This window comes from Vibrio sp. 5S239 (genome assembly GCF_041439575.1).
In the GTDB taxonomy this organism is placed as follows: Bacteria; Pseudomonadota; Gammaproteobacteria; order Enterobacterales; family Vibrionaceae; genus Vibrio; species Vibrio kanaloae.
On record NZ_JBGOOM010000002.1, the window covers coordinates 143,655 to 258,997 of the forward strand.

The 115,343-nt window shown below is 44.0% G+C and carries 80 protein-coding genes, 1 pseudogene and 1 riboswitch; of the genes and pseudogenes, 40 read left to right on the top strand and 41 right to left on the bottom strand.

Annotation, left to right across the window (positions count from 1 at the left end; translation table 11 throughout):
* The coding region (locus tag ACED48_RS02835; RefSeq protein ID WP_371726448.1) for an Ig-like domain-containing protein at window positions 1–3,179 on the bottom strand (3,179 nt) is incomplete at its 3' end.
* A gap of 445 nt (window positions 3,180–3,624) precedes the next feature.
* Here ACED48_RS02835 and ACED48_RS02840 point away from each other — a divergent pair.
* From ACED48_RS02840 to ACED48_RS02855, 4 genes are all read left to right on the top strand, one after another.
* Window positions 3,625–4,890 (top strand): TolC family outer membrane protein, encoded by a 1,266-nt coding sequence (locus ACED48_RS02840; RefSeq protein ID WP_029626811.1) that lies wholly within the window; start codon window positions 3,625–3,627, stop codon window positions 4,888–4,890.
* Complete coding sequence (locus tag ACED48_RS02845; RefSeq protein WP_017055261.1) at window positions 4,890–5,507, top strand: OmpA family protein; 618 nt, start codon at window positions 4,890–4,892, stop codon at window positions 5,505–5,507. Before ACED48_RS02840 ends, ACED48_RS02845 begins: the two co-directional genes overlap by 1 nt.
* A 133-nt stretch (window positions 5,508–5,640) precedes the next feature.
* Window positions 5,641–5,991 (top strand): DUF2750 domain-containing protein, encoded by a 351-nt coding sequence (locus ACED48_RS02850; protein WP_017055260.1) that lies wholly within the window; start codon window positions 5,641–5,643, stop codon window positions 5,989–5,991.
* 163 nt (window positions 5,992–6,154) lie between these two features.
* Entirely contained in the window at window positions 6,155–8,182 is a 2,028-nt protein-coding gene (locus ACED48_RS02855) for a tetratricopeptide repeat-containing diguanylate cyclase (protein ID WP_029626810.1), read from the top strand.
* Here the strand turns inward: ACED48_RS02855 and queC are convergent.
* On the bottom strand, window positions 8,142–8,837 hold the full coding sequence (queC, locus tag ACED48_RS02860) for a 7-cyano-7-deazaguanine synthase QueC (protein ID WP_017055258.1): 696 nt from the start codon (window positions 8,835–8,837) through the stop codon (window positions 8,142–8,144). The two genes, ACED48_RS02855 and queC, sit on opposite strands and share 41 nt — an antisense overlap.
* Before the next feature lie 58 nt (window positions 8,838–8,895).
* Window positions 8,896–9,564 (bottom strand): 7-carboxy-7-deazaguanine synthase QueE, encoded by a 669-nt coding sequence (gene queE, locus ACED48_RS02865; RefSeq protein WP_315897559.1) that lies wholly within the window; start codon window positions 9,562–9,564, stop codon window positions 8,896–8,898.
* 184 nt (window positions 9,565–9,748) lie between these two features.
* Between queE and ACED48_RS02870 the strand changes: the two genes are divergently transcribed.
* On the top strand, window positions 9,749–10,558 hold the full coding sequence (locus ACED48_RS02870; protein ID WP_017055256.1) for a Cof-type HAD-IIB family hydrolase: 810 nt from the start codon (window positions 9,749–9,751) through the stop codon (window positions 10,556–10,558).
* A 105-nt stretch (window positions 10,559–10,663) separates the two neighbouring features.
* On the opposite strand, the gene ACED48_RS02875 is transcribed toward ACED48_RS02870, so the two are convergent.
* The 8 genes from ACED48_RS02875 to ACED48_RS02910 form a co-directional block, all read right to left on the bottom strand.
* Complete coding sequence (locus tag ACED48_RS02875) at window positions 10,664–12,076, bottom strand: NUDIX domain-containing protein (RefSeq protein WP_017055255.1); 1,413 nt, start codon at window positions 12,074–12,076, stop codon at window positions 10,664–10,666.
* Window positions 12,077–12,148: 72 nt separating this feature from the next.
* Window positions 12,149–12,628: a GNAT family N-acetyltransferase gene (locus tag ACED48_RS02880; RefSeq protein ID WP_017055254.1), complete on the bottom strand. Its 480-nt coding sequence runs from the start codon at window positions 12,626–12,628 to the stop codon at window positions 12,149–12,151.
* A gap of 162 nt (window positions 12,629–12,790) precedes the next feature.
* The gene (locus ACED48_RS02885) at window positions 12,791–14,695 is read right to left on the bottom strand and encodes a propionyl-CoA synthetase (RefSeq protein ID WP_017055253.1); all 1,905 of its coding nucleotides are present in this window, start codon (window positions 14,693–14,695) and stop codon (window positions 12,791–12,793) included.
* Window positions 14,696–14,811: 116 nt separating this feature from the next.
* Complete coding sequence (prpF, locus tag ACED48_RS02890) at window positions 14,812–15,984, bottom strand: 2-methylaconitate cis-trans isomerase PrpF (protein ID WP_017055252.1); 1,173 nt, start codon at window positions 15,982–15,984, stop codon at window positions 14,812–14,814.
* A gap of 9 nt (window positions 15,985–15,993) precedes the next feature.
* Window positions 15,994–18,630, bottom strand: coding sequence for a Fe/S-dependent 2-methylisocitrate dehydratase AcnD (acnD, locus tag ACED48_RS02895; protein ID WP_017055251.1), 2,637 nt, complete (start codon window positions 18,628–18,630; stop codon window positions 15,994–15,996).
* A gap of 100 nt (window positions 18,631–18,730) precedes the next feature.
* The gene (gene prpC / locus ACED48_RS02900; protein WP_017055250.1) at window positions 18,731–19,945 is read right to left on the bottom strand and encodes a 2-methylcitrate synthase; all 1,215 of its coding nucleotides are present in this window, start codon (window positions 19,943–19,945) and stop codon (window positions 18,731–18,733) included.
* Between the two features lie 146 nt (window positions 19,946–20,091).
* Window positions 20,092–20,988, bottom strand: a complete 897-nt coding sequence (prpB, locus tag ACED48_RS02905; protein WP_017055249.1) for a methylisocitrate lyase — start codon at window positions 20,986–20,988, stop codon at window positions 20,092–20,094.
* A 37-nt stretch (window positions 20,989–21,025) separates the two neighbouring features.
* On the bottom strand, window positions 21,026–21,745 hold the full coding sequence (locus ACED48_RS02910) for a GntR family transcriptional regulator (RefSeq protein ID WP_029626809.1): 720 nt from the start codon (window positions 21,743–21,745) through the stop codon (window positions 21,026–21,028).
* 553 nt (window positions 21,746–22,298) lie between these two features.
* Between ACED48_RS02910 and ACED48_RS02915 the strand changes: the two genes are divergently transcribed.
* The 5 genes from ACED48_RS02915 to ACED48_RS02935 all read left to right on the top strand — a co-directional run bounded on the left by ACED48_RS02915 (window position 22,299) and on the right by ACED48_RS02935 (window position 26,910).
* Entirely contained in the window at window positions 22,299–23,270 is a 972-nt protein-coding gene (locus tag ACED48_RS02915) for a tripartite tricarboxylate transporter substrate binding protein (protein ID WP_017055247.1), read from the top strand.
* A 245-nt stretch (window positions 23,271–23,515) separates the two neighbouring features.
* Entirely contained in the window at window positions 23,516–24,016 is a 501-nt protein-coding gene (locus tag ACED48_RS02920; protein ID WP_017055246.1) for a tripartite tricarboxylate transporter TctB family protein, read from the top strand.
* A 10-nt stretch (window positions 24,017–24,026) separates the two neighbouring features.
* Window positions 24,027–25,547 carry a tripartite tricarboxylate transporter permease gene (locus tag ACED48_RS02925; RefSeq protein ID WP_017055245.1) on the top strand — a complete coding sequence of 507 codons (1,521 nt, stop codon included), beginning with the start codon at window positions 24,027–24,029 and terminating at the stop codon, window positions 25,545–25,547.
* A gap of 191 nt (window positions 25,548–25,738) precedes the next feature.
* Complete coding sequence (locus tag ACED48_RS02930) at window positions 25,739–26,497, top strand: sulfite exporter TauE/SafE family protein (protein WP_017055244.1); 759 nt, start codon at window positions 25,739–25,741, stop codon at window positions 26,495–26,497.
* 221 nt (window positions 26,498–26,718) lie between these two features.
* Complete coding sequence (locus ACED48_RS02935) at window positions 26,719–26,910, top strand: hypothetical protein (protein ID WP_017055243.1); 192 nt, start codon at window positions 26,719–26,721, stop codon at window positions 26,908–26,910.
* Between the two features lie 95 nt (window positions 26,911–27,005).
* Here ACED48_RS02935 and ACED48_RS02940 read toward each other — a convergent pair whose 3' ends face one another.
* The 6 genes from ACED48_RS02940 to ACED48_RS02965 all read right to left on the bottom strand — a co-directional run bounded on the left by ACED48_RS02940 (window position 27,006) and on the right by ACED48_RS02965 (window position 34,343).
* Window positions 27,006–27,419: a VF530 family DNA-binding protein gene (locus ACED48_RS02940; protein WP_017055242.1), complete on the bottom strand. Its 414-nt coding sequence runs from the start codon at window positions 27,417–27,419 to the stop codon at window positions 27,006–27,008.
* Window positions 27,420–27,779: 360 nt separating this feature from the next.
* The gene (gnd, locus tag ACED48_RS02945; RefSeq protein ID WP_017055241.1) at window positions 27,780–29,228 is read right to left on the bottom strand and encodes a decarboxylating NADP(+)-dependent phosphogluconate dehydrogenase; all 1,449 of its coding nucleotides are present in this window, start codon (window positions 29,226–29,228) and stop codon (window positions 27,780–27,782) included.
* Between the two features lie 28 nt (window positions 29,229–29,256).
* Window positions 29,257–29,973, bottom strand: a complete 717-nt coding sequence (pgl, locus tag ACED48_RS02950; RefSeq protein WP_017055240.1) for a 6-phosphogluconolactonase — start codon at window positions 29,971–29,973, stop codon at window positions 29,257–29,259.
* Window positions 29,970–31,472, bottom strand: a complete 1,503-nt coding sequence (zwf, locus tag ACED48_RS02955) for a glucose-6-phosphate dehydrogenase (protein WP_017055239.1) — start codon at window positions 31,470–31,472, stop codon at window positions 29,970–29,972. Before zwf ends, pgl begins: the two co-directional genes overlap by 4 nt.
* Before the next feature lie 501 nt (window positions 31,473–31,973).
* The gene (locus ACED48_RS02960) at window positions 31,974–32,669 is read right to left on the bottom strand and encodes a response regulator (protein WP_017055238.1); all 696 of its coding nucleotides are present in this window, start codon (window positions 32,667–32,669) and stop codon (window positions 31,974–31,976) included.
* Between the two features lie 69 nt (window positions 32,670–32,738).
* The gene (locus ACED48_RS02965; RefSeq protein ID WP_017055237.1) at window positions 32,739–34,343 is read right to left on the bottom strand and encodes a sensor histidine kinase; all 1,605 of its coding nucleotides are present in this window, start codon (window positions 34,341–34,343) and stop codon (window positions 32,739–32,741) included.
* A gap of 673 nt (window positions 34,344–35,016) precedes the next feature.
* Between ACED48_RS02965 and ACED48_RS02970 the strand changes: the two genes are divergently transcribed.
* From ACED48_RS02970 to ACED48_RS02995, 6 genes are all read left to right on the top strand, one after another.
* Window positions 35,017–35,244, top strand: a complete 228-nt coding sequence (locus tag ACED48_RS02970; RefSeq protein WP_017055236.1) for a hypothetical protein — start codon at window positions 35,017–35,019, stop codon at window positions 35,242–35,244.
* A gap of 237 nt (window positions 35,245–35,481) precedes the next feature.
* On the top strand, window positions 35,482–36,924 hold the full coding sequence (locus ACED48_RS02975; protein WP_017055235.1) for a TolC family protein: 1,443 nt from the start codon (window positions 35,482–35,484) through the stop codon (window positions 36,922–36,924).
* A 3-nt stretch (window positions 36,925–36,927) separates the two neighbouring features.
* Complete coding sequence (locus tag ACED48_RS02980) at window positions 36,928–37,902, top strand: HlyD family secretion protein (protein WP_017055234.1); 975 nt, start codon at window positions 36,928–36,930, stop codon at window positions 37,900–37,902.
* 7 nt (window positions 37,903–37,909) lie between these two features.
* Window positions 37,910–39,199 carry an ABC transporter permease gene (locus ACED48_RS02985; protein WP_017055233.1) on the top strand — a complete coding sequence of 430 codons (1,290 nt, stop codon included), beginning with the start codon at window positions 37,910–37,912 and terminating at the stop codon, window positions 39,197–39,199.
* On the top strand, window positions 39,196–40,368 hold the full coding sequence (locus ACED48_RS02990; RefSeq protein WP_017055232.1) for an ABC transporter permease: 1,173 nt from the start codon (window positions 39,196–39,198) through the stop codon (window positions 40,366–40,368). Before ACED48_RS02985 ends, ACED48_RS02990 begins: the two co-directional genes overlap by 4 nt.
* Before the next feature lie 560 nt (window positions 40,369–40,928).
* Complete coding sequence (locus tag ACED48_RS02995; RefSeq protein WP_017055231.1) at window positions 40,929–42,470, top strand: sodium:alanine symporter family protein; 1,542 nt, start codon at window positions 40,929–40,931, stop codon at window positions 42,468–42,470.
* Between the two features lie 144 nt (window positions 42,471–42,614).
* Here ACED48_RS02995 and ACED48_RS03000 read toward each other — a convergent pair whose 3' ends face one another.
* A complete protein-coding gene (locus tag ACED48_RS03000; protein ID WP_017055230.1) occupies window positions 42,615–42,830 on the bottom strand; it encodes a hypothetical protein in 216 nt (71 codons plus the stop codon).
* Between the two features lie 323 nt (window positions 42,831–43,153).
* Window positions 43,154–43,888, bottom strand: coding sequence for a chromosome segregation ATPase (locus ACED48_RS03005; protein ID WP_017055229.1), 735 nt, complete (start codon window positions 43,886–43,888; stop codon window positions 43,154–43,156).
* A gap of 623 nt (window positions 43,889–44,511) precedes the next feature.
* Window positions 44,512–44,645, top strand: a riboswitch (glycine riboswitch).
* A gap of 129 nt (window positions 44,646–44,774) precedes the next feature.
* Between ACED48_RS03005 and ACED48_RS03010 the strand changes: the two genes are divergently transcribed.
* The 4 genes from ACED48_RS03010 to ACED48_RS03025 all read left to right on the top strand — a co-directional run bounded on the left by ACED48_RS03010 (window position 44,775) and on the right by ACED48_RS03025 (window position 49,727).
* Entirely contained in the window at window positions 44,775–46,145 is a 1,371-nt protein-coding gene (locus ACED48_RS03010) for a sodium:alanine symporter family protein (RefSeq protein ID WP_017055228.1), read from the top strand.
* Window positions 46,146–46,541: 396 nt separating this feature from the next.
* On the top strand, window positions 46,542–47,348 hold the full coding sequence (locus tag ACED48_RS03015) for a winged helix-turn-helix domain-containing protein (protein ID WP_017055227.1): 807 nt from the start codon (window positions 46,542–46,544) through the stop codon (window positions 47,346–47,348).
* Window positions 47,345–47,806 carry a hypothetical protein gene (locus ACED48_RS03020; protein ID WP_017055226.1) on the top strand — a complete coding sequence of 154 codons (462 nt, stop codon included), beginning with the start codon at window positions 47,345–47,347 and terminating at the stop codon, window positions 47,804–47,806. Before ACED48_RS03015 ends, ACED48_RS03020 begins: the two co-directional genes overlap by 4 nt.
* 445 nt (window positions 47,807–48,251) lie before the next feature.
* Entirely contained in the window at window positions 48,252–49,727 is a 1,476-nt protein-coding gene (locus ACED48_RS03025; RefSeq protein ID WP_017055225.1) for an aerolysin family beta-barrel pore-forming toxin, read from the top strand.
* 102 nt (window positions 49,728–49,829) lie between these two features.
* Here ACED48_RS03025 and ACED48_RS03030 read toward each other — a convergent pair whose 3' ends face one another.
* Window positions 49,830–50,465, bottom strand: coding sequence for a LysE family translocator (locus ACED48_RS03030; RefSeq protein WP_029626806.1), 636 nt, complete (start codon window positions 50,463–50,465; stop codon window positions 49,830–49,832).
* A 324-nt stretch (window positions 50,466–50,789) separates the two neighbouring features.
* Here ACED48_RS03030 and ACED48_RS03035 point away from each other — a divergent pair, with 324 nt between their 5' ends.
* The 4 genes from ACED48_RS03035 (at window position 50,790) to ACED48_RS03050 (ending at window position 54,522) form a co-directional block, all read left to right on the top strand.
* Entirely contained in the window at window positions 50,790–52,262 is a 1,473-nt protein-coding gene (locus ACED48_RS03035) for a carboxypeptidase M32 (protein WP_017055223.1), read from the top strand.
* Between the two features lie 308 nt (window positions 52,263–52,570).
* Window positions 52,571–53,122, top strand: coding sequence for a DUF3455 domain-containing protein (locus tag ACED48_RS03040; RefSeq protein ID WP_017055222.1), 552 nt, complete (start codon window positions 52,571–52,573; stop codon window positions 53,120–53,122).
* 138 nt (window positions 53,123–53,260) lie between these two features.
* Complete coding sequence (locus tag ACED48_RS03045) at window positions 53,261–53,794, top strand: sigma-70 family RNA polymerase sigma factor (protein ID WP_017055221.1); 534 nt, start codon at window positions 53,261–53,263, stop codon at window positions 53,792–53,794.
* Entirely contained in the window at window positions 53,791–54,522 is a 732-nt protein-coding gene (locus tag ACED48_RS03050) for an anti-sigma factor domain-containing protein (RefSeq protein ID WP_017055220.1), read from the top strand. Before ACED48_RS03045 ends, ACED48_RS03050 begins: the two co-directional genes overlap by 4 nt.
* 129 nt (window positions 54,523–54,651) lie before the next feature.
* Here ACED48_RS03050 and ACED48_RS03055 read toward each other — a convergent pair whose 3' ends face one another.
* Window positions 54,652–55,653 carry a metal-dependent hydrolase gene (locus tag ACED48_RS03055; RefSeq protein ID WP_017055219.1) on the bottom strand — a complete coding sequence of 334 codons (1,002 nt, stop codon included), beginning with the start codon at window positions 55,651–55,653 and terminating at the stop codon, window positions 54,652–54,654.
* A 219-nt stretch (window positions 55,654–55,872) separates the two neighbouring features.
* Window positions 55,873–56,682, bottom strand: coding sequence for a sulfite exporter TauE/SafE family protein (locus tag ACED48_RS03060; RefSeq protein WP_029626802.1), 810 nt, complete (start codon window positions 56,680–56,682; stop codon window positions 55,873–55,875).
* 343 nt (window positions 56,683–57,025) lie between these two features.
* Between ACED48_RS03060 and ACED48_RS03065 the strand changes: the two genes are divergently transcribed.
* Window positions 57,026–58,003 (top strand): DUF1852 domain-containing protein, encoded by a 978-nt coding sequence (locus ACED48_RS03065; RefSeq protein ID WP_017055217.1) that lies wholly within the window; start codon window positions 57,026–57,028, stop codon window positions 58,001–58,003.
* A 69-nt stretch (window positions 58,004–58,072) separates the two neighbouring features.
* Entirely contained in the window at window positions 58,073–59,101 is a 1,029-nt protein-coding gene (locus ACED48_RS03070) for a methionine synthase (protein ID WP_017055216.1), read from the top strand.
* A gap of 208 nt (window positions 59,102–59,309) precedes the next feature.
* Here ACED48_RS03070 and ACED48_RS03075 read toward each other — a convergent pair whose 3' ends face one another.
* The 4 genes from ACED48_RS03075 to ACED48_RS03090 all read right to left on the bottom strand — a co-directional run bounded on the left by ACED48_RS03075 (window position 59,310) and on the right by ACED48_RS03090 (window position 61,528).
* Window positions 59,310–59,714 carry a DUF1801 domain-containing protein gene (locus tag ACED48_RS03075; RefSeq protein ID WP_017055215.1) on the bottom strand — a complete coding sequence of 135 codons (405 nt, stop codon included), beginning with the start codon at window positions 59,712–59,714 and terminating at the stop codon, window positions 59,310–59,312.
* Window positions 59,715–59,747: 33 nt separating this feature from the next.
* Window positions 59,748–60,011: a YrhK family protein gene (locus ACED48_RS03080; RefSeq protein WP_017055214.1), complete on the bottom strand. Its 264-nt coding sequence runs from the start codon at window positions 60,009–60,011 to the stop codon at window positions 59,748–59,750.
* A gap of 290 nt (window positions 60,012–60,301) precedes the next feature.
* A complete protein-coding gene (locus ACED48_RS03085; RefSeq protein WP_017055212.1) occupies window positions 60,302–60,715 on the bottom strand; it encodes a hypothetical protein in 414 nt (137 codons plus the stop codon).
* 195 nt (window positions 60,716–60,910) lie between these two features.
* Window positions 60,911–61,528 (bottom strand): HAD family phosphatase, encoded by a 618-nt coding sequence (locus ACED48_RS03090; RefSeq protein ID WP_017055211.1) that lies wholly within the window; start codon window positions 61,526–61,528, stop codon window positions 60,911–60,913.
* A 507-nt stretch (window positions 61,529–62,035) separates the two neighbouring features.
* Here ACED48_RS03090 and ACED48_RS03095 point away from each other — a divergent pair.
* Both ACED48_RS03095 and ACED48_RS03100 read left to right on the top strand, forming a co-directional pair.
* On the top strand, window positions 62,036–63,859 hold the full coding sequence (locus ACED48_RS03095; protein ID WP_017055210.1) for a M4 family metallopeptidase: 1,824 nt from the start codon (window positions 62,036–62,038) through the stop codon (window positions 63,857–63,859).
* A gap of 488 nt (window positions 63,860–64,347) precedes the next feature.
* A complete protein-coding gene (locus ACED48_RS03100) occupies window positions 64,348–65,583 on the top strand; it encodes a DUF3103 domain-containing protein (protein WP_017055209.1) in 1,236 nt (411 codons plus the stop codon).
* Window positions 65,584–65,762: 179 nt separating this feature from the next.
* Here the strand turns inward: ACED48_RS03100 and tnaA are convergent, their stop codons facing one another.
* The 3 genes and pseudogenes from tnaA to ACED48_RS03115 form a co-directional block, all read right to left on the bottom strand.
* Window positions 65,763–67,235 (bottom strand): tryptophanase, encoded by a 1,473-nt coding sequence (gene tnaA, locus ACED48_RS03105; RefSeq protein ID WP_017055208.1) that lies wholly within the window; start codon window positions 67,233–67,235, stop codon window positions 65,763–65,765.
* A 730-nt stretch (window positions 67,236–67,965) separates the two neighbouring features.
* Window positions 67,966–69,651 (bottom strand): GTPase family protein, encoded by a 1,686-nt coding sequence (locus tag ACED48_RS03110; RefSeq protein ID WP_017055207.1) that lies wholly within the window; start codon window positions 69,649–69,651, stop codon window positions 67,966–67,968.
* Window positions 69,638–70,750, bottom strand: a pseudogene (locus ACED48_RS03115) (YcjF family protein). The gene ACED48_RS03110 and the pseudogene ACED48_RS03115 overlap by 14 nt, the downstream one beginning before the upstream one ends.
* A 325-nt stretch (window positions 70,751–71,075) precedes the next feature.
* Between ACED48_RS03115 and ACED48_RS03120 the strand changes: the two are divergent.
* Window positions 71,076–71,585, top strand: a complete 510-nt coding sequence (locus ACED48_RS03120; protein WP_017055205.1) for a peptide-methionine (S)-S-oxide reductase — start codon at window positions 71,076–71,078, stop codon at window positions 71,583–71,585.
* A 268-nt stretch (window positions 71,586–71,853) separates the two neighbouring features.
* On the opposite strand, the gene ACED48_RS03125 is transcribed toward ACED48_RS03120, so the two are convergent.
* The 3 genes from ACED48_RS03125 to speA all read right to left on the bottom strand — a co-directional run bounded on the left by ACED48_RS03125 (window position 71,854) and on the right by speA (window position 92,935).
* Window positions 71,854–89,436, bottom strand: a complete 17,583-nt coding sequence (locus tag ACED48_RS03125; RefSeq protein ID WP_371692176.1) for a retention module-containing protein — start codon at window positions 89,434–89,436, stop codon at window positions 71,854–71,856.
* Between the two features lie 662 nt (window positions 89,437–90,098).
* On the bottom strand, window positions 90,099–91,028 hold the full coding sequence (speB, locus tag ACED48_RS03130; RefSeq protein WP_017055202.1) for an agmatinase: 930 nt from the start codon (window positions 91,026–91,028) through the stop codon (window positions 90,099–90,101).
* Window positions 91,028–92,935, bottom strand: coding sequence for a biosynthetic arginine decarboxylase (gene speA, locus ACED48_RS03135; protein WP_032547855.1), 1,908 nt, complete (start codon window positions 92,933–92,935; stop codon window positions 91,028–91,030). The genes speB and speA overlap by 1 nt, the downstream gene beginning before the upstream one ends.
* Before the next feature lie 561 nt (window positions 92,936–93,496).
* Between speA and ACED48_RS03140 the strand changes: the two genes are divergently transcribed.
* The 4 genes from ACED48_RS03140 to ACED48_RS03155 all read left to right on the top strand — a co-directional run bounded on the left by ACED48_RS03140 (window position 93,497) and on the right by ACED48_RS03155 (window position 98,944).
* Entirely contained in the window at window positions 93,497–94,933 is a 1,437-nt protein-coding gene (locus ACED48_RS03140; protein ID WP_017055200.1) for a coniferyl aldehyde dehydrogenase, read from the top strand.
* Window positions 94,930–95,508: a TetR/AcrR family transcriptional regulator gene (locus ACED48_RS03145; RefSeq protein WP_017055199.1), complete on the top strand. Its 579-nt coding sequence runs from the start codon at window positions 94,930–94,932 to the stop codon at window positions 95,506–95,508. Before ACED48_RS03140 ends, ACED48_RS03145 begins: the two co-directional genes overlap by 4 nt.
* A 508-nt stretch (window positions 95,509–96,016) precedes the next feature.
* Window positions 96,017–97,591 carry an ATP-binding cassette domain-containing protein gene (locus tag ACED48_RS03150; protein ID WP_017055198.1) on the top strand — a complete coding sequence of 525 codons (1,575 nt, stop codon included), beginning with the start codon at window positions 96,017–96,019 and terminating at the stop codon, window positions 97,589–97,591.
* A gap of 114 nt (window positions 97,592–97,705) precedes the next feature.
* The gene (locus ACED48_RS03155; protein ID WP_017055197.1) at window positions 97,706–98,944 is read left to right on the top strand and encodes a leucine-rich repeat-containing protein kinase family protein; all 1,239 of its coding nucleotides are present in this window, start codon (window positions 97,706–97,708) and stop codon (window positions 98,942–98,944) included.
* Window positions 98,945–99,047: 103 nt separating this feature from the next.
* Here ACED48_RS03155 and ACED48_RS03160 read toward each other — a convergent pair whose 3' ends face one another.
* The 6 genes from ACED48_RS03160 to thrS form a co-directional block, all read right to left on the bottom strand.
* On the bottom strand, window positions 99,048–99,500 hold the full coding sequence (locus ACED48_RS03160) for a hypothetical protein (protein WP_017055196.1): 453 nt from the start codon (window positions 99,498–99,500) through the stop codon (window positions 99,048–99,050).
* 49 nt (window positions 99,501–99,549) lie between these two features.
* A complete protein-coding gene (gene yqfB / locus ACED48_RS03165; protein ID WP_017055195.1) occupies window positions 99,550–99,864 on the bottom strand; it encodes a N(4)-acetylcytidine aminohydrolase in 315 nt (104 codons plus the stop codon).
* A 212-nt stretch (window positions 99,865–100,076) separates the two neighbouring features.
* Window positions 100,077–100,430, bottom strand: coding sequence for a 50S ribosomal protein L20 (gene rplT, locus ACED48_RS03170; RefSeq protein ID WP_004733517.1), 354 nt, complete (start codon window positions 100,428–100,430; stop codon window positions 100,077–100,079).
* Between the two features lie 42 nt (window positions 100,431–100,472).
* The gene (gene rpmI, locus ACED48_RS03175; RefSeq protein ID WP_004738430.1) at window positions 100,473–100,667 is read right to left on the bottom strand and encodes a 50S ribosomal protein L35; all 195 of its coding nucleotides are present in this window, start codon (window positions 100,665–100,667) and stop codon (window positions 100,473–100,475) included.
* A gap of 104 nt (window positions 100,668–100,771) precedes the next feature.
* Entirely contained in the window at window positions 100,772–101,323 is a 552-nt protein-coding gene (gene infC, locus ACED48_RS03180) for a translation initiation factor IF-3 (RefSeq protein WP_077680304.1), read from the bottom strand.
* Between the two features lie 2 nt (window positions 101,324–101,325).
* Window positions 101,326–103,254: a threonine--tRNA ligase gene (thrS, locus tag ACED48_RS03185; RefSeq protein ID WP_017055194.1), complete on the bottom strand. Its 1,929-nt coding sequence runs from the start codon at window positions 103,252–103,254 to the stop codon at window positions 101,326–101,328.
* Window positions 103,255–103,615: 361 nt separating this feature from the next.
* Between thrS and ACED48_RS03190 the strand changes: the two genes are divergently transcribed.
* Window positions 103,616–104,602 carry a DUF3187 family protein gene (locus ACED48_RS03190; RefSeq protein WP_017055193.1) on the top strand — a complete coding sequence of 329 codons (987 nt, stop codon included), beginning with the start codon at window positions 103,616–103,618 and terminating at the stop codon, window positions 104,600–104,602.
* 79 nt (window positions 104,603–104,681) lie between these two features.
* On the opposite strand, the gene ACED48_RS03195 is transcribed toward ACED48_RS03190, so the two are convergent.
* Entirely contained in the window at window positions 104,682–105,425 is a 744-nt protein-coding gene (locus tag ACED48_RS03195; RefSeq protein ID WP_017055192.1) for a sporulation protein, read from the bottom strand.
* A 180-nt stretch (window positions 105,426–105,605) separates the two neighbouring features.
* Here ACED48_RS03195 and hutC point away from each other — a divergent pair, with 180 nt between their 5' ends.
* From hutC to ACED48_RS03225, 6 genes are all read left to right on the top strand, one after another.
* Window positions 105,606–106,319 carry a histidine utilization repressor gene (hutC, locus tag ACED48_RS03200; RefSeq protein WP_017055191.1) on the top strand — a complete coding sequence of 238 codons (714 nt, stop codon included), beginning with the start codon at window positions 105,606–105,608 and terminating at the stop codon, window positions 106,317–106,319.
* A gap of 113 nt (window positions 106,320–106,432) precedes the next feature.
* Window positions 106,433–107,683, top strand: a complete 1,251-nt coding sequence (gene hutI / locus ACED48_RS03205) for an imidazolonepropionase (protein WP_017055190.1) — start codon at window positions 106,433–106,435, stop codon at window positions 107,681–107,683.
* Window positions 107,670–108,716 (top strand): formimidoylglutamase, encoded by a 1,047-nt coding sequence (gene hutG, locus ACED48_RS03210; protein ID WP_017055189.1) that lies wholly within the window; start codon window positions 107,670–107,672, stop codon window positions 108,714–108,716. The genes hutI and hutG overlap by 14 nt, the downstream gene beginning before the upstream one ends.
* Window positions 108,717–108,764: 48 nt before the next feature.
* Window positions 108,765–110,456 (top strand): urocanate hydratase, encoded by a 1,692-nt coding sequence (gene hutU / locus ACED48_RS03215; RefSeq protein WP_017055188.1) that lies wholly within the window; start codon window positions 108,765–108,767, stop codon window positions 110,454–110,456.
* Window positions 110,457–110,470: 14 nt separating this feature from the next.
* Window positions 110,471–112,003, top strand: coding sequence for a histidine ammonia-lyase (gene hutH, locus ACED48_RS03220; RefSeq protein WP_017055187.1), 1,533 nt, complete (start codon window positions 110,471–110,473; stop codon window positions 112,001–112,003).
* A 217-nt stretch (window positions 112,004–112,220) separates the two neighbouring features.
* On the top strand, window positions 112,221–112,946 hold the full coding sequence (locus ACED48_RS03225; RefSeq protein ID WP_017055186.1) for a DUF3581 domain-containing protein: 726 nt from the start codon (window positions 112,221–112,223) through the stop codon (window positions 112,944–112,946).
* Between the two features lie 123 nt (window positions 112,947–113,069).
* Here the strand turns inward: ACED48_RS03225 and ACED48_RS03230 are convergent, their stop codons facing one another.
* Both ACED48_RS03230 and ACED48_RS03235 read right to left on the bottom strand, forming a co-directional pair.
* The gene (locus ACED48_RS03230; RefSeq protein ID WP_029626799.1) at window positions 113,070–114,698 is read right to left on the bottom strand and encodes a trypsin-like serine protease; all 1,629 of its coding nucleotides are present in this window, start codon (window positions 114,696–114,698) and stop codon (window positions 113,070–113,072) included.
* 151 nt (window positions 114,699–114,849) lie between these two features.
* Window positions 114,850–115,311 carry an isoprenylcysteine carboxylmethyltransferase family protein gene (locus ACED48_RS03235; protein WP_017055184.1) on the bottom strand — a complete coding sequence of 154 codons (462 nt, stop codon included), beginning with the start codon at window positions 115,309–115,311 and terminating at the stop codon, window positions 114,850–114,852.
* Between the last annotated feature and the right edge of the window lie 32 nt (window positions 115,312–115,343).

Genomic DNA, 115,343 nt, shown 5'->3' on the forward strand with positions numbered 1-115,343 from the left:
TCGCTCGACGCAACCAGATCGATGGTCGGTTTGCTGATACCCGTATCAACCTCGTAACCACCGTCTTTGTTGTCTCCGCTGGTTTCGGTCGTCGCCGTGAACGGGTTGCCCGCTTCATCGGTGCCACTCACGCTCGCCACGATGGTGCTGTCCGCATCCGCAACTAACTCGCTGCCCGGTACATTGATGCTGTAAGTGCCATCCGCTTTCACCGTGCCTGTGTAATCGGTTGAGTTGCCGTTCACCGTCAACGTCACCGTATCACCTTCTTTCGCGTCGCCACCCACGGTACCCGTAATGGTCACGTCACCAGCCGCTTCCGCTGCGTTCACGATGTCGTCGCCTGCGATATCATCATCGATTGTGATGGTCGCCGCCGCGTCGGTATCGATGGTCACTGCGAGTGCGTCTGATGTGTCGCTATTACCCGCATCGTCCGTCGCTTTCACCGTGATGCTGTTCGCACCTTCTGTCAGCTGACCGTCTGTCGCCGTGAAGGTCCACACGCCCTCAACTTTAACCGCTTCACCCAGCAAGGTCGTGCCGTTGAACACTTCCACTTTCTCAACATCATCATCGATGTTGCCGAACGTGAAGGTTGGCGTCGTATCGTTGGTCAGGTTGTCTGTGTCGCTGCCGTGAGCGTCTTCTTTGCCGCTGTCGCTCGACGCAACCAGATCGATGGTCGGTTTGCTGATACCCGTATCAACCTCGTGAGTAGATATCACTTTACTTTGTACTGAATTGCCTACGCTATCGGTTGATGTGACCACAACTTCAAATTCGGCATCTTGCGTCAGATCGCTGCCCGCCACATCCACTGTCCAGTTGCCATCGCCATCCACGGTGGTGGTGTACTCGGTACCATTGATGGTCATGGTCACAACATCGCCTTCGCTGATGTCACCACCTTTCGCCGTACCGCTAACCGTGATGGTTTGTCCGCTTTCGGCTTTGTTAATCACGTCATCGGCTGTGATGTCATCAACCGTCACGCTGCCTTTGTCGGCTTCAAGATCGACCGTATGCGTTGAAACAGTCGTGGCCGTATATGGGTTTCCTGCGTCATCAATACCAGAAACCGATGCATTAAATTGGGTATCGTTGGCAAGATCTTGACCTGAAACCTCTACAAACCAAGTTTTGTCGGCTAGAACAGTGGTTGTGTACGTATTTCCATTGATATCGAGAGTAACTGTATCTCCCGGTCCAGCATCAAAGCCAACTCGGCCAGATACGAACACATTCCCTTGGCTTTCTTCCGCGTTAATCGTGTCATCCGCGGTGATGCGATCAACTCGGATCACTGCGGTGGCAGATGTATCAGTGAAATATTTCTCGGTAGATTCAGCATCACCCACTTGGCCAATGTCGTTTACGACGGATACAGAGGCATCAATAATCGTATCGCTATCTGCAACTAAGTCTGAGCCATTAACCTCGATCTCAAATAAACCTGTATCCGGATTGACAACTCCTGTGTATTGGTTGCCATTGATAACCAAGCTTACAGTACCCAATGAGAATTCATCACCGGTCACAGAGCCAGTGATAGTGATAGCCGCCTGAGATTCACTTGAATTAATTATTGAATCATCGGTAACTGGATCGACATTGAGGTTGACGATTAGCGGAGTATCATTATAGCTATGCTCAGAGATCCCCGTAGAGTTACTGCTGTTACCCGCAATGTCTGTTGATTCGACAGTGACATTAAAATATGTATCTAAAGCAAGATCTTCGCCGCTCACATCAAGTTGCCAACCGCCATCTTCATTGACCGTCGTTGTGTACTCGTTACCATTGATTGTCGCAGTGACACTGTCACCAGACTCAATATCACCACCAGTAGCACGGCCCGTCACAGCAATAGTTTGACCTTGTTCGGTGACCGTAACGACATCATCGGCTGTGATGTTATCAACTGTGACGGTTCCTTGGTCTGCTTGAGTATCGAGTGTGAACGTCAACTCACTTGAGCCAGAGGTGTTACCGGCTGCATCGGTTTGACGTACCGTGATGGTGTTGGCCCCTTCGTTTGGCGTGGGCGCTTGCGTGGTCCATTCCCCGTCAACCAAGTATTCAACGATGGCGCCATCTTCAGTGCCAGAAACAGTAAAGCTGCCATCGTTGGTCAGGAAGTCATCTGCCAACGTGCCACTGTCGGTATCAAGGGCAATTTGCGGCGCGTCTGGCGCTGTGGAATCGAGAGTGAACGTCAGCTCGCTGCTGCCTGATGTATTACCCGCTGCGTCGGTTTGACGAACGGTGATCGTGTTGTCACCTTCCGTTGGTACTGGTGCGGTTGTCGTCCAGTTTCCGTCAACGAGGTATTCTACTGTCGCACCCTCTTCTGTGTCGCCGACTGTGAAGCTGCCGTCGTTGGTTAAGAAGTCATCCGCCGCTGAGCCAGAGTCCGTATCAAGTGTCAGTGTTGGCGCAGCGGGTGCTGTGGTATCAAGAGTGAACGTCAGCTCGCTGCTGCCTGATGTATTACCCGCTGCGTCGGTTTGACGAACGGTGATCGTGTTGTCACCTTCAGTTGGTACTGGTGCGGTTGTCGTCCAGTTTCCGTCAACGAGGTATTCTGCTGTCGCACCCTCTTCTGTGCCGCCGACTGTGAAGCTGCCGTCATTGGTTAAGAGGTCATCCGCCGCTGAGCCAGAGTCCGTATCAAGTGTCAGTGTTGGCGCATCTGGAGCTGTTGTATCACCGATGGTCTCGTTGTCTGTGCCTAGGCGTTGGTCAATCGAACGAAAGGCATCTAGCAGACTCAAGCTTTGAGTACGAGACATACCCAACGCTTCAAAGCCCGTTGTTACAAATTCGGTACCTGGGGTAGTTTCTTGACCATTTCGCTCAATGGTTGCACTGATACTTATACTCGAACCATTTTGACCAGCTTCAGTCGCAAACTCTTCGCCTAATTCGGTCGGGTCTTGACCTTCCTCTAAAGCCGCAAAGATATTTGCGATGTCTTGTTCAAGTTCAACTTCGCTGCCGTCTTCAGGTGAAAATCGTTTTATTGATATCTGAGATTCATTTGGGGACTCAAGAATTACGTCCCCTGGTTGCAGAGACTCACCATCTTGTAGGACTCGAATCGTACCATCGAGTGAGATAACAATGCGCTGACCAAGTGCAAGTAAACTAACCAAATTCAATACTGTCACGTCCATATAATCCCCTAAAACCCACTTTTCATTAGCAACGTCAAACTTATGACATCTTATTTATAATATTAGTTAAAATATAACACTTAACAACGTATAATTCCTAGTTATGAATCTAGTATTTATCAAGCTAAGTGACAAGGTAATGACAGTGGTCACATCACACAATAATCAAAGTGCTCATATCAACGATATAAGCTATTGTGTTTACGCTAAATAATAGGTTTAAATACATAAGATTAATGCTCTCGATAACACCATAAAATGCGCATTAATCTGTTAACATTTTTACAACTATTTACGTTCACTAGGTTAGCGAGCGTGGTTTTTTTGGCGGTTCACCTAAAATTCATATATAACGACAGAAATTGAAGATTTAGGTGTTGGCTTAATTGTGGGGAGATGTAAATTGAATTGGGTTCAAAAAACAACATTGGGGTTAGCTATAAGTTTGAGCTTACCTGCGGCGGCGCAAACCTTAGAACAAGCCGTTGCGTTTACTCTAGAAGGTAATCCTGAAATTAAAAGTGCGTATAACGAATACGTGAGTAAACGTTACCTAAATGATGCTTCCGGTGGTGCTTACCGGCCGAGCATAGATTTGGATGGTGGAATTGGCTATGAGCATACGGATCTCGTCACTAACCAGAACACGACAGATCTGACTCGAAAGGAAGCGACGATTACTTTGACTCAGTTAATTTGGGATGGCGCAAATACTTCCAACGATATTGATCGTACCGCGGCTGATGCAGAATCTGTTCGTTACCAATTACTCTCTAACGCCCAAGATATCGCTCTAGAGGTAACAAAAATATACCTTGATGCTGTGAAAGCTTATGAAGTACTCACCCTTTCTGAAAACAACCTAGCAACACACAAGGATATCTACAGCGATATTAAAAAACGTGTCGAATCAGGTATTGGTTCTACAGCAGATATGTCCCAAGTAGAAGCTCGTATTGCTAAAGCTCATGGTAATTTACTCGCAGCGCAAAACAATTTGTTTGATACACATACTCAATTTAAGCGTATTGTTGGACAGTCACCTTTAGGTTTAGTGTTTCCGCGAGCGGACGCTGGAGCAATTCCTTACACCGTAGATGGCGCTCTTGCGAAAGCTTTTAACCAACACCCTGTAATCAAAATTGCACAAGCCGATGTGGACTCAGCTAAGTTCCAATATAAACAGTCTAAAAGCTCAAATTACCCGACCGTTTCTTTTGAAGCAGCTCAAACCTGGCGTGACGATGCTGGCGGTAATGAAGGTAGCAGCGATGAGTTTTCTGCTATGGTTCGTTTAAGGTACAACCTGTATAACGGTGGTTCAGACCAAGACCGTGCAGAAAGTGCAGCTTACCAACTCAACAAGGCCAAAGACCTTCGCGAGAGCACTTACCGTAATGTAGAAGAGAGTTTACGCCTCTCGTGGAGCGCTCTGGATTTAACCGTACAACAAAAAGAGTTCTTATCAGACCACGTAGACTCAGCATCAGATACGGTTATCTCTTACGAGAAGCAATACCGCATCGGTAAACGAACACTTCTGGATTTACTTAACACTGAGAATGAACTCTTTGAAGCTCGTAAAGGTTATTTAGATGCCAAGTATGATGAACAATATGCTAAATATCGGGTCATGAACGCGACCGGTAATTTGCTGACAGGTTTACGTGTCGATATCCCTCAAGAATGGAATGAAAAGGTAGAATATTAATGAAGCTACTAAAAGCTGTATTTCCGCTCTGTCTATTTGTTGCTTCTGCCAACATTTTAGCTGACACAAACGATGAAGAATTCGAATATCGAACGCTCCCAGAGAGCGTGCAAAGTTACGATCTAGAAGACGATGACAACGATGGTGTTATCAACGCCCGTGATTTATGTATTGATACACAAATTGGCGCAGAGATAGATAATGATGGCTGTGGCTCTTATTTCGAGTCTACGGAGGAGAAAGAACTTCATATATTATTTGCCAACAACTCAACAGAAATTAATCCTGTTTTTCTTGGCCAAATCCGTCAAATGGCAGCGTTTTTAAAACGCTATGAAAGTACCACTATTCGCCTTCAAGGTTACGCCAGCAAAGTCGGAAATTCGGCTCATAACTTAGATCTATCTAAAAAACGAGCATCAAACGTAAGACGAGCTCTAATTAGCAACGGTATTCAACCATCTAGAGTGACTATTATTGGTTATGGGGATACCGTTTTCGATAGCGAGGGGACCAAAATCAGCCACGCATTAAACCGAAAAGTAGTTGCTTCCGTTGCTGGATTTAAAGGTAATATTAAAGAAGAATGGCATATCTTCACAAAACTTGGAAGGTAGTCACAACCCGCGGTATCTAAGCTGAAACGTTATATAAGTAACGTTTCAGCTTTCTTATAATTCCTTGAACAGCATGTACCTAAGCCTTCTATAATGTTAATCTTGCCACGTTATCAACATAGAGAATTAATCCATGAGCAAACTAACAGCTGATACTCAAGCAAACCTAGAACTTTTCGTTTCAGAAACACAAGAGACAAAACTTGTATGGGGCCTTCGCAATGAAGAAGGTTGGCTAGCATGTGACTCAACTGAATTCGAAACTAGCGAAGTTATGCCATTTTGGTCATCAAAAGAAGATGCCCTCGCTCATAACGTAGAAGAGTGGGCCGACTTTGAAGTACTAGAAATTCCACTTGATATTTTTGTGGAAGATTGGTTACTGACTCTTGCTGAAGATGGTGTTCTTGTTGGTACTAACTGGAATGCAAGCTTAGAAGGTAAAGAACTAGAGCCTTCGGACCTAGCGAAATTATACATCTAATTTTCATTATAGGCCGTACGAGTGCGTACGGCCTATTTATCTTCAATAGATATCAACAAGTTAGAGACTTACCTCGCATAGTCCCTCACCGACACCCCTTAAAAATTGAAGCAACATCAAACTAATTATAGAATATCGTTCTTTATTTGATTGATAGTTCATTGTGATACACTCCACTTTCATTGCCTTGCTGCTTTTCATTAGCTTTTATTCTTATAGCCAAATATCAACAGCAGATGAACTACATGATTCATCAATCCCCTCCTCCAATCTACATGAGACTCCCAATGCCGATTGGAATGCGCTTTATCTATCGACTCTGAAACACTCACCCGCACGTGCATTGAATATGCTCCAAACGCGCTACACTAACCTAAGTCATTTTGGAGATAAGCTCTACATATCATCCCTGTTATATCAATATATGATGCACAGAGGTCAGCCATTTTATGGTATGGACAACAAAGATAAGGAATATCAAGCCATTGAAGAAGCGTTTATTTTGGCTCTTACAAAGGATGCTCAAGGAGAAAATGAGCAAGCTCAAAAGATTTTTTTAACCTTACTGACGAAAATGCAGTCATGGAACGACCAAACTGGCCGTGCGCTATTGAAGTATCAGTTATGTCGTTCGTTAAACGAGCAAGCTAAGTATCATCAAGCAAACTACTATTGCTCAGCACTTAAAAATGCTTTGGAGCAGATAGAAGACCCTGTACTCCCTAAGTTCACTACTTATCGCGTAATCGCCAATAATCACCATTTCCGTAGTGATTATCAAGCTGCGTTAAATACCTACCTATCTTTGATCAATGTGTTTCCACAAGGGCATGATATTTCAGGAATCTATAACGATGTTGGTAATTTACTTAAAGAGCTAAAGCAATACGAAAAGTCGGCGCAGTACTTAGAGGAAGCGTTGACTCTCAGAGCTAATGCTTCTGATTTGATGAGAGCTCAAGTTCATCACAGCCTAGCTGACCTATACCTAAACCAAAGAAAAAACAGTTTAGCAATCGACCATTTTATAAAAGCAAAAACACTATTGGTTGCATCTTCTCATAACTACGGCATCGCTATGGCAAACTTAGGTTTAGGAAAAGCCTATACCCAAGCAAAAGAATATGATTTAGCCCAAAGCTACCTAGTCGAGTCTCTTTCAGCATCCAATGAACTCAATAATGATGTCATTCGAATTAATGCTTACCTTACAATAAGTGACATGTTCGAAGAACAACAACTAACAACAGAAGCACTTAATTATGCTCAACAAGCGCTAGAATTAGCCGAACAAGTCACAAGGCCCAAATATATTGCTCAAGCACTTCTTCAACTATCTGATATTGAGCAAACCCTCGAAGATTACAAACAGGCTTTCTATTTGTACCAACGATACACGGCTATAGAAATGGAAGCGCGAAACACAGACATCAGGTTAGCTTTTGAAGCGCTCGATCTTACTCACGCCAGATACGATCAAGAATTAAAACACTCACTCTTAACAAATCAAACAAGACAAGACCGACTTTATATTGAAAAAATGGAACATCAACGGCGAGTGTACAATATCATTGTAATGGTGTTGCTATGCACAACAATCTTAACCATGTTAGTAAATAGAGCAATTCGAGCGAAGGCTACTATTGATGGCATGACAAAATCATACAACCGCACCGAGATAATACGCAGAATTAAGCAAATTAAACGTTGCCAAAGAACAAATAGGCAACATGTTCTTATTTTGCTCGACCTAGATAAGTTTAAGCAGATTAATGATGAATATGGTCACCCAACAGGTGACAGAGCACTCGTTTATGTGGGTAATCAAATAAGAAAGCATTTAGTAAAAGGTGAGTTATTTGGCCGCTTGGGCGGCGAAGAATTTCTTGTCATGCTGACCGACATCAAGCCTTCTGAGGTGCGTGAACGTGTAGAAGAACTGCATTATGCAATATCAAACAGTATCTTTCTGTCAGAAAGCAAAAAGCCACTTAATGTAACCGCGAGTTTTGCGTATCTAGCAACCTCAAACGCACTAAGTGACTTTGATGAGCTCTACTCTGTTCTTGACCAAGCGTTGTATCAAGCAAAGAGTAATGGTCGAAACTGTATCATTGATGCTTATAGCGAACCGATTGATCTACCTGAAGCTATTTATACTCCGTCTGTTTACGAACCAACTCAACCATAATGCTTTCACGGTCAGCTAAGTAGTCGTTAAGGCCAACTTTACGCAGTTCACACGCAGGACAATCGCCACAGCCATCACCGATAATACCGTTGTAGCAAGTCAGGGTTTTGTTACGAACAAGATCAAGTGCAGAATACTGGTCGGCCATCGCCCATGTTTCAGCTTTATTCAGCCACATTAATGGAGTTTTGATATCAAGCTTCTTGTCCATACCTTGTACAAGTGCCGAGTTCATCGCCTTCACAAAGTCATTACGGCAATCAGGGTAACCAGAAAAGTCTGTTTCACACACACCTGTAATCACGGTTTCAGCACCGATTTGGTAAGCGTAAATGCCCGCTAGAGTTAGGAATAGAATATTACGACCAGGAACGAATGAATTCGGCAGCCCATTCTCTTGCAGCTCATGAGACACAGGAATATCGTCACGAGTCAGAGAGCTGATAGCCAGTTCATTCAACAAAGTCACATCCATCACTTTGTGCGCTTTTACACCAAGCTCTTTCGACAATGACTCAGCAACTTCAATCTCGAGTCTATGACGCTGACCATAATCAAACGTAATAGCATGAACTTCATCATACTCTTTTAATGCCTGAACAAGACACGTTGTTGAGTCTTGACCACCACTGAATACTACCACTGCTTTTTTCATCTTAAATCCTTACGAGAACCTTCTACTAGCGACTTATCTTGCCCAGTAAAAATACAACCTACGCGATGCTCAAATATTTGTGAGTTTGTATTGATAAGCGCCAATTGCGCTCAATGCAGGTATCAATACAAAGCTGAGTAGCGCGGTCTTTTTGACTGATTGGTTGCAGAGCGATAACAGTGTCGCTAGCAACCGCAGCTCGATCCAATAAACCGTCAAGTTGTTCGATGTCTTTGCTTGTGCCTACTGGATGCTTAATTTCGTTAGCGCGTTGTAAAGCGCTATCTAAAATTTCCAGTTTCGCCTTCATTGCCACTTTTGGTGACACCGTAACCCAAGTGTCCGATGTAGCTTTAACTTCTGATGTTCCGCTAGTCTCAATCTGACAGCGACAACCGTGCTGCTCAAATGCTTCAGTAAGAGGAACAAGATCATAAATGCATGGCTCACCACCAGTAATCACAATGTGCTTAGCAGTGTAACCTTGCTTGATATATTCATTCACAATTCCTTGAGCATCAATTGCTGACCAAGTTGGTGAATCCTCTGTTTTAACCATGATGTTACCAAGACTAGTTTCATCTTTAGGTAATGCGTCCCAAGTCTGTTTGGTATCGCACCAAGAACAGCCTACAGGACAAACTTGCAGACGAACAAAAACAGCGGGAACGCCAGTAAACATGCCCTCACCCTGGATGGTTTCAAACATTTCATTAATCTTGTACAACTTTCCCTCTGCTTTATTATTTGATGAAATTAATCAACCGCAGACCTTAAAGCACTTACTCGTTTTGGTCAAACAAATGAATAGCGATAAATGAGTTGCTCAAACCCCTAGCCTGAAGTTTCAAGTTCCCTTATCCTTTCGTTCATTAGGTTTCGTTAAGCTTTAATTTTTAGTAAGGAACAACATGTACAAACTAATTGCTCTTGATATGGATGGGACACTACTCAACAGTAAAAAAGTAATTTCTCAAGAGAACAAAGACGCGATTGCCAAAGCTCGTGCTACCGGTGTGAAAGTCGTTCTGGCTTCTGGTCGCCCTTTAGAAGGCATGCAGAGTAAGTTAGATGAACTTTCAATCAATGGCGACGATGACTTTGTGCTCTTCTACAATGGCTGTATGGTTCAGAACGTTTCGACAAAAGAGCTCATCCATAGCGAGATCAGTAATGGTAAAGCAGCGAAAGAGGTCGCGGTATTGGCTGAACAACTTGGTGGCTATGTTCATGCTTTCAGCAAGGTTCATGGTTTGATTACTCCAGAGAATAATGAGTACACAAGTATTGAAGCGCGTATTAACGGCTTAGACATAACCGAACTCGACTTCTCTCAACTGGAAGACGATCATGAAATTATAAAAACTATGATTGTAGCTGAACCAACGAAATTGACTGAAATCATAAGCAATTTACCTCAGCAGCTTAAGAATCAGTTCACTATCGTGCAAAGTGCCCCCTTCTTCTTAGAATTTCTTAACCCGAACTCAAACAAAGGTGTCGGTATCGAAGCCATTGCTAAGCACTTGGGTATTGCAGCAGAAGAAGTGATCTGTATGGGTGATGCAGAGAACGATCATCACATGCTTAATTTTGCTGGCCTTGGCATTGCAATGGACAACGCAATGGAGGAGACCAAGAAGTTAGCTGACTACATAACATCAAGCAATGACGACCACGGTGTAGCCGTCGCGATTGAAAAATTTATCTTCAACTCGTAAACGTTAGATAAACCCTTAGGCTTTATCTATCTCGCCCTAAAATATCTTGAGATAAAGAAGGCTGTGCAGTGCACAGCCTTCTTTTATTTAACAAGAGTGGTTTAACTATTTCCGAGCCCAAGGCAGACGAAACGCGACTACACCAAATAAAATCAAGATTGGAAAACGTAACGTCTCAACAATAAAAGAAGCGATACCACTAAAAGAGACAAAGCTCCCCGCCCAACTGATCAGCAAATTACCAGCAAGTAGCATCACAATGACCCCAATCACGACCTTAAATGAGAACTGACCGACCAAAGGTTTTGAGTCTATTAATGTTACAAGGCAAGCAATTGTCATCAAAATCGCCACCCAGAATGAGAATGTTGGTAATGGCCAGATAACCGTAAGTACGATTGATAACAGGCACAAGCCCCACCAAACACCTTTAGAGCTCAATAACACACTAATATCAACATCAGGTTTCGCGTCTAATCTCACAATATGCCACGTTGTTAAGGCTCCCAATACGCCGCCAATCAAAACATCACTAAAGAAAGCACTGCCTGAATAAGACTTAAACAGCATTATCCAAAGTAGACCAACGACCACAATCACTATCGACTTTTGTTCAAACAAACACTTTAGTTTCCAAAATACTAATAAGCTTAAACTGACCCATAGGGCAGCTAACAAACTTGGAAAACTATACCCACTGCTCAGCACCAGTTTCAATGTTGGTAAATAGGCGTGCGGAGGTGGAAAACCAAAGCCTTGGTGCGCAATTAAAGTAAGCAGTGTTACTGATATCAACGTGAAACCAAACTTCAACGCAAAATTACGGCCAAAATACCAAGCTATCAACGGCAGGATAATGATGAAAACCCAGGGCTTTGCGAGTAAGTCAGTCAAAAGTGCCGTACTAGAAAACACACTCGGCAAATTATCGAACATGTTTTGAAGTGAAACAATCCAGTTCAGTTCAACTTGGTGAACTTTCGGCGCAGCGCCCACTAGCTCAGTCACATAAGTCACTGGCTGCTCCTTCGCGGAAAGAAACAGCTCGTTAATCTCAGACCACTGTTCTGGGTAACGGTATTGGTTTGCTTCCAACTCATTAGGAGGAAGCAACATCGCTCTGCTAACCTCGACTCCATAGTGAGGAGCAAACCAGACAGGAAGTTCAAAGCCACCTAGCTCATTTTGAGCTCGATAACTGACCACTTCAGAATCAGAGACGCAGTCAAACACAACGGCGCTATCGGTGTAACCCAGCACATCACCAACAGTAACGGACAAACCGGCCTCTTCCCAAGTTTCACGTTGCGCTGCGATAGCTGGAGGCTCACCAGAAACAACAGTGCCACCCGGCAGAGATAATCGCCCTGTGATCAGTTCATCAACCAACACGATTTGGTTATCAGCACGCACTACACACAAGGCACCCGCGACATGATCAGGCAAGGTGTTGCTAGCCCAAGCGGAAGTAGTACTCAAAAGAGAAAAAATAAGAACTAATAAATATCGAATAACCAACAAATTTACCTAAAAATAAAAGCTGAAAATACAGAATACTCTAGTGTAATCCTACACAACGAAGACTGCTGTCTATGTTTCGTGCAAAGACTTTCTCATCCATTGAATATGAGGAGTGAACCCCATTTTTTGATAGAAATCCTTGGCAGGTGAATTAAAATCCCAAACCTCGACAAAAACCTGCGTCACGCCATAGTCCTCAAAAGTCGACTCAACACGACTAAACAGCATTTTCGCCACCTTCAGTTTACGATATTCCGGCAAAACAAAAAGCTCGTCGACACTGCCCATCTGTACCGGTTTACTCACAGTTGAGATAAGCTCACAAAAATGCCCCGAGATAAAACCAATAATCAGTCCCCCTTTTAATGCCACGTACACCAAGCACTCAGGGTTATCCAAATATCGTGCGATACTCTTTTCCTGCTCTATTTCTTCAGCCGTTTTAAAATGCTCAGGACATGCAATATGATGATGTTGGTGAAGATCAAACATCAACTCATTAAGTTGCTCTAGATCGGTGTGCTTTGCTGCCCTTAGGGTGACATTCATGACGAGTACGCTTCTCAAACCAAATTAGTATTTAAATTAAGTCTAGTTTACTTGCAGTCAGTATCTATACAAGTAATTGAATTAATTCATTGTTTGAACGGCACGTTTAGATACAAAAATGGCCACATTATTGTGACCATAAGTTGATATTTTGATTCAAACCTATTTGCCTAACTTCTTAGCAATTTCAGTTAAGCTGGTAGGATCGTCAATCGTCGAAGGCACCACATATTGTTCACCTTCTGCAATTTGTCGGATGGTTCTGCGTAAGATCTTGCCTGAGCGTGTCTTAGGTAGTCTCTCAACAACCAAGGCTTGCTTAAAACAGGCGACCGCGCCAATCTCATTGCGAACCTTGCCAACCAACTCCGCTTGTAACTCAATACCATCGACTTTGGCGCCATCTTTCAGCACAACTAAACCCAGAGGTAGCTGCCCTTTTAAGTCATCGTGAATACCGACTACCGCGCATTCTGCAACGGCTGGGTGACCTCCAACGATCTCTTCCATTTCTCCTGTCGACAGACGATGCCCCGCCACGTTTATCACATCATCAATACGCCCCATGATAAATAGGTAACCATCTTCATCGAGATAACCACCATCACCCGAAACGTAATAGCCTGGGAATTGGCTCAGATAGCCAGATTCAAATCGATCATGATTACGCCAAACCGTTGGCAGACAACCGGGTGGTAGTGGACGTTTAAGGGCCACAAAACCTTGTTGATTAGGCTGAGCTACTTCACCGAGTTCATTGAGAATCTCCACTTGGTAACCCGGAACAGGTTTAGTGGAAGAGCCCGCTTTCACTGGTAAAGATTCTAACCCTGTTGGATTGGCGGAAATGGCCCAGCCTGTTTCTGTTTGCCACCAATGATCGATAACTGGTTTATTGGTATGAGACTCAACCCAGTCCAATGTTGGCGGGTCTAAACGCTCTCCCGCCATAAAAATCGACTTGAGCGATGATAAGTCATACTTGGTGAGCAACTCGCCTTTTGGATCTTCTTTCTTAATGGCTCTAAATGCCGTTGGAGCAGAAAACAATACATCGACTTTGTATTCTTCACACACTCGCCAAAATGCGCCGGGATCTGGCGTTCGTACGGGCTTGCCTTCAAACAGAATCGTGGTACAGCCATGAATCAGTGGTGCGTACACAATATAAGAATGCCCAACCACCCAACCCACATCAGAAGCCGCCCAAAACACACCATCTTGCGGCATATCGTAGATAGTGCTCATCGAGTATTTCATCGCGACCGCGTGACCGCCATTATCGCGGACAACCCCTTTCGGCTTCCCTGTCGTACCCGAGGTATAGAGGATATATAACGGGTCGGTTGCCAAAACAGGCACACACTCATGAGGCTCAATACCAGCCACCGCTTGTTGCCAATGCAAATCACGCTCTTTGTTTAACTCAGCAAGGCATTGCTCTCTTTGAAAAACTACGACTTTTTCAGGCTTCCAACGGCTATCCATGATCGCGCGGTCAACCATCGGTTTATAAGGTAGAACCTTGTTGATTTCGATACCACATGAGGCGGTGATCAAGACTTTGGGTTCGGCATCTTCAATTCGAACCGCAAGCTCATGCGGAGCAAATCCGCCGAACACCACAGAGTGCACTGCGCCTAGTCGTGCACAGGCTAGCATTGCCATTGCCGCTTCAGGAATCATTGGCATGTAGATAACCACACGATCTCCTTTGATTACACCCTGTTGAGCCAACATACCCGCTGTCTTAGCCACTTGTTCACGAAGCTCATTGTAGGTGTAAGACGACTTGATACCCGTGACTGGCGAATCATAGATCAGCGCGACCTTATCACCACGGCCATTTTTACAATGATAATCCAACGCCAACCAACAAGTATTCATCACCCCATCAGGAAACCAGCGTTCAATACCGTTATCGTCCGTTTGTAATATCGTTTCTGGAGACTCAAACCAATCAATGGCTTGTGATTGTGTTTCCCAAAATGAATTTGGGTCTTCCCTCGCCCATTGATACTCGGTGATGTAATCGGTTTTTCTGTTCATTCGATTCGTAGCAGACATAGTGCCTCCTCCATGATTTATCCATTTTCCAAGCGGCTAGTCTTTGGCAGTAACACTTGGTTGCACTCTTTTCTCAGCGTTGTTTTCGGAACATTTAACCGCTCACGACAATCGCTTTACTTGGGAAAAGGCACACGAATGGCACCTTCCATAATCACTCGGGCACTACGGCTCATGATCGCCCTTTCTATTTTCCAACCGCTTTCGGTCTGCAAAGCTTTAGCACCCACCTTCAAGATTCCTGATGGATGACCAAAGGTCACAAAGTCACGAGAGCTTCCTCCCGCCGCTAAATTCACTAAAGTCCCCGGGACACTTGCGGCTGAAGCAATCGCAACCGCTGCTGTGCCCATCATGGCGTGATGCAGTTGCCCCATAGACAAAGCTCGTATCAGAACGTCAGTATCATCCACAGCAACCAACTTGCCACTTGAAGCTTGATACGCTTGAGGCTTAGCAACAAAGGCGACTTTAGGTGTGTGTTGGCAAGATTCAGCTTGTTCTAACGAATCAATAAGCCCCATCGCAACGGCGCCATGTGCTCGTATGGATTCAAACAGAGCCAAGGCTTTGGTATCACTATTGATATCTGATTGAAGTTCAGTGCCTTGGTAACCAACCGATTCAGCATCAACAAAAATGGTGGGTATCCCAGCATTAATGTATGTCGCTTTGATGCAACCCAAATCTGGAACATCTAAAAAATCGACAATATTCCCTGTTGGGAACATAGAGCCACTCGCATCGGCTGGGTCTAGAAAATCAACCTGAATTTCAGCGGCGGGGAAAGTGACGCCATCGAGTTCAAAATCACCCAACTCTTGAACTTCACCATTAACGATGGGCACGTGAACAATGATGGTTTTCTCTATGTTCACTTGCCATACTCGCACCTCGACCACACCGTTTTCTGGAATACGACTTGAATCGACCAAACCACTGTGAATGGCGAACGGACCAATTGCCGCAGACAAGTTCCCACAGTTACCACTCCAATCGACAAACGGCTTGTCTATCGCCACTTGACCAAAGAGATAATCAACATCGTGATCGGCCTTACTGCTTTTCGAAACAATCACGGTTTTACTGGTACTGGATGTTGCACCACCCATACCATCGGTTTGCTTACCATAAGGATCTGGGCTGCCAATCACACGCAGAAGGAATTCGTCTCTCGCAGATCCCGCTACTTGCGCCGCTTCTGGCAAGTCATTCAAGCAAAAGAAAACACCTTTACTGGTCCCTCCGCGCATATAAGTTGCCGGGACTTTTATCTGTTTAATGTCCATCATAGGCTCCTATTGCGCGAGAAAGTCTTTGGCAAAGCGTTGTAATACGCCACCAGCGCTGTACACACTTACTTCGTCTGCCGTATCCAATCTACAGGTCACTGGCACATCAAGTTTTGCACCGCTTTTACGAGTGATTACCAACGCCAAATCTGAACCCGCTTGGATGTCGCCATACACATCGTAAAGCTCAGTGCCATCGAGTTGTAAGGTGTTGCGATCCGTTCCCTCTTTGAATTGCAAAGGCAAAACGCCCATACCGACTAAATTGGTCCTGTGGATTCGCTCAAAGCCTTCAGCAACAATCACTTCAACACCCGCTAAGCGAACTCCTTTGGCCGCCCAATCGCGTGATGAGCCTTGCCCATAGTCTGCGCCAGCCACAACAATCAAAGGTTGTTTACGGTTCATGTAGGTCTCTATCGCTTCCCACATGCGAGTTACTTGTCCCTCAGGCTCAACTCGTGCTAATGAACCCTGTACCACGCTTCCTGATTCCTTGACCATTTCATTGAACAGTTTCGGGTTAGCAAAGGTCGCTCTTTGTGCCGTAAGATGATCGCCTCGGTGGGTCGCATAAGAGTTAAAGTCCTCTTCCGGCACTTCCATTTTTGTGAGGTATTCCCCCGCAGCGCTCGAAGCGAGAATCGCATTTGAAGGAGATAAGTGATCCGTGGTGATGTTGTCACCCAGAATCGCTAAAGGCCTCATACCAGATAAGCTTCGCTCTCCCGCAAGAGCCCCTTCCCAATAAGGTGGTCTGCGAATATAGGTACTTTGAGGTCGCCAGTCATAAAGTGGTTCAGTCGTTGCTTGCTCCTCGTCTGGCTGGAACATTTTTACGTAAATTTGTTGGAATTGCTGAGGCTTAACATGCTCACCGACAACGGCATCGATCTCGGCATCACTCGGCCATAAATCGCTTAAGTAGATTGGCTTACCATTGTTGTCAGTACCTAAGCTGTCTTTCTCGATATCAAAGCGAATCGTGCCAGCTAACGCGTAAGCAACCACCAATGGCGGTGAGGCTAAGAACGCTTGCTTTGCATAGGGATGGATTCGACCATCGAAGTTTCGATTCCCCGATAACACAGCGGTTGAATACAGGTCACGGTCGATGATCTCTTGTTGGATAGCAGGATCCAACGCCCCGCTCATACCATTACAGGTAGTACACGCATAACCGACGATACCGAAGCCTAGCTTTTCCAGCTCAGGTAGCAAACCTGCTGACTCGAGATAGAGTTTGGCAACTTTAGAACCTGGCGCAAATGACGTTTTCACCCACGGCTTGCGAACTAATCCAAGCTGATTGGCTTTCTTAGCCACCAATGCAGCGGCGACCACGTTTCTTGGATTACTGGTATTCGTACAAGAGGTAATCGCCGCAATGATTACGGCACCATCTGGCATTTGCTCGTCGCTGTACTGCTTAGCATGCTTCTCTTTCCAAGATGTTTGACTGATGCCTTGTTCAGCCAGCTCTCTGGTTGGCAAACGACGATGTGGGTTCGAAGGCCCGGCAAGATTGCGCTCGACCTTCGATAAATCAAACTCTAATACACGCTCATATTGAGCAGAATCGAGATCGTCAGCCCATAGCCCAGTTTGCTTAGCGTAGCGTTCAACTAGTTCAACCTGCTCAGGCTCTCGACCAGTGAGTTTCAGGTATTGAATAGTCTGCTCATCGATATAGAACATACCCGCTGTCGCACCGTACTCTGGCGTCATGTTGGAGATGGTTGCGCGGTCACCAATGGTCAGTGCACGAGCCCCTTCACCGAAGAACTCCAAATAGCTTGAGACCACTCTCTCATTGCGAAGGAACTCAGTAATCGCAAGCACAATATCCGTTGCGGTTATCCCTTCTTGTCGTTGACCCGTCAGTTTAACGCCGACAATATCAGGCAAACGCATCATTGACGGACGACCGAGCATCACTGTCTCAGCTTCCAAGCCGCCCACACCAATCGCAATAACGCCCAGAGCATCGACGTGCGGTGTATGGCTATCGGTACCAACACAGGTATCAGGGAAAGCGATACCTTCTTTAGATTGAATAACCGGAGACATTTTCTCCAAGTTAATCTGGTGCATGATCCCGTTACCAGCAGGGATCACACTCACGTTCTTAAACGCTGTTTTACACCATTCGATAAAGTGAAAACGGTCTTCGTTTCTGCGCTCTTCAATCGCGCGGTTTTTATCAAATGCTTCGTTATCAAACCCGGCATGTTCCACTGCCAAAGAGTGATCAACAATCAATTGAGTTTCGACAACGGGGTTCACCTTGGCAGGGTCTCCGCCTTGGTCGGCAATCGCGTCTCTTAATCCAGCCAAATCAACCAAGGCTGTTTGACCAAGAATGTCATGACACACCACGCGCGCAGGATACCAAGGAAAATCTAAGTCGCTCTTACGTTCAATAATCTGTTTTAAGCTGTCTTTAAGGGTTTCAGGTTCACAACGTCTTACCAATTGTTCCGCTAATACTCGCGACGTATAAGGCAAGGTTTTATAAGCGCCCGGGGATATTGCTTCTACCGCTTCGCAAGCGTCGAAATATTCTAAGCCCGTACCCGGTAAAACCTTTCGATACTTGCTTTCATCAAGCTCTTGGTTTCTTTGAAGTTTTACATCAGACATACATCCACCATTACCTGTTAAATTCTATTCGTTGTTTCTTGAGGCCTTGTCGTATGAAGACGGAAGTCACCTCAGACATAAGTCGGCTCGTTATAGAGGGCTAACGTAGATGAATAGGTAGCCAGTCTTGATGCTCTGGCCCGGTATAGTCTGCACTTGGACGAATGATGCGATTGTTTTCTCTTTGTTCGAACACGTGTGCCGTCCAACCTGTGAGGCGGCTCATCACAAAGATTGGTGTAAACAGTTTGGTTGGGATGTCCATGAAGTGATAAGCCGACGCATGGAAGAAATCAGCATTACAGAACAGCCCTTTCTCGCGTTTCATTACCGCTTCAACACGCTCAGAAACCGCGTAAAGCTGCTTACCTCCCACCTCTTGAGCAAGCTCTTTTGACCAACGCTTGATTAGAGCATTTCGTGGGTCGCTTTCACGATAAATGGCATGACCGAAGCCCATGATCTTGTCTTTGTTAGCAAGCATATTCATGATGTTCGTTTCCGCTTCATCGGCGGTTTGCCAATCTTGGATCATTTCCATCGCAGCTTCGTTTGCACCGCCATGTAAAGGGCCTCTCAACGTACCAATCGCTGCGGTGACACAAGAGTGGATATCTGACAGTGTGGATGCACACACACGAGCAGCAAAAGTAGAGGCATTAAACTCATGTTCCGCGTAAAGGGTTAGCGAGCAGTGCATCACCTTCTTATGAAGTTCACTAGGTGTTTTATCCGTTAGCATCTTCAGGAAGTAGCCACCTAAACACTCTTCACTTTGATCTTCAGTATCAATTCGCACGCCATCATGGCTAAAGCGATACCAGTAACAAATAATCGCAGGGAAAAGTGCGAGCATTCGTTCGGTCGCGGACAGTTGCTCAGAAAAATCAGACTCTTGCTCTAGATTACCGAGCATTGAACAACCCGTTCTCATCACATCCATTGGATGAGCGTCTGCAGGGATAAGCTCTAGTGCTGCTTTCAAAGGTTGAGGCAAGCCGCGCAAACCAACCAACAATGTTTTGTAATCATCTAGCTCTTTTTCAGTGGGTAGGTGACCTCTTAGTAGCAGATACGCCACTTCTTCGAACTGAGCATTATTAGCAAGATCGGTAATATCATAACCACGGTAGGTTAAGCCGGTTCCTGATTTTCCTACCGTACACAGCGCGGTGGTTCCCGCACTCTGGCCACGGAGACCAGCACCACCGATTGCAGGTGTGCTTACTGGTGCACTTGCTGTTTTTTCGCTTTGTTGTTGGTTTTCTGTTGAAGCCTTTTCGACAGCTGCTTTATCACTCAAAGATACAGACATGATGAACTCCTTTTCTGTGTTAGCCGCCCGCACTCTTTGGTGCTGCCTGTTTATGTGTCCGGTGATCTTTATCATCGGTACTGGATATGGCGACTAACCATTTCACGTTATTGGATTAAGTTGATTCTTGATTAATTGAAACCGGTTTATTCTTCGCTTGAAAACAACTGATCGAGCTTGTTCTCGTAGTCGTGGTAATTCAGATGTTCGTAAAGCTCTTTACGGGTTTGCATTGAATCCAGCAGTGCTTCTTGATTGCCTTCAACTAACAAGTGTTTATAAACATTCTCCGCCGCTTTGTTCATCGCACGGAATGCACTGAGTGGATAAAGCACCATGTCGACACTCGATTGCGCCAGTTCTTTACAGTTGTAGAGTGGTGTTTGGCCAAATTCAGTGATGTTCGCAAGAATAGGCACGTGCTTACCCGTTGCTGATTTCAGCGCCGCCGAGAGCTTCACGTATTGGTCGAGTTGGTTCATCGCTTCAGGGAAAATCATGTCCGCACCCGCTTCAACACACGCAATCGCGCGTTCAATCGCTCTGTCTATGCCTTCCACGGCCAGTGCATCGGTACGAGCCATGATCACAAAGCTCTCATCGGTTCTCGCATCGGTTGCGGCTTTTACTCTGTCAACCATCTCTTGTGGGCTCACAATCGCTTTATTTGGTCGATGACCACAGCGTTTCTGAGCCACTTGGTCTTCCATGTGAATCGCAGCTGCGCCCGCTTTTTCCATAGCTCGAACGGTACGTGCAATATTAAATGCGCCACCAAAACCCGTATCGATATCCACCATCAATGGCAGATCACATGCGTTAGTAATACGTTCAACATCGACCAACACATCGTTCAATGTGGTGATACCCAAATCAGGCAAACCGTAAGACGCATTGGCGATGCCTCCACCAGACAAATAGATCGCCTGATGCCCCAAGTTCTTTGCCATCATCGCGCAATACGGATTCACCGTGCCGACGATCTGCAATGGGTCGTTGTCTTGCACAGCTTGTCGGAACTTTGCTCCCGCTGATAACTTCATAATGACGCTCCCTGTTAATTGTTTATTTGTAAGCCTATTAATCCATATGTTTGGATTGAATTTGTTGTTCGATAAGCATTCGACTACCTGATATATGTCGTCGCATCAGCATTTCTGCTAGCTCTTCATCACGGTTACGGATGGCTTGTAGGATATATTTATGTTCATCAAGCGCCTCTTTTGGTCGAGACTGCGCTCTAGGCGATTGGTAGCGATACATGCGTAATAAGTGATAAAGCTCATCACACAGTAGAGAAATGAGTTTGCTGTTGCGGCTGGCTTTAATGATTCGATAATGGAAGTCAAAATCGCCGTGTTGGTGGAAATAAGAAGAACCTTCTACTTCATCGATATGCTGAGAGTGTGTCGACAATAAGCCTTCAAGGCCGATCAGTTCTTCTTGTGTGATATGTCTCGCTGCGAGTCGAGCAGCCATGCCTTCCAAAGCCTCTCGCACCGCGTAAAGCTCTAGCAGTTTTTCTGCCGAAAAAGTAATAACTCGTGCGCCGACATGAGGAATTCGTTCAATAAGCCCTAGCCCCTCCACACGCATTATCGCTTCACGTAATGGACCTCGACTTACTTCAAAGCGTTTAGCCAGTTCAGGCTCCGAGATCTTACTGCCCGGTGGTAATTCACCGTTAACAATCGCCTCAACAAGATACTCAGTGAGGTTTTCTGATTTAGTGTTCTCTTTATCGTTCACACGTGTCTTCGTGTTTGCATTTAAGCTGAGATCTTTTATCGCAGTATTCATATTCACGCTGCTCACTTCTGATTGCTGAACCTTAATTGTCAACAATTCCATAACATGAACATAAAATACACGATTAAATTGTCGACAATCAAGCTAATTGTCGACAATTTAGACTAAGGTAGTATCTTTTATAGACGATAAAAACTTATCCAAAAGGACACCAAAAACAACTCAATCATATGTTATTTATCGACTTAATCAGAGTAAGAGTCACTAAACCCTTATCTACCCTAAAATCATTTGGAATCGATGTGTCGACAACTAGCTAAGCCAAGTTGCCAGACACCACTTAACCTATACCTGTCATCGAGTTCAACGATAAGCCTTATGTCTCTCAACGAATAAAGACATTAGCTCCCCGTCGTGAACTTTATGAACTTTATTCACCCAATGTTTTTTATCCTCAATATCGCCGCATTACAGACAATTCATTAACACATCGTTAACTTTAACCTTACCTGCTAAGCAATGTCCTACCCGTTTGTTTAGCAGCTATATATAAAACATAAGTTTCTCTCCATTGAAGAGATCCCCTACATAAGGAACGTGAACCATGTTCAAGGCACTGAAACCTACTCTTGCGGCTTCTATCATCGCAGCAACCTTTTCTTTCAACACTTTTGCTGCTGACGTAGAAAAAATCCACTTCCTAATCCCTGGCGGCGCTGGTGGCGGTTGGGATATGACAGCTCGTGGTACCGGTGATGTATTGGTGAAATCAGACATCGTAGAAAATGTCTCTTTCCAAAACCTTTCTGGTGGTGGTGGCGGTAAAGCGATTGCTCACCTAATCGAAACGGCTCAACGCCAAGAAGACACGCTAATGGTGAACTCAACGCCTATCGTTGTTCGTTCACTAACGGGGATCTTCCCACAATCTTTCCGTGACCTAACTCCTGTAGCTGCAACCATTGCCGATTACGGCGCAATCGTTGCGTCTGCAGATTCTAAGTACAACACGTGGGAAGACGTAGTAAAAGAATTCGAAACAAACCCTCGTAAAGTAAAAATTGCTGGCGGTTCAGCTCGTGGCAGCATGGACCACCTTGTGGTTGCTGCAGCGTTCAAAGGCGAAGGTTTTGATGCGAAGAAAGTGCGTTATATTGCCTACGATGCTGGTGGTAAAGCGATGGCGGCACTGCTTTCTGGCGAAACACAGCTTCTTTCAACGGGCCTTGGTGAAGTGCTAGAGATGTCTAAATCTGGCCAAGTAAAAGTGCTTGCTGTGACGGCTCCAAAGCGTCTTGACGCTGCGCCTAACATCCCAACACTGACTGAGTACGGCAACGAGACAGTATTTGCTAACTGGCGTGGTTTCTTCGCGGCACCGGGTACAAGCCAAGCGAAAATCGACGAGTGGAACGAAGCTCTTGGCAAAATGTACAAAACCGATGAGTGGCAAGTGGTTCGTGACCGTAACGGTTGGATCGACAACTACAAAGCAGATAAAGATTTCTACGCCTTCCTAGAAGACCAAGAAAAACAGATGGGCGATCTAATGCGTGAGCTTGGTTTCTTGAAGTAACCAACAACCAGAGAGGGTCTATGTGCCCTCTTACTCTTTCCTTGTTTCGCCGTACATGAGTTAACTTCAAACTCCTTTGTTTATTCGTAGACGTATTACTAACGCTTGCCGATTCGTTGTAAACGCAAGTGGCTGATAAACCAGTACCGTAATTCGCTTACCTTTGGTTAGTGATCCCAGACATTTCATTGACTCGCTCATGTACGGCTTTTTTACTTTTCTACACCACCCAAATGGAGTTGGATATGTCGGACTTACCAACCAAATTTTTCAGTAAGGAATCTTTGCTTTCAGGCGATCGTCTCGGAGCTTTGATCTTTATGCTGGCGTGCTTGTGCTACGGCTATCAAACCACCCTGATTCCGCTGTTTCCCGGTGATGAATATGAACCCTTTACCGCGAGAACACTGCCTACCCTGCTGGCTTTCATCGGTATCGGGTTATCGTTGATTTTGCTTGTCACTGGAGAACCAAACAAGAAAGTCAAATGTGAAACAACGCCGCTGAACTGGAAACTGCTGATTGGCTTCTTGGTGTTAATGGCACTGTACGGTGTTGGATTAACGTATCTTGGCTTTGTTTTAGCTACAAGCTTCTTCTTATTAGCGGGCTTCTACCTATTGGGCGAGCGTCGTAAATCTATCTTGTTTGGCGCGTCGTTTCCTTTCGTTATCGCGTTCTTTCTTCTTTTAACTCAAGGCTTAGATATCTACCTAGAGCCTGGTTTAATCTTCACTCTTTGGTAGGGATAACATTATGTTAGACGGAATTTTACAAGGACTTTCTACCGCTGTGATGCCAATGAACATCATGATGGTAATCGTGGGCTGTTTCGTAGGTACCTTCATCGGGATGCTTCCGGGGTTAGGTCCAATCTCAGCCATTGCTCTGATGATCCCTATCACTTACGGCCTAGACCCATCTTCTGGTCTTATTTTGATGGCCGGTGTTTACTACGGTGCGGTATTTGGTGGTTCAACATCATCAATCTTAATTAATGCTCCGGGTTGTTCTTCAACGGTAGTAACCGCGTTTGACGGCTACCCGATGGCTCAAAAAGGCCAAGCGGGTAAAGCTCTTGCACTCGCAGCTTACTCTTCTTTCACAGGCGGTACGCTTTCAGCAATCATGCTTTTGATTGCCGCACCGGCTCTAGCAAGCGTGTCATTGAGCTTCCAATCTTCAGACTACTTTGCATTGATGCTATTAGGCTTATCCGCTGTAGCGGCGTTTGCAGGCCCAGGTCAGGTAATCAAAGCGTGGATGATGACCATTCTTGGTTTAATGCTATCAACTGTTGGTATCGACAAAGGCGTTGGCGTTGAACGTTTCACTTTTGGCCTAACGGATCTGATGGATGGCTTCAGCTTCCTATTATTAGCGATGGCAACATTTGCACTGGGTGAAACCTTGATGGGTATTCTAAAACCAGAACAAGACACCAGCGCAGAAGAAAGCCAAAAGATGGCCGATATTGGTAGCATGAAGGTCACCAAAGAAGAGTTCAAAGAAGTAGCGCCAGTTTCGATCCGCTCTTCTATTCTCGGTTTCTTTACCGGTGTTCTACCGGGCGCAGGCGCGACTATCGCAGCTTTCTTAAGCTACGGCATGGAGCGTAGTCTAGCGCCAAAAGACAAGCAGAAAGAGTTCGGTAAAGGCAGTATCCGTGGTCTTGTTGCTCCTGAATCAGCAAACAACGCAGCTTCAAGTGGCTCATTCGTTCCACTACTGACGCTAGGTATTCCGGGATCTGGTACCACTGCAATCATGCTAGGTGCATTGATCGCTTACGGCATCCAACCGGGCCCTCGCCTGTTCGTTGAACACCCAGACGTATTCTGGTCGGTGATTATCTCTATGTACTTTGGCAACATTGTATTGGTTATTCTGAACCTGCCTTTAATCCCTTATATTTCTAAACTGCTAGCGGTACCTAGAACGGTTCTACTGCCAATGATTATCTTCTTTTCAATCACTGGTGTGTACTTGGTGTCATTCAACACGATGGATGTGTTTGTGATGCTAATTGTGGCGATGGCAGCGATAGCGTTGAGGCTAGCCAACTTCCCACTGGCGCCATTACTACTTGGCTTTATCTTAGGTGGTTTGATGGAAGAAAACTTAAGACGCGCACTGATGATCAGCGATGGTGAGCTAAGCTTCCTTTGGGAGCGTCCTATCACCATGACATTCACTATCTTGGCTGTATTGGTTCTTGCTAGTCCGATTCTAGTTAAGCTGTTCAAGAGCTTTAGAACAAAACCAGTAGAAGTGTAAAGCTTTACCGAATCAACTAAACCTCAACGAAAGGAGCCATTGGCTCCTTTTTTCATTTAGAGCCTCAATTCGAACCAGCGGTTAAAGATGGTAGCAAACTCACAAACCTATCTTTACAACACACATGGCGCTGATATTCATAACAAATTCAAGTAAGGTAACCAATTAGTTAACGTATTGGATTCTAAACTATGGATTGGTTGATTCTATTCTTGTCAGGCGTGATTGGCGGTGTGCTTAACTCCATTGCGGGTGGCGGCAGCTTTATCACCTTCCCTGCTTTATTGTTTGCTGGCGTTCCACCAATAGCAGCCAACGCGACCAATACCTTTGCTTCGTGTGCCGGATACATTAGCGGAGCCTACGCTCTGCGCCACGAAATTCAATCTGGTACCAAGCAGCTAAAACTGACCATTGCTTTATGTGTCATTGGCGGTGGTATCGGGGCTTTCTTGCTACTTCACACACCAGAAGCTCTGTTCACTCAATCCGTTCCTTGGCTGTTGCTGTTTGCAGCTTTGCTATTCACGTTTGGCGGCACGCTCAATAAATGGTTAAAGCAAGCCACAGCAAAACATAAGCATGCCACCAGCGCAGGTGCATTCTTTTCCGCTTTATTGCTTTTGATTGTTTGTATCTACGGTGGTTATTTTAATGCAGGTTTGGGCATTGTGACATTGAGCTACTTGGCGCTGGCGGGATATACCAATATCAACGTCATGAATGGCATTAAACTGCTTGTATCCGCTTCTGCATCACTTGCTGCAATCGTGTTTTTTATCGTGAATGGCTCTATTGATTGGCCGTCAGGCATGGCCGTTTTGATGGGGACCTTGGTTGGTGGCTATTACTCAGCAAAAATCTCTCGCCGCATCCCACAACAATATGTTCGTAACACAGTGATCATCGCGAGTTTCTTAATCACCGCATATTTCTTTTATTCAAGTTAATTGGGGTTCAAACATTACATAGACTAAACAGAGGTCACCGGTAAAAATGACATCTGAGTTTATCTTTCACTACTTTATAGCTCATAAAACAACCACGCAATAATATGTGAAGAGAGTCTGCCAATTAGCAAATTTGAGAATAATTTAGACTCTTTTTAGCCTTTATTTTACTGAGAATGGGATAATTCTTATGTGGTACGTGATACTTCATAGGAGACGTTATGAACATTAAACTCGGTCATGTCATGTCATCAAGTCGCCTCATCTGCTTTGTCGCTTTTCTCACAGCAACATTCGCATGGATCTTAAATATGCCAGCTCTGTTTTCCGTGTCAGCACTATTTTTGATTATCAGTGCGATCGTTTATATCGCCGATCTTTGCAAGAATAAAAAGAAGAGACGCGATCGGTAATCTTCAACGGTTTCAAATTTAACTCATAAAAAAGGAGCACTTAGGCTCCTAATATATTCTGTGCTCATCACGTCGTCGAACTAGCGACGTCCGCTCTAACGGCGAAAGTTACGACCGTTGCCACCTCGGCGCTCTTTGAAAGCAGACGCGGCTTTAGCTTGTGACGCTTGAATAGACTCAACCGTCAACTCCATTGGTTCACGAGGTTCTAAACCGTGACGGAACGTACGTGAACGTGGTGGCATCTGATATTCGATATCAGACGCTTTAGGCATACGCTTAAAACGGTACAGGTAAAAGTTTTCTACCTTCTCACGAGCCCATTCTGTCTTCTTTAAATATTTAACAGCACTTGCTACCGTTGGTTTAGTGTTAAAGCAGTTCATGCGCATTGCCGCATCTAAAATTTCCCAACCATAATGATCGACTAATTCAGTGATCATGGTTTCAAGCTTTAAGCCGTGCAATGGGTTATTTTGTTGCAGTTCGATTCTTTCTTCTTCAGTCATAACATTACCTTTTTCAAGGCAACTAAAGGCCTTGAATTTACTCTAGAACACCGTCATCACTGACCATTTCTAGCTCAATCACTTGGGCATTACATCCATTGCCCTTATTTATGCCTTTATGATGGCATAAAGCATGCTCGTTATCCTATTTATCTTTAAAATTAATTTCGAATTGGTCATTTAACATTCGGGGTATCATCAACGGCCCTGCATCTCGGGTGTCTTCTTCGGTTCCGAAACCTCACCATTCAAATTAACAAAAATGCTCAAGCAACAAAAAAGGATGCCGATTAGCATCCTTTTGTTTTCTCTGTATCGCTGATAAGAACAATATTGTTCTTAACTGAATCTAACTAACGATTATACGTCGTAAGTTGTAGAAGCAGTATCGCCGCCTGTACCAGTCCAGTTTGTGTGGAAGAATTCACCACGTGGACGGTCAGTACGCTCGTAAGTGTGAGCACCGAAGTAGTCACGTTGAGCTTGTAGAAGGTTCGCAGGAAGACGGGCTGTAGTGTAGCCATCTAGGAACGTTAGTGCAGAAGTCATACATGGCATTGGGATGCCAGATTCCATAGACTTAGCTGCAACTTTACGCCAAGCGCTCATGCAGTTGTCTAGGATACCTTTGAAGTAGGCATCTGAACCTAGGAAAGCGATCTCTGGGTTCGCTTCGTAAGCATCACGAATGTTGCCTAGGAATGCAGAACGGATGATACAACCGCCACGCCACATAAGTGCAACGTTACCGTAGTTTAAATCCCAGCCGTTTTCGTTCGACGCCTCACGCATTAGCATGAAACCTTGAGCGTAAGAGATGATCTTAGAAGCCAGTAGAGCCTGACGAATTGCATCAACCCACTCTTGCTTGTCACCTTCAACTGGAGCAACCGTCTTGCCGAACAGTTTCTCAGCTTCAACACGTTGGTCTTTAAGTGCAGACAGGCAACGAGAGAATACAGACTCAGTGATTAGAGTCAGTGGGATACCCATGTCTAGTGCATTGATACCTGTCCATTTACCTGTGCCTTTTTGGCCAGCAGTGTCTAGGATCTTCTCAACTAGCGCTTCACCGTCTTCATCTTTATAGCCAAGGATGTCAGCAGTGATTTCTACTAGGTAGCTGTCTAGCTCAGTTTTGTTCCAGTCAGCAAATACAGCCTGCATTTCGTCGTGGTTCATACCTAGGCCGTCTTTCATGAACTGGTATGCTTCAGTGATAAGCTGCATGTCACCGTATTCGATGCCATTGTGAACCATCTTAACGAAGTGACCAGCACCGTCGTTACCAACCCAATCACAACAAGGCTCACCCGCGTCAGTTTTCGCGGAAATACCTTGGAAGATAGGCTTAACCGCTTCCCAAGCTTCAGGAGAGCCGCCTGGCATAATTGAAGGACCGAAACGAGCACCTTCTTCACCACCAGAAACGCCAGTACCGATGAAGTGGATGCCTTTCTCACGAAGAGCAGCAACACGACGGTTAGTGTCTGGGAAGTTAGTGTTACCGCCATCAATGATGATGTCGCCTTTGTCTAGAAGTGGTACAAGCTTGTCGATGAACGTATCTACAACGTCACCAGCACGAACCATAAGCATCACTTTACGTGGCGCTTCTAGCTTCTCAACTAGCTCTTCTAGAGAGTAAGCACCAACAATGTTAGTACCTTTAGCTGGGCCTTCTAGGAACTCGTCTACTTTAGCAGCAGTACGGTTATGAGCCACAACTTTGAAGCCGTGGTCGTTCATGTTTAGGATAAGGTTCTGACCCATTACTGCTAGGCCAATTACACCGATATCACCTTTCATTATTTTATCTCCTTGCGGCTATTCGCACTTATGCGATAGCACTTGCTGCACTTGAATCTAGGAACCACTCTGTTTCGCCAGCTTTAGACTGGATTTTCGCTGCCGGATAAGGCAATTCTGAAGCAGGAGTTGTATGAATTTCTTTAACGATCTCAACTTTACCTGCACCCAGTACTAGGAAACTGATTCGTTTTGCTGCTTCTAAAACTTTTGCCGTTTTAGAAACTCGGATTTGACCGGACTCAGGATGAGAAGCTAATAGAGAGAGTCTCTCGTCTTGGTAATCAGTTACACCCGGAAATAGCGAAGCTGTGTGGCCATCGGCACCAACACCTAACAGAATCCAATCGAAAATAGGCGTGCCGTTTTCACAAGGAATCACATCAGCCATTTCTTTAGCAAAGCGCTCGGCTTCAGCGTTAGGCTCATCTTCACCACGGATGCGGTGGATATTCTCTGCCGGAAGGTTCACGTTCGAAAACAGTAACGCATTCGCTTCACCGAAGTTGCTTTCAGCGTCATCTGGTGCCACGCAACGTTCATCGCCCCACCAAAAATGAAGGTTATTCCATTGAATACCTTCTGCGTATGGTGCTTGAGCTAACAGCTTAAAGAGCATTTTTGGCGTGCTGCCGCCCGACAATGAAATATGAACAGGTCTGCCCTGTTCACTGTAAGCTTTCATTTCGTTTGCTAGGTTTTCAACGACCAATTCTGGCGTTGCAAAGATCTTGTGATTGATCATAATTCGCAGTAATCCGTGTCTGTTAAGTTTTTGCATGGGAAACGCCATGCTCGGCCATCACGTTGCAGAAGCTCATCCGCCTCCTGTGGGCCCCAAGTACCACAAGCATAGCCAAACAGTGCTTGAGGATCTTGTTTGAAGTCTAAGATTGGTTGAACGTATTTCCAACATGCTTCTACCGCATCAGTACGTGCAAACAGAGTTGCGTCACCGTTTAACGCATCAAGAAGCAGACGCTCATAAGCCGTTAGCATTTGAGTTTCAGGCAAGTCAGAGTAAGAGAAGTTCATCTTGACTTCTTTTGCCTTAAAGCCTGCACCAGGTTCTTTCAAGCCAAAGCTCATCTGGATACCTTCATCCGGTTGGATACGGATAATCAGTTTGTTCTCTGGTGCATCTTGGCCAAATACTGGATGTGGTGTGTTCTTAAAGTGAATCACGATTTCAGTTACACGTGTAGGTAAACGTTTACCAGTACGTACGTAGAAAGGAACACCATTCCAACGCCAGTTATTGATGTGAGCTTTCAAGCCGATATAAGTTTCAGTACGAGAGTCATCCGCAACACCTGGTTCTTCACGATAACCTAACAATTGCTGGCCGCGAACGTCTGATGCTGTGTATTGACCTAGGACCAAGTCTTTACGCAGATCATCTTCTTCTAGTGGTTTTAGACACTGAAGGACTTTAACCACTTCGTCACGAATAGAATCCGCATTGATTTGAGCTGGCGGCTCCATGCCTACCATTGCTAGTACTTGTAGCAGATGGTTTTGGAACATGTCGCGCACAGCCCCAGAGCTGTCGTAGTATCCGCCACGTTCTTCAACGCCTAGGAACTCAGCACCCGTGATTTCAACGTAATCAATGAAATTACGATTCCACAGTGGTTCAAACATCGCGTTTGAGAAACGAAGCACTAGAAGGTTTTGTACCGTTTCTTTACCAAGGTAATGGTCGATACGGTAGATCTGGTGTTCTTGGAAGTGATGATGGATCTCTTCATCCAACGCCTGAGCAGATGCTAGGTCGTAACCAAATGGCTTCTCAATGATAAGACGACGCCAGCCGTTCTTCTCATCGTTCAGGCCATGCGCAGCAAGGTTTGCTGGGATCACACCATATAAACTTGGCGGCGTTGCCAAATAGAACAGTGTGTTATGGTTTTCGAATTGGTAGTCTTGCTCAAGATTATCTAGACGTTGTGCTAAACGAGCGTAGTCGTCTACATCTGAAGTGTTGATCGCCTGGTAATGCAAATGCTCAATGAATGCATTTAGCGTCTCTGGTTCAGTTTTTTCCATTTCCTGAAGAGACTTCTTCAGCTTCTCACGGTAAGACTCGTCGCTGTACTCAGTACGGCTCACTCCAAGAATCGCAAAGGATTCAGGAAGTTGATTGCTAGCATACAGGTGGTATAAAGCAGGAATTAACTTACGATAAGTTAGATCTCCCGACGCACCAAAAATAACGATGCTGCTGTTTTCAGGTATTACCATCATCTTTCCTATAAAAACAAGGTTTTTAGTATTCGCCAAAGGTATCAGCGACATACAAAAATAGATAATAGGTCTTAACTATTACATCAATAGCAAGTGCCTATTACACTTGAGAATGCGTTTGGTAAACGAGGGTGAAAGCTATCACCTCTATTCGGGACAGTATTGTCTATGACTATTTGATTTACATCAACCACTGTGAAGGCAATCGATTAAATATTGGCTCACTTTGTCCGGAATATAAGCGATTATTGAGTTCGTAAAGCCCGTTGTGACGATAATTCCTCGTTCACGAACATTGTAGTTAATAAAGAATGGTATCTGGTCGGTGGAGTTAACTGCGGGATATCCGAAGAAAGCAAACAGCGCTTTACTCAACTGATTTCGCATTCTACGTTTAAATTAAGCGCTACCTTCAAGCAAACGAGAATCTTTTAAGCAGGAGGAGCTTTAAGTAGAAGGGAAGACTTTAAGTAAAGAGTACTACCTTCTAATTTTGCCCTATCGTTTCGCTCTATTATAGCACCTCTCAGGGCGACCGACGGTGCCATAGTTTAAGTCGGCAACCAACTCACCCGTCGTGATCAAAAACTCTAAGTAGCGTCTGGCTGTGGTTCGGCTTGCACCAATACGTTCACCCGCTTCGTCCGCCGTGATGTTGGTCGCGCTTACTTGCTGAAAAAGCGCTCTGATCTTATCCAACGTTACGCCATCAATTCCTTTGGGTAAGGTTGATACCTTTCCTGAGCCCGCTTTCGCATTGGCTTGCAGCATCTTATCAACCAAGCCTTGGTTCAAATCCGATACACTTTCAAACTCTTGCTGTCGCGATTGATACTTTTTCAGCGCCGCTTCTAAGCGAGGAAACATCACAGGTTTCAACAAATAATCTACCACTCCACCGCGCATTGCCTGTTGCAGAGTATCCACATCCCGAGCAGCAGTAATCAAGATAACGTCACAACCTTGATTGCTTCCTCTTACGTGATTCAGAATATCCAATCCACACCCATCAGGGAGATACACATCCAACAAAACCAAATCCGGCTTTAAGATATCCAATTGCATTAAGGCTTCAGACTGCGTGGTCGCAATCCCCACCACATCAAAGCCACCCATCTGTTCTAAATAACGATGGTGTAGCTCTGCAATCGCAATATCATCTTCAATGACCATGACTCTCGTGATTGCGCTCATTTATGTTCTTCCTTTAACCATGCTTTTTCCGTCACGATGATCTTCACAAGATCGCTTCGCGCTTAATTATTATTGTTCATCTTTTGGCAAATAAACCGTCATTCGTGTGCCAAAGTCGTGGTTGTCGACCATTTCAAGCTGACCTTGATATCGATCTGTCAGTTGCTTTATCAGATACAAACCAACACCGCGATTTTGCTTCGCTTTACTCGAGACGCCTTTTTCGGTGAGTGCTTTGGTCTCCAAGTCTTTCGGTAAACCACACCCTTTGTCTTCTACTTCTATGATAATTTCATTACCAAAATCACTGATTGAAACTTCAATAACCCGACGCGCTGGAGCAATTTGAGCCTCTTGCTTAATAGCCGTCATAGTGGCATCAAAGGCATTATCAATCAGGTTGCCTAGAATTGTGACAACGTCATCCGCGTTCAGCCAACTAGGCAGCGCTTCAAGCCTTGAGCCTTCTTCGACTTTGAGCTCTAAACCAATTTCCCTCGCGCGCTCCGTTTTCCCTAAGAGCATACCTGCAATAAGCGGGTCTTTAACGGTTTCACGCAAGAACTCGATCAAGCTTTGGTAGTGTGCGGTTTCTTGGCCAATCAGTTGCTGTACTGAATCCAACTCGCCCATCTGAATTAGGCCACTGATAGTGTTTAACTTATTTTGGTGTTCGTGCGTTTGCGAACGTAGCAAATCCGCATACTCTTTAGTTTGAGAAAGCTGATCAGTTAAATCATTAATCTCATCTCGTAATCGGAAACTGGACACCGCACCGACCACTTCACCGGCCACAGTAATTGGGCTACGGTTAGCAATAATTCGTTTGTTATTCAGGTATAATTCAACATCGTGGTCAATTTCTCCCGTTGATAAAAGTTTCTCCAAATCACTGCCAGCCAATACATCGGCAAGGCGCTGATTAAGGGATTTATCCCTGTCTATCGACAAAATATCGCAGGCACTTTTATTAATAGAACGCAAAATGCCGTGCTTATCGATACTCAGAATGCCCTCTTTCACGGTACTCATGGTTACATCTAACTCAACATACAATCGGCCTATCTCTTCAGGCTCAAAGCCTAAAATAGCGCGCTGAAAACGGCGAGAGACATAACTTGAAATCAAAGCGTTGACCGCAACCACCAACAAAGCCATCACGATCAAAAAGGCTAAATAAGGCTCAATCCTGTCTTGCAATGAATCCAATAAATAACCTACAGAAACCACGCCAATGACATTGCCTTGAGCATCTTTGACTGCAGATTTACCACGTACAGAAAAACCGAGTGAACCTTTAGCCGTCGACACATAAGACTCACCCAATACCAACGCTTTTTGGTTATCGCCACCACGCATTGGTTTACCGAGCCTGTCATCATAAGGGTGGATCAAGCGGATACCTTTATCATCTCCCACAACGATAAACGCCGCGCCAATCAGCTGAGTAAGGTTACGAAATTTAACTTGGGTTTCTTCAGACAGAACGTAGGGAACACCATTAGCATCCAACGTTCCATTTTCTTGAATAATACTGGTGACAAGTGGCGATTCGGATAGAAATTCAGCAACACCTAATGCTTTCAACCCCATCTCTTGCTCTTGAGATTGCTTGATATAATAAAAACCTGCAGCTGACAGTATCAAAAGTTCAACGAGCCCAGTGACCGTCATGATAATCAGCAACCTTTTTCTGAAGCTGATGCTACTCCATTTCATATAGAACGTCCCTAATACTTAGCCATTGATGTTAACACCAAGTTAATTCGATAGCCTTTGTACTTATACGAATTTGTGACTGTTACTCAACTAAATAATTGGGTTGGCTCTTAATTAGTAATCCCTTACGTTATGTCACTTAGGCTATTGTTCAATTTCAGAGCTGATTGACTCAAAAAATAAATAAACGAGTAAACATTGAGCTAGATCACTTAGCTTTTAGGTGTTTTTAGGTTGTTTAAAATAAATACAATTACAATAGTTGCATATGAAGAAATTTATTGTTGTTAAACTGTAAGTCTCCATTTTAAGACAGCTATCTAGGTCGCAATTTGGATTAACAGAAAGGCAACAATCATTGACCCGCTAGACGTGTCGTACAGTAAGAAACTTGTAATTTTGCTGTTGAGAAAGTTAAAAAAATGAGTGATGTCTCCAACCCTATTTGTTTGCCTCTACTTAAACAGTAGACAGGAATGAAAACTCAGAGGTGCTAGTGGAACATCAGCTAGACTCAGTTAACGACGAAAAAACACTAATAATAAGGGCATGTAAGCCAGTGGTGATGCCCAATGACAACGGGATAAAAAACATAACGTACAAACATTGTTGAAAAGGAAACCAGGCAATGAAACGCGATAATTTTGGAATTTGTCTAACTAAGACTATGCTATTCAAACACTTACAATCTACTTTCACTCATGTAAGAGCCTATGAGAAAGACGATGCATCCCCACGCGATCTCAAGGTATTGTTAGCATTTCCGCAAATGTCAGGCAAAGATTTATTACAAACAATGCAAGGGTCAAAGCAATTGGTATGGCGAGCCGATCACCATTGTCCAAGCTTTAAATAGACCACTTAATGCTGTAAAGACAACTATTTACAGAACTTAGAGTGCACGCTTCGGCGTGCTTTTTAAGTGTTATTTATCTTTGACATCTTCATCACTCTATCTTATTACACTTGATTGACGAGTTATGAGACTTCTGTTGGTGTGAGACAATCTATTCACAGATACAATCTATTCAAGACAAATAACTATCGCCCTGCTAACATTAGAGTTAATACTCTAATTGGTATTTAATTACAGATGACCAAACCAAAATTCCGATACCTTGCGATCGCCAGTATGCTTCTCAGCACTATGGCTTCACCAGGCTATGCAGCTTCGCTCACTTTTTCTGAAGCGTGGCAAATATTACAAGAAAACAATAACTCACTTGCGGCTCAACAAGCCAACGTTGAACGTTATCAACACCTTCAGAACTCAACGAGTAGCCTCAATCTTCCATCTATTACCTTAGGGGCTAACTACACGCACCTTGATAGTGATGTGACGATTAATGGTGAACAGTTTTCGGATAGTTTAAGTGGAGTTCCTTCAATTGGCTTTCCCATTCCCCCTCAAATCGTAAATACGCTGGGCGGTATCACCTCAACCATCACCGAACAAGACATCTTTAGCTCTTCGATTCGCGCTATTTGGCCTATTTTTACGGGCGGACGGATTACCGCCGCACAAAATGCAGCCGAAGGTAAAAGCGAAGAAGCGCAAAGTCAACTGTTGATGGAAAAGCAAGCGCGATACGAGGACTTAAGTAAATACTATTTCTCAGTGATCTTAGCAGAAGATGTGGTAAGAACCCGTCAAGCCGTAGAAGCAGGCTTAACTCAGCACCGAGATTTCGCTATCAAGATGGAACAACAAGGGCAAATTGCACGAGTAGAACGCCTGCAAGCGGATGCTTCTTTAGATAAAGCGGTCGTTGAACGCACCAAGGCTGAGAATGATCTTAAGATTGCTCAGCTAGCACTGACTCAAATTCTTGGCCAAAGTCAAAGCGTCGAACCTTCAGAGCAACTGTTTATCAACAAGAACCTACCTCATATGGATGTGTTCATTGATCAAACACTAATGACCTACCCCGGCCTTAAAATCCTTGATGCGAAAGAGAAACAAGCAAGTAGCTTAATTAAAGCGGAGAAAGGTAAATACTACCCTGATGTGTACCTTTACGGTGATTACAGCTTGTATGAGGATGACTCTCTAGCCAGCGAAATGAAGCCTGATTGGTTAGTTGGCATTGGGGTGAACGTTCCGTTACTGGATACCTCAGGGCGCTCAGACAAAGTAGCCGCTGCTCACAGCGCTGTTTCTCAGGTCCAATTCCTGAAGTCACAAGCTAAGCAAGACTTAACCGTGTTGGTTCAAAAGACTTACCTCGAAGCAAACCAAGCAATTGAAGAGGTTCAAGGACTTAATTCCAGCCTTTCATTGGCTCAAGAGAACCTATCCCTACGTAAAAAAGCCTTCACTCAAGGGCTCTCTAATTCGTTAGAGGTTGTTGATGCTGAACTCTATCTTGCGAGCATTAAAACCCAGCAATCTGCTGCGCGATTTAAATACCTCATTTCTCTCAACAAGCTTTTGGCGCTAACCAGCGAAATGAACGCTTACTCGAGTTACTCTACTTCTTCTTTTTCGTCTGATTTCGATTCAAAAACAGACACCGATAGCCAGTCAAAAGGATAATTCATGAAACCTATTAAGCCCCTTCTTCTATCTTTAGTTGGTATCGGAATTATTGGCTGGGTCGGATACAGTTTTTACCAAGCGTATCAGCCTCAACCCGTTAAGCTTCAAGGACAAATCGATGCACAGCAATACAGTATCTCTTCTAAAGTGCCCGGCCGAATAGACCAAGTCTTTGTACGCAAGGGCGATTCAGTGGAAAAAGGAGAATTGATCTTCTCTCTTCTTAGCCCAGAAATTGATGCAAAATTAGAACAAGCAAAAGCGGGACAGAAAGCGGCAGGTGCATTGGCTAAAGAAGCCGAGAATGGTGCGCGTAGCCAACAAATCCAAGCTGCGAAAGACCAATGGTTGAAAGCCAAAGCTGCCGCAAACCTAATGAACAAAACCTACCAACGAGTGAATAATCTTTACAACGATGGTGTGGTTGCCGAGCAGAAGCGTGATGAAGCCAAAACACAGTGGCAAGCGGCGAAGTACACCGAAAGTGCCGCTTTCCAAATGTACCAATTGGCGCAAGAAGGTGCTCGCGACGAAACCAAAGTGGCAGCCGCTCAAAAAGCGTTAATGGCGGCAGGTGCGGTAGCGGAAGTTGAGGCTTACGCGAAAGACACACAGATCCACAGCTGGTTTAGTGGTGAAGTGGCCCAGGTACTATTGAGCAGTGGTGAATTAGCGCCACAAGGTTTCCCCGTTGTCACCGTTATCGATACTCAAGACGCCTGGGCTGTGTTCAATGTTCGTGAAGACATGTTGAAGCACTTTGAGAAAGGCACACAATTTGAAGCCTACCTTCCTGCTCTAGATAAATCACTAACCTTTAAAGTGACTCATATTGCCGTCATGGGTGATTTCGCGACTTGGCGCTCAACCGATGCAGCTCAAGGCTTTGACTTACGTACATTCGAAGTAGAAGCACGCCCTGTCGACACCGACGAAACACTGCGCATGGGCATGAGCCTTGTGGTTGAGCTTTAGGTGACGTATGTCTGCTAACTCTCACTCATCAGATCACCATAAAGTGACGAGTATATTACTTAGGCAGTGGGCGATAGTCAGCAAAGACAAGTGGTTGTTGTCGTGCCTAACGTGGATACCTTTGCTGCTTGCTGCCAGCATTTGGCTAATTTTCTCACAAGGCATCGCTCGTGACTTACCCGTTGCGGTGGTTGATCTTGAACATAGTCAAATCTCGCAACAGTTCACACGTCTTGTTGATGCGTCACCAACGCTGCAAGTCACTCAGAAATACAGCTCTGCGAGTGATGCGGCGAAAGCGATGATCGAAAGCGATATCTATGGTTATGTTGTGATACCAAGGCACTTCGACCGAGACCTTCTGCTCGGTTTGAATCCGCAAGTGTCTGTATTCTATAACAGCCAATTTATTTTGATCGGCAAACTAGTTAACTCGGCTCTGCTGCAGGTTCAAGGCACATTTAACGCGCAACTCGAAGTGGTGAAACAACTTTCGCATGGTGATACCACAGTGCAATCAGCATTAGGCCAAGCAGTAACAGTGCAAAGCCAGATCACGCCACTGTTCAACAAGAACAGCAGTTATGCTCAGTTCTTGGTGTCTGCGGTTATTCCTGCACTATGGCAGATCATGATTGTGGTGGGCACGATATTGGTTTTGACGGCGAACGTTAGAGCTCGTGGGCTTCACGCTTGGTTATCCAGCGCCCCTGTGAAGTCACTTGCATCAACATTAACGCCCTACCTTGTCTTGTTTTTGATGTTTGGTATCGCGTTTAGCTTTTGGTTCTATGTGCTCTTAGACTGGCCATTTAACGGCAGCTTTGTGGCATTGACCATCGCCCAACTGCTTACTGTGATTAGTTGTATCATCATGGGTTGTTTGTTTTTCTTCTTAACACTTGATCCTGCAAGGGCGATGAGTTTCGCTGGCGCATTTACGGCACCAAGTTTTGCGTTCATGGGTATTACCTTTCCGGTGACAGACATGAACACGGTAGCTCAAATTTGGAGAAGCTTATTGCCTGTGAGTCATTACATCGAAGTACAAACAGGACAGTCTAGCTATGGCGTGAGCGCGGCACAGTCGCTGATCAGCCTCTCTTCCATGTTGTGGTACGCGGTTCCTGCTTTCGTGGTGATGTTGTTAATTAAGAAACACTTGGCTCAATCGGCTCTGTCTGCACAAACGGATCTAACAGCCCAAGCAGCTCTATCTGCAAAAGCGACGCCGTCAACACAAGCAACACTGCAAGAGAAACCAGAAGCATCAGCACAACAAGGAGTAAAACGATGAGCTTTACTCAACTGCTCAAGCAAGAACTCTTAGCGGTACTTCGCAACCCTGTTGTATTGCTCACCGTGTTCGGTGGTGTGGTCTTCTATTCCTTTTTGTATCCGTTGCCTTACGCTAATCAAGTACCTCAACAATTGAAAGCGTCGGTGGTGAACTTGGATAAGAGCAAAAGCAGCTACCAGTTAGAAAGAATGGTCGATGCAACCTCTCAAATCGATTTGGTTCGTCGAGATTCCACCATCGAAGATGCGAAACAAGCCGTGCTGAACCAAGAGATTGGCGGGTTCATCGTCATCCCAGAAGATTTCTATAAAGATCTACTTCTTGGAAATAGCCCTACGCTCTCTTATGCAGGCGATGCATCTTACTTCTTGGTATACGGAACCATTGTTGAGGGGTTAGCCAAAGCCGGAGGCACGTTAGCTGCACAAGTTAAGGTCAGTCATTTGTTAGTCGAAGGTGTGCCTTTAGAATCGGCAGCCAAAAGTTACAGTGCATTTAGCTTAAACCTAAAGCCAACCTTCAATAGTCGCATGGGATACATCGATTATGTTGTTCCTGCGGTCTTTGTGTTGATCCTACAACAAACCTTAGCTATGGCTTCTGGTTTAGTTGGCGCAACACAAAACGCTCAATCGACATTTGGTTATTGGAGTAAAATGCCACCAGCTAAGCTGATCCTTGCTCGTTGTTGTACCTTAGTCGGCGTTTATTACTTGTTGTCCATGTACTACTTCGGAGCCAGTTTCTCGATGTATGGGATTAACTTGCTCGCCTCTATGACTCAAATTCTAACTCTGCTGCTGCCTTTCTTACTGGCAAGCTGTTTGATCGGAATTTTTATTGGTGAGCTAGTGCCAAGAAGAGAGTTAGTCACTGTCGTGGTGTTGATCAGTTCGATGCCACTTATCTTCTCCTCTGGATTTATCTGGCCTGTTGAAATGATGCCTCAGTGGTTAGTACTGTTATCACTGCTATTCCCAAGTACACCGGCGATTCAAGGTTTCTTGGCTCTTAATCAGATGGGCGCTTCATGGCAAGAAGTAGCACCTCAATGGACGCTGTTATGGGGACAAGTTGTTCTATGGGGTTGGTTGCTGGCACTTAAACTCTACCACAAATCCAGCAAAAGCACGGTTGGCAACAGCAATAGTCATCGAGCCGTTTAGTTTTATGTTCTAGCGGAAAGTACTCATGCTTTCCGCTCATCAAAAAAGCTCTGATAAAGGGCTTTTTTAATATCCTCAGATCCGAATACACCTTCAGCCTTCGAATGTTTAAACACCTCGAAAACATATCGAGTACTCGAACTCCCCTACGTTCCCTCTATGTCCCTAAAACCCATCACTCTGAATTCTCCTTCACCCACCCCTAAAACAACTACTGTATATACTTTTCTCAGCCTAAAAAGCACCGACTTATTCCAAAATGATGACAAAACCCAAACAGTTGTAAATTTATTGTAAAAATTTCTTTGTTGGCATTATTTTTATGTATAGGATTATCAGTAGGGCTTGGTAGGCCGAATACCATAGTCTTATTGGTGCACATACCGAAAGGATATCCATATAAAGCAAGATCAGTACTTATATTTATTTCGTTTTTCGACCTAGCTACAGCCGTTTATGTTGCCGTCAAATGAAGTAGATAAACCACTGAGATATACAAATCAAATAGAAAACAAACACAACAGCAACAAACATAATTTATTAAAAAGACAGGGAAAACCATGAAAAACATACGTGAATTATTTTTTGGGTTTATATTATTGTTTAGTTCCAGTGCATTTGCAGAAGAAGGATCATTTAACCAAGCTATCAGCAACTTAAGTCAAAATGTTGATGGATTTTTCAACGAATACACAGGTTGGTTCGTTGGGCTAATATTTAAAAGCGTACCGGTAGGTGAAGCAAGCTTCCCAATTATTGTAGGCTGGCTACTGCTCGCTGCGATCATCTTTACTGTTTACTTTGGCTTTGTTCAATTTAAACGTGTAGGGATGGCAATAGATATTATCAAAGGCAAGTACACCGATCCTAACTCTAAACACGAAGGGGAAGTTTCTCACTTTCAAGCGTTAACAACTGCGCTTTCTGGTACTGTTGGGCTTGGTAATATTGCCGGTGTGGGTGCTGCACTCGCGATTGGTGGTCCTGGCGCGACATTCTGGATGATCTTGTGTGGCCTTCTGGGTATGGCTTCTAAGTTCTGTGAGTGTACCTTAGGTGTGAAATACCGAACTATCCTACCTTCAGGCGTTGTTTCGGGTGGTCCAATGTACTACCTAAGCCAAGGTCTTGGTGAAAGAGGTTTAGGCGGACTAGGTAAAGCGCTCGCTATTGGTTTCGCATTAATGTGTATTTTGGGCTCATTGGGCGGCGGTAACATGTTCCAAGCTAACCAAGCACACGCCATGTTAACTTACGCATTTGATGTACCAAGTGAATACGGTGTGATCACTGGCCTTGTACTTGCCTCTTTAGTTTTCTCTGTGATTGTTGGTGGTATGCCTTCTATCGCATCGGTTACGGAAAAAGTTGTTCCTTGGATGGCTGCTCTGTATATCGGTATGGCTCTGATTGTTATCGGTTCTAACCTTGATCAAGTTGGCCCTGCGTTCAGCGCAATCTTTATAGGTGCATTTACTGGTGAAGGTGTTGTTGGTGGATTCATTGGTGCGTTAATTCAAGGCTTGAAACGTGCAACGTTCTCGAACGAAGCAGGTGTAGGTTCAGCAGCTATCGCTCACTCAGCGGTAAAAACAAAAGAGCCAATCACCGAAGGTCTAGTATCCCTATTAGAACCGTTCGTTGATACAGTAATCATTTGTACAATGACTGCATTGGTTATCACTATCGCTGGCTTAAACGTAGGTCCGTTCGATGGTTCTGGTTTAACGGGTGTAACGCTGACTGCAGCATCGTTTACTGAAACGGCAGAAGTATTCAAATATACACTCGCTCTCGCGGTAATCATGTTTGCATTTTCTACCATGATCTCTTGGTCGTACTACGGTCTTAAAGCTTGGACTTACCTATTTGGTGAAGGCAAAACAACGGAGCTGATTTTCAAAGTGATGTTCTGTGTGTTTGTTGTTATTGGTGCCACGATTCAATTTGGTGCGGTAATCGACTTCTCTGATGCGGCTATCTTTGCGATGTCTATCTTCAACATTCTTGGTCTGTACTTCTTGATGCCAGTTGTGAAGAAAGAACTGCAATCGTTTGTTGCTCGTGTGAAATCAGGCGAAATCAAAACGTATGAGAAATAATGTTTAGTGGAATGAGGTTGCTCTAGTAGCTAACTGGACTCTAAGAAACGATACAGCTCTAAAAACGAAACTGTTCTAAAAATTTTTGTAAGACCCTTTGCTTGAGAAAGCGTAAACAGGACTGCAACTTATCCAAAATCCCTACTAGCTTGGCTTGTGGGGATTTTTTATGTCTGAATGATTAGGCGAGTAACTATCCTCAATGCCCTGCTCACTCTTTTCGCCCTTTTCACTATCGTGTTCAACGTCGACACGACGAATCAACTCTTCTACTTCGATCATCTCTTTTTGCGCTAATGGCGAACAACAATCATCGAAACAATAAGCTATGGTGCAGTTCTCACAAAGATACTCTGGCATCACCCCATCCCTTGTCGTCAAAGCAGCCAAATACGAGCGAGCAATCGACTTCGTGTTCATCCTGAACAACACTATTATGCAGCGACTCTGAGCTGAAAATATGTATGCAAAGTCATTTAATAGACAATAAGTAACATATCATTGTGGATATACGTATCTATTCACAAATATCTAAGCAAACAATGAAAACACGCAAATAATCAATAATGACAAAGCACTGGAGCTATGCTCCCGAGAAAACGCAAAACGCCCACATCACGTGTGTGATGTGGGCGTTTCAATATTTACTACAAAACTAACGTTAGGTTGGTAAAGCCTACGGCTTATAAACCCATCTCTTCAGTTAATGTTTTGATTTGTTTGAGGTCCATAGTGTGAACTTGAATCATTTGTCTGATATCACTCAATCGAGAGTTAGCGTTATCTTGTTTCTCACAAGCATTTGATTTTGAATCCCATGATGTGCCATCTAAAAACACGTCACACGCCTTTTTTAAAGAGCCAAGTTTCTGTTCAAGTTCATCTCTTTCTTTCTCAAGCTTTTCAAGTTCTTGAGAAATTTGTAATTCTTTACGGAACAATTCACGAGAGCGTTCAAACAAAGTCGACTGCATATCCGCCTGACGGTTTAGCTTCAGGTTATCCTGTTTAGTTTTGTCTAGCGTTTGCTTTTGTTCGTTTAACTGTTGTTCTAGCGAGTAGTTCGCTTTCTCTAAAACTGCAGATTGTTTCGCTAAGTCTTGGACCTCTTTTTGATGCTCTTCAGCCTGTTTGACTAGCGCGGCTTCTACTTTTGCATCGACCTCGGTATCGACTTTTGCCACCTTCGCTTCCACTGACGTCATCAATTCCGTTTTACTGTCGCGCAATTCTTGATATCGGGTTTCAAGTACCTGATAAGTGGACTCCCACTTCGAAGCCGTCACTGTAGAACCGATTAAGCCACCTAGCGCTAAACCTATAACCGCAGCAATGCCGATATAAAGCTGACTGCGCTTATCACGTTCTTCAATAACAACCACTTCATCTTGTTCGCTTTGTCCAGATTGCTGGTTCACTAGCGGGTACTCCCAAAATATGTTTAACATTACGCGGTCACTGATGTTCAAGATTCAGTTAAACCTATCACCTAAGCCTTGAATACATCACCTAAGTTCATGTCCACTCGCTCGCTGTCGTTTGAACACCGCTCATTTAAAAACGCAGTAGAAACCACCGCGCCTAACGAGTTAACTCCGAAATCATCAAGCTGGCTGTATACAAAAGGAAGCAGCTAACGATAACTATCACTACCCCTTTTTGCACCTTTTCGTTAGTCCGATAACGAAACAGTACACATGCCAAAGCTAATAAAAAAACAATCGCTATTAGTCGAGTCATAACTCCTCCTTGTTTCTCTATTTTATACCATTTAAATAAGCAAGTTACGTCAGAGTCACGTTGTTTGATCATTTAGTTGAACAACATTTGTGCAAACAGATATTTTGTAGCTGACATCACATTTTATATGATCTAGGATACGCCTACAGATTACCTGATTATTTAGGTAATTGTTCCAATGAAGACTGCAGGAGAGTGGTTTTTAACTAAACTTTAACATTTAGTTAGATTGACCCGCCGAAGAAGTAAATCTTTCAGGTGCTTTATGCTGGTTAACCCCAGAAAAGTGAGGACTGTCGTTGGAGGAACCTCTGGAGAGAGCCGTACTACTTTGTTGTAGAAAGCGGCCGCCGAAGGAGCAAGCTTAGTGCCCGTAACTTATCTATAAGTGATTCGCTAAGTGAAACTCTCAGGCAAAAGGACAGAGGAGTGGAAAGCAACAAACCTTAATTAACAATAGAATTCTATCTAGAAATCCGTATGTATTAAGTGGTGCTATCGATCCCTGTGATCTGCGCTGCCTTCCCTCTTCTCCTTAAATTTTTAATTTATTAAGGGGAATCTATGAACCACCTACAAGCTACACTACAAACCATCAACCAATTCGTTTGGGGACCACCACTGCTTATTCTGCTAGTGGGGACAGGTATCTACTTTACTTTTCGCTTAGGCTTGCTCCAGTTTAGACACCTCCCAACGGCACTAAAAATGGTGTTCAGCAAAGACAAATCGGGTACGGGTGATGTATCAAGTTTCGCCGCTTTGTGTACTGCGCTTTCAGCGACCATTGGTACAGGTAACATCGTTGGTGTAGCGACCGCAATTAAGATTGGTGGCCCTGGTGCCCTATTCTGGATGTGGCTTGCTGCTGTATTTGGTATGGCGACTAAATATGCAGAATGTCTACTTGCCGTTAAATACCGCAGAACCGATAGTAATGGTGAAATGGTTGGCGGCCCAATGTACTACCTTCAATACGGTGTCGGCTCAAGAGTCTTAGCGGTGATGTTCGCTGTGTTCGCTTTGGGTGTTGCCTGCTTCGGTATTGGTACCTTCCCACAAGTCAACGCAATCTTAGACGCAACTCACATCTCATTTGGCGCTTCGCGTGAGATGTCTGCGGTTGTTCTTACGATATTGGTGGCAGTTGTAACCCTTGGTGGTATCCAATCTATCGCTAAAGTGGCAGGGAAAGTTGTCCCTACTATGGCGGTTATGTACGTCGTCGCGTGTTTAAGCGTTCTGATTTCAAATGCAGATCAACTACTGAATGCCATTACCCTTGTTGTTACCTCTGCGTTTACTAACACAGCAGCAACAGGAGGTTTCTTTGGTGCGAGCATCATGCTTGCCATCCAATCAGGTATTGCTCGTGGTGTGTTCTCTAATGAATCTGGCTTGGGTAGTGCGCCAATGGCTGCGGCTGCGGCAAAAACAAATTCATGCGTGAAGCAAGGACTTGTCTCTATGACGGGTACCTTCTTTGACACCATCATCATCTGTACAATGACAGGTTTAGCACTGATCTTAACTGGCGCTTGGCAGACTGATCTCTCTGGTGCTGCAATGACCACTCATGCATTCGCTGTAGGTTTGAACGCAGACACCCTTGGCCCAATGCTGGTTTCTGTTGGCTTAATCTTCTTTGCGTTTACAACAATTTTAGGTTGGAACTACTACGGTGAGCGCTGCGTTGTATTTTTGTTGGGTACTAAAGCCGTTCTACCTTACAAGATAATCTTCATCGCGTTGGTGGCTTCTGGGGCATTCTTAAAGCTCGACATGATCTGGATAATGGCAGATATCGTGAATGGCCTAATGGCAATTCCGAACCTAATCGGACTTATTTTACTACGCCATGTTGTTGTCGAAGAAACGAAGCTCTTCTTCAAGCCTCTAACTTCTTCAAATGATAGCGAAGCAGTTAGAGTATAACCTAAATTGATTGAACACAAAGCCCGCACTCACTTCAAGTGCGGGCTTTTTTATATTCACTCGAAAGTTAAACTGACTAAGTTATGACTACCGAATATCCATAAATAAATACAATATTTATTCGGGTACGGTTCCAATTAAATATTAGACAAAGATTAATAAAAATCCACTAATATAAAACTCACTAATAAAATAAACTCTTAATTAGACATTGCTTACTTTTAAAAAATTGTGACTAAGTGTCAGTATTTTTGTCAAAAACGAATAAACTGCACTTTTGTTTTAACCGCTCAAAAACACACCCCAATAAAATATGTGACTTTAATTCATATATTAGTCCGTTTATAGTCATCTACACTGTTGAGAGAATTATAATAAAAATAAAACGTTGGCTATATGATCAGATTCGACCCTATTAAAAACCGTATTTATAACGACGAACGTTCTATTAAAATAGGATATCGTGAGACTTGTGTTTTAGAGTTATTACTTAAAAATTCGCCCGAGATTGTAAGTAAACAGGATATTATTAGCTTCGCATGGGGAAGCGAGTTCATAGGGGATACATCACTTGCAAAGTGTATCAGCTTACTTCGCCAAGGGTTCGTTAAGCTTGGCATCAGAGAAACACCCATCGTCACGGTGCCGAAGGTCGGTTACCGCCTTATTGATGAGTGTGTCTTTATCGACTCGCAGCCACAAAGCGAAGACACTATTCTTTTCAATCCAGTGAGCGACCAAATTCCACTCGACCATAGTAGCATTGCTGCCTCCATTCCAGACGATCATAAACCTGAATCCAAATCGAGTTTACCTGCTGCGCAACAAGTCAGCTTATACAAAAACAGACTGTGTTACTTCACAACCGCTTGTTTACTGATGGCGTCGGCGCTATTGGCTTTTGCTAAGATCAATGATGAGACCCTCAGTGATCTCACCCCCGTTAACCGACTCAGTGAACAATGGGTTGGTCAGATACAAGTTCTCCAGGATCCAGAGATGGTCCTAAGTCCAGAACTGGAGGCTATTCTCTATAAACATCAATGTGATTGTGTAGCATACATAAGCGATGAACCTGACTATTCTGAGCTCTCCATACTCAACAAAGCAACGCGTCAATCCGTCAATATCTTTTACACCGCAACGCAATTGGATCAAGCGAGTGCAGAGATAGCGTTATTCCTAGAAAGAGGCCAATTATGATGCCATTTATAGCTCTGTTTTCCTCGTTAACGTTATTCATTGGTATATGGAGTATCCCTTCCTCTCCACCACAAGAGGAGCGCCATTATCAACATAGCGTGGTGGATCTCATACTCGATGGAAATGTACTACGTACCGATGGACTCACCAAAATAAGTGATAACAAGGTTCTACACCTTATATCCGTTCAAGATGACAACGTGCCCGACCCTATTGTTCTTCGCTTTAAAGGAGAAGCAGGTCCTTCTCAATCACTTTTTTTTTCAATATCAGGCACTATCGACTTAGTTTCCGTACAAAAAATAAGTAAAACAATGAATGACAGCTTGTTGTCACCCTACCTACTCATCAACAATGACCCATTAACACTCAAGGTTGATATCTTAAGTTCGAACGATTTATTTGCCATAATCCGCACATGTAATACAGGCCGAACACAACTACTAGCTAAACGATAGTCTAAATTGATGGAGTAAATTAACTACCATTTTCTCATATTTAATAAATTGGATAACCATCTATATTACCCATACAAACGGTTGGTTATCTTATTTATTCATCCTATAACTAATATATTCTTTTCGTCGACCTAAACACTTCAAATAGCATCCTCAATGTCAGTTTCTCACTAACATCAAGAAATATTGACGTCCGAGTATCAAAAGTATTTCCTCATTTCATAAAAACAGCTTGAACTCCATCAAATAATTTTCTTTACGTTGCATAGCGTTTCATTAATAAAACAAAACCAACATTACAAGTCATTGAATTAAAGTGGAAAATTAATTCAACCCTTTTCAGTATCTATCTATTTATCAACATGAAAAAGTGAACTTGTCTTGTTAACTGCACGGCACAAAAAACATTATCAAAATAGAAAAATTACAAATGAGGGAATTGTTCATGATCCGAATAAACAGAAGTCTCTTAGCAACCGCAGTGTTGTCTGTTCTATCAACCGGTGTAAACGCAAAGATTTACCCAGACCAAATCGTGTTTGACCAACTTGGTGAAGATGTATGTCGCTCTGGTTATCGTCCTATAGACCGTTATGAAGCCGAAGAGCAGAAGAGTGCTTTGGTCGCTCGTATGGGCACTTGGCAGATCACAGGCTTAAAAGGAAACTGGGTAATCATGGGGCCTGGTTATCATGGCGAAATTAAGCAATCAAGCAGTGGGTCAACGTTCTGTTACCCAAACAACGACCAATCTGAAATCCCTAACTATTCCGCCAAATCGGTTCAGGAAGGCAGCGAAATCGATGTTCAGTATGAATTAGTGAACAACCGTAACGACTTTGTTCGCCCATTAAGCTATTTAGCCCACAACCTAGGTTACGCATGGGTTGGCGGTAATAACAGTCAGTATGTTGGCGAAGACATGACGATAAAGCGCTCTGGCGACAGTTGGGTGATACAAGGAAATAACAATGGATCTTGTAGCGGTTATCGTTGTGGTGAAAAAACCAAAATCACCGTCGACAACTTTGCCTACACCGTTAACGATGACAACTTTTGGCATGGTGATGTTGTCGAATCAGACCGTGAATTAGTGAAGACCGTTTACGCTACCGCAAGAAACAACAGTAATATCGCCCAACAAGTGGTTGTCGATCTGAAAGTAGACGAATCAACAAACTGGTCGAAAACGAACAGCTATGGATTCTCGCAAAGCGTTCAAACAGAAAATACGTTTAAGTGGCCTCTTGTTGGCGAAACTAAACTCACTATTAAGTTTGAAGCCAACCAAAGCTTCTCTAAATCCAATGGTGGTTCTACTAGTGAACAAGTGACACTTCAAGCGCGCCCTATGGTTCCAGCAAACTCAGAGCTTCCGATTCGAGTTGAATTGTATCGTTCAAGCATCTCCTACCCATATCGATTCAACGCCGACATTAGTTACGATGTTGAGTTTAATGGCTTCCTTCGTTGGGGTGGCAACGCATGGCACTCCCATCCAGACAACCGCCCTTACAAAGCTCACACCTTTACTATGGGTCGAGGCAGCGATAAATCCGCAGACATTCGTTACCAGTGGGATCACCGATACATTCCAGGTGAGACAAAATGGTGGGATTGGGGCTGGGCAATCAAAGAAGCTGGCTTATCAAACATGCAGTACGCAACAGGCGGAAGCTTACGCCCATTCCACTCTTATGTGTCGGGTGACTTTTACGCTGACTCTCAATTTGCCGGTACCATTGAGATTGGCCAAGCAACACCGATTACCAACAATTTACGTAGCAAAAGAAGTGTTGATTCCGTCAACGAAACCACTGAGCGCATTGGAGATATCGAAGTCACCACCAACTTCAATGCTGATGAGTTGAGCGACCTAGGTTTTGAAGGTGCAGAGATGAACGTTAGCGTCGTTGAATAACTACGTTGTTTAATCAGAGCGCTACAAAGTTCTACAAGCCTTAAAACGCAAAAGCCCACGATATATCGTGGGCTTTCATATGTTCTATCAGAAAACGGTGAACTACACAGGCTCTTCCATTAGAAGCTTTACGCCCAGCCCCACCAGCACCATGCCTGTCACACCTTCCATCCACTTCATAAAGCTCGCATTCTTAAGCAAGTTTTTAGCGGAGTTAAGAGCACCAGCTAAGCCACATTGCCAAACCATCGCAATCATAAAGTGGACCGAAGCCATCAGCATGGATTGTAATAACGGTGAACCTTCAGGGTTTACGAATTGAGGCAGAAAAGCCAAATAGAAAACCGCCGTTTTCGGGTTAAGAACATTAGACAAGAAGCCTTCACGCAAAGAACGCTTAGCACTGTAGGCTTGCTTAACTTGTTCACCCACCTTCACTTCGCCACCATTTTTCATCAAAGCTCGTAAACTGCTTAAGCCAAGCCAAATCAGGTAAACCGCGCCCACCATTTTAACGGCTTGAAAGAGTTCAGCTGATTGGGCAAGAATCGCGGAGATCCCCACAGCAGAGAAAAAGGCGTGTACATAAAGACCGCTACAAATACCAAAGCTGGTCATACAACCGTCAGCTAAGCCCGAGCGGCTCGTATTGCGAATCACTAATGCCGTATCTAAACCCGGCGTTAATGTTAAAATAGTGATGGCAATAAGAAATGCCTCAAAGTTCAAAATATCCATATCATTGTCATTCTTGTTCAGCAATTTATCATCAATACCGTGTATCTGAACAATTCGCAAGCAACAATTTCGATCAGCGATACAACTCACTGATTTTGTGCACACTGATACAGTTTAACTTGTTAAAAAATAGTAAATTTTCGACATCACTTGCCTTGGTCGTTTAAGCTATATTTTCTACTAGCTATATATTTTCTACTATAGTTCGCAGCTTCTAGAAGCAGGCAAAGTAAAAACCACAATAAGGTAACAAACACTGAGATGAGCCTAACCTCCGGCGTTGCCAGTAGGATCATTAAAAGAAACTAAATTAAGAGTAGTCAAATGAGCGCATTCAAAAAACTAGTCGAACACTCTAAAAAATGTTCACGCTTTCAACACCTAGCCGCTATTTGTGGTTGGGACCAAGCTTCCATGATGCCGGCTGGCGGTAACCAAGCTCGTAGTGAAGCGATGGCCGAGCTATCTGTTCATATTCACGGATTAATGACGCAACCGCAACTTGGTGATTGGATTGCAGACGCTGAAAACGAAGCGCTGAACAACGAGCAACAATCGTCACTTAGTGAAATCAAACGCCAATGGCAACAAGCGAACCTACTTCCAGAAAAACTGGTTGAAGCGAAATCTCTAGCAGGTTCAAAATGTGAACATGCATGGCGTAGCCAACGTGGAGAAAACGACTGGGTTGGTTTTGAAAAGAACTGGCGTGAAGTGGTTGAGCTGTCACGTGAAGAGGCGCAAATTCGCGCTGATGCTGCTAACCTAACACCTTATGATGCGATGCTTGATATCTATGAACCGGGCACCAGTTCTGCTTCGCTGGATACCCTATTTGCAGACGTTAAAACTTGGCTTCCAGGCTTGATTGATGAAGTGATCGAAAAGCAATCGAGCGAGCAATTTAATGCGCCATCTGGCATCTATTCGACCGAGAAACAAAAAGCACTTGGTTTAGAAGTCATGAAACTGCTTCAGTTCGACTTCGAACACGGCCGATTAGATGAAAGTGTTCACCCATTCTGTGGCGGCGTCCCTTCAGACGTGCGTATTACGACTCGCTACGATGAAGCTGAATTCGTTCAGAGCTTGATGGGTATCGTCCACGAAACGGGGCATGCACGTTATGAGCAAGGTTTACCTAAACACCTAGCAGGCCAACCTGCCGGTGAAGCTCGATCTATGGGTATCCATGAATCTCAGTCTTTGTTCTTCGAGATGCAAGTTGGCCGCAGCGATCCGTTCATTGGACACTTAGCGAACCTCACGGGTCAACAATTCTCTGGTTCAGAGTTTGAGAAAGAGAACTTCCAGAAGATCTACACGCGCGTGAAGAAAGACTTCATCCGTGTTGATGCCGATGAGCTGACCTACCCAGCGCACGTGATTTTACGTTACGAGATTGAGCGTGACTTAATCAACGGTAAGATCAAACACACCGACGTGCCAGAACTTTGGAGTACCAAGATGCAGTCATACCTTGGCTTAAGCACCCAAGGCAATTTCACTAATGGCTGTATGCAGGATATTCACTGGACAGATGGCGCATTCGGTTACTTCCCATCTTACACACTAGGTGCGATGTACGCGGCTCAGTTTATGGCTTCAATGAAGAAAACGGTTGATGTGAACTCAGTAATTGAAAGTGGTGACCTATCGCCTATCTTCACTTGGTTAGAATCGAATATTTGGAGCAAAGGCAGCCTGCTGGCCACTGATGATTTAGTGAGAGGTGCGACAGGTGAAACACTTAACGCTGCATACTTTAAAAAGCACCTAGAAGAGCGCTATCTATAATCACTTGATACTAAGCCTTCCTATTGTTATTTGAAGGAAGGCTTAGTCTTCACTGATATAGAGCTTTGTCCCTATGGTAATAGCCGCAGATTATCTGTAATGTTTATTAAACTTAGGTTGTGGGATAAAATCATTATAATATAGTTACTTACGTGAAAACTTTCCTTTTTTAAATACCTTCCATAAAAATAATTTCAATTTATTTTACTTTTCTGCATCCAAATACCTTGTTCGATTGTAGTACCTAGTAACAGCAGGAAAAAGCTGTTTTTCAAATTCAAAATCGACTGATAAAAAGGGATACGACAGTGAAAAAACAATACATATTGAAAGCATTAAAAATCACCGCAACATCAGCTCTAATGGCTATGGCTGCTCAATCCTATGCTGGTACCTTTTCTCAAGACAACCTACCAAGTGAAGTGCGTGTGCCGGAGGGTAACAAAGTCGCCATGTTTACTGTTGCGGAAGGTAATATCACATGGGAGTGCAAAGTAGACAGTTCAAATGACAAGAGTGCAAAATGGGCATTTGCTGGTCCTCGAGCCATTTTAAGTGATAATAAAGGCAACCATTTAGTCTCTTATTTTGGTCCTCCTGCAACATGGGAATCTCTTGATGGTTCATCTATTACCGGTAAACAACTGGCCGTTTCCCCTTCAGATAAAGGCAGTATTCCGATGCAGTTAGTCAAAGCAAATGAGTCTATGCGTTCTGGTACATTAAAAGATGTCACTTATATACAGCGTATTAATTTAAAGGGCGGTGCTGCTCCAATGACAGGTTGTACTATGGATAAACTTGGTCATAAAGTCGTGGTTAACTACTCTGGTGAGTATCTATTCTGGAAACAAAAGTGATCGCATTACCGCCACCGTACACGAGAATAAACACTGACTAAATAATGACTTAAAACGTCCAGTTTCGTATACTGGACGTTTTATAAACAGGTATATCGTGTGTCAATATCGACAGAGTTCGACTATGAAAGTGTTCTAATGCACTGCGCTCAAGGCGATCGCCAAGCCTTAAGACAGTTATATGAACAGGAAGCATCAAGATTACTCACTGTAGTGCTGAGGATTTTGCAAAACCGTGCTTTATCCGAAGACGTTGTGCATGACGCCTTTATAAAAATTTGGAAAAATGCAAACTCCTACCATCAAGAGCTAGGGTCCGCACGTGGTTGGATATATACGTTAACCCGTAATTTAGCGTTAAATGCACTTAAACACTCCAACCGCCAAATCTTATCAGAACCAGATTTGTTACTCGCTCTATGTGATAGTCAAGTATTGGACTTAGCAGAGCGGCCAGATGGTATTTCTGAACTTTCAGAAGATCCTTTGGCACAAACGTCTCTACAAACATGTTTGGAATATTTAGAACCGGAACGCAAATTGTGTATATTGCACGCTTATGTTGATGGCTACACCCAAGACGAAATTTCTCAATTGCTTAACAAACCCCTTGGTACCGTAAAATCATGGATTAAGCGCAGCTTGAATGCTTTAAAGGGGTGTCTGCAATGAAAAAAGATACGCAACAAATTCCTATCAACGATGATAATTTAGCCGGCCAATATGTGCTTGGCACACTGACAGAAGAAGAACGATATAATTTTGAACAACGTTTAGCTGACAGTACCGAATTGCAACAAGCGGTTAATCAATGGCAAACCCATTTTTTGTCTATTACTGATAGATTAGAGCCAAAAGTCGCCTCTCAACCTTTATCTGCACGTATTGAGCGCAGCATAGATGAACTTGAAGAATCTTCTAAACCGGTAACGCAATCAAGACCTGAACCACAAAGCTATTTCTGGCAAAGTCTCGGTTTATGGCGGGCTATCTCAATGGCGTGTCTTGTACTAGCTATGGTACTAGGTTTTAAATTACAGACCCTTGAACCAATGCAGAGCACACCGACTTATATCGCGGTGTTAGTACAACCAGAAAACAAAAACCCAAGTTGGGTAATTCAAACCACTCATGCCAATCAGATGCAACTAGTGCCCCTAGGTGCAGTGAGAATACCAGAAGGCAAAGCATTACAATTTTGGACAAAAGCCGATGATTGGGATGCACCTGTTTCACTAGGATTAGTCAGAGAAGGCGAAACGCTTAATCTAAATATTAGTGAATTACCGCCACTAACAGAAAACCAATTGTTCGAACTAACTTTAGAGCAAGAAACAGGCTCTTCTACAGGTCGCCCAACTGGCCCTATTACCTCAATTGGTCGCGGCCTTTCGATATAGTGAGCAGATAATTTAAAGACCATTCCCTATAGAATGAATAGAAAGAAGGCTGAGCAGGTTACTGACTCAGCCTTTTTTGACGGCAGATAAAGATCAGCCACGTTCTATCTATTCAGAACTTCATAGACCTCAGTCGCCTTTCAACATATCTAAAAATATCTGTCTCGACTCGGGTGTGTTGTCTCTGTGGGTTTCGTACTTTATATGTGCCTCGGCATCGGCAGACTGAGATAATTTGATACTCCAAAGTGCTATCAATTGGTTCGGTACAATTGAATATCGAACGTCGATAACACGCAGATCATCCATTGGATCTTGTGCCACGTAACCATTTGAGAACCAGCGAAAACGCTCAATGTCTTTTGCTTGTTGTGAATTAGGATCGAGCCAAGGGAAATCTTGACTCACATTCAGTTTAGCTACTGAGTCTCCGGGATAAGTTTTAACGGATGTGCCGGCTCGAACAGCATCTACGTAGTATCGAGATTCTGTTTCGTACACCACTTTCCACACTAAGATATTCGCAAAGCTCGGTTTGGCCTCTAGCCGAATAGGTGTATGTTGTCGCTCTTGTGCTAATTGCCAGCCTATGGCTTCTGCCCTATCCCTTTGTATCATTCCTAACGTCGGATAAATCAAAGCCCACAGAAACGCGATGCGAGCCAGCAAAGGGATTCGTTTCCATGTTGCAAACACAAGCAATATTAAGATGGGAAGTGTATAGACAGGATCGATAATCGAAATGGTATTCCAAGCATAACGCTCATTGGTAAGCGGCCAAAACAACTGAGTGCCATACGTAGTACAAGAATCTAATAAAGCATGTGTGCCATAGCCTAACGCGCAATACAGCCAGCTCTGTTTAAACGAGAGACCGCGCCTTTTAGCAATCAAAAGATGTAAAACCAGAGCGCAGATCAAGCTGCCAATAGGGATAAACAGAAGTGAGTGAGTAAATTGTCGATGGAACTCCAATGCCAGTAAAGGATCACTCTCCGATCGAATAAACGCATCTAAATCTGGGGCCATTCCAGAGAGTAAACCTAGACCCCCAGCGACCACTAAATGTTGTTTTTTACTCGCCGCTTGTGACAAAGAAGCACCTAGCACGCCCTGCGTTAACGGATCCATAAATCACTCACTTTTAGCATTCCCTTGATCTGAACAAGTACATTTAGCTATAGCAGTGAATCCAGTTAAACAACAATATTTTGTCAATATACTCATAGACATAATCGTATAAATGTAGACTGGCAAACAAAAAAAGCAGCCTGATGACTGCTACTTTCTATTGTTATTATTGGAGCTACCCACTGATAGCTGCAACATAGGCAGCCGAACAACCAAAACTTAGCGAGCGACCATACTTGCAGCGATAACAACCAACAGTACTGAAAAGATCTTCTTAATTATTGGAACTGGCAAGTGGTTTGTAGCTTTTGCGCCTAACGGAGCCGTGAACCAAGAGGTGCACACAATACCCAGTAACGCTGGTAAATAAACAAAACCTGCAAATCCATCGGTTAAAGCAAATTGGCTACTGCCCGCAGTGATATAACCGATAGAACCAAACAATGCGATTACAATGCCACACGCAGACGCACAGCCGATCGCCTTTTTCATATCGACCGAAAAGAACGTTAATAGTGGAACTAACAACGCACCGCCACCAATCCCTATCATGGCAGACAACCCGCCAGTAATGGTTGTTAAAACGGTTAATACCCCTTTATTCGGTAGTTTTCGTTCGTTAGGCGTGCCGCTTTTACTGCTTAAGAACATCTTAATCGCGATAAGAACTACGCTCACAGCAAACACGATACGAACGACCTTTTCCGGCAATAACGCCGCCATAAAACCACTAACCAAAGCACCAAGGGCAACACCCAGCATGATCCAAGGTGCCAGATCCCAAGGCACGTTGCCATTCTTGTGGTGAGCGAGCGCAGAAGACGTTGAAGTAAATAGAATCGAGGCCAACGAGGTCGCAATCGCAGCAACAACAACTTGGTCGGACGGCAGAACTTCTAAGTAAAGTAAAATGCTGCTTAACACAGGAACAATGATCAGCCCTCCGCCAATACCCAAAAGCCCGGCAAGAAAACCAACACCACTGCCTAGTAACGCACAGTAGAAAATCAAAAACAGCAATTCACTCATTTCATCCATCTCTTATTAAATTAATTTACCTTAAATAACACCACTATTAATGCGGTTATATTTCCATTAAGCTAATTAATATAACTGACACCGACTTAAACATTCAAACATATAGATCATGAATATTCCTCATGATGAATGTGAAGTAATACCATTATTAATCCCACACCTATCCACGTATAAAAACCTTAAGCGATTAACTTTATACGACATTAATTCTACTAAGTATTAATTTCAGAAAGCATAGCCTTCGATTCTTAATCCGGTCACAAGCAAAAAATAAAAGCAGTTTTAATACTAAAGACCGAGAGAACCAGACAACGAATTGGGATACTAGACCAGCATGAATAAAGAATTTAATTTTACGATCAAAAGCATTAGCCTCGACGAAAACTACCAGCCTGCAGACAGCACGCGTATCACAACCAACTTTGCGAATTTGGCGAGAGGTGACAGCCGTCAAGCGAACTTGCGTAATGCACTAGAAATGATCGATAACAGTTTCAACGCGTTAGCACACTGGGATAACCCTAAGGGCGACCGTTACTCTGTTGAGCTTGAAATCATTTCTGTTGATATGGACATTGAAAGCAACGGCGAAGCATTCCCTTCAATTGAAGTGCTGAAAACCAATATTGTAGACCGTAAAACTAACGAACGTATTGAAGGCATTATCGGAAATAACTTCTCTTCTTATGTTCGAGATTATGACTTTAGCGTACGTCTATTGGACCATAATAAAGGCCAAGATAAATTCAGCATTCCAGAAGATTTTGGTGATTTACACGGCAAGCTTTTTAAATATTTCGTTAACTCTGACGCTTACAAAAAGAACTTTAATAAGCCACCTGTTATTTGCTTAAGCGTGTCAGATAATAAAACCTATTACCGCACTGAAAACCAACACCCAGTATTAGGTTTTGAATACCAACCGAATGAGTCTTCTTTAACTGAGCAATATTTTAAGAAGATGGGCTTACAGGTTCGTTATTTCATGCCGCCAAATACTGTTGCTCCTCTGGCTTTTTATTTCTTTGGTGATCTGCTGAACGATTACTCTAACCTAGAGCTTATCAGCACCATCAGTACCATGGGCACGTTCCAGAAAATCTACCGTCCTGAGATTTACAACGCGAACGCGGTTGCAGGCAACTGTTACCAACCAAACTTGAAAAACTTGGACCATTCACTGACTCAGATCGTGTATGACCGAGAAGAACGCGGCAAGTTAGCTATTGAGCAAGGTAAATTCGCAGAAGAACATTTCATTAAGCCATATCAATCGGTTCTTGAGAACTGGTTTGCCAATTACGCGCTTTAATCAATTTATTAGGCGCTTTAATCCATTAATTACGCGCTTTGGGCAATCTAAGGATAGGCAAAATTAATTATGAAAACACTATTACCGACTTCAACAGCAGGCAGCTTACCTAAGCCGTCTTGGCTAGCACAACCAGAAACACTTTGGTCTCCATGGAAACTGGAAGGCGACGAATTAACAGATGGCAAGCAGGATGCCCTACGTGTGTCTCTGCATGAGCAACAGCAAGCCGGTATTGATATAGTGAGTGATGGCGAACAGACCCGCCAGCACTTTGTGACGACCTTCATTGAACACCTAAATGGTGTCGATTTCGAGAAGCGCGAAACGGTTAAGATCCGCGACCGCTACGATGCAAGTGTACCGACTGTTGTTGGCCCAGTTTCTCGTCAGAAATCGGTGTTTGTTGAAGATGCGAAGTTCTTACGTCAGCAAACCGATCAACCTATTAAGTGGGCTCTGCCTGGGCCAATGACCATGATCGATACACTTTACGATGCGCATTATCAAAGCCGCGAAAAACTCGCTTGGGAATTTGCGAAGATCCTAAATCAAGAAGCAAAAGAGCTTGAAGCCGCTGGCGTTGATATTATTCAGTTCGATGAACCAGCATTTAATGTGTTCTTTGATGACGTAAATGATTGGGGCATTGCTTGCTTAGAAAGAGCCATTGAAGGGCTAAAGTGCGAGACCGCGGTACATATTTGCTATGGTTACGGCATCAAAGCCAATACTGATTGGAAAAAGACATTAGGCACGGAGTGGCGCCAATACGAAGAAGTCTTCCCTAAGTTGCAGCAATCGAATATCGATATCATCTCTTTAGAATGTCACAACTCTCATGTACCACTTGAACTACTTGAGCTGGTTCGAGGCAAGAAAGTGATGGTCGGTGCAATTGATGTGGCAACCGATTCGATTGAAACACCAGAAGAAGTCGCCAGCACTCTTAGAGAAACACTTAAGTATGTTGACGCCGATAAACTCTACCCATGTACCAACTGTGGGATGGCTCCCCTACCTCGCCAAATAGCATCGGCTAAACTCAATGCGTTAAGTGCTGGTGCAGAGATTGTTCGAAAAGAGCTATCAGCGTAACCCTCTATACGTATATCCAAAGCTAAACCTAGCTCTTGAAGCTTAAACCAGTTATCACAGCCTAAGTCGCATATCAGCGCTTAGGCTTTCTTTTTCCTACACATCACTTTACTCAGAGAAACTGTCTATGTCGATGCGGTTATCTATTTAGCAAGCTCTTCATTCATCGAAGAAAACTGTCATCTTCTTCAGAGTTATTAGTGCCTTATTAAGCCCCAAGAAGCGGTAGATGCTTTCGTTTTTGATAAGTTAAAGCAAGCTCCAAGCACTGTTTGATTGCTACTTCAGGCATGGGCTCAGATAAATGCAATACAATTGCCCTATTACCTTGAAACTGCAGTGTATCTCCATGTAACTCTCGAAATGTATCAACGAGCTTAGTTTGGCAGTTGAAAAATAAAGAGTAGTTATTCGGCGATTTCAATTTCCAATCAATTCGAATTGGGCTGCCCGCTTTAACACTGTAACTAGGTTCTCCCCACTTAAGAGACTCTTCAACTTCCCCTAACTTCAATTCACAGGACAGATCAAGAATGAGAGAGCGCAACTCTTCTAGTCGAATTCGAGCGTTCTCCGGATATTCTTCAAAACGATTTTTGACTAGCTTGTCCACTGAAACCTCCGATGAACCTAACAAATGGCGTAACTATTGTGTAAATGGTTTGGACGCTCTACTAACATGAACTAAACTTAGTAGCTTGATTAATGGCTTAATGATTAACTGCGCACTACCCACTATAAATAACCAAGTACCACTTTCAATAAGAGACTCATTTAAAAAGAAAAAACTACCGATCAAAAACCAAACAGCTATTAACAAATCATTGAATGCACCTAAAGCCTCATAACGGCGCTGAATCACTATATGTTTCTTACCGATATCTACATCCAATTCAACACCTTGATTCACAAACTCTCCTTAGGTCGAACTATGATTAAAACTATAAATGGATATCAGACCGATGCTCCACTTGTCAACATAACGCTGCTAAAGTATGAACAAGCAATACCTGAGTCGCTGCAACCATAGGGTGACCGCAACCACCGAAACCACCGAAACCACACAGTGACAATGCCATACATTTCAAACCACTTTAAAATTACTTGTTTGAAGAATAAGAACTCCACACGGGTAAATCAGATACATCCGTAATTGAAACTTGCTTATTCTCCAAAAACGGATAACTGAAACCGGATAGCTTAATACGTTTCTGAAATATTATACTTTTGCATAAAGGTGTTAGAGCTCAAACACCCTACTAGATTTCCCAAAGTGATCGAAAAAGCAATAATAAAAATCACTGCTTTTGAGATATTTCCGGTAAAAATATTGCTTCCAAATAGGTAAGCCATTACTGAGCAAACAAATAATACAAAGGCATATTTATTCACGAGGAAAAACCATGGGATTTCAAATGCCCAAAGTTCACTGCGATCTTTAAAGGTAAACAAACCACCCATAACATAGGTTAGCGCACCGAAGATAGCTATGATAACCACGGTGAATATATAAGGAAAAAATGGTTTATCTACCAAAAGGTAATATCCCATACGCCAAGTAAAAAAGAATGAAACGATCCAAAAAATCACTACTGGACCAATTAGTAACCCCATATCTCCTCCTTGAATTTAATGAGTAACATGTATTCTCCCTCTTAAGGACCTTCCACATTTGAGTGGTATTTAACAACACCGAGACACTATGTCTGATTAGCCTTAGTTCTGCTGTATCGAGCTAGCTAAACCCATCATAGTCATCCTACTGTATAGCAAAATGGTGAAGTCTCTATTATATAGAAATTCAATTATTCAGAAAGACAGTCCTAAAGCTTTTAAAGCTTCCTCACATTGAGCTGCATTTTCAAATTGAATTCCAGTAATACCAACAGCGTTTGCGCCCATAACATTACACGGCATGTCATCTATAAATACGGTTTCCGAAGCATCTAATCTATGCTGCATAAGTAATGATTGATAGATTTCTGCTTGAGGTTTGAGTAGCCCTAACTCCGCAGACACTATCGCTCCGTAAAATAAAGGCCAAAACGTGTATGTAGACTTAAGATGGGAAACAATTTCGTGAACATTATCTGTTAACGCATAAACGTTGTAACCTGCTAACTTAACACGCTGCAGAAGATCAACAGAGCCGAAAATAAGGATTTGTGTTTGTTTGACGTAGTAAAATAAGCGCTCACATTCCAAGTGTGATAAATTAAGAAACTGCTGATACTGCGCTTTAGCATCAGATTCTGAAATTAAACCTTTATTTAAATCGAGCCAAGTTTCAGACTGAAAAATAGCCTTAACCAATACCTCAGGAGCTTTAACCTCACCAAATGTGAGCTTCACGATTTCCAAAGGAGTCCAACGGACAATCACGTTACCAATATCAAAGACTACATTTCTAATGCTTCCTGAGCTCATAGTTTCTCCTTTCACAGGTCTAATTCGCACTTCTTTTTAGTGACAGGAAATATATAACCATTCTCTTCTAACACTAATTAATTCATAAAACTGGGAGCTGTGTTTAACAACCGCTATCAAACCTCAACATTGATAGAATTAACATCTACCACCACTACGAAAATGTCGTTATTATTAACTTTGTAATTTAATAAAAAACGAAAAAACACACTCCTCAATAGGAAAGACGAATACATAAAATTAAAACAGAATAAATTATAGGAACTATCGTAATTTCATGTATTTATAATAAAAGTTTAAAATTAAAGAATTATCGATATAACAATCAATAATGTTTTTGTATATTATAGTTTACATACTATAAAATTTAATTTTCCTGAAAAACTTGCCATAATTCCACACGTTCTCCCAATCTTGATTCGCAACACATGGCATTAATGTGTTGCATATAGGCTTCCTATAAAGTCGTTGGGAAGAAGGAGTTTATATTTATATCAGGAACGAAAAATGAACCAAAAACGTCAATTAAGCTGGAAAATAGCAGCTATTCTAGGTACCGCTTTCGGCTTTACAGCGCATGCTGCAGAAATGGTAAAAGTGGATAATGATACATTGCTACAACAAAGTATCCTCGCTCAATCGAATAGTGTCGCCCCACTAGAATTAGGTTTTTCTGAAGTAAAGCGGGTAGTGTTGCCCAATGGAAAAACAAAAGTCCGTTACCAACAAACACACTTAGGTTTACCCGTTTTTGATACCTCGGTTGTGGCAACACTCTCTAAAAACCAGCCTACTAAAGTCTTCGGTTCAATGGCGCAAGGAATCAGTGGTGACCTATCAAGCATCACTCCCAAACTGAATAAAAAGCAAGCTATTGCCGCTGCACTTTCAGCTCATAAAACCTTGGTAGTCGATAACATTTCTGTTGAAAACAAAAATGCAAAACTGATGGTGAGACTAGATGAGAACCAAATCGCTCAGATGGTTTACTTGGTCGACTTCTTCGTCGCCTCCGATCACCCTGAGCGCCCTTTTTACTTCATTGATGCGATCACTGGAGAAGTCCTCCAAAAATGGGACGGATTAAACCATGCCAAAGCTCTGGGAACAGGTCCAGGTGGCAACATAAAAACGGCTCGATATGAATATGGAAGTGACTTTACGGGATTTTCCATAGACAAAACGGGCACCACTTGTACTTTGGAAAACTCCGCGGTTAAAACGGTCAACTTAAATAACGGAACCTCTGGTAACTCGGCATTCAGTTACAACTGTAGCGACAGCACCAATTACAATGACTATAAATACGTTAACGGCGCCTACTCACCTCTTAACGACGCTCATTATTTCGGTAATGTTGTATTTGATATGTACAAAGATTGGATGAACACGTCTCCCTTAACTTTCCAGCTTACCATGAGAGTGCACTACGGTTCTGATTACGAAAATGCTTTTTGGAACGGTACATCAATGACATTTGGGGATGGTAAAAATACCTTCTATCCGTTAGTCGATATCAACGTGAGTGCCCACGAAGTCAGTCACGGCTTTACTGAACAGAACTCTGGCTTGGTATATAAAAATATGTCGGGAGGGATTAACGAAGCGTTCTCAGACATTGCAGGCGAAGCTGCTGAATACTATCTGCGTGGAAATGTTGACTGGGTTGTCGGTAGCGATATCTTCAAATCAGAAGGTGGGCTACGTTACTTTGATCAACCGTCAAAAGATGGCCGATCTATAGATCACGCTTCTCAATACTACGATGGTTTGAACGTTCATTTATCTAGCGGGGTTTATAACCGTGCCTTTTACCTGTTAGCGAACAAATCTGGCTGGGATGTGCGTAAGGGCTTCGAGGTATTTACGGTTGCAAACCAACTTTATTGGACGGCAAACAGTACCTTTGACGCTGGGGCTTGTGGTGTTGCAAAAGCCGCCGCAGACATGGGTTACGAAGTTTCAGATGTTGAAGCCGCTTTTAGTACTGTCGGTGTCAATGCAAGTTGTGGAACGACGCCTCCAACTGGCAATATCTTAACCAAAGGCACTCCGATTGCGAACCTAAGCGGGAGCCAAAACTCTCAAACCTTCTATACTTTCACCGTTGAGTCAGCATCAAACGTAACAGTTTCAATGTCTGGTGGTTCAGGCGACGCGGATCTTTACGTTAAATCGGGAAGCAAGCCGACGACTTCAAGTTACGACTGCCGCCCTTACCGTCCAGGAAACACAGAACAGTGTAATGTGATTGCACAACCTGATGTAACGTATCATGTGTTATTGCGTGGGTACTCGAACTATTCTGGCCTAACATTGCGTTTAGATTGAGGTTAAAACGTACCGTTGAAGGTCGCAACCAATAACAAAGCCTACTCACATGAGTAGGCTTCATTGCTTATTAAGCAGTTAGATTTATCTAGAGACTTGGTACTTAAATCCAAGACCAACAACAGTCAGTATGTATAAGCGTTGCCGTGCGCTTATAAACATAAAAGGGTTAGCCAAGCGCTAGCCCTTTTTCTTATCTGAATTATACAAGCCAACAGATACCCTCATACCTAAGCGCGCTCTAAATCCCTACAAACCCAGGATATACAGTTAATAATTTTGTTAATTAACTAATGATTGGTTTATAAATTTGGATATGGCAAGTCAGCACTCACTTAATATTTTATAAATTGTTTAAATTGAGATCCTGTGCTGAACAACGGAATAAAATAAGTTGTCTAACTTTTAAACACATTCACCTTGCTGATAGGTTAATCCTTATAGGGCAAATGCTCTATTAATGATAAAAATTAAAATAAGGATTATTTATGAGACCATCTATTTCTATCAGTATGGTGCTTGCAACGACAGTGGTTGGCTTCCAGTCCTATGCAAACAATATCGACACAATAGACGCACGCTCTCTTTCAGAGAGCTCCTCAGCACAAAAGCAATCTTTGGCGTTGCAAATCAGCGAGCGTTATTCCGATCTTGAGCTTTCTTTAAAGGCTCAAATTTCACAAAAGAGTCTATCCACACCAATAGACAAACTGAACTCTTCTCAGCCCTACTCCGCATTCTCTAACAAGATGCAGAAAGCGGATCTTGGCTATCGCAAGATGAAAGGGATCAATAATTTCAGTGACTCTGTGTTAGAGATTCGCATGGCTGATAAAGCAATGATTGAAGCTTGGAAGAATGGCGAAAACCCGCTGTTTGCATTTGAACCATCAGGCGATGATTCGAATTGGCAATACATTGAAGCGTATGACGTGTACGGACAAGTTCATCAATTAGACGTGTACCAAATGCCAAACGTTCCTGTGTTTGTCGTTGATAGCAATGGTGCTGAAGAACTCAAAGCAGGCCTAATGGCGATGCAGGCCGAGATGAACAAGCTGGGTACTGCAACCCAAATCAATTCTGGCTCCAAAAACACTGGCGATAATGAAGACAGTAAAGGGAGTAAAAACAGTAAGTTCCAAAAACAAACGTTTATGGGCAAAGCTAAACGCTCAATGACGATGTCGGAACCTGAGCCGTTGAACACCACGCAGTTAACGAAAATCCATTTGGCTGTCGACCAAGAACCGTGGATCTCTGGCAAAGCTGAAATCTATGCTATCGTCACTGGGGTCGATTCGAGTCGTGTAGAACCACAGATTGATCTCGTTGAGATGCCTTATCTGGATTACGACAAGCAGACCTACTACCCAAATCAAACCGTTATCTTCTGGCCTCGTTACCGTTGGGGAGCAGCAGACATGATTTTGATGGAGCACGATGACGGCACCGACTACAAAGAGCTAGCAAAACTGCTGGTTGAAGCCGCAGAAGAGATACTGAAAATGATTCCTGATCCTGAAGTTCAAGGGTATGCGATCATCCCTCAGATCACTGGCAAGATTATCGATGTGATTCCTGATGGTGTACTCGTGAATGACGATGACTTCGTTGACGTATTCTACACTTTGATGCAAAACACTTCTTATGTTGATCATCCTGGCGCTGGCGGGAATGCTGTCGCGTCGTTCGCACCTGTAATAATTTCACCAACAGAATAATACTTTTTCACGTTGAGGCCTTCATTGTCGTAGCCTTAATGAGTTATTAACTTACACTTCAGCGTATATGCCCTATGTAAATATACATTCGGTATATACGCTTTCTTACCCAGTAAATAGACAAATAAAAAAGGCCCCCAAAAGAGCCTTTCTATTCTGAACTGTTAAATTATTTTATTTTAAAATTCTTCTTCGAGCGTTGGCTCATCCTTAGCTTCTGTTTGCTTCTCCTTGATTTCAACTTCTTTCAAACGAGCAGTAAAGTGTCTTAATACTGTTGGCTCATAGGTAAAATCTAAGCCTTTTACTTGCCCACCATTCCCTTTCACTTTTTCAAACGCTTCAATGATGAAATCCATGTGGGTTTGTGTGTATGTCGCTCTAGGAATGGTAAGACGCAGTAACTCAGCTGGACATGGGTGTTGCTCTCCAGTAGCCGGATCACGTCCTTGCAATAATGAACCAATTTCAACCGCTCTTATGCCCGCCACCTTGTACAACTCGCACGCCAAAGCATGAGCTGGGAACTGACTAGCCGGAATATGAGGGAGCAGTTTACCCGCATCGACAAACGCCGCATGACCGCCCGCTTGCTGACACACCACACCTATCGCTTCCAAGCCATCAACCAGGTATTGGACCTGACCGATGCGATACTCCAACCAATCTTGACGCATTCCATCATACAGGCCAACAGCAAGACGCTCCATCGCGCCACCTTCTAAGCCCCCATAGGTTGGGAAACCTTCTTGAACCACACACAGTGTTCGACATTCTGTGTAAACATCCATGAAGGAATCATCTTTGAAGCATAACAAGCCACCCATTTGTACCATGGCATCTTTCTTGGCAGACATGGCTAAACCATCTGCATATTTGTATGATTCACGTGTGATCTGTTCAATTGTCCAATCTTGATAACCCGCTTCGCGCTGTTGAATAAAGTAAGCATTTTCAGCGTAGCGCGCAGAGTCCATGATCACGGGAATGTCGTACTTTTGAGCGATTTCATAAACGGCTTTTAGATTGGCGATAGACACTGGCTGTCCACCCGCAGAGTTGCAGGTAATTGTGCTTACAATGTATGGAACGTTTGCTGCGCCCGCATCTAAGATAGCTTCTTCCAACTTCACTACATCGAAATTGCCTTTGAAATCAGCATTAACCGAGGTATCAAATGCTTCCTTGGTGTAAACGTTTTTCGCGACACAGCAATTTACCTGGGTGTGACCCTGGGTGGTGTCAAAGAAGTAGTTAGATAAAGCGACCATTTTACCGCGATCAAGCCCTTTCTCCATTTCACGCTTCTTGATAAGAACAGGAATGTAAATCTGTTCTGCGCCACGCCCTTGGTGTGTTGGAATAGTCAGCTCGTAGCCGAAAATATCTTTCACCGCATTCGACAATGCATAGTAACTGCGACTGCCGCTGTAAGCTTCATCACCCATCAACATTGCAGCTTGCATGCGTTGTGTTATTGAACCCGTACCGCTATCGGTCAGCAAATCGATGAACACATCATCACTGTCGAGCAAAAATGGGTTCATACCCGCTTCGACAATGGCTTGTTCACGATAGGCGCGAGTTGTTCTTTTTACTGGCTCTACAACGCGAATACGAAACGGTTCTGGTAGATGTTTGAAGTTTTCCATAATAGTCCCTTTCAACAAATTCAGCCTTAAAGCGAAAAATCTGAATTCATTATTTTAGATGTCACGAGTCATCACCATTAATTTAGTTTTACGCACGATCACTCTCGTGATAATTACGATAAAAATTAATAGCTAGAAATAGATTATTTAATCAATGATGTATTGATTAGGTTCCAATTAATAATAACTAAAAGATAAAGAACCACATGCACAAAACACAAAGAGCGAACGCATGAGTTACGACATTTCTTTAAGACAAAATTAACAGGATTGGGCAAAGCTCAAGGCTCTGCTGGCGCGTGACGCCTAGAGAATACTACTCTGAAGAAAGGTGGAACGAGAGCTGATGATCTAAGGTATACCAAGCTAACAAGGTTAGCCATGTTGTTGATTGCCATTTCAGGTACATGTTCACAATATATCCCTACGTTGAAATCAAGATGAACCGAACGTTAAATATAGTATGATTCTTTTATAAAGACAGATTAAAAAAGTATAAATGTGATCAACCTTTAGAATAGTAATAAAATACGATAACGCATTATATAAACTGTGAATGCCATCGGCTCATATACTATTAAACTAGTTCGGAGAGCTAAATAATAATATATACTCCCCTATACATTCAATAACCTATAGTAAACTCCGGATGCTACTGAACTCTAACAAGAATGCGAATTAATAAAGCGCAAGCACCTCGCTAGAACGTCATTGTAAATTCAGTCCTTGGTTACTTTTTCTTAACCGCTTGCTTGATTGCCATTTCAGCCAATTTTGGTGTCGCTGCTTTCAATGCGCTTGGTGCCACCTTCTTACCGGCATTTACCGCTTGATTCAGTTGACCTTTGACCGATCTCCCTCTTTTGATTGCTTCTAAACGCTGGCGATTTCTCTGAACATTGTTCGCATCGGCTATGCCTTCGATTAGCGTTCGCTTCAGAGCCTCTAATCCAAACTCCACCTTTTCTGGCGCGATAGCGAGTGGCAATACGATATCGGTTTGCAACAACATATGGTTATATTCGAGTGCTTGAGCGATGGTTTTAGCTTTTGTCGATGTAGGATTGCCCAAATCATAAGGAGGCTGCCAGTCATTAACCGGTTTTAATCTATCCACTTGATTCACCACCGATATTACAATAGGTTTCTTACGAGAAATGTTTTTAGGGTCGTCATAGAAAGCATCAAATTTATCTTTCAATTGCTTATCCAATTCACGTGCAGACTGATTGGCTTTAAGCACCCATAGCACAACATCTGCTTGAGTCATCTCCTTAAGCATCAGGACTTCGGTTTTGGCGTTACCATCCAACCCCTGAAGGTCAACAACTCTAACATCATTGTCGTCCACAAACGCGTTGTAGACTGTTGAAGCATCTGTTGATGGTAGAACATCAACTTCGGCGACCAACTCTTGTTTAAGTGCATTAATCAGTGAGGATTTCCCCGAGCTTGTTTGACCCACCAGCACAATTCTTACGGGTTCTAATTCTGGAGCAAAACGCTGTTCGTCCAGTTCAGAAACCTCCGATGTTCTTAATGCTTCATCTTCAATGCTGAAGCGTCCGCTATAAAGATCAATTGCCACGGCTGCAACCTCATCTAACAAGGCTTGTTTTGCAGCATACTGCATATCATCGACCACACCTTTGGTCATTGACGATGTCGCTTGCTCTCGGCCTAAATCCGAAACGACTTTCAAAGGGTTCAGGTACAAATTTTTAAGGTGATTTCCCCAGATAGCCGCTTTGACGATCTTCAGCCCTAGCTCGCCATATCGATCATAGGCTTCGTATCCCGCTTTAATATAGGAGACCTTCAGGTACTCAATACCCGGTATATGCTCCCGCACCACCAATTTGTATCTCCGACTGACTTCTTCAAAAAGCTTTAGCCCTTCGGGAATTGAAAAATCGAGTGGTTTTTTATCAAACTTTTCAGCGACGAATTCAAGTATCTCTAAACCAGTTTGATCGAGATTACCCCACTCTACATCGACCATTAATTGTTGGCGTACATAGTGTTTTGATTCATTCCAGATCGACAACTCCTTTTGAGACCAATCAAGAGAAGCCTTAACCAACGCATCGTTAATATCAATATTGTCATGCTTTATCTCTGATTCAGAATCCCCCATGCCATTTTGCTCAGTATTTGAGGGAGACTTGTGAATGACAGACTGTCTATACAAAGCTTGACGTGAAGAACGACTAGAAACATATAAAGGAATAGTAAAAAACAAAGTGCTCACAACAATGACAATCGACATTTCCAGTAAGTAACCGTATTTAATCGCCAAGAAAATACCAAAGCCCATCATAATAATACTTGGGAGTACGGCCGAAATCAGAGCAATACCCCAGCGTCCACTCGATAAAACGGCCAGTAATCGAAATAGGTTTCTAATTTTCTTCATAACCCGATGCTGCCTTACCTTTCTTCAGGGATTCTTTGTAGATCTTTTGCATCTATTGTTCAGAGACTTCTTCGCCTTTGTTTTTATGATAGAAGTAAAAACAAGCCGCTCGACCTAAACCATAACTGGTGCCAAAACTCATAGCTGCAGCAGCAACGGCTCCAACCGTCTGACCATAAACCGGAATCAGCTTTATCAATTGTCGAGAGCCCAGCTTCATTCCATATTGCAAAGCAAAGCTACTTCCCAACGTACCTATCAACTCACTGAATACTCTCTTGTTCCATTCAACTCCATACTGGTTCGCCAAACTATGAAGCATTTTTGCTTGAATCGCAGGCACGGACACTAAGCCAACACCCGGAATCAAATCACTGGTCGCAGCACTTCCCGCGTACCAAAGTACCTCATTTTCTACTTGGTCGAAGTTGGCCTCTTCTTGCGTGGAATGCTCTTTGTCGACCACCATCATTCCGACAACAGGCAGGATATTCGCCAACTGTTCAATCAAGGCATCATAATTGTAGATTAAGCCAATGTTGTTGCTCGAGTCATCAGTTTCGAAATCGACCGATATCGATTCAAAGCCCTTCCCCCAAACCCTTTCCACTTGATTGGAATTAAATTGAACTTGTCTTGCGCGGTCTGTTTCACTGGAACAAAGTACTGCTGTATGAACAAGCAACAAGTGCTTAATTTTCTTTTGCTTCTTAATCTGTTTCAAAGCAGCAAACACAGCAGACTGTTCTGGCTCATCGGCTTTCATCACAACCACCAGCGCGTTACCAGCCAGACCTATCTCTTCCAGATCGTCTTTCGGATCGTAATCTGCCTCACCCAGACCTCTGGTATCAAGAAACCGCATCACAGGTTTGTCCTGAGGAAACTCATAAGACATCGCCGTCATGGTACATGGCGCAAAACCATTGCCCACTTCAACCGAAGAATCACCCGTGACTGCTTGAATAAACGATGATTTACCAGCGCCCGTTTTTCCCAACAGCCATAATGTCGGCAGATGCTTACGCTGATATTCATGGGCCGGAGTCAAATCGGGATTTTTGCTCGGATTAATGAAGTCTTTTATTTGATCAAACATAGTTAGGCTAACTCTCACTTGTTTTGAGATTCGGGTTGGTGACAAAGCGCTAGGACTTATATAATCACTCTATCGCATTACACTTAAGTTGATACATTCATGCTAATTTACAATGTTTAGGCGCTAACCAGATATAAGAACCCATTCTATACAGGCGATCGTTTTTGGATGCACGGTTCTATCACGCATTAAAGTATACTCTAATCTATTGATATAATTGAAGCTTAGTAGCCTAGACCATCAATTAGCCATGAACAGTGGTCAACTAACAGTTATAAATAGTCGCTAGCGACCACGAACAAACACTAAGAGTTCAAAGAGAAGTATGGAACAGATTTATTTAGCTGGCGGTTGCTTATGGGGTGTACAGGAGTTTATCAAGTATGTGCCCGGCGTGATCAGCACAGAAGCAGGTCGTGCAAATGGCAGCTCCCAGCCAACAGAGAACAAAACATCAAAAAGAGATAACGCCCAAAACGCTTATGATGGCTACGCAGAGTGTGTGCAGATTGAATTTGACCCGAGCATCACGTCAGTCACAATTCTGATGGAACATCTGTTCGAGATCATTGACCCTTACAGCGTCAATAAACAAGGTGTCGATGTGGGCGAAAAGTATCGCACCGGTGTTTACAGCACCGACGCTCAACACTTAGCGGAAGCCAAGCGCTACATTGCATCTCGTGGTGACGCAGGCCAAATCGTGATCGAAATACTACCGTTAACCAAATACATCGCCAGTGACGATATCCACCAGCATCACCTAAGTCACTTTCCTGAAGATCATCACTTATGTCATATCCCTTGGGATCTGCTGCATAAATACAAATCCTAGCTTTGAGATTAAGTTTAGTTTAGATCGCTACTTTATCTTTTGTCTTCTAGCTTAAAAAGTACCCATCAAAAAAACCTCAACAATTATATATTGTTGAGGTTTTCGTTTTTTCCAGCTAATTCATCGAATCATGATCCATACTACTAACACTTATACTAGCTAGTGCAGTTACATAAAAACAAGATATCCAAACAAGCTAGGTAACATCGTTATAATGAAACCACTAAGTTCATATTTACTCAGTAAGCACATCACCCGTTTTGATAAGCTACCCATGAGTAATAACGTTCTGCTGCACTAGCGCATCCAAAATATCCGAAGGCATGGTACCACCTAAGGTTAGCTGAGGAGCAAGATCTTCAACCACAATCACTTGTTCCGTGGTGCCTAAATTATCAGACTTGATCGTAAGTTCAATATCATCCCCTTCGACTTTCGCGTCGATCTGTTGCAGTAGCGCCGTCATGTCTGGAGATGTGTTCTTCAACTCTGGTAGTACTTCACGCAAGTCAATCTGGTCTCCTTCAGACAGGCTGAAATCGGTGATGGTATCTTCAACGCCATCTTCGATATTAAGCCATACGAACGAATCCATTCCATTGCCACCCGTAAGGATATCGGAACCACCTCCCCCAATAAGTGTGTCGTTACCGTCACCACCAATAAGAGTGTCATCACCCGATCCACCTTCCAGTCGGTCATTTCCAGAGCCCGCAATTAGGTCAGTCGTATTTGTGCCAGCTAACAACTGAACATCATCGGTTTCAGAAGCTAGGTTAATATCGGCCGCGTCAGACACAATGTTCAGGTTAAGGTCTATTGAAGCCGATGTCGCCGTATCGTTGTTGTCAGTCTCTTCAGAAACCGCTTCAACTTTAAGCGTGTAGTTACCTGGAGTTTGAGTAAGCCCGACCGCTTGCAAGCTTTCAATTGCATCCGCCGTTGCAATCCAAACACCGCCGCCAAGATCCGTTACAGAACCAGCAACACTGGTAATTTGAGCGCCAGCAGGTACATCACTGATATGCAACGTGAGCTCTTCTGTAATGTCCGTTAAGGCCGCGATAATCCCAACCAAAGGAATACCACTCGCACTGACAGACTGACTCGCAGTAATGTTTCTCACGTAGTTAGTCGAAGTATCGATAGACAAGGTTGGCGCGTTCGCAACTGACGTAACCGCGATATTGTAAACCACAGGTGCCGTCTCTATCGCGATACCTGAAGGGTTACCACTGTCTTTAGCGACCACTTCTAAACCAATGCTATTGGTTGGAGACAGGCTCGCATCAAGGTAAACCCCACTAGGACTGGTTGGTGTATCAATCAGCGCATTCAGATCGCTCAGAGTACCAACTAAGATGACTGTACCGGTGTTATTACCGTTGACCACCACCGTCGTCATTGCTGGAAGTGATACATTCAATGTGCCGTAATCGACCGTCAGCGTGACTGTCATTAGGTCATTGGCATATGAATCAACATAATCAGGATCACTGACATTGATGCCACTCAATAACTGACCTGCATCCTCATCAACCATAGAGGTGACACTGTCACCATTAATCACCGGTGTATCGTTCACTCCATCGACAATCGCTGTAATCTCAGCCGTATCCGTTAGGAAGTCATTAGTGCCGTTCGTTGTACCGTCGTCTTCAACAGTATAAGTGAACTTAACGTTACCGTTGTATTCATCAGCAGCCGTAAATATCCAGTAAGGGCCTGTAATCGTAGCGTCATCAGCACCACCTACGTTCTCAAAGCGCTGTAACTGGCCTTGGCCTTCATCGAGCACCAGATTAGTCACGGTAATAGAATCGTTTTCCGGATCGCTCGTCGCGGCAATTAAGTCACCCTCTTTGATGATCAATTGACCTTCTTCAAGCATGGTACCCAAATCAATATCAGATGCCGTTGGTTGGTCGTTAACTTCAGTCACCACAAGACTAATTTCAGCGTTATCAGTTAGGAAGTCATCCACACCGTTGGTGGTACCATCATCAATAATCGAATAACCAAATTTCACATCGCCATTAAAATCATTAGCTGCAGTGAATATCCAGAACGGTCCAGTAATCGCAGGATCATCTGCACCGCCAGTATTTTCAAAGCGTGTTAGCTGACCTTGTCCTTGAGTCAGGGTCACACCCGTGACGGTGAGGTTGTGGTTTTCAAGATCAGAGCTTGCTGCAATTAAGTCACCTTCAACGATAACAAGCTGGCCTTCCTCGGCAATCGAACCTAAATCAACGTCTGTCGCGGCAGGAGCATCGTTCACTTCCGTCACCTTAACGGTGAACGTAGTTTGATTAGTTTGAGCAGTACTCGGATCACCCGCGTCAATCAGACCGTTATTACCGCCGTCATCGAGGGTCGCATTGATCGTGACTAAACCACTCTGGTTGAGGTAGTTCTGGTCTGGATCTGGCTTGAACGTCACTGCTCCATTGGTCAATGCAGTATTGATGTCCGCTTCTTTACCCGTAATCACCAATGAGCCGTCAGGTTGCAATACAAACGTCACGTCAGGAGAGCTGTTAAACTCAAACACACCCTGTGCTCCCGGCAGTGTTTGATCAACTTGCAACGTAAGAACATACGGAGCGTCTGGATTATCAAAGTTAGCATCAACGTCGTAGATACTAAAATTGTCGACGGCAACACTAATGTCTTCAGATGTTTCAATATTCGTTACGTTTACAAAGATAGGTTGATCGTTAATAGGATCGATCACCAAATCAACATCGAAGCTGGTTGGCGTACCCAAATATTCGGTACTATCGGCGTCAGCATCCACAGAGCGAACGGTAATCTGCAGCGGGCCATTGATGCCTAATACATTACCCGTATCGCTATTGTGTTCACCTGAATTGAATACGATCTTATCAAGTGACTGCGCAGCAACATCCAGTGTCCAAATCCGTGTTACTGGATCATAGCTGCCCAACGTGGTGCCGTCTGGATAGTATATGGAGGCTCCTTGAGGCACCCCTGCCACTTCGACTCTAAGTGTCTCTGGCGCATTCTCGGTATAAGTGCCGCTGCCCGTTGCAGATAGCTCTTTATCCAAAATCGTCGCATTGATCTCAATATCAATGTTTTGTCCTTCATTGCCTACAACGGAATCTGTTGGATTGGTATCTACATCATCACCAACAGGCACCACATGCAGTTTGAAACTCGGCAAGTTCGCCGCCGCAGTCGGTACACCAAGCAAAGATTCTTGAGTAAAGACTTCCACACCAAACTCAGCAGTACCACTGAAGTTTTTAGGTGGTAATATCGATAACTCACTAAGGTCGAACGAAAGCCCCAAAGCTTGAGGAAGCTTAACACTCCATTCCCCGTTGCCGTTATTCTTGACTGTATATCCAGACCCTGCATCTGCGTTCATCAAAAACCCATCTGGCACACCCGTAAACTTAATCGAAACGAACTGCTCAGAGCCATCGAGGTCGGTCAAAGCTATCGATACAGGTCCGGTCCCTGCTAACGAAATTAACTGATCTTCATTACCTGTTATTTCAATGATATCTGGGTTACTACCTGGCCCCGTGACCTGCACATCATCGACAACGGGGACAACATCAAAGCTCACGCTGGTATTAAATGAATCTGTGTCTGCTGCCGTACCTACCGGTGAGGCAGGATCATTATAATTTGCGGTATCAGTCACTGTACCGCTGACATTCACTTGCACCTGATTTACGTCATTCCCTGTAGGGTAGTTTGTTACTGCCCTAAAGAGCACATTATCTAATGCACCTGCCGCGATTTCAGCCTGATTAAACGTGACAGATGTACCTAATGAGGTACCTGTATTGTCATAAAACGCACCTATAGAAGGGTCGTCCAGCGTTAAGGTAACGGACGTAAACTCTTCTTGACCGCCTTCAACGCCTGAAACCTGATCTGAAATGGTTGAATTGAAGTCAAGCTGGATATAGGTATCTTCATAACCGACCGTATCTTGTCCACTCTGCCCATCGGTATCGACAGGGTTAAACGAATCGTCAAGCGAACCAACGACAGTAACGTCAATATCTGGGTTACCTTCAACATCAGGAGCAACTTTTATAACCACATCGGTCACCGAAGTTTTCTCATCCCCTGAGAGCATATCTTTAGTCACAATGGTGATTGGTAATCTAAAGTCGCCAGAGTAGTCAGCTGGCAAGTTAAGAAGCAAACCAGAGAAGTCGGTCGAGACCCCTTGATCGACGGTAGTCTGGAATACATATTTCCCGTTAACAAAGTCGAGGTCGCTGCTTCCCGATAAACTAATTGGGAAGGTGACTTCGTTCGCCGCTCCTGGATTAATGGTCACACTGTCATCAATAATGATGGTCACTTGATCAGTTGAATCATCTTCGCCCGAGAACGTAATTAAACCATTCAATGCCGTACCTAGATCTAACTGGGTGTCCTCAATCGCATCAACAACACTGTCTGGTGTTATATCAATATCGGCTGCAACCTTAGTACTCCCAGCCACCACTTGAGGGAATGACAGAGTGACTTCTCCGTCCCTACGAGCGGCCGTAGATGACTCAACCTCAGCACCATCACCTCGGTCTATCACAGTGCTAAAAATGTCCATCTTGATGTCATTGAACCCTCCAGCCCCGCTGTTTCCTGAAGGAAGAACAAGGCCGTTCGGTGCACTGATGCTAAATATGTCTTCATTCGTTACAACCCAGCGCCCATTACCTTCATAAGCAGCGCCAATAACGAGCAGTTGATTGAGTACAGCATCTGATAGAGCCGAGTCGTCCACATTTGTTAATTGAATAACTAACTGATCCACTTCTTCGATAGCGGACGAAGCATCTGTTTCTTGATATCGAATGACGAACTCATCCGTAACCGATGTATTATCGCTATTGGTAGTGAACTTAAGCACGCCAGTGTTTGCATCAGCAACTACGGTTGCTAGTGCTCCAGTTCCCAGCACATCATCGACGATAAGCTTGTTGCTCGCATCTTCAGGCTCAACAACTGGCGTTACCACAACCTTAATCGTACCTGTAATCGTCGCGGTAGCGATTCCCTGACCAGGATCAGTCGCATCAACATACTCATGATCTCGCTCTTCGATCATGACAACCGTATTAAGCGTAAAGTCGGTGCTCGAATCTTGTTCGGGTGTGATCTGAATAAAATTATTGTTCAGTGCAATTTGAGTAAACTCTTCTGCCGTCTGCCCACTCTTCGGCGTAATGGTTAAAGTGCCTGCTGAAGCATCGTAAACCCAAGTTACATCGCCATTAACCACAACACTTTCAACATCTGTCGGAATGGCACTGATCACAATAGAAGTGAAATGCTCATCATCATCAATATAATCAGTACCCTCTGGGTGCCAATCAATACTGATCGCCGTATCTTCATCGCCATTAGTGACTGTGCTGTACGTCGTTGAGGTATCGATTCTAGGTTCGACTAGCACTCGCACTTCTTGGTCAAACGTAAGCGTATGACCGTCATTCTCAGTCACGATCACTTTACCCTGAATGTGAATGTTCTCTGTTGAAGAATCGACAGGTCTGATGCGGATTCCTGAGGTTTTACCCGCGTCAGTGATGTTCGCTTCGTAGATAGGTTTAGACAGATCAGGGCTACCACCCGGACCAGTTTCGTAACCGACAAAGTTAAGGTCAATAATGGTACCGTCACCGTCTTCCAGAATAACGCCATCAGGAATACCCGAGAGGATAACGGTTATGGATTCTGAACCGTCATCAGGTAATGGGGTTTGATCTACAGCTGCAGGATCAGGTCTTCTCTCTCCCGACAACACGGTGAAATCAAGCTCGGCGTAGCTATCTCCATTCTGGCTCTCTTGGATCGTGGTTTGCACACCACTTGCAGGGTCAGGATCGGTATCAGGTATTGCAGTCCATGCCGTACCGCTAGTACCGCCGTAAGGAATATCTGCGACACCTTTAACTTCAACGTTAACCGTTTTAGTCCCTAGGATTTCTTCATCAACTTGTGCGCCAGTAGAGAGGTTCGCGGTGTCTTTAACCACACCGGTTACATCAAAAGTAAAATCGACATTGCTGTGTTTAGTCGGAACGATCTCTACATTGGCTAAGTCGGAATACGCCACTTCCTGATAATCAATACCGTTAATGGTGATTGTAGGAACTGGGGTCGTAGTTCCAAGGAAATAAAGCACCGCCCCTTCGGTAATATTACTGATACGAACAAATAGCTCTTCTGAGCCATCAGTGTCCACTGAGCCGTTCATTGTGATGACTTCGTCTAGCGTGAAGGCATCTTTGTTGTCCAGAGGACCTAGGTAGTCTGGGTCATCAATATTGTCTTCGTTAATACGAATCCTGTTAACACTGAATGAACCAGGATCCGCGTCGGCAGTCACATCAATGATAATATTTTGCTCAACAGAGCGAGCGGTCGTTTTGTCTAACCCGCCGTTAGCTGAATCATCGTATGGGTTACGTGTCTCTTCCGTAATTGCCGTTGCTTTGAACTCAATTTGCCCAGAGAAGTTATCGATTGGGTTGACGACAGTGCTATTGATATCGCCAGCTGCAATAATATAAACACCATTAACGGGCGTTAACAGATTGCCATTTTGATCCAACAGCTCAAACTTCCCATCACCCTGAATCGCTTCAAGTTCATAGGTAATGGTTTCAGTACGGCTGTTATCTTGAGACTCTGCGTTCAGCTGCAGCGTCACATTGTCCTCATCTTCATTCACTTGATATTGATAAGTGCTATTCGCATCATCCCAAGTCGCAATGTCAGCAACCGCTTCAATTTCAATTCTAAAGTTTGAGTTTACGGTGTGGTCTAGCGAACCATTATTATCAATCTCGAGTTCGTAGTTAATTCGTACACCATTGTTATTCGAACCGTAATTTTGGTCTGGAACAAAGAACAAGTTGTCGATTGTCGCGATGGTGTCTAATGGTTGGTTCGTACTTGGAGCAAAGCTCTGCTGCATTTGAGGCGGACCAAACAAGATATCACCGTTTGGCTCTGCCACTAATTTGTGATATTCCACGCCATCAAAGTAATAGAACGTCCCTCTGTGATTGCCACTCTGGATCGTCAGTTGGCCAATGGACTCGTTGTTATCTTGGTCCTTCAGGTTAACCTGTAACGCAACTTGTGCAGGAGCATCAGGTAACCCACTTTGATTATCTTGGGTATTCTCTAGGCTTGGGGCATCTCCCGTTGCGTAAGGGATTGTAGAGTCTCTACCCGCATCCTCAAACGTAGTCACTTTCAGCGAGATTGCTGAAGACTCTTCATCCGTAATCGTGATGTTCAATGGCGTAGATGACGTATCTAAATCACTGTCTGTCGCAATCACATTGATCGAGAAGTCGATAGTGTCTCCATCATGATCGAGATAATTGGTCGCTCTAAACTCCACTTCACCATTGGAATTTATGCGCAGTCTACCAAGCTCACGAGTATCGATACCGCCACTACCATCGTCGGTTTGTTCGTACACTCGTACTTGTTGGCTACCGCTATTTAAATCGAAACTGCTGCTGTACGGCCCGTTGTTTCCTGTACGGAAAACAATATCTGCACCATTACTGGTAATGCCCTCAATTCGACTCAGTACCGCGCCATCCGCGCCGACATCCGTCGCATTAGCAAACATGTCAACTTTGGAATTACCATAGCCCTGGCCTTCAATTCGTGTGATCGATTGAGTTGTCACCAATGGAACATCATCAGTCACCGTGATTTTCAAATCGATCGCGTTTGATTGGTCTTGATCAAAATCTTCTGCAACAACAGAAAAGTTAAGGTCAATCGCGTTTTCATTCGCGCCATCAGGGTGCTTAAGGGGTTTAAACAATTCAAACTGATAGCTGTTATCCGAGGTATCGAAAATAATCTCAAACACAGCTTCATTACTCGTTGCAGTTTGAGCAACGTAAGTAAATGTTGTGCCGCTTTGTGAAACAGCTAGCCACTCTAAACTTTCTCCGTCGGAGGTTAAGCCAGTCAGAGCCAAGTCTTCATCAACCAGTTCATACTTCACAACACCATCCGCGCCTTCATCGACAGTGAACAGGCCATTAATAATGGTGTCTTCAGATTGATCTGAACCAATACCAGTAAGATCGTCTTCATCGACAACCGTTTCACCCGTTGGCGCACTCATTACTGGTGCATCGTCTAGCACCTCGATTGGCAATACGTATTGGTTAGAGTCATCACCATCACCATCAACGGCAACAACATCAAACGGTATTGTTAGTGTATCGAGGTTGCTCGGTGTCGTGGCGTGATTGAGAGGGCCAAGCAAGGTGAACGTGTAAGCACCATCATCAGTCAGCACTAATGTGAAAATTGGCGTTCCGCCTGGGTCAGTTGCACCTTGGTAGATGGTCGTGTTAGCAGCACCTGTGATCTCAGTGATCTTAATACCTTCATTGCCAGACGATAACGTCGCTTCTAGAGTTGAGATATTGCGTAGTTCGTAAACCTCAACTTGGTCGGCACCTTCGGTGGTAACAAACGAACCCGTCGCTTGTGCCAGAGAACCCAAATCATCTTCATCAACCACAAACGTACTTGCGACAGATGTGTCAGTAATGGTTGGCACATCATCAGTAATGGTCACTGTTAGCGGTTTCACAGCTGAGTCAGTGTTGTCTTTGTCGACAGCGATCACTGGCAAGGTAAATATTTGATCGTTATTACCCTGTACTGGCAGGTGATCTAACTCTTCCAGTAAGGTGAATGTGTACTCTCCTAGAACCAGACTGCTAAAGGTGATGGTGAAAATATCCGTTTGGACACCCCCACTTTCTACGAAACCAATATAGTTCCCACTGTTGGCAGGATCTTCTTTTAGCTGAACCACCAAACCATCTGCCTTCAGATCGCCAGACGTGTTGAATTGAGTGGTATCAATACGGAAGTGGCTCACATCGTCACTTCCAGCTGTGAAAGTAATGGTTTCAGTTTGGCTAACAGGTAAACCCGGTGAAGAACCATCAATCAGATTTGCTTCTTCCAACGCGACAGTCGGTACGGTGTCGATAGTTGGTGGCGCGCCATCGGCAATAGTTAACGTCACGGTAGACGTCACGATATCGCCATCTTTATCTTCAGATGTCACCGTAATGGTCTTGACGATATCGCCACCAGAGTGGTCTAGATTGCGATTAGGTTCAAAACGCACATCACCTTCAAGCGTGATAAACAAAGAACCTTCTGCAAATACAAACTCTTGCTCACCAGTGTTGGTTTGCACCAGAGACTCTTCAAGTTGGCTGCCATAGGTAAACTTAGTGATTGTGGCACCATCTGCACTTTGTGTTGGCATCACATCAAACGTTGTTGTTGTCGGCGTCCCAGTACTTGGTTCAGTGATGCTAAGCACACCAGACTGCATTAACTGGACATCATCGGTGATGGTTACTGAAAGCGGTTTAGACGCTGAAATATCGCCATCGGTGTCTTGCGCGTAAACAGAAAGATCAAAACTCAGATCGTTATTTCCTAAGCCATCAACGTGATCCAAACGCTCAAGCAGCGTAAAGGTATACTGGCTAGGATTAGTATCATCAAAATCTAGGGTGAATATGATTTTCTCACCACCCGAACCATCCGTCGTAAACGCAATGTAGTCGCCAGAACCCGCAGGCTCCTCACGTAAACTCAATTCAAGGCCATCAGACTTCAATACGCCGTTGGTATTGAACAGCCCAACTTCGACGACTATTTTTCCAATGTCATCACTGCTTGCTAGCGAGGTGATAGTCTGAGTCACACTGACAGGCGTTCCGCTAGGTGTCGAACCATCCGCAAGTAAGCTTTCCGACAAGCTGACACTTGGCACAACGTTAATTATTGGTCCATCGCCATCAACAATCGTAAGCGTGACTGTTGATGAAAAGGTATCTTTATCAAAGTCAGAAGACGTAAACACAATCGACTTAACAATGTCGCCCGCAGAATGGTCTAGATTTCGGTTTGGTTCGAACCTTACATCACCGCTTAGCGTGACAAACAGTGAGCCTTCAGTGAAGGTAAACTCTTGCTCGCCATTGTTAGTTTGATCCAAGGTGATCGCTGAACCGCCACCAAAAGTAAACTGAGTAATGGTCGCCCCATCAGCACTTGGTGTAGGCATTACATCAACAGTAGCAGTGGTTGGTGTGCCAGAATTCGGTTCTGTGATGCTTAAAGTGCCATCTTGCATCTGTTGAATGTCATCTTGTATCGTTACCATGACATCGCGTTTAACCGAATCATCACCATCGGTATCAACGGCGTAAACAGGCAGGTTGAAGTTGAGGCTGTTATTAAGATCACCATCAAGGTGATCTAACGCCTCAATCAAAGTGAAGGTGAACTGCCCTTTATTAACGCTATCAAAGCTAATCGTGAAGACATCGGTTACATTACCTGCCCCATCATCGGTATAGCCAATGTAATCACCTGGAGAAGACGGATCTTCTTTTAACTGAACAACAAGACCATTTGATTTGAGTAAGTCGCCAGGATTGAACTCGTTGGTTGCAATTCTAAAGTGGCTTAAATCATCACTACCCACGGTATAAGTGATCGTTTGTGTCGAGCTAACCGCTGAACCTCTCGGCATAGAGCCATCAGCAAGACCAACTTCCGATAGGTTAATATCTGGCACTACATCGATAACCGGATCAATTCCGTCTTTGATCGTCAAAGTGACATCCGCGGTATCGGTATCGTTATCAAAATCACTGGTCGTCACGACTATCGTTCTCACGATATCGCCAGATGAATGGTCTAGATTTCTGCTTGGTTCAAAGCGCACCTCACCTTCAATCGTGATGTACAGTAAGCCATCGGTTACGGTAAAAACTTGTTCTGTAGACACAGTTGGGTCTAACGTAACAGCCGTGCCACCATCGTAGATAAACTGAGTCACTTTCGCGCCATCAGCACTCTGTGTCGGCATAACGTCGATTGTTGGCGTGGTTGGCGTACCTGCTGCTATATCAGCAAGTGAAGGCTCAGTGATACTTAGCACCCCATCTTGAACGCCTTGCACATCATCGGTGATCACCACGGTCATTGGCGACATTGCAGAATCATCACCATCGGTATCAACCGCTAAAACAGGGATATCAAAACTTAGAGTATTGTTTTGTAATCCATCTGCATGGTCTAACGCTTCAAGCAGTGTGAACGTGTATTGCCCTAGATTGGTTGTCGAGAAACTGATCGTGAAGACGTTGGTTTCTACGTTAGAACCGTCCTTGACGAAGCCAATGTAATTACCAGAATTCGCTGGCTGCTCTTTTATCTCAACCTCTAAGCCATTGGACTTTAAAGCTCCAGACGTATTGAACTGTGCTGGGTCAATTCTGAAGTGACTCACATCGTCACTACCCTCTGTGTAGGTAATAACTTGAGTCATCGTCACTGGATTACCGGTTGGCGAAGAACCGTCAGCGAGATCCACTTCTGAGAGCGTAATTCCAAGGACTAAATCGATCGTTGGAAGATCACCATCGGTAATCTTCAATGTCACGGTAGATGAGACGATATCACCATCAAGGTCAGTAGATGTAACAACAATCGTCTTGGTAATATCACCACTCGTGTGATCTTGATTTCGCACAGGCTCGAATCGTATCTCACCTTCTGTGGTAATAAATACAGAACCTTCAGTGAACACAAACTCTTGCTCGCCATTCACATTGAGATCAAGGCTTTCTGCACTGTTTCCATCAAACACAAATGAAGTGATTTTTGCTCCATCTGCGCTCTGATTTGGCATCACGTCCAGAGTATTCGATGTTTCGACGGCTCCCGCAGGCTCGCGACTGGTTATTGTTCCGCCTTGCATCAACTGCACATCATCACCAATAGTCACGCCAAGCTGAGAGACTAACGAATCGTCGCCGTCACTATCCACCGCATACACAGGCAGATCAAAACTCAGGTCGTTGTTGCCACGTGCATCTTGATGATCCAAGGCTTCGATTAAGGTAAAGGTGTATTCACCTAAGGTTGTCCCAGAAAAACTCAACGTAAATACTGTGGTTACCGCATTCGACGAGCTGGTTGTAAATCCGATGTAGTTGCCCGACCCTTGCGGATCTTCACGTAATTCAACAGCTAAACCATTCGATGTAAGTGCATCGTTGGTATTGAACTCTGTTGGTTCAAGGCGGAAGCGAACCACATCATCACTTTGATTGGTGAAGGTGATCGTCTCGGTTTGACTTACCGCACTGCCACTTGGGGCAGAGCCATCCGTCAGGTTTGTTTCAGATAAGCTAACCGTTGGAATAACATCAATAGTTGGAATAGCACCATCGGTGATCGTTAACGTAACGGTTGAAGTGACTGAGTCTTTGTCGAAATCGCTTGAGGTCACCACTATCGACTTAACAATATCGCCGGCCGTATGGTCAAGATCTCGATTAGGCTCAAAGCGAACTTCACCTTCGAGGGTAATGTACAATTTACCTTCCGCGAAGATAAACTGCTGTTCGCCTGAAATATTTTGATCGAGGGTCTTTACGACGCCATCATAAGTGAACTGAGTGATGGTCGCGCCGTCAGCACTTTGGTCTGGCATGACATCAAAAGTGGCCGTGGTCGGTGTACCAGCCGCTAAATCAGCGACGGTCGGCTCGGTAATATTGAGCGCACCATCTTGCATGATTTGAACATCATCACCAATCGTCACATTAAGTTGCGATATCAGTGAATCATCACCATCGCTGTCTACCGCATAAACAGGCAGTTCAAAGCTCAAATCGTTCTTATCTAGGCCATCAACATGGTCTAGCGCTTCAAGTAGAGTGAAAGTGTATTCACCTAACGTGGTTGAAGAGAAGCTAATGGTAAACACGGGGACTTCAGCGCTCGAACCGTTGGTAATAAAGCCTATGTAAGTGCCCGGATTAGCAGAGTCTTCTTTTATCTCGACCGCAAACCCATTCGATTTCAGTACACCACCGACATTAAACTCAGTTGGTTCAATGCGGAAACTCGTCACATCATCACTTTGGTTAGTGAAAGTAATCGTCTCGGTTTGACTTACTGCGCTACCGCTCGGGCTAGAGCCATCGCTAAGGTTAGTTTCAGATAGAGTAACGCTTGGCACGGCATCGATGGTTGGGATATCACCATCGGTAATCGTCAGCGTAACCGTTGCTGTCACGGGGTCGTTATCGAAGTCACTTGAAGTCACCACAATCGACTTCACGATGTCTTCGCTCGTTGTGTGGTCTAAATTACGATTTGGCTCAAAACGCACGTCACCTTGAAGAGTGATGAATAACTCTCCTTCCGTAAAGCTGAACTTTTGCTCGCCATTGTCAGCTTGATCAAGTGTTCGAAGTTGACCATCGTAGGTGAACTGAGTGATTGTCGCGCCGTCAGCACTTTGCGTTGGCATCACATCGATGGTATTGGTCGTTACAGTGCCACCAGCCAAATCAGCAACATTCGGTTCAACGATATCTAATGTGCCGTTTTGCATGATTTGAACATCATCACCGATAGTCACATTGAGTTGAGACACCAACGAATCATCACCATCTTTATCAACAGCGTAAACCGGCAGGTCAAAGCTTAGGTTATTATTTCCTAGCCCATCAACGTGATCTAACGCTTCCAACAGTGTGAAGGTGTATTGACCGATATTGGTATCCGAAAAACTAATCGTGAACACGTTCGTTTCAACATTAGGCGCCGTCGTCACAAAGCCGATGTAGCCACCCGGCGTACTTGGGTCGACTTTCAACTCAACCGTCAGTCCATTCGATTTTAGAAGGCCACCAATATTGAACTCAGTAGGTTCAATACGGAAACTCGTCACATCATCACTTTGATTGGTGAAGGTAATCGTCTCAGTTTGACTGACCGCACTGCCACTTGGAGCAGAGCCATCACTCAGGTTGCTTTCAGATAACGTAACACTTGGTACATTATCAATCGTTGGAATATCGCCATCGGTAATGGTCAGCGTAACCGTTGAAGAAACAAGATCGTTATCAGAATCGCTTGAAGTCACCACTATTGATTTAACAATGTCTCCACCAGTGTGGTCAAGATTGCGATTAGACTCGAAACGCACGTCGCCTTGTAGGGTGATATACAGCGAACCCTCAGCAACATCAAACTTCTGTTCACCCGTATCGCTTTGGTCAAGTGTTAGTACCGCTCCACCATCGTAGGTAAACTGAGTAATGGTCGTTCCATCAGCGCCTTCTTCATCAAGAACATTAACCGTTGTCGTGGTCGGCGTAGCTGCCGCTAAATCCGAGACCGTTGGCTCTTCAATATTGAGTGAGCTATTGACCATCACTTGAACGTCATCGGTGATCGTCACCGCCAACGGAGACATCAGAGAGTCGTCACCGTCGCTATCGACGGCATAAACTGGCAAGTTAAATGTTAGGTCGTTATTGCCTTGAATCGGCGTGTGGTCAATCGCTTCGAGAAGCGTAAAGGTGTATTCACCCAAATTGGTACTGCTGAAATCAAGAGTGAAAACGGTAGTTTCAGTATTCGAAATATCAGTCGTGAAACCGATATAATTACCCGACCCCGCAGGTTCTTCCCTAAGCTCGATAACCAGACCATCGGACGTAAGAGAATCGCCAACGTTAAATTCACTAGGCTCTAAACGGAATTTCTCAACATCGTCACTTTGGTTGGTGAAAGTGATCGTCTCGGTTTGACTAACCGCGCTACCACTCGGGTTCGAACCATCACTCAGATTCGTTTCAGATAAGCTAACCGTTGGAATAACATCAATGGTTGGGATATCGCCATCGGTGATCGTCAATGTAACCGTTGAAGTCACCGAATCTTTATCGAAGTCGCTTGAGGTCACCACAATCGACTTCACGATATCTTCGCTCGTGGTATGGTCGAGATCGCGGTTGGGCTCGAAACGCATTTCGCCTTCAAGGGTGATGAACAAGCTACCTTCCGCGAAGTTAAATTGCTGCTCGCCTGAAATGCTTTGATCGAGTGTGTTTACGACACCGTCATAAGTGAACTGAGTGATGGTCGCACCATCTGCACTTTGATCAGGCATTACATCAATGGTGTTGGTCGTTACAGTGCCAGCAGCCAAATCTGCGACGGTTGGCTCGATGATATCTAACGTGCCGTCTTGCATGATTTGAACGTCATCACCAATAGTCACATTAAGCTGAGACACCAATGAGTCATCGCCATCGCTGTCTACCGCATAAACAGGAAGTTCAAAGCTTAAATCGTTTTTATCTAGGCCATCCACATGGTCTAGCGCTTCAAGTAAGGTAAAGGTGTATTCACCTAACGTAGTAGCAGAGAAACTAATGGTGAATACTGGGATTTCAGAGCCAGAACCGTTGGTAATAAAACCGATGTAAGTGCCCGGGTTAACTGAATCTTCTTTTATCTCAACCGCAAACCCATTCGATTCCAGTGCCCCACCGACATTGAATTCAGTTGGTTCAATACGAAATTTAGCTACATCATCACTACCAGCAGTAAAGGTAATCGTCTCGGTAGCGCTGACCGCACTTCCACTTGGAGAGGATCCATCAGCAAGGTTGGCTTCTGAGAGAGTAACAGGCGGGATCAAATCAATAATTAGGTCTTGGCCGTCAGTGATACTTAGCTCAAGCGTTGAAGTGTCAGTGTCTCCATCACCATCTTCAGCTAAAAATGAGAACTGTTTTACAATAGTTTCACTGTTTGTGTGGTCAATATCGCGCGCAACTTCAAAACTAAAATCGCCATTTAGTGAGATGGTTACAACACCCTCAGTAAAACTGAATGTTTGAACAGCATCTGGCAGCAAGCTCTGATCTAGTGAGTAATCAACACCATCATAGTTAAAAGATTGAATTGTTGAGCCATCAGCGCCTTCAAAATTAAATAGGTTGTACGAAACAACCGTATCACCAGTCAACGTTGGTTCATCGACAGAGACAACGTTATCCACTAACTCAACAACATCATCTTTTACATTAACGAGAATCTCTGCGGCTTCTGGTGTACTCGAACCGCCAGATAGTGCAGAACGATCCCCATCCGCATCTACCGCATAAATTGGCAGTGCAAAAGTTAATAACGCATCTTCAGCGCCTTGATGAGACAGTTCTTCATAGAGGTTAAATTCATAGTTACTCAATGATGGGCTATCAATTTTTACGTCAAAGACCGTAATTCTTGTGCCGTTTACCTCAACATAGCCTTCATAAGTACGTACGCCATTAGTTTCATCAACCAATTCGAGTAACACAACCTCACCGTTAGATATCAGTGTGCCACCAGTATTAAACTCTGCAGGTTCAAGTTCATGATGATCGATAATGTCACTATCAAAAGTCTCTGAGGTAACACTGCCACTGCCTGATACTGTCGCAGTTCCCTCCTGAGAACCGCCAACAATACCAGCTTCATCAACATCGATACTGTCGACATTGGTAATAACTGGTTTAGCACCATCTGAAATAGCGAGGTTGATGGTATTGGTTACCACATCTTGGTCAAAATCAGTAACCGTGATTGGCAAAGAGAAAGACAGCGAATCAGTACCAACTTGCTCTATCGGTCTCAATTGCTCAAATCGATAGGTACCGTCAGTATCTAAGCTAACGGTTAAAATAACGTCACTGCTACCTTGAATTGACAGCGTGATGGTACTGCCATCAGCAGACAACGATGCAACGGTCGCCTGATTATCGCTGAGCAACCCATCAAACTGGTCCAGTGCACTTGAATCAAATACGACTGATTGAAGATTATCACTGCCAATATTGGAGAATGTCCCTTCGATTGGAGCATTGCTTGTTTCTACGTTATTGATATTTACACTTTCAGCAGACGGATCGACCCCATCAACCACGGCAACTTGCGCATTGATTGGTGTTGCTAATGGGTTTCCGGCGGTGTCTTCACCTTGAATATCAAAAGTGATGTTAATTTGATCGCCTGTATAGGAAACCTGACCACCACCAACAGACGTTACGTGATCAATTGGTTGAGAAATCGTTGTGGTCAGTGAAAGCTCAGCGTTATTTCCAACACTAACAACATCGATGTCGATGCGTAATACTTCATCGGAGCCTTGAACACCAATGATAGAGTTCGTCGCCGCATCATAAGTAAACGTAACGGGTTGACCACTTGAGGTAATATCACTGTTTAGCTCTGTGAGTAGCGAAGCGAGAGACAGTGCTTCTGGAACAAAAGAATCAGGGGAGAGCGCTAAACTACCAGCAATAATCGTTTCGGTAGTTGTAATAGATTGGGGATAGGTATTACCAGAAATGGAGCCTTCAGTGAGCACTTCACTGATTGATTGACCGCCCGATGAACGGGTTATTGTTCTGAACTCTTCTCGGTCTTCATCAACCGTTTGTTCTGCTAGACCTGCTGTCTCAAAAAATGTCGACGGATGAGTTTCTGTGTAGTTATAGTCAATCGTCACAAAGCCAGCGTTTGCAGAACCTAATCCGCCACCCGCAGCCGTTGCTTCTAAGATTTGGGTCGGATCGGCGCCACCTAAAATCGCTTCTTGGATTGCAGCAAATTCATCATCATCAAAATTTCCTGCATCGGCTTGCTGTAAGTCAAAATTAACTTCTCCAGCGATCGGAGCATCAGCCCACGCTAAGTCTTGATCAACACAACCAACACAATTACTTGCCACTTCAGTGACATCGTTTGGGGTACCTAATAAAAGCTCTGCTTGGTTTGCAGTGATAACAATCTCGTTTTCACGAATAATATCGCCAACTGAAATTTTTCGTGCGCTTCCGTCAGACTTAACCGCAATGACTTCTCCACTCACTGCCTCTACAACTGCAGCTTGGCGCGAAACTTCAATACCCATATATCCCCCGAGGTCACAAAATGCTGTATTGCCCAACATCGTGAAAATGATAGTAATAACGGTTTCAGGCTTAAATTATATTCAGAATTTATTCTCTGCATTAACAATCAATTACGTAGACTGATGTATGTGATGCGTTAGTTCCGTTTCGCCTGTTTTCTTTATAGTTTACTTAACCTTAAGCCTAGTCTTCCTTATCCGAAATGTCATGTCTGTGCGAAGTGACTTCTTTTCACAAATCTAGGCATTCACTTTAGTTTGTTCATGGACTAAGCAAAAGTTTATAGGGTGTTGATTAGTATGCAATAAGATGCACATATTAATTACACCTCAAATTTTTATAACTATATACAGTAATCAGATTGATAAATCATTACCAAATATGGGGTATTAACTCGGGTGAGCTATACGCTCATAACAAAGCAAAAGTAAGTCTCAAATTTGAGACGACATGCAGAACAAAGTCGATGTAATTGCAATCAAAGTTAGTAAAACAAGCTGCATATACCGTAATTATTGGGGTATTAAATCTCGCTGTAAAAAACGAATTCACTTCTAAAGGTTCGCGACTTTGCCTCCATACACAAACTAAAAAGCCCACCAAGTTAAACCTGGTGAGCTTGTGAATCAGTATGCAGTGTTATGTGCTTTGCTATAAAAGATTATGACTTAGCCAGGCGATTCGCCGTCCAAACATAAAGCAATTCAAGAGCAATCGTAGCGCCAGCCAATGCCGTAATCTCGCTTTGGTCATACGCTGGAGAAACTTCTACAACGTCCATACCAACCATGTTGATTCCTTGTAGACCACGGATAATTTTCAGAACTTTGTCTGAATTCAAACCACCGCATACCGGAGTACCTGTCCCCGGAGCAAAAGCAGGATCGAGACAGTCGATATCAAACGTTAGGTAAATTGGCTTATCACCAACAATGTCTTTCACTTGAGCAATGATCTCGTCCACGTTCATGTCGTTCGCTTGCATCGCGTTAATAACGTTAAAGCCGTGGCCTTCCTGCTTGTACTCTGTACGAATACCAATTTGCACTGAATGTTCAGGCGAAATTAAACCTTCATTTGGCGCATGGTAGAACATAGTACCGTGATCGTAACGACTGCCCTGACTGTAAGTGTCAGTGTGCGCGTCGAAGTGAATCAGAGCCATCTCACCGTACTTCTTGCCGCATGCTCTAAGCAAAGGCAGTGTAATGAAGTGATCGCCACCTAAACCTAACAGAGTTTTACCACTGTTTAGAATCGCATCAGCAGCCGCTTCTAAACGCTGAGTTAAATCTTCAGCATCACCGCAATCAAACACAAGATCGCCAGCATCAATCACTGAGGTATGTTCAAATACATTGAAGTCCCAAGGAAACTTTTTGCCTTCCCACGCCAAGTTTACAGACGCACGACGAATCGCATCCGGTCCCATACGAGCACCCGGACGACCAGACGTCGCCATATCTAACGGCACGCCCAACACAACCACATCAGCGTCGTTGTCGATTGGGTTTTGAACTAATGGACGACGCATGAACGTCATCGCATTGGAGTACAGCGAGTAATCTGGTTTGGTAAATAGATCGTTCATTAAGAATCCTCAAGATAGGTGTAACCCATCAAGCCTTGCTCTAACTCTTCAAGTACGCTTTGCTGCTCTTGCTCTGGTACTTTTGCTGTTACCAATTCTTTGTAGTTCTGACGAATTAGGCCCATATCAATGTGAACATAACGCATCATGTCTTCAACCGTGTCGCCTTCGTTGATGTAGTCGATGTTTGCTTCGCCGCTCTCATCGACATTCACCACGACACTGTGCGTATCACCAAATAGGTTATGCATATCACCCAAGATCTCTTGGTACGCCCCTACCAGGAAGAAGCCCATTAGATATGGTTCATCTGGGTTCCACACAGGTACTGGCAATGTTGTTTCAATACCTTGGCCATCAACATACTGGTCAATCGTACCGTCAGAATCACATGTGATATCCAGTACTACCGCGCGTCGCTCGTCCGCATTATCCAAACCGCTCAGTGGCAACACAGGGAACACCTGATCGATACCCCACGCGTCTGGCAGCGATTGGAACAACGAGAAGTTCACGAAGAACTTATCAGCCAAACGCTCGCTCAACTCATCCAAGATTGGACGGTGGTAGCGGTTCTTAGTACTCATTCGAGAGCTAAGTTCGTAGTTAATACGCAAAGACATCTGTTCTGCCCAAGCACGATGCTGAAGGTTCAGCATGCCTGTCGCAAATTGGTTGTGTGCTTCTGCGATATCACTTTGCGTGTCGTTGTAGATCTCAATTAGTGCGCGGTCATCATTACCTGCATCTAACTCCAAGAAGTTCTTCCACATGTTATTTAGCAACAGTGGTGCGTCTGCTTCTGGCGCCGCCATGTCTTCTGGCGAGTAGCTTTCGGTACCAATCACGTTAGTCACTAGTACTGCATGGTGCGCAGTCAGTGAACGACCAGATTCCGAAATAATCACAGGCTGTGGTTGATTGTAGAGTTTACAAATATCCCCTACTGTCATCACGATGTTGCGAGCGTACTCAAGCAAACCGTAGTTCATTGAGTTTGAAGATTGACTGCGTGTGCCGTCGTAATCGACCGCCAAACCACCACCCACATCTAGGTACTTCAGTTGAGCACCTATATCACGCAGTTCACAGTAAAAACGAGCCGCTTCACTCACACCATTTCGCACATCACGAATATTCGCCATTTGTGAGCCAAGATGGAAGTGTACTAGCTCTAGAACATCCAGTTGATCTTCTGCTTTCAAGCGTTCAATAACGGTCAATACTTGTGATGCAGACAAACCGAATTTCGACTTCTCACCACCACTTGCTTGCCATTTACCTGCACCTTGAGATGCAAGACGAATGCGTAGACCTAAACGAGGTTTCACGCCAAGCGCTTTTGCTTCAGAAAGGACAAGATCAAGCTCTGACAACTTCTCTAGAACGATAAATACTTTGTGGCCTAGTTTTTCGCCAATAAGCGCAAGACGGATGTATTCTCTGTCTTTATAACCATTACAAACGATCACTGAGCTCGCTTTTTGAGCCAGCGCCAATACCGCTAATAGTTCAGGTTTGCTGCCCGCCTCTAGACCTAATTGCTTCTGCTCTAATTGAGCTTGGCTTGCTAAGATCTCGTCAACCACTTCTTTTTGTTGGTTAACTTTAATCGGGTAAACAAGTAGGTAACGGTTATCGTACTGATATTCGTCGATCGCTTGGTTGAATGCGTTACAGATATTGTGTACACGTTGATGCACTATTTGAGGAAAACGCACAAGAGCAGGCAAACCAATATTTCGCTGCTCTAACTGTTTTACGATCTGACTTAGCGGAACTTGATGATCGGTTTCGCTCGGTGAGACATACACCTCACCGTTATCATCAATTCCATAAAAACCTTGGCTCCAGTGCTTTACATTATACTCAGCACGGATGCGTTCCAAATTAACCGAATTTTCCAATTCTAGAGACCTCACACTATAGGGCCATCGACAGAAGATACCTCTTTGGAATAGCGAGGTATAACCCAACAAAAAGCGTTCAAAAACGATTTGTTGGCTGCATTAACCGATATTATTAAGAGTGAGTCCAACCATTGATATTTGTGGTTACGATTACGTTTTTTTATCGACGATCCGACTTAAAGTGACAGGTAAGGTATTACAAGGTTTTAGGCCAAAAAACAGGCTGAAGCGCATTAGATTTAAAGCACTTTCTAACATTAAATTAGGGAGAAAAAATGTGCAGGAACCATAAGATTTTTAGTAAATTGAGTGAGGTTAAGTCAGAGTTGTGACAAATATAAGCACTTCACAACCTGAACTCTCGCTATCACCAACACAGCTTGTATCCCGCGATTCGATGCCGATAAACACTTCATTCTTCCTACTAGAACTCGCTCACTTCAATGTTGTAACCGCTCAATTTTTGAACTTTTCTCGCGCATATCTTGTATTCGATTCGATCTTCTTGTAATTTTAACCGACCAATCAATCGGTCAGCTTTCGAATTTAGGGGATACCATGAGCCATAATCTAGACCTTGAACCAACCACGTCGAACACCAACGACATGGATCAAATATTCAACCGACAAAAAGATCACTACCGCAGTAATGTTAATCCTACGCTTGAGCAGAGAAGAGAAAACCTCTCAGTACTAAAAGCGTTGTTAATGCGCTATCAAGAGCAATTGATTGAGGCAGTATCTGAAGATTATGGCCATCGAGCAAAACACGACAGCTTGATTGCTGATATCACCCCTTCTCTTCACCAGATCAATTACAGCCTGAAGAACCTTAAGAAGTGGTTGAAGCCATCTCGCAGAAAAGCAGGCTTAATGCTAACACCCGCGAAAATCACCGTTCATTATCAGCCAGTGGGTGTTGTCGGCATCATTGTTCCTTGGAACTTCCCGGTCATGCTCTCTTTAGGGCCCCTCATCACTGCGTTTGCGGCCGGTAATACTGCAATGCTCAAGATGTCTGAGTTCACTCCAGCGACAAACCGAGTTTTGAAAGCCATGTTGGCTGAAGGTTTTAATGAAGATCGGGTTGCGATTATCGAAGGTGAAGCGGATGTTTCCGCGAAGTTTAGTCAGCTCCCGTTTGACCATATTCTATTCACAGGATCGACCGCTGTAGGTAAGCACGTAATGAGAGCGGCAGCCAACAACTTAACGCCAGTCACTTTGGAATTGGGCGGCAAGTCTCCAACGATTATTGCTCCTGACTTTGATGTCGCTGACGCCGTTGAACGCATCCTGTTTGCAAAAAGCTTAAACGCTGGCCAGATTTGCGTGGCACCCGATTATATCTTATTGCCACGAGAAAAAGCCGACGCGTTTATCACAGCTTATAAGCAGTACTTCAAAAAACTATACAAAGCTGGCATTGAGAGCAAAGACTTAACCTCAGTGATCGATATGCGCCAATACAATCGTTTGAAGGGTGTGATTGCAGATGCTCAGTCTAAAGGCGCGGTTATTCACACGGTAACCGAACAAGCACAGGACGATGTAAACCACAGAATGACGCCGCACCTTCTCACCGAAGTGAACGATGAGATGCTCGCGATGCAAGAAGAGCTGTTTGGTCCTGTTCTGCCTATCGTGCCTTATGATTCCATCGAAGAAGCAATCAGCTACATTACAGAGAGAGAACGCCCACTGGCTCTGTACCTAATGAGCCATAATAAAGAAACCCAAGACAAGTTTTTATCAGACACACACTCTGGCGGCGTGTGTATTAATGATTCTTTGGTGCATGTGGCTGCAGAAGACGCGCCATTCGGTGGCATCGGCCCTTCAGGCATGGGACACTATCACGGCATTGAGGGCTTCAAGACCTTTAGCCATGCCAAAACCGTTCTAAGCAGAGGAAAAATCAACTTCACCAAGTTAATGCATCCTCCTTACAACAACCCAATCAAGAAACTGATGTTCAAAGTACTCAATAGATGATCACCAAAAGACAAAAAATCCTAGATGCTGCACTCCTGCTCTTCTCTCAACAAGGGCTAGAGGGCACATCTACCGGACAAATAGCGAAAACAGCTGGTGTGGCGAAAGCGACGTTGTTCCACCACTTCGAAAACAAATCTCTATTGATTGATGAACTGTTTCGCGAGCTGAAGCTAGAGCTATTCTCGACCCTTCAACTGCACACTGATGTGGCAATAGAAGATCGCTACCAAGCTTTTAAGTTCATGTGGATCACAGGAATTGAATGGGCATTAGAAAATCCGGTTGCGATGAAGTTCTTTACCAATGTTCATTTCGACCCAACGACCCAAACTCGAGAAGTAATTGTTTCACAGATGTTCGCATCGCTAGACGAGATCATTTTGAAAGGGCAAGAGGATGGTGAGTTGATGGTGTTAGACATTAACCTTGTTAGGCACTTCATCCATAGCCACTTTCTGATTTGTGCAAACTGGCTGATTGAACAAAGCGAGTCTCCACCAGAACAAACATCGAAGTACATCAACGATAGCTTTGATATGTGTTGGCGAGCCGTTGGCGGACAAACCAAGTAGCTTTAGCTTTAAGCCCAAGGCTCTAAGCTATAAGTTCTAAGCCCAAAGATATAAGTTCTAGACTCAATTTATTTCCAATAATGCTCATTAAAGCGCCACACAGGCGCTTTAATTATTTGAACACAATTTAATCACCTCAGCATATTGACTCAGAGTACGTTCTTTCAGTACCATCCCACCATCATTTCAAAAGAGAATAACGCCATAATGAAGTACTAACATCCTGACATCCGATTTATTTTTATAAAAATCATTTGGACACTCGGGGTTAGTGGGCGTTACTTCGTCATCTATTTTCGCGACAAATCAAGCTCTTAAAGATCCGTCTTTTGACAAGCTACATCTTTAAGATCAGCACCTTAAAGATAGAAATCAGATCAACACTCTATTTCCTATCTTTGATTGGTACGCTACCTAAGTAACGTCTTTGGCGATCTATACATAGAATTCTGTATAGAAAAAGCGCCTCACCCCTTTTACTCGTTTACACGTAAAGGGAGGTATTTCTATGCCTACTATATTAGCCAATAATCTCTCATTCCAACTTGATACTGGTGAGTGGTTATTCAAAAACATCACCTTTAATTTGAGCACTCGCCTCACCGGCCTAGTCGGAAGAAACGGGGCTGGAAAATCATTGTTACTTTCATTGCTAGTGGGACAAAAACAGCCCACAACAGGCAGTGTTTCACGCCAAGGTTCAATCGGCTTTTACTCTCAATTACCATCAACGCTACTGGGTACCAACATCACCATCGCTGACTTCTTAGGGCTCACCGAAAAGTTAGAAGCGTTAAGCGCCATAGAACAAGGCAGCTGTGAACTGCAGCACTTCAATATCATTGGCGATGATTGGGACTTAGAGTCGCGTACCCAGCAGTTGCTAGGTACATTAAAGATCACTAGTGATTTGAACACGCTTTGTCGCTCTTTGAGTGGTGGGCAACTCGCCCTGTTACAGCTTCATCAGCTGTTCGTATCAAATAACGACATACTGATCCTCGATGAACCTACAAACCATTTGGATAAGGACGGACGCAATTGGCTACTAGAACAATGTCAGATGTTTGCAGGAAAAATACTTGTCGTCAGCCATGATCGAAGCTTATTGAGACAAATGGAGGGGATCTACCACCTCAACAGCTTGGGCGTACGTTTCTATAAAGGAAATTATGATGATTACTTCAAACAAGTGTCTAGTCAAAGCGACGCGCTAGAGAAACAGGTTGCGCATCATCAGTCCGAAAAGAAACGAATCGAGCGTCAAACTCAAGCCAACAAAGAAAAAGCGCAGCAGCGAGAATCTCAGGGAAACCGACTCAGAAAATCAGGTAGCCAACCCAAGATATTATTAGATGCGATGAAAGATAAAGCAGGACAAAGCCAAGCCGCGTCTGTGACAAGCCAAAGGAATCTCATTGACCAAAACCAACATAAACTTCAGTCGCTTAAAGAACAGAAAGAGAGGATAAAACCACAAGCTTTGTATCTACAGCAAAGTAATAGCAGTAAAAAGAGCTCTTTGTTAACCATTGAAAACTGCCGCCTTGTTTACGGCTCTGGTGCGCCCATCAGTTTCTCTTTATCACAAGGGGAACGGTGTTATCTAACCGGTGCTAATGGGTGTGGAAAATCGACACTGTTAAAAGCGATTCACGATCAACACACCAATTATAAGGGATCGATCAAGCGCTTGGGGCCGACTGTCTATTTGGATCAACACTTTGGCCTGTTAGACACCAACGACACTATGTTCGATAGCTTGATGACACACAGCTTTGGGTTAACAGAGAGTGACGCACGAACCTTGTTGGCTGGAATTGGGTTTAGGCGAGACTCCGTATACCGAAAAGTGGCACATTTAAGTGGTGGTGAAAAAATGAAACTGGCGATGTTGATCGTTAGCCACAAGCAAGACACCCCACTTCTATTGCTCGATGAACCGGACAACCATCTAGACATAGACTCACAACAAATATTGGCGTCCGCTTTGCGTGGATACAAAGGCGCATTTATCTTGGTCAGTCATGATGCTGATTTTGTTGAGGAAGTCGGCGTCAGCCAAAACCATATACGACTTTAACCTTCGTAGATTCGTTCACTTAGATTAGTTAAGCGAGCATCGTTCCGGTGCTCGCCTTTCTTGATTGAGACAAGTAAACTACGCGCCTCGAACATCTATTCATAAGGCTAAGGTTTGCATACTCTAGAACAATTAAAATCAGGGCAACTAAACGGTATTAAGCGCTTACAGCTGTCAGACGGTCTCACCGAGTTTCCTTTGGAGATCTTGGAACTTGCCGATTCTCTTGAAATTCTAGACCTTTCAGGTAATCAGCTGTCAGACCTACCAGCCGAGTTATCACAGCTTACTCACCTGCGTATTATCTTTGCGTCGAATAACCTGTTTACGCACCTGCCTGATGTTCTAGGTACTCTTCCTAAGCTCGAAATGGTTGGCTTCAAAACCAACCAAATCAAAACCGTTAGCGAGCAATCTCTGCCTACTCAACTCCGTTGGTTAATCCTGACCGACAATGAGATTGAGGCCCTGCCTATCTCACTAGGTGAAAGACCACGACTACAAAAGCTAGCATTGGCTGGTAATAAGATTCGTGTTTTACCAGATAGCATGGAGAACCTATCAAACCTTGAACTGGTTCGCCTGTCTGCAAACCAACTGACTGAATTCCCTGAGTTCCTAATCAAGCTACCAAAACTGGCATGGTTAGCGTTTGCGGGTAACCCGTTTTGTAAACACCCAAGCAGCTTAGATAGCGTGCCTGCGGTTAGCTCTCAAAGCTATTCACTGAATCAAGTACTTGGCCAAGGCGCGTCAGGCGTGATCTCTCATGCGAGTTGGCTAAATAGCGACTTTGATTTCCCACAAGAAGTAGCGGTTAAAGTGTTTAAAGGCGAAGTCACCAGTGACGGTTACCCACATGATGAGTTAGAAGCGTGCCTTCAAGCTGGCCACCATAACAACTTGGTAAAATCCATTGCTCAAGTTGAGGAACAGGACTACCTAGCTTTGGTGATGGAACTCATTCCAAGCAGCTACTATAACCTAGGTCTGCCACCGACACTCGAGACTTGCACACGTGATACTTTCCCAGAAGGTTTTGAACTTCCGCTCTCGCAAATCGACAACATTATGACTCAGATGATCGATGTATTTAATCACCTGCATGACAACAAGGTTTGTCACGGTGACTTGTATGCGCACAACACCCTAGTCAATGAACAAGGCCAAATGATCTTTGGTGATTTTGGAGCGGCGACCATCTATGGTTACTTGAATGAAGAGCAGCAGCAAGGCATTCGACGTATCGAAGCTCGCGCTCTCAAGTACTTTATTGATGACCTACTGACAGTTTGCGCTGCAAGCGATATCAATTCAGAGCTGTATAAGAAACTCGAAAGCTATCACGCATAAGAGCGACCAAGCTTAAGCGTTTAATCGAGTTTCTCCTGAAATGAAAAAGCTAACGTTTGACGTTAGCTTTTTTGCTTCTAGAGCTGAATTAATCGAAACAGACTTAACTAGCTTCCACCTGAACAAGCTTGAGATAAGAGTGGAGTTCTTGATTCTTATACTCCACTGCCGAATGAATATTGAGGTCTTTACGCGCGACAACATCAAACTGGTAACGATTATCACCTTTATCGATTTCAACTTGCAGCAACCCGCTTTTCAATAACCAATGACCTTGTGTTTCAAATCGGTCAAACAAACGATATTCAGTTAAGCTACCATCAGAATGAAAGTGAACTTCGGTAATGTACCCTGCTGGGCAGCTTTTTACCCAAACACGGTTTTCAATATCACTGGTAACAAAATCGCGCTTGGTTGCACGCCAAACTAAAAACGCTTCGCTGTCGTAAAGATCGATGTCGAGCTCGGTACGAGGAATTAACGGCTGGTCAGTTTGCTCACGACAATAAAGTTGAAGCAAGATTTGCTGCTTAGTGTCGCTCGATAACTCAGTCATTAATCCTTCCTATTCATCCAGAACTACACTAAAGGTGCGTTGTTAGCGATTAAACTAGCTCGTAAGAGACAACGTAAAGCTGAGAAATACCTGGGTAGATATCTTGAATCACATCTTTCAGCACTTGCAGCGTCATGTTCTCTTGTTGTGCATGGAACTCACCCAGCTCATCGAACAGAATTGGTTCTACGCTGATGATCTTAAGATTACAGAACACGCGCCCTTCTTCTAACGTTGAGACTTCAACAACGCTGCCCGGTTGGTAATCACGCTCTGATTCATCGCGAATAGTAATGGTCTTTTTGCCAGAAAGGATGTCAGCTTCAAAACGTCCAAAGAACGTCATAGTAGTTGGTGCAGTCATTTATATCGGTCGCTTAACATTTAAAAGTTAGGTAGATGTTTATATACCAGAATGCCAGATCAAGCGAATAAAAATTAGATGCGGAAGTTCATCTCGTCATTCCCAAGACTGACGGAGGAAGGAGTTGGGAATATCTAAAAGAGACAAATTACAGGCAATAAAAAAGGAGAACCGAAGTTCTCCTTTTCTTAAACCTTTAAGCTAACTCTAAATTATAGAGATGCTTTCGCTTTTTCAACTAGAACAGCAAATGCTGCTTTGTCGAATACTGCGATGTCAGCAAGAATCTTACGATCGATCTCGATAGATGCTTTCTTAAGGCCATTGATGAAACGGCTGTAAGATAGACCATTTTGACGAGATGCCGCGTTGATACGTGCAATCCAAAGTTGACGGAATTGACGTTTCTTGTTGCGACGGTCACGGTAAGCGTATTGACCAGCTTTGGTAACTGCTTGGAAAGCTACGCGGTAAACACGTGAACGTGCTCCGTAGTAACCTTTAGCTTGTTTTAGAACTTTCTTATGACGTGCACGAGCTTGTACACCACGTTTTACGCGAGGCATTATGCTTCTCCTAAACTAAACGAATTTATAAACTAAAAAGAATTAAGCGTATGGCATCATACGTAGAACTTGAGCAACTTCACATTTAGGAAGGATCGAGTTCGGACGTAGCTGACGCTTGTTCTTAGTAGTACGCTTAGTCAGGATGTGACGTTTACCAGCGTGCTTAAACTTAATACCACCAGCAGTTTTCTGGAAACGCTTAGCAGCACCTTTGTTGGTTTTCATCTTAGGCATGATGAATAACTCCGCATTGTTGAGTTGTTAATAACATAGTAATTAGGGCGAATAAAACCCCGCAACCTGAGGCTGCAGGGTTTAATTACTTGCAAAGCCGTTAATTACTTCTTTTTAGGGGCCAACACCATGATCATCTGGCGACCTTCAATTCTCGTTGGGAAAGATTCGACAACTGCAAATTCTTCAGTATCTACTTTCAAACGATTAAGAACGTCAACACCGATTTCTTGGTGAGCCATTTCGCGGCCACGGAAGCGAATTGTTACCTTCACTTTGTTGCCGTCTTCTAGGAAACCAGTCAGGTTGCGTAGTTTTACCTGATAGTCTCCAATATCAGTTCCAGGTCGGAATTTAATTTCCTTGATCTGAACCTGCTTTTGCTTTTTCTTCTGCTCTTTCGCAGCTTTGCTCTTCTCGAAGAGGAACTTACCGTAGTCCATCACACGACAAACTGGCGGCTCGGCGTTAGGGCTAATCTCCACAAGATCCATACCAGCTTCATTTGCAGCTTCCATCGCTTCCGCGATTGTTACTACACCAACAGCTTCGCCGTCTGCGCCAGTTAGACGCACTTCACGAACGCCACGAATGTCACCGTTTAAACGGTGCTGGTTTTGTTTGGCCGGTTGTTGGCCACGTCTTCCGCCTTTAATAGCTATTCCTCCAGATTGAGCTTACGGCTTGAAACTTCGGCTTGGATGTATGAAATAAAGTCATCCACTTTAAACTTGCCAAGGTCCTTACCTTTACGTGTACGTACTGCAATTTCGCCGGCTTCCATTTCTTGGTCACCACACACAAGCATGAACGGTACACGTTTCAAAGTATGTTCGCGGATTTTAAAGCCAATCTTCTCATTTCTCAAGTCTGCTTTGACTCTAAATCCACTTTTTTGCAGTTTTTTCGTAATTTCTTGTACATATTCAGACTGTTTGTCTGTAATACCCATTACAACTGCTTGTTCTGGCGCCAACCACGTAGGGAAGAAGCCAGCGTATTCTTCAATAAGAATACCAATGAAGCGTTCTAGTGAACCTAAAATCGCGCGGTGGATCATAACTGGCGTGTGACGCTCGTTATCTTCACCTACGTAAGTAGCACCTAAACGTTCTGGTAATGCAAAATCGAGCTGCACTGTACCACATTGCCATGCACGGTCCAAACAATCATGCAAAGTAAATTCAATCTTAGGTCCGTAGAACGCACCCTCGCCTTCTTGAATCTCGTATGCAATCTCCATTGACTCTAGCGCTTGCTTAAGATCGGCCTCTGCACGGTCCCACATTTCGTCTGAACCGACACGCTGTTCTGGACGAGTAGATAGCTTAACAACAATGTTTTCGAAACCGAAAGTTGTATAAGTATCGTAAACCATTTCAATACAAGCTTTAACTTCTTGTTGAACTTGGTCTTCAGTACAGAATACGTGAGCATCATCTTGAGTGAATCCACGAACACGCATGATGCCATGAAGTGCGCCAGACGGCTCGTTACGGTGACATGAGCCGAACTCAGCCATACGTAGCGGTAGATCACGGTAAGATTTCAAACCTTGGTTGAAGATTTGAACGTGGCCAGGACAGTTCATTGGCTTAATAGCGTATTCACGGTTCTCTGAAGAAGTTGTGAACATCGCGTCTGCGTACTTATCCCAGTGACCAGAGCGTTCCCAAAGAACACGATCCATCATTAATGGGCCTTTTACTTCTTGGTAATCATACTCAGTCAGTTTCTGACGAATAAATACTTCTAGCTCACGGAAGATAGTCCAACCGTTGTGATGCCAAAACACCATGCCTGGTGCTTCTTGCTGCATGTGGAATAGATCAAGCGCTTTACCGATTTTACGGTGGTCACGTTTAGCCGCTTCTTCTAGGCGCACAAGGTGAGCTTTAAGTGCCTTCTTGTCTTGGAATGCAGTGCCGTAGATACGTTGAAGCATCTTGTTATCACTGTTACCACGCCAGTATGCACCTGCTACATTAAGTAGCGTGAAATGCTGGCAGAAGCTCATGTTAGGTACGTGTGGGCCACGACACATATCGATGTATTCTTCGTGATGGTACAGGCCAGGACGGTCGTCTTTAGAAACATTCTCGTCCAAGATTTCAATTTTGTAAGTCTCGCCGCGAGCTTCGAATGCGTCACGCGCTTCCTGCCAGCTAACTTTCTTCTTAACAACCTGATACTTGGTCTTCGCTAGCTCTTTCATACGCTTTTCAATCTTTTCTAGATCTTCTTGCGTTAGAGAGTGCTCAAGGTCGATATCGTAGTAGAAACCGTTATCGATAGTAGGACCGATCGCCATTTTCGCTTCTGGAAAAAGCTGCTTAATCGCGTGACCTAAAAGGTGAGCACAAGAGTGACGAACGATTTCAAGGCCATCGACTTCATCTTTAGCTGTGATGATTTCTAGGCTTGCATCATTTTCGATAAGATCACAAGCATCAACACGCTCGCCGTCTACACGACCAGCAATGGTTGCTTTAGCAAGACCAGGACCGATTGATAGGGCAACATCTAGAGTTGATACAGGGTTGTCAAATTGACGCTGACTACCGTCAGGAAGAGTAATAATTGGCATTATTTGTCCTTTACAGTGGTGTTGCACACCAAGCAACACATGAAAATGTTTAATATATGTTTTTCAATCAACGAGTATGTTGATCGTAGATATATGCATAATAAAGATACCCACATAGAAGCAAATACAGATGCCCCATTTGTACGTATCCGAGCATTTTAACGAAATAATATGAAATGACAATGATGGAGGGAACCTCCCGACTCTCCTATTGACGTCGTTATGCCAAAAAGTGACTTCCCATTCCCTTGAACCACCTTTCGAATCGAACTGTTCTAACTTACCTATTTCGACTCAACTCTTACAAATTAGTTATTTAGAACTAAGCTCTATAAAGCAACTAGATACAGATGAGGCGCATATGGAGAAGCTAGCTACTTTTATATCACTCACACCTCGTTTACTGTTAACAATAGCCATAGCAGTTACTGCACCAGAAACGGCATGGGCCAACAAAGATTACGGCCCCTTAATCAGTTATACCCAAGCACCATTGCAGTCCGTGCGCCTCACTCCAACACTTCGTTCTGGCTTCCCACTCGAAGAGAATAAGGTTGAAATGTTTACCGCCTTAACTGCCGCGAGCATCTGGGCCCACTCCCCCGACTATCACTTCGACTATTATCAAAACCAACTTCAGACAGGACTGCGGTGGCAATTAACCACAAGGTGGCAAGTAGAATTCAATTACCGTTGGCTTTATGCAGCCAATAATCACCTCGACAAAATCACCATCAATTTTCATGACCTATTTAGCATCGACCAAGCAGGGCGAGACCAGAAAGAGCGACACCAATTCGACATCTATGCACCAGACCACGACATCAATATTCGTGACTTCTCCGGTGACACGCTAACCAGCGCTTTCACGTTCTACAACCAATACCAAATCATAGATCTAGAAAACCACGGCTTGTCATTTGGTTTATCCCTATATCACAACAACGTCAGCCACGGCGCCTTCGAAGGAAGCAGCACCGAGCAAAGTGTACAATTCAACTATTCATACCAACTCGACATCAATACCTTTTATACAAGCTTAGGGTTTACCAATCAGTCCAGTCGAGAGGTCGAAAATAGTTTTTCACATAAAAAGAGAACATGGTCATGGATGGGCGGCTATCAGCTCACACTATTTGAAAAGCATGAGTTACACCTTGAATATCGATGGTATGAAGGCGCAGAAGACGGTGAAACTGAATTTTCGGAAGCCGCGAATGAAATGATGCTTGGGTATCGCTATCTCATGCAGCGTTCAGCTATCGAGATATCCATTATCGAAAACATCTTCAACATGGATAACTCCACCGACGTCGCCTTCCAATTGGCCTATCGTCATCAGTGGTAAACACATTTCAGGTCGAGACAGCAGAATCAAAAAAGCCGAACGAGTTCGTTCGGCTTAATTTTGTCGGCACTGTTGGCAACTACGCACTCATAATTCGTGAGACTGCATTGCGAATGTCTGAATCAGCCGTGTTTGCAGGCAAGCTGAATGAGATGTATTGGTCGCCACGGAAACTCATTGAACGGTCGATTTCTGCTAGGCAGTGAACCATTGAACCTTCTACGATGAATGACAGCTCGATCTCTTTGTTATTCATAAAACCGCCGCTGCGAAATTCAATCTCTTGGTAACAGCCCGAACGCGAAGCAAAGCTGTTGCCTTTTAAGAAGCCCTTCTCTACGTCTGCTTTCACCATGGCCATGCCCGATGCTTCAACACCTTGAATGATTTTAGCGACTGTTGGCAGTGGATGAACGGAGATAAAATCGCGATCTTTAGGGTCAATCGCAAAGCCGATATCTAGGTTTGTTTCAACCCACACATGGCATTGGTTCATTTGTGCGTTCAACGCAGTCACTGGTGTTTCATCATTTAACTTAAGGCGGAATGGGACCAACTTGGTTTCACCCGGTTGAATAACGAAAGACTCTACAGCTCGAATACGACCCAGTGAAAAGGTTTCATAACTGGTGCTATCTTCGGTTTCGACTTTTACTTCTGTATTGAGAACCAAGTTGATCCGGTCGATTTGTTGCTCAACGTCTCCACCAATGATATGAACATTGCCAGACAACTCGCCACCTTGGAAAACTTCAATATTATCTAAGACGGTATCAACCTTTGCTGCACCGATGCCCAACGAGGCTTTTATTTTCTTAAACATATTATTTCCTTTTTAATCATTTGATTTTCTGATAATTATTGCGCGACAATTTGCGACACTTACCTCATAGAATCAAGTAATTCGCACTATCTATGTCGAATAGCATCACATAGTCCGAGGAAATGTTGAAATCATTAAGAAATTCGCTACTCTATTTGTATAGTCAAATAAGGTTTCATTATGTCAAAAGCACCGCTCTACCTGCAAATAAAACAATTCATAGACGAGAAAATCACTAGCGGTTATTGGCCAGTTGGTTATCAGATCACCACCGAACTTGAACTCACAGAACAGTTTAATGTGAGTAGAATGACAGTTAATAAAGCCATTCGAGACCTCGTTTCTGAAGGGAAATTAATCAGAAAACCAAGGCTGGGAACTTTTGTTTGTGAGCCAAATGAAAAAGCCCAATCTCCCTTGCTTGATATCAATAACATCGCGCAAGAGATCAAAGATCGAGGCCAAAAGTATACAAGCAAAGTCATCAAACACGAAAGCAGCAAGGCCGATGAAAGCACCGCCACACGGTTAGGTGTTATGATTCACGAAGAAGTTTTTTATAGTGAAATCATACATTTTTCAGATGGATCACCAATTCAGCTAGAGGCTCGATGGGTTAATTCTCTAGCCGCACCTAAATACCTTGAACAGGATTTTTCGACATCAACACCTAATGAATACCTTTCAAAAAGTTGCCCATTGAGTGCTATTGAGCATACTGTTGAAGCCATTATTCCAGACTCAAAAATTAGAACTTCGCTCAAACTTCTAGAATCAGAACCTTGCCTTCTTTTGAATCGAAGAACATGGAGCAAAGAGCGTCTAATCAGCTTTGCATTGCTCTACCATCCTGGTTCTAAGTACAAATTAAGCTCCAAGATAATTTTAGATTAAAGAACATTACCCTGAACTCTGATCACATTTTTGCAACATAAACTTGATTCAAGTAAACGTTTAGCCTATTTATTTGTATATACATTTAATGTTCAGCAAAGATCTAGGTGATTATGAATTTGATCCTCAAAAACGCACGAGTGGTCTCCATGAGCTCGGGAGCCGATGGTTATCAGCCCTCTTCCCCTCAAGATATCGTTATCGAAAACGGTAAGATCGTGTCCATCTCTTGTTCAAACAACGAGGCGCTTGCTTCTGAGTTACAACAAATCAGTGTTGATAGTTCTTTGGGTTACATCACCTATGATTGCAAGAACAAGCTAGTAACACCTGGGTTAATTGATTGCCACACTCATCTCATATTTGCGGGTAATCGCGCCAACGAGTTTGAGCAGCGTTTGAATGGTGTGTCTTACACCGACATCGCCAAGCAAGGCGGCGGAATTCTGGCGACAGTCACCGCAACACGCGCAGCACAAGAGTCTGAACTGGTTGAAATGGCGCTACCTAGACTCGATGGTCTCCTAAGAAGTGGCGTAACCAGCATCGAAGTAAAATCGGGCTACGGTTTAACGCTTGATGATGAACTCAAAATGTTACGCGCAGCTAAAGCGTTAGAAAATCATCGCCGTATTAAGATCACCACCACTCTCCTTGCAGCACATGCTGTGCCGCCCGAATATAAAGAACAACCGGATAGTTATATCGATCTGGTTTGCCAAGAGATCATTCCTAAAGCCGCAGAACAAGGGTTAGCCGATGCGGTTGATGTGTTCTGCGAATCTATCGGCTTCAACCTAGAACAAACCGAACGTGTATTTGCAGCAGCCAAAGAGCATGGGCTCGCGATTAAAGGCCACACAGAACAGCTTTCTAATATGGGTGGCAGTGCGCTTGCAGCAAAATACGGCGCACTCTCTGTTGACCATGTTGAGTACCTTGATGAAGCCGGAGTAAAAGCGCTGGCGGAATCAGGCACTGCTGCGACGTTACTACCTGGTGCTTTTTATTTCTTGAAAGAGACCCAGCAGCCGCCAATTGCATTACTACGTAAACATAATATCCCTATGGCGATTGCTACCGACTTAAACCCCGGCACTTCCCCTTTTGCCGACCTAACACTAATGATGAACATGAGCTGTACGTTATTTGGAACAACGCCTGAAGAGGCACTGCGCGGTGTGACTTGCCATGCTGCTTCCGCCATCGGCGACTCACAAAACAAAGGTAAAATCGAAATCGGTTATGACGCAGATTTAGCTATTTGGAATATCGAACATCCAGCCGACCTTAGTTATCAAGTCGGTGTTCCTCATCTGCATAAACGCATCGTTGATGGCGAGGTGTGCCATGACTCAATCTAAGTCCAACAACACCCAATATAACGCAACAACCGTACATAACTTTGAGTGGGCGGGACGTAATGATCTCGAAGATGGTGCAATGGGTACGCGTGTTCACCACATCACTAGCCAAATCCAAAATAGTGATTTAAGTAACGAACCGACTAAGAATGCTATCGCCTTAGTTGGCTTTGCCAGCGATGCTGGAGTGGCAAGAAATAAAGGGCGAGTGGGCGCAAAGCAAGCACCTAATCTTATTCGCAAAGCTCTCGCGAATATGGCTTGGCACAACGACACACACATTGCTGATCTTGGCGATGTTGAATGCAATGATGGTCAATTAGAAGTCAGCCAAAAACAGTGCGCTTCTGTGATTGCCAATGCTCTATCAACTAACAAAGTGATTACCCTTGGCGGTGGTCACGAAGTGGCTTGGGCGTCGTTCCAAGGTCTCGCTGAGCATTTACATAAAGCTGAACGCCTTCACAAAGATCAGCCTGAATGCAAACCTAAGATAGGCATCGTTAACTTTGATGCTCACTTTGATCTTCGCGAATTCGAAAGCGACATCGCCGACGTTAAACCCAGTTCAGGCACGCCTTTTAACCAGATCAGTGATTACTGCCACAAGTATCAGTGGCCGTTTCATTACGCTTGTCTTGGTGTGAGCGCAGCCAGCAATACCAAAGCGCTGTTTAACAGAGCTGACCAACTGGGCGTTTGGTATGAACACGACCGCAACATGACCCAAATAAACCAAGTCGCTCAACTGGTTAAGTTACAAAAATTCATCGCTGAGTGTGATTACCTCTATCTCACTATAGACCTAGACGTATTCCCAGCAGCGACAGCACCGGGCGTAAGTGCACCCGCGGCAAGAGGCGTGAGCTATGAAGCACTCGCTCCTTTTTTAGAACAGATTTTCAAACACAGTGAAAAACTCATTATCGCGGACATTGCGGAATACAACCCAGACTATGACATTGATGGCCAAACCGCTCGTTTGGCAGCTCGTTTGTGTTGGGATATCGCCAATGCAATGGCCAACAACTAATCAAGTTATACCGACAGCTATATAACGTGAAACATAAGGAATTCCAGAATGACGGAACACAACAATGACCCTCGTCTCGACACGACTCGCGAAATTCGCGCACCGCATGGTACGGCTTTACGTGCTAAATCTTGGTTAACAGAAGCACCACTACGTATGTTGATGAACAACCTAGATCCAGATGTGGCAGAACACCCACATGCTCTGGTTGTGTACGGTGGTATTGGCCGTGCGGCTCGTGATTGGAAATGTTATGACAAGATTGTCGAAGTATTAGAACGTCTAGAAGATGACCAAACTCTACTTGTTCAATCAGGGAAACCTGTAGGCGTATTCCCGACCCACAAAAATGCACCTCGTGTACTGATTGCCAACTCCAACCTTGTTCCACATTGGGCAAACTGGGAACACTTCAACGAGCTCGATAAAGAAGGCTTGATGATGTATGGACAAATGACAGCAGGTAGCTGGATCTACATTGGCTCACAAGGCATTGTTCAAGGTACTTATGAAACGTTTGTTGCTATCGCGAAAAAGCACTTCCAAGGCGAAGCAAATGGTAAGTGGGTTCTAACGGGCGGTCTTGGCGGAATGGGGGGGGCTCAGCCTCTTGCTGCGACAATGGCTGGTTTCTCAATGATTGCGGTTGAGTGTGATGAATCTCGAATCGATTACCGTCTACGCACTGGCTATGTTGACAAGAAAGCCACCAGCTTAGATGAAGCAATGGCTATGATTAAAGAGTCAGACACGCCTATTTCTGTTGGTCTATTAGGTAACGCGGCAGATGTATTTCCAGAACTGGTTGAACGCAATATCACTCCCGATGTGGTTACTGATCAAACCTCTGCCCACGATCCACTGAACGGCTACTTGCCTCAAGGTTGGACGATGGAGAAAGCCGCACAAGAACGTTTGATTGATGAAGCAAAAGTCGTGAAGGCAGCTAAACAATCCATGGCTGTTCAAGTACAAGCAATGCTAGACCTTCAGTACCGCGGTGCTGCGACCGTAGATTACGGTAACAACATTCGCCAAATGGCACTGGAAGAAGGTGTCGAGAATGCATTTGATTTCCCAGGCTTCGTTCCTGCGTATATTCGTCCTCTGTTCTGTGAAGGCATCGGCCCATTCCGTTGGGCTGCCCTTTCTGGCGACCCTGAAGACATCTATAAAACAGACCAAAAAGTAAAAGAACTGATCCCCGATAACCCACATCTGCACAACTGGCTGGATATGGCACGTGAACGCATCCAATTCCAAGGTCTGCCAGCTCGTATCTGTTGGGTTGGCTTAAAAGATCGTGAACGTTTGGGTCAAGCATTCAATGAAATGGTTAAAAATGGCGAACTGAAAGCACCAGTTGTTATCGGTCGTGACCACCTAGACTCAGGTTCAGTCGCAAGTCCTAACCGTGAAACAGAAGGTATGATGGATGGATCAGACGCTGTATCAGATTGGCCTCTGCTAAATGCTCTGCTAAATACAGCAGGCGGCGCAACTTGGGTTTCTCTGCACCACGGTGGTGGTGTTGGAATGGGCTTCTCACAACACTCGGGTATGGTGATTTGTTGTGACGGCAGTGAAGATGCATCGCAACGTATTGCTCGTGTACTTCACAATGATCCGGCAACCGGTGTTATGCGTCATGCAGATGCAGGCTACGATATAGCCAAGCAATGTGCTAAAGAACAAAAGCTTGATTTACCTATGCTTAACGACGAACTGCGTCATCTTTAATGTCTGGAGAAAACATGTTGAATTTATTAATTAAACCAGGACAGCTCGGCCTACCTGAACTTCGCAAAGTGAGTCGCAGCCCTGTGAGCTTGTCACTCGATCCAGCAGCAATTCCTGACATTGAAGCAAGTACACGCGTTGTAGAGCAAGTGATTGCAGAAGATCGCACTGTGTATGGCATCAATACAGGCTTTGGCTTGTTGGCAAACACCAAAATTGCGCCTGAAGATCTGGAAGTTCTACAAAAAAGTATCGTACTTTCTCATGCAGCTGGCATAGGCAAATTCATGTCTGATGAAACCGTGCGTTTGATGATGGTACTAAAAATTAATAGCTTGTCTCGTGGCTATTCAGGTATTCGACTGAAGGTAATTAATGCTCTAATCGATCTAGTGAATGCACAAGTTTATCCTTGTGTTCCACAAAAAGGCTCAGTAGGTGCCTCTGGTGACCTTGCTCCACTAGCGCACATGAGTACAGTGCTATTGGGTGAAGGCCAAGCACGACACAACGGCAAGGTAGTCACCGGCTTAGAAGCAATGAAAATCGCAGGTCTAGAACCAATAACACTAGCACCTAAAGAAGGTTTAGCTCTGTTAAATGGTACTCAAGCGTCCACAGCATTCGCATTAGAAGGCCTATTCGCTGCGGAAGATTTGTTCGCGTCTGCAACGGTATGTGGTGCTATGTCTGTTGAAGCCGCACTAGGTAGCCGTCGTCCGTTTGACCCTAGAGTCCATCGTGTTCGTGGTCACCGTGGCCAAATGGATGCAGCTCTGGCTTACCGTCATATGCTTGATCAAAATAGCGAGATTGGCGAGTCACATACTAGCTGTGAAAAAGTTCAAGACCCGTACTCACTACGCTGTCAGCCCCAAGTTATGGGGGCATGTTTACAACAAATCCGTAACTCTGCGGAAACCCTAAATGTTGAAGCGAACTCTGTATCCGATAACCCACTGGTTTTTGCTGAAGATGGCGACATCATTTCAGGCGGCAACTTCCATGCGGAACCAGTCGCAATGGCTGCGGATAACCTCGCTCTTGCGATTGCAGAGATAGGTAGCCTTTCAGAGCGAAGAATGGCACTGCTTATCGATAGCGCATTAAGTAAACTGCCACCTTTCTTAGTTGATAATGGTGGTGTGAACTCAGGTTTCATGATTGCTCAAGTGACCTCTGCTGCGCTGGCAAGTGAAAACAAAACACTTGCACACCCAGCTTCAATCGACAGTTTACCGACTTCGGCAAACCAGGAAGATCACGTATCAATGGCAACATTTGCGGGACGTCGTCTTCGATACATGGCTGAAAACACACGTGGCATATTGGCAGTCGAATACTTGGCCGCTGCACAAGGTCTAGACTTCAGAGCGCCGAACCTATCATCACCTCGTGTAGAAGAAGCGAAACAAATCCTTCGAGAAAAAGTCAGCTTCTATGACAAAGACCGCTACTTTTCACCAGATATTGAACAAGCAAACCTATTATTAAAGTTATCAGCACACAACCACCTAATGCCTGAAGGTATTCTGTGTAGCTTCTAGGAGCTATTGAAAACTCAATAACACGTCACATATACAAGGGCTATTAATTAGCCCTTGTTGCATTGAGTCAAGACAAACCCTCCACCCAAAATCGTCACATACCATCCAACATTTCCATCTAATCCATTGATATTTATGAAAAGTTAACTGGATAGACCATTAGATAGAAGTTAGTTAGCTATAATCCACACCAGATTTGATGACTAATAGCGATACTATGTTTCTGACACCTTACTTTTCTACTGAAGACAATGAATTTCAATTCACTCGTGAACAAGCTAGCCACTTTGCAAAAAAAGTAGCTGCTGACTTCAACCCAATTCACGATGAAGACAATAAACGCTTTTGCGTACCTGGTGATCTTTTGTTTGCAGTACTTCTGCAAAAAGAAGGCATTAGCCAAAAAATGCGTTTTGATTTTTCAGGCATGGTTGGTAATGGTATTGCGCTAAGTGTTGATAAAAAATGTGAAAGAGAAAGCTCATTAGTTGATGAAAAAGGCAAAGAATACCTCCACATGTCATGTGAAGGTGAAAAGAGTCACGATCAAGCATTCATCGAGCACGTGGTAACAAACTACGTTAAGTTTTCAGGCATGAACTTCCCGCACATCATGGTGCCTCTAATGGAAGAACAGCAAATGATGATCAACTGCCAACGCCCTCTTGTGATTTATGAGAGCATGGAAGTTGAATTTGTTCGCCTAGACCTAACCAACCCAGAAGTTGAGTTTTCTGGTGCGACTTTTGATGTTGAAGGCAAACGCGGCATCGTAACCCTGAACTTCGATTTCAAAGAAAACGGTGAAGTAGTAGGTAAAGGCGTAAAACGCATGGTAGCAAGTGGCCTTAAGCCATACGACCAAGCTTCTGTAGACGACCTAGTAAACCGCTTCAACGAGCGTAAAGAGATGTTTTTAGCTCAGTTCGCAGCCGCTGCTTAATCAGCATCCTTATTCACACCGCTCGATGTAAATAAGCTCTAGAACAAGATCAATAAAGCCCAGCTTGATATCCTCAAGCTGGGCTTTTTTAGTACGTAACCATCAGTCACATAGTTTCGATGGTTATCCGTTAAGCTTTAGTGATGGAAATGATTTTCGTACAATCAAACCACCGAAAAGGACGAGTAACCATTGCCAAGCCAGTGAACCACCGCTGCCGCCGCCTGAGCTTTTTGCGTTCTGCGTGCCCTCAGACTTAGATATCTTTATCTCGTCGGTATAAGCAAAGTTTTTGATCGTAACTCTGTCATCCCCGTAAGTGCCATACCAATCTTTCACATATTTAATCATAAGACTGTTGTTGGAATCCCTAACCATCGGCAGGTTCACTGAACCAGAAAGCTGACCTGATTCTTTATCGAATTCTTGACCGTTGATATAGAGCTCAAGGTAATCATGATCCAACTCAGACGATACCGTCACATCGAAAGAGACTGTCCCGGTCGGTATACCCTCTACAACCAACATTGTCGATTCGCTGCTACCTATTGATGGAGAGACGATTGTTGATCCTTCGGTACCCCACGCTTGTGTGCTGTAGACGCCACTGTTTGGTATGCTGACATAAGAGTTCACAGTATTCGTTACAGATCTCGCCCCTATAACAGAAGCCGTTGAAGTCACCGTGCCTAATAGTGAGTTAGTGTTAACGTTAATACCAAATTCATGTTCACCGATTGAATTTAGGTTATAACTTACCACAACTTCACAGCTTTGCCCTGCAGTTAAGGTGCTACATCCATTGTCTGTTATAACGGTATCATCTCCGGAAATTGGATAAACACTGTTCACTGCAATATTTTGGTCAGATTTATTTGTGAATTCAAAGGTATGTGAAATAGGAGCCAATAACCTTGCACCTAGCATTTCAGTTTGACGGTGGCTAAACCCAACTTTCTGCTCATCAATCCAATCATCAAAGTAACTAATATTAGTATAAACACCGTAAGCGTCAGCCAGCGCGCACTTTTCTCCCCAACTTACAATCCCCAGTTGTTCATACACTCCATTGGTTGACACAACTATTGGGCCACCACTGTCTCCCTGACAAGAGTCATAACCACCATCACTGTAACCCGCACAGAATGCGTCATTGCCAATAAAGGAGTAACCATAGTAGGGAACGCTATTGCATTGGTACTGGTTAACCAAGGGAACATTGACTTGATACAACTCACTCTTCGATGAATACACATCGGATGCGTCCTGATCACCCCACCCCATAACCGTTAGCATTTGGCCGTCATTCAAGTTGCCGCGAGTATAACCATCGACGAGATTAACCACAGACTCTGACGGCTTTTCTACTAGCTCAATAATAGCAATGTCACTGCCTATCACTTCAGGGTTGTAATATTGATGTACATAAATATTATCAACGGCGTATCTATGTTGTGCAGCTTGAGATGAAGAAAGGTTTGATACGCCAATCACCACATCTAGATCTTCACGACCATTAGCTTCCACACAGTGAGCAGCAGTTAATACATAGCGCTCACCAATGAAGCTCGCACCACAAAACTGACCGTCATAAGCGTTCACGTTCCTTGAGACTAGCGCTGCCATAAATGGCCAATTACCTTTTGTTGCTTCTTTACCGTTTATAATTCGAGCTGAAACATCTGCCAACACCGACATTGAAGACAGACTCACTACACAGACACCTAGCGACAACCACTTCGCCTCAACAATTTTCATTACCTAACCTTTATCCATTTTAATAATGAGGCGCAGACTATTTTATAAAAAATCAATATAAAACCTAAATCATATTAATTTGTGATGTAGATCAACCAAGCGATAATAATTCTTATCTAAATGGTCAATTGTATCTGAATCCACATCAGATCCAGCGCCTAACCTTTTGTTTGTAATCAACATATTCCGCACCGAACAATTGCTCTAGAGCGCGTTCTTCTGGCTTAATTTGGAACTGGTTCATGTAGATTACGAATACAAAACTGAGTAAGACACTGAACAGGTTTTGGAAGAAATAGCCAAGGCAAAACAGTAGGATGAATAGCCCTAAATACATCGGGTTTCGCGTGTAACCAAAAATACCACTGTCCACGACTGCCGAGGCGGTTTCGACCTTGATCGGATTAACGGTGGTTTCCTGCTTTCGAAACTCCCATATACCAGATAATCCGACCACGCCACTCAGTGCAATTCCGATCACCAGAACAATGATCTTATAAGGCAATACTATTGCCCCTACACTCAGGTGCTGAGCACTAAAATAAGACGCGACGAATACTAGTATAAATAGAGCAACCGGTGGGACTTTCAACTCTAGAAATCTCATAGCTTTCCTTATTAACAATTCCATTGTTAGTT

Excerpts from the sequence above, each read along its gene's own strand:
- ACED48_RS02930 (WP_017055244.1), top strand. The coding sequence starts at position 25,739 with ATGGATTGGTTGATTCTATTCTTGTCAGGCGTGATTGGCGGTGTGCTT.
- ACED48_RS02975 (WP_017055235.1), top strand. The coding sequence starts at position 35,482 with ATGACCAAACCAAAATTCCGATACCTTGCGATCGCCAGTATGCTTCTC.
- ACED48_RS03010 (WP_017055228.1), top strand. The coding sequence starts at position 44,775 with ATGAACCACCTACAAGCTACACTACAAACCATCAACCAATTCGTTTGG.
- ACED48_RS03050 (WP_017055220.1), top strand. The coding sequence starts at position 53,791 with ATGAAAAAAGATACGCAACAAATTCCTATCAACGATGATAATTTAGCC.
- ACED48_RS02880 (WP_017055254.1), bottom strand. The coding sequence starts at position 12,628 with ATGAATGTCACCCTAAGGGCAGCAAAGCACACCGATCTAGAGCAACTT.
- ACED48_RS03160 (WP_017055196.1), bottom strand. The coding sequence starts at position 99,500 with ATGACTGAGTTATCGAGCGACACTAAGCAGCAAATCTTGCTTCAACTT.
- speB (WP_017055202.1), bottom strand. The coding sequence starts at position 91,028 with ATGAACGATCTATTTACCAAACCAGATTACTCGCTGTACTCCAATGCG.
- ACED48_RS02970 (WP_017055236.1), top strand. The coding sequence starts at position 35,017 with ATGAAACGCGATAATTTTGGAATTTGTCTAACTAAGACTATGCTATTC.
- prpC (WP_017055250.1), bottom strand. The coding sequence starts at position 19,945 with ATGTCTGTATCTTTGAGTGATAAAGCAGCTGTCGAAAAGGCTTCAACA.
- ACED48_RS03110 (WP_017055207.1), bottom strand. The coding sequence starts at position 69,651 with ATGAAGAAAATTAGAAACCTATTTCGATTACTGGCCGTTTTATCGAGT.
- ACED48_RS02995 (WP_017055231.1), top strand. The coding sequence starts at position 40,929 with ATGAAAAACATACGTGAATTATTTTTTGGGTTTATATTATTGTTTAGT.
- ACED48_RS03000 (WP_017055230.1), bottom strand. The coding sequence starts at position 42,830 with ATGCCAGAGTATCTTTGTGAGAACTGCACCATAGCTTATTGTTTCGAT.
- ACED48_RS03030 (WP_029626806.1), bottom strand. The coding sequence starts at position 50,465 with ATGGATATTTTGAACTTTGAGGCATTTCTTATTGCCATCACTATTTTA.
- ACED48_RS03055 (WP_017055219.1), bottom strand. The coding sequence starts at position 55,653 with ATGGATCCGTTAACGCAGGGCGTGCTAGGTGCTTCTTTGTCACAAGCG.
- pgl (WP_017055240.1), bottom strand. The coding sequence starts at position 29,973 with ATGATCAATCACAAGATCTTTGCAACGCCAGAATTGGTCGTTGAAAAC.
- zwf (WP_017055239.1), bottom strand. The coding sequence starts at position 31,472 with ATGGTAATACCTGAAAACAGCAGCATCGTTATTTTTGGTGCGTCGGGA.
- ACED48_RS03120 (WP_017055205.1), top strand. The coding sequence starts at position 71,076 with ATGGAACAGATTTATTTAGCTGGCGGTTGCTTATGGGGTGTACAGGAG.
- ACED48_RS02850 (WP_017055260.1), top strand. The coding sequence starts at position 5,641 with ATGAGCAAACTAACAGCTGATACTCAAGCAAACCTAGAACTTTTCGTT.
- hutH (WP_017055187.1), top strand. The coding sequence starts at position 110,471 with ATGTTGAATTTATTAATTAAACCAGGACAGCTCGGCCTACCTGAACTT.
- rplT (WP_004733517.1), bottom strand. The coding sequence starts at position 100,430 with ATGCCTCGCGTAAAACGTGGTGTACAAGCTCGTGCACGTCATAAGAAA.
- ACED48_RS02920 (WP_017055246.1), top strand. The coding sequence starts at position 23,516 with ATGTCGGACTTACCAACCAAATTTTTCAGTAAGGAATCTTTGCTTTCA.
- ACED48_RS03140 (WP_017055200.1), top strand. The coding sequence starts at position 93,497 with ATGAGCCATAATCTAGACCTTGAACCAACCACGTCGAACACCAACGAC.
- ACED48_RS03025 (WP_017055225.1), top strand. The coding sequence starts at position 48,252 with ATGATCCGAATAAACAGAAGTCTCTTAGCAACCGCAGTGTTGTCTGTT.
- tnaA (WP_017055208.1), bottom strand. The coding sequence starts at position 67,235 with ATGGAAAACTTCAAACATCTACCAGAACCGTTTCGTATTCGCGTTGTA.
- ACED48_RS03125 (WP_371692176.1), bottom strand. The coding sequence starts at position 89,436 with ATGGGTATTGAAGTTTCGCGCCAAGCTGCAGTTGTAGAGGCAGTGAGT.
- ACED48_RS03065 (WP_017055217.1), top strand. The coding sequence starts at position 57,026 with ATGAATAAAGAATTTAATTTTACGATCAAAAGCATTAGCCTCGACGAA.
- ACED48_RS02980 (WP_017055234.1), top strand. The coding sequence starts at position 36,928 with ATGAAACCTATTAAGCCCCTTCTTCTATCTTTAGTTGGTATCGGAATT.
- hutG (WP_017055189.1), top strand. The coding sequence starts at position 107,670 with ATGACTCAATCTAAGTCCAACAACACCCAATATAACGCAACAACCGTA.
- ACED48_RS02870 (WP_017055256.1), top strand. The coding sequence starts at position 9,749 with ATGTACAAACTAATTGCTCTTGATATGGATGGGACACTACTCAACAGT.
- hutC (WP_017055191.1), top strand. The coding sequence starts at position 105,606 with ATGTCAAAAGCACCGCTCTACCTGCAAATAAAACAATTCATAGACGAG.
- ACED48_RS02985 (WP_017055233.1), top strand. The coding sequence starts at position 37,910 with ATGTCTGCTAACTCTCACTCATCAGATCACCATAAAGTGACGAGTATA.
- ACED48_RS02990 (WP_017055232.1), top strand. The coding sequence starts at position 39,196 with ATGAGCTTTACTCAACTGCTCAAGCAAGAACTCTTAGCGGTACTTCGC.
- ACED48_RS03020 (WP_017055226.1), top strand. The coding sequence starts at position 47,345 with ATGATGCCATTTATAGCTCTGTTTTCCTCGTTAACGTTATTCATTGGT.
- hutU (WP_017055188.1), top strand. The coding sequence starts at position 108,765 with ATGACGGAACACAACAATGACCCTCGTCTCGACACGACTCGCGAAATT.
- prpB (WP_017055249.1), bottom strand. The coding sequence starts at position 20,988 with ATGAAGTTATCAGCGGGAGCAAAGTTCCGACAAGCTGTGCAAGACAAC.
- ACED48_RS02965 (WP_017055237.1), bottom strand. The coding sequence starts at position 34,343 with ATGACGGTCACTGGGCTCGTTGAACTTTTGATACTGTCAGCTGCAGGT.
- queC (WP_017055258.1), bottom strand. The coding sequence starts at position 8,837 with ATGAAAAAAGCAGTGGTAGTATTCAGTGGTGGTCAAGACTCAACAACG.
- gnd (WP_017055241.1), bottom strand. The coding sequence starts at position 29,228 with ATGAAAGGTGATATCGGTGTAATTGGCCTAGCAGTAATGGGTCAGAAC.
- prpF (WP_017055252.1), bottom strand. The coding sequence starts at position 15,984 with ATGGACATTAAACAGATAAAAGTCCCGGCAACTTATATGCGCGGAGGG.
- ACED48_RS02925 (WP_017055245.1), top strand. The coding sequence starts at position 24,027 with ATGTTAGACGGAATTTTACAAGGACTTTCTACCGCTGTGATGCCAATG.
- ACED48_RS02845 (WP_017055261.1), top strand. The coding sequence starts at position 4,890 with ATGAAGCTACTAAAAGCTGTATTTCCGCTCTGTCTATTTGTTGCTTCT.
- hutI (WP_017055190.1), top strand. The coding sequence starts at position 106,433 with ATGAATTTGATCCTCAAAAACGCACGAGTGGTCTCCATGAGCTCGGGA.
- ACED48_RS03090 (WP_017055211.1), bottom strand. The coding sequence starts at position 61,528 with ATGAGCTCAGGAAGCATTAGAAATGTAGTCTTTGATATTGGTAACGTG.
- ACED48_RS03060 (WP_029626802.1), bottom strand. The coding sequence starts at position 56,682 with ATGAGTGAATTGCTGTTTTTGATTTTCTACTGTGCGTTACTAGGCAGT.
- ACED48_RS03095 (WP_017055210.1), top strand. The coding sequence starts at position 62,036 with ATGAACCAAAAACGTCAATTAAGCTGGAAAATAGCAGCTATTCTAGGT.
- yqfB (WP_017055195.1), bottom strand. The coding sequence starts at position 99,864 with ATGACTGCACCAACTACTATGACGTTCTTTGGACGTTTTGAAGCTGAC.
- ACED48_RS03150 (WP_017055198.1), top strand. The coding sequence starts at position 96,017 with ATGCCTACTATATTAGCCAATAATCTCTCATTCCAACTTGATACTGGT.
- ACED48_RS03015 (WP_017055227.1), top strand. The coding sequence starts at position 46,542 with ATGATCAGATTCGACCCTATTAAAAACCGTATTTATAACGACGAACGT.
- ACED48_RS02940 (WP_017055242.1), bottom strand. The coding sequence starts at position 27,419 with ATGACTGAAGAAGAAAGAATCGAACTGCAACAAAATAACCCATTGCAC.
- ACED48_RS02910 (WP_029626809.1), bottom strand. The coding sequence starts at position 21,745 with ATGAATACTGCGATAAAAGATCTCAGCTTAAATGCAAACACGAAGACA.
- ACED48_RS02915 (WP_017055247.1), top strand. The coding sequence starts at position 22,299 with ATGTTCAAGGCACTGAAACCTACTCTTGCGGCTTCTATCATCGCAGCA.
- ACED48_RS03195 (WP_017055192.1), bottom strand. The coding sequence starts at position 105,425 with ATGTTTAAGAAAATAAAAGCCTCGTTGGGCATCGGTGCAGCAAAGGTT.
- ACED48_RS03225 (WP_017055186.1), top strand. The coding sequence starts at position 112,221 with ATGTTTCTGACACCTTACTTTTCTACTGAAGACAATGAATTTCAATTC.
- ACED48_RS03070 (WP_017055216.1), top strand. The coding sequence starts at position 58,073 with ATGAAAACACTATTACCGACTTCAACAGCAGGCAGCTTACCTAAGCCG.
- ACED48_RS02935 (WP_017055243.1), top strand. The coding sequence starts at position 26,719 with ATGAACATTAAACTCGGTCATGTCATGTCATCAAGTCGCCTCATCTGC.
- acnD (WP_017055251.1), bottom strand. The coding sequence starts at position 18,630 with ATGTCTGATGTAAAACTTCAAAGAAACCAAGAGCTTGATGAAAGCAAG.
- ACED48_RS02960 (WP_017055238.1), bottom strand. The coding sequence starts at position 32,669 with ATGAGCGCAATCACGAGAGTCATGGTCATTGAAGATGATATTGCGATT.
- ACED48_RS03085 (WP_017055212.1), bottom strand. The coding sequence starts at position 60,715 with ATGGGGTTACTAATTGGTCCAGTAGTGATTTTTTGGATCGTTTCATTC.
- rpmI (WP_004738430.1), bottom strand. The coding sequence starts at position 100,667 with ATGCCTAAGATGAAAACCAACAAAGGTGCTGCTAAGCGTTTCCAGAAA.
- ACED48_RS02885 (WP_017055253.1), bottom strand. The coding sequence starts at position 14,695 with ATGTCTGCTACGAATCGAATGAACAGAAAAACCGATTACATCACCGAG.
- ACED48_RS03035 (WP_017055223.1), top strand. The coding sequence starts at position 50,790 with ATGAGCGCATTCAAAAAACTAGTCGAACACTCTAAAAAATGTTCACGC.
- ACED48_RS03235 (WP_017055184.1), bottom strand. The coding sequence starts at position 115,311 with ATGAGATTTCTAGAGTTGAAAGTCCCACCGGTTGCTCTATTTATACTA.
- thrS (WP_017055194.1), bottom strand. The coding sequence starts at position 103,254 with ATGCCAATTATTACTCTTCCTGACGGTAGTCAGCGTCAATTTGACAAC.
- ACED48_RS03100 (WP_017055209.1), top strand. The coding sequence starts at position 64,348 with ATGAGACCATCTATTTCTATCAGTATGGTGCTTGCAACGACAGTGGTT.
- ACED48_RS03145 (WP_017055199.1), top strand. The coding sequence starts at position 94,930 with ATGATCACCAAAAGACAAAAAATCCTAGATGCTGCACTCCTGCTCTTC.
- ACED48_RS03190 (WP_017055193.1), top strand. The coding sequence starts at position 103,616 with ATGGAGAAGCTAGCTACTTTTATATCACTCACACCTCGTTTACTGTTA.
- ACED48_RS03045 (WP_017055221.1), top strand. The coding sequence starts at position 53,261 with ATGCACTGCGCTCAAGGCGATCGCCAAGCCTTAAGACAGTTATATGAA.